This is a genomic window from Williamsia sp., from assembly GCF_036566845.1.
GTDB lineage: Bacteria > Actinomycetota > Actinomycetes > Mycobacteriales > Mycobacteriaceae > Williamsia.
The window spans coordinates 57672-140285 of sequence record NZ_DATCVM010000105.1; the positions used below are offsets into that span (position 1 = coordinate 57672).

72 protein-coding genes and 4 pseudogenes (1 of these 76 cut by a window edge) are annotated in these 82614 nt (G+C 64.3%); 36 read left to right on the forward strand and 40 right to left on the reverse strand.

Going from position 1 to position 82614, the window contains the following annotated elements:
* Window positions 1–22, reverse strand: the start of a protein-coding gene (locus VIQ49_RS09345; protein WP_331883594.1) for an aromatic ring-hydroxylating dioxygenase subunit alpha. Its footprint begins 1244 nt before the window's first position; the window shows 22 of its 1266 coding nt (coding positions 1–22); the start codon lies at window positions 20–22; its stop codon lies beyond the left edge, outside the window.
* A 170-nt stretch (window positions 23–192) separates the two neighbouring features.
* On the opposite strand from VIQ49_RS09345, the gene VIQ49_RS09350 reads away from it, so the two are divergent.
* Window positions 193–1674: an aldehyde dehydrogenase gene (locus tag VIQ49_RS09350; protein WP_331883597.1), complete on the forward strand. Its 1482-nt coding sequence runs from the start codon at window positions 193–195 to the stop codon at window positions 1672–1674.
* 27 nt (window positions 1675–1701) lie between these two features.
* Here the strand turns inward: VIQ49_RS09350 and VIQ49_RS09355 are convergent, their stop codons facing one another.
* Window positions 1702–2304: a TetR/AcrR family transcriptional regulator gene (locus VIQ49_RS09355; protein ID WP_331883600.1), complete on the reverse strand. Its 603-nt coding sequence runs from the start codon at window positions 2302–2304 to the stop codon at window positions 1702–1704.
* A 225-nt stretch (window positions 2305–2529) separates the two neighbouring features.
* Here VIQ49_RS09355 and VIQ49_RS09360 point away from each other — a divergent pair, with 225 nt between their 5' ends.
* From VIQ49_RS09360 to VIQ49_RS09370, 3 genes are read left to right on the forward strand one after another with little or no spacing between them, the layout of a single operon-like run.
* Window positions 2530–3699: a spirocyclase AveC family protein gene (locus tag VIQ49_RS09360; protein ID WP_331883603.1), complete on the forward strand. Its 1170-nt coding sequence runs from the start codon at window positions 2530–2532 to the stop codon at window positions 3697–3699.
* Between the two features lies 1 nt (window position 3700).
* Complete coding sequence (locus tag VIQ49_RS09365) at window positions 3701–4519, forward strand: CbbQ/NirQ/NorQ/GpvN family protein (RefSeq protein WP_331883606.1); 819 nt, start codon at window positions 3701–3703, stop codon at window positions 4517–4519.
* Window positions 4516–6213: a nitric oxide reductase activation protein NorD gene (locus VIQ49_RS09370; protein ID WP_331883609.1), complete on the forward strand. Its 1698-nt coding sequence runs from the start codon at window positions 4516–4518 to the stop codon at window positions 6211–6213. Before VIQ49_RS09365 ends, VIQ49_RS09370 begins: the two co-directional genes overlap by 4 nt.
* Window positions 6214–6500: 287 nt before the next feature.
* Here VIQ49_RS09370 and VIQ49_RS09375 read toward each other — a convergent pair whose 3' ends face one another.
* The 4 genes from VIQ49_RS09375 to VIQ49_RS09390 all read right to left on the reverse strand — a co-directional run bounded on the left by VIQ49_RS09375 (window position 6501) and on the right by VIQ49_RS09390 (window position 10599).
* Window positions 6501–6722 (reverse strand): cytochrome P450, encoded by a 222-nt coding sequence (locus VIQ49_RS09375; protein WP_331883612.1) that lies wholly within the window; start codon window positions 6720–6722, stop codon window positions 6501–6503.
* 631 nt (window positions 6723–7353) lie between these two features.
* Window positions 7354–8760: a carotenoid oxygenase family protein gene (locus VIQ49_RS09380; RefSeq protein WP_331883615.1), complete on the reverse strand. Its 1407-nt coding sequence runs from the start codon at window positions 8758–8760 to the stop codon at window positions 7354–7356.
* A gap of 27 nt (window positions 8761–8787) precedes the next feature.
* Window positions 8788–9978, reverse strand: coding sequence for an alpha/beta hydrolase (locus VIQ49_RS09385; RefSeq protein ID WP_331883618.1), 1191 nt, complete (start codon window positions 9976–9978; stop codon window positions 8788–8790).
* Between the two features lie 12 nt (window positions 9979–9990).
* On the reverse strand, window positions 9991–10599 hold the full coding sequence (locus tag VIQ49_RS09390) for a hypothetical protein (RefSeq protein ID WP_331883621.1): 609 nt from the start codon (window positions 10597–10599) through the stop codon (window positions 9991–9993).
* A gap of 929 nt (window positions 10600–11528) precedes the next feature.
* On the opposite strand from VIQ49_RS09390, the gene VIQ49_RS09395 reads away from it, so the two are divergent.
* The 5 genes from VIQ49_RS09395 (at window position 11529) to VIQ49_RS09415 (ending at window position 15980) form a co-directional block, all read left to right on the forward strand.
* Window positions 11529–12548: an LLM class flavin-dependent oxidoreductase gene (locus VIQ49_RS09395; RefSeq protein WP_331883624.1), complete on the forward strand. Its 1020-nt coding sequence runs from the start codon at window positions 11529–11531 to the stop codon at window positions 12546–12548.
* 54 nt (window positions 12549–12602) lie between these two features.
* Window positions 12603–13103: a hypothetical protein gene (locus VIQ49_RS09400; RefSeq protein WP_331883627.1), complete on the forward strand. Its 501-nt coding sequence runs from the start codon at window positions 12603–12605 to the stop codon at window positions 13101–13103.
* Window positions 13104–13167: 64 nt separating this feature from the next.
* A complete protein-coding gene (locus tag VIQ49_RS09405) occupies window positions 13168–13827 on the forward strand; it encodes a TetR/AcrR family transcriptional regulator (RefSeq protein WP_331883630.1) in 660 nt (219 codons plus the stop codon).
* A 30-nt stretch (window positions 13828–13857) separates the two neighbouring features.
* Complete coding sequence (locus tag VIQ49_RS09410; RefSeq protein ID WP_331883633.1) at window positions 13858–15063, forward strand: hemerythrin domain-containing protein; 1206 nt, start codon at window positions 13858–13860, stop codon at window positions 15061–15063.
* Between the two features lie 41 nt (window positions 15064–15104).
* Complete coding sequence (locus VIQ49_RS09415) at window positions 15105–15980, forward strand: MBL fold metallo-hydrolase (RefSeq protein WP_331883636.1); 876 nt, start codon at window positions 15105–15107, stop codon at window positions 15978–15980.
* Here VIQ49_RS09415 and VIQ49_RS09420 read toward each other — a convergent pair.
* Window positions 15925–16479 carry a hypothetical protein gene (locus VIQ49_RS09420; protein ID WP_331883639.1) on the reverse strand — a complete coding sequence of 185 codons (555 nt, stop codon included), beginning with the start codon at window positions 16477–16479 and terminating at the stop codon, window positions 15925–15927. The two genes, VIQ49_RS09415 and VIQ49_RS09420, sit on opposite strands and share 56 nt — an antisense overlap.
* Window positions 16480–16586: 107 nt before the next feature.
* On the opposite strand from VIQ49_RS09420, the gene VIQ49_RS09425 reads away from it, so the two are divergent.
* The gene (locus tag VIQ49_RS09425; protein WP_331883642.1) at window positions 16587–16991 is read left to right on the forward strand and encodes a YchJ family protein; all 405 of its coding nucleotides are present in this window, start codon (window positions 16587–16589) and stop codon (window positions 16989–16991) included.
* Window positions 16992–17007: 16 nt separating this feature from the next.
* Here the strand turns inward: VIQ49_RS09425 and VIQ49_RS09430 are convergent.
* Window positions 17008–17630, reverse strand: a pseudogene (locus VIQ49_RS09430) (TetR family transcriptional regulator).
* A 230-nt stretch (window positions 17631–17860) separates the two neighbouring features.
* Window positions 17861–18976 carry an alpha/beta hydrolase gene (locus VIQ49_RS09435; protein WP_331883645.1) on the reverse strand — a complete coding sequence of 372 codons (1116 nt, stop codon included), beginning with the start codon at window positions 18974–18976 and terminating at the stop codon, window positions 17861–17863.
* Window positions 18977–19072: 96 nt separating this feature from the next.
* Here VIQ49_RS09435 and VIQ49_RS09440 point away from each other — a divergent pair, with 96 nt between their 5' ends.
* On the forward strand, window positions 19073–20341 hold the full coding sequence (locus VIQ49_RS09440) for an MFS transporter (protein WP_331883647.1): 1269 nt from the start codon (window positions 19073–19075) through the stop codon (window positions 20339–20341).
* A gap of 179 nt (window positions 20342–20520) precedes the next feature.
* Window positions 20521–20682, forward strand: a complete 162-nt coding sequence (locus VIQ49_RS09445; protein ID WP_331883649.1) for a hypothetical protein — start codon at window positions 20521–20523, stop codon at window positions 20680–20682.
* 42 nt (window positions 20683–20724) lie between these two features.
* On the opposite strand, the gene VIQ49_RS09450 is transcribed toward VIQ49_RS09445, so the two are convergent.
* The 4 genes and pseudogenes from VIQ49_RS09450 to VIQ49_RS09465 form a co-directional block, all read right to left on the reverse strand.
* Window positions 20725–20832, reverse strand: a complete 108-nt coding sequence (locus tag VIQ49_RS09450) for a methionine/alanine import family NSS transporter small subunit (protein WP_331883651.1) — start codon at window positions 20830–20832, stop codon at window positions 20725–20727.
* Window positions 20829–22308 (reverse strand): annotated as a pseudogene (locus VIQ49_RS09455) (sodium-dependent transporter). Before VIQ49_RS09455 ends, VIQ49_RS09450 begins: the two are co-directional and overlap by 4 nt.
* 158 nt (window positions 22309–22466) lie before the next feature.
* A complete protein-coding gene (locus VIQ49_RS09460) occupies window positions 22467–24923 on the reverse strand; it encodes a transglycosylase domain-containing protein (RefSeq protein WP_331883654.1) in 2457 nt (818 codons plus the stop codon).
* Window positions 24924–25016: 93 nt separating this feature from the next.
* Window positions 25017–26012, reverse strand: coding sequence for a hypothetical protein (locus tag VIQ49_RS09465; RefSeq protein ID WP_331883657.1), 996 nt, complete (start codon window positions 26010–26012; stop codon window positions 25017–25019).
* A 144-nt stretch (window positions 26013–26156) separates the two neighbouring features.
* Between VIQ49_RS09465 and VIQ49_RS09470 the strand changes: the two genes are divergently transcribed.
* From VIQ49_RS09470 to VIQ49_RS09520, 11 genes are all read left to right on the forward strand, one after another.
* Window positions 26157–27284 carry an NDMA-dependent alcohol dehydrogenase gene (locus tag VIQ49_RS09470; protein ID WP_331883660.1) on the forward strand — a complete coding sequence of 376 codons (1128 nt, stop codon included), beginning with the start codon at window positions 26157–26159 and terminating at the stop codon, window positions 27282–27284.
* A gap of 351 nt (window positions 27285–27635) precedes the next feature.
* The gene (locus VIQ49_RS09475) at window positions 27636–29141 is read left to right on the forward strand and encodes an SMP-30/gluconolactonase/LRE family protein (RefSeq protein WP_331883783.1); all 1506 of its coding nucleotides are present in this window, start codon (window positions 27636–27638) and stop codon (window positions 29139–29141) included.
* Window positions 29142–29149: 8 nt separating this feature from the next.
* Complete coding sequence (locus VIQ49_RS09480) at window positions 29150–30013, forward strand: SDR family oxidoreductase (RefSeq protein WP_331883663.1); 864 nt, start codon at window positions 29150–29152, stop codon at window positions 30011–30013.
* A gap of 40 nt (window positions 30014–30053) precedes the next feature.
* Window positions 30054–31439, forward strand: coding sequence for an aromatic ring-hydroxylating dioxygenase subunit alpha (locus VIQ49_RS09485; RefSeq protein ID WP_331883665.1), 1386 nt, complete (start codon window positions 30054–30056; stop codon window positions 31437–31439).
* A 45-nt stretch (window positions 31440–31484) separates the two neighbouring features.
* Window positions 31485–33323 (forward strand): NAD(P)/FAD-dependent oxidoreductase, encoded by a 1839-nt coding sequence (locus tag VIQ49_RS09490; protein WP_331883668.1) that lies wholly within the window; start codon window positions 31485–31487, stop codon window positions 33321–33323.
* Window positions 33320–34249 carry an SDR family NAD(P)-dependent oxidoreductase gene (locus VIQ49_RS09495; protein ID WP_331883670.1) on the forward strand — a complete coding sequence of 310 codons (930 nt, stop codon included), beginning with the start codon at window positions 33320–33322 and terminating at the stop codon, window positions 34247–34249. The genes VIQ49_RS09490 and VIQ49_RS09495 overlap by 4 nt, the downstream gene beginning before the upstream one ends.
* Complete coding sequence (locus VIQ49_RS09500; protein WP_331883673.1) at window positions 34239–35945, forward strand: thiamine pyrophosphate-binding protein; 1707 nt, start codon at window positions 34239–34241, stop codon at window positions 35943–35945. Before VIQ49_RS09495 ends, VIQ49_RS09500 begins: the two co-directional genes overlap by 11 nt.
* 36 nt (window positions 35946–35981) lie before the next feature.
* Entirely contained in the window at window positions 35982–37418 is a 1437-nt protein-coding gene (locus VIQ49_RS09505) for an aldehyde dehydrogenase family protein (protein WP_331883676.1), read from the forward strand.
* A gap of 33 nt (window positions 37419–37451) precedes the next feature.
* The gene (locus tag VIQ49_RS09510; RefSeq protein ID WP_331883678.1) at window positions 37452–38285 is read left to right on the forward strand and encodes a TauD/TfdA family dioxygenase; all 834 of its coding nucleotides are present in this window, start codon (window positions 37452–37454) and stop codon (window positions 38283–38285) included.
* Window positions 38282–39025, forward strand: a complete 744-nt coding sequence (locus VIQ49_RS09515; protein WP_331883680.1) for an SDR family NAD(P)-dependent oxidoreductase — start codon at window positions 38282–38284, stop codon at window positions 39023–39025. Before VIQ49_RS09510 ends, VIQ49_RS09515 begins: the two co-directional genes overlap by 4 nt.
* A 59-nt stretch (window positions 39026–39084) precedes the next feature.
* Entirely contained in the window at window positions 39085–39621 is a 537-nt protein-coding gene (locus VIQ49_RS09520; RefSeq protein ID WP_331883682.1) for a carboxymuconolactone decarboxylase family protein, read from the forward strand.
* A 421-nt stretch (window positions 39622–40042) separates the two neighbouring features.
* On the opposite strand, the gene VIQ49_RS09525 is transcribed toward VIQ49_RS09520, so the two are convergent.
* Genes VIQ49_RS09525 through VIQ49_RS09535 form a run of 3 tightly spaced genes read right to left on the reverse strand, consistent with a single transcriptional unit; the run spans window position 40043 to window position 43226 of the window.
* Complete coding sequence (locus VIQ49_RS09525) at window positions 40043–40807, reverse strand: enoyl-CoA hydratase/isomerase family protein (protein WP_331883684.1); 765 nt, start codon at window positions 40805–40807, stop codon at window positions 40043–40045.
* Complete coding sequence (locus tag VIQ49_RS09530; protein WP_331883687.1) at window positions 40807–42069, reverse strand: acetyl-CoA hydrolase/transferase family protein; 1263 nt, start codon at window positions 42067–42069, stop codon at window positions 40807–40809. Before VIQ49_RS09530 ends, VIQ49_RS09525 begins: the two co-directional genes overlap by 1 nt.
* Window positions 42069–43226 (reverse strand): CoA transferase, encoded by a 1158-nt coding sequence (locus VIQ49_RS09535; protein WP_331883690.1) that lies wholly within the window; start codon window positions 43224–43226, stop codon window positions 42069–42071. The genes VIQ49_RS09530 and VIQ49_RS09535 overlap by 1 nt, the downstream gene beginning before the upstream one ends.
* Before the next feature lie 76 nt (window positions 43227–43302).
* Between VIQ49_RS09535 and VIQ49_RS09540 the strand changes: the two genes are divergently transcribed.
* From VIQ49_RS09540 to VIQ49_RS09560, 5 genes are all read left to right on the forward strand, one after another.
* Complete coding sequence (locus VIQ49_RS09540) at window positions 43303–44826, forward strand: class I adenylate-forming enzyme family protein (protein ID WP_331883693.1); 1524 nt, start codon at window positions 43303–43305, stop codon at window positions 44824–44826.
* The gene (locus VIQ49_RS09545) at window positions 44823–45578 is read left to right on the forward strand and encodes an SDR family NAD(P)-dependent oxidoreductase (RefSeq protein ID WP_331883696.1); all 756 of its coding nucleotides are present in this window, start codon (window positions 44823–44825) and stop codon (window positions 45576–45578) included. Before VIQ49_RS09540 ends, VIQ49_RS09545 begins: the two co-directional genes overlap by 4 nt.
* 108 nt (window positions 45579–45686) lie before the next feature.
* Complete coding sequence (locus tag VIQ49_RS09550; RefSeq protein ID WP_331883699.1) at window positions 45687–46670, forward strand: MDR family oxidoreductase; 984 nt, start codon at window positions 45687–45689, stop codon at window positions 46668–46670.
* A gap of 15 nt (window positions 46671–46685) precedes the next feature.
* Window positions 46686–47882 (forward strand): FAS1-like dehydratase domain-containing protein, encoded by a 1197-nt coding sequence (locus VIQ49_RS09555; RefSeq protein WP_331883702.1) that lies wholly within the window; start codon window positions 46686–46688, stop codon window positions 47880–47882.
* Window positions 47883–47901: 19 nt separating this feature from the next.
* The gene (locus tag VIQ49_RS09560; RefSeq protein ID WP_331883705.1) at window positions 47902–49602 is read left to right on the forward strand and encodes a class I adenylate-forming enzyme family protein; all 1701 of its coding nucleotides are present in this window, start codon (window positions 47902–47904) and stop codon (window positions 49600–49602) included.
* Window positions 49603–49653: 51 nt separating this feature from the next.
* On the opposite strand, the gene VIQ49_RS09565 is transcribed toward VIQ49_RS09560, so the two are convergent.
* Genes VIQ49_RS09565 through VIQ49_RS09585 form a run of 5 tightly spaced genes read right to left on the reverse strand, consistent with a single transcriptional unit; the run spans window position 49654 to window position 54884 of the window.
* Window positions 49654–50748 (reverse strand): acyl-CoA dehydrogenase family protein, encoded by a 1095-nt coding sequence (locus tag VIQ49_RS09565; RefSeq protein ID WP_331883708.1) that lies wholly within the window; start codon window positions 50746–50748, stop codon window positions 49654–49656.
* Complete coding sequence (locus VIQ49_RS09570; RefSeq protein WP_331883711.1) at window positions 50748–51932, reverse strand: acyl-CoA dehydrogenase family protein; 1185 nt, start codon at window positions 51930–51932, stop codon at window positions 50748–50750. The genes VIQ49_RS09565 and VIQ49_RS09570 overlap by 1 nt, the downstream gene beginning before the upstream one ends.
* Window positions 51932–52711, reverse strand: coding sequence for an enoyl-CoA hydratase/isomerase family protein (locus tag VIQ49_RS09575; protein WP_331883786.1), 780 nt, complete (start codon window positions 52709–52711; stop codon window positions 51932–51934). The genes VIQ49_RS09570 and VIQ49_RS09575 overlap by 1 nt, the downstream gene beginning before the upstream one ends.
* A gap of 56 nt (window positions 52712–52767) precedes the next feature.
* Window positions 52768–53739 (reverse strand): acyl-CoA dehydrogenase family protein, encoded by a 972-nt coding sequence (locus tag VIQ49_RS09580; RefSeq protein ID WP_331883714.1) that lies wholly within the window; start codon window positions 53737–53739, stop codon window positions 52768–52770.
* Window positions 53736–54884, reverse strand: coding sequence for an acyl-CoA dehydrogenase family protein (locus VIQ49_RS09585; protein ID WP_331883717.1), 1149 nt, complete (start codon window positions 54882–54884; stop codon window positions 53736–53738). Before VIQ49_RS09585 ends, VIQ49_RS09580 begins: the two co-directional genes overlap by 4 nt.
* Before the next feature lie 94 nt (window positions 54885–54978).
* Here VIQ49_RS09585 and VIQ49_RS09590 point away from each other — a divergent pair, with 94 nt between their 5' ends.
* Window positions 54979–55782, forward strand: coding sequence for a FadR/GntR family transcriptional regulator (locus VIQ49_RS09590; protein ID WP_331883720.1), 804 nt, complete (start codon window positions 54979–54981; stop codon window positions 55780–55782).
* Window positions 55783–55888: 106 nt separating this feature from the next.
* On the opposite strand, the gene VIQ49_RS09595 is transcribed toward VIQ49_RS09590, so the two are convergent.
* The 8 genes and pseudogenes from VIQ49_RS09595 to VIQ49_RS09630 form a co-directional block, all read right to left on the reverse strand.
* Complete coding sequence (locus VIQ49_RS09595; protein ID WP_331883722.1) at window positions 55889–56839, reverse strand: aldo/keto reductase; 951 nt, start codon at window positions 56837–56839, stop codon at window positions 55889–55891.
* A 30-nt stretch (window positions 56840–56869) separates the two neighbouring features.
* A complete protein-coding gene (locus VIQ49_RS09600) occupies window positions 56870–57175 on the reverse strand; it encodes a GlsB/YeaQ/YmgE family stress response membrane protein (RefSeq protein WP_331883725.1) in 306 nt (101 codons plus the stop codon).
* Window positions 57176–57305: 130 nt separating this feature from the next.
* Window positions 57306–57737, reverse strand: coding sequence for a type II toxin-antitoxin system Rv0910 family toxin (locus VIQ49_RS09605; protein WP_331883728.1), 432 nt, complete (start codon window positions 57735–57737; stop codon window positions 57306–57308).
* A gap of 45 nt (window positions 57738–57782) precedes the next feature.
* Window positions 57783–58484 (reverse strand): type II CAAX prenyl endopeptidase Rce1 family protein, encoded by a 702-nt coding sequence (locus VIQ49_RS09610; RefSeq protein ID WP_414731607.1) that lies wholly within the window; start codon window positions 58482–58484, stop codon window positions 57783–57785.
* Entirely contained in the window at window positions 58481–59605 is a 1125-nt protein-coding gene (locus VIQ49_RS09615) for an NAD(P)H-binding protein (RefSeq protein ID WP_331883734.1), read from the reverse strand. The genes VIQ49_RS09610 and VIQ49_RS09615 overlap by 4 nt, the downstream gene beginning before the upstream one ends.
* Window positions 59606–59796: 191 nt before the next feature.
* On the reverse strand, window positions 59797–60183 hold the full coding sequence (locus VIQ49_RS09620; protein ID WP_331883736.1) for an SHOCT domain-containing protein: 387 nt from the start codon (window positions 60181–60183) through the stop codon (window positions 59797–59799).
* 145 nt (window positions 60184–60328) lie between these two features.
* Window positions 60329–60727, reverse strand: a complete 399-nt coding sequence (locus tag VIQ49_RS09625) for an SDR family oxidoreductase (protein ID WP_414731605.1) — start codon at window positions 60725–60727, stop codon at window positions 60329–60331.
* Between the two features lie 107 nt (window positions 60728–60834).
* A pseudogene (locus VIQ49_RS09630) lies at window positions 60835–61360 on the reverse strand (hypothetical protein); the annotation flags it as partial.
* 121 nt (window positions 61361–61481) lie between these two features.
* Here VIQ49_RS09630 and VIQ49_RS09635 point away from each other — a divergent pair.
* Window positions 61482–63215, forward strand: coding sequence for an FAD-dependent oxidoreductase (locus VIQ49_RS09635; RefSeq protein ID WP_331883739.1), 1734 nt, complete (start codon window positions 61482–61484; stop codon window positions 63213–63215).
* A gap of 16 nt (window positions 63216–63231) precedes the next feature.
* Here VIQ49_RS09635 and VIQ49_RS09640 read toward each other — a convergent pair whose 3' ends face one another.
* Window positions 63232–64428: an amidohydrolase family protein gene (locus VIQ49_RS09640; RefSeq protein ID WP_331883741.1), complete on the reverse strand. Its 1197-nt coding sequence runs from the start codon at window positions 64426–64428 to the stop codon at window positions 63232–63234.
* 180 nt (window positions 64429–64608) lie between these two features.
* Here VIQ49_RS09640 and VIQ49_RS09645 point away from each other — a divergent pair, with 180 nt between their 5' ends.
* Window positions 64609–65763 carry an FAD-binding oxidoreductase gene (locus VIQ49_RS09645; protein WP_331883744.1) on the forward strand — a complete coding sequence of 385 codons (1155 nt, stop codon included), beginning with the start codon at window positions 64609–64611 and terminating at the stop codon, window positions 65761–65763.
* 20 nt (window positions 65764–65783) lie between these two features.
* Here the strand turns inward: VIQ49_RS09645 and VIQ49_RS09650 are convergent, their stop codons facing one another.
* The 5 genes from VIQ49_RS09650 to dnaK all read right to left on the reverse strand — a co-directional run bounded on the left by VIQ49_RS09650 (window position 65784) and on the right by dnaK (window position 71338).
* Window positions 65784–67043: a hypothetical protein gene (locus tag VIQ49_RS09650; protein ID WP_331883747.1), complete on the reverse strand. Its 1260-nt coding sequence runs from the start codon at window positions 67041–67043 to the stop codon at window positions 65784–65786.
* Window positions 67044–67156: 113 nt separating this feature from the next.
* Window positions 67157–67573: a heat shock protein transcriptional repressor HspR gene (locus VIQ49_RS09655; RefSeq protein ID WP_331883750.1), complete on the reverse strand. Its 417-nt coding sequence runs from the start codon at window positions 67571–67573 to the stop codon at window positions 67157–67159.
* Window positions 67570–68757, reverse strand: coding sequence for a molecular chaperone DnaJ (gene dnaJ / locus VIQ49_RS09660; RefSeq protein WP_331883752.1), 1188 nt, complete (start codon window positions 68755–68757; stop codon window positions 67570–67572). The genes VIQ49_RS09655 and dnaJ overlap by 4 nt, the downstream gene beginning before the upstream one ends.
* A gap of 104 nt (window positions 68758–68861) precedes the next feature.
* The gene (gene grpE, locus VIQ49_RS09665; RefSeq protein ID WP_331883754.1) at window positions 68862–69494 is read right to left on the reverse strand and encodes a nucleotide exchange factor GrpE; all 633 of its coding nucleotides are present in this window, start codon (window positions 69492–69494) and stop codon (window positions 68862–68864) included.
* On the reverse strand, window positions 69491–71338 hold the full coding sequence (dnaK, locus tag VIQ49_RS09670; RefSeq protein WP_331883756.1) for a molecular chaperone DnaK: 1848 nt from the start codon (window positions 71336–71338) through the stop codon (window positions 69491–69493). Before dnaK ends, grpE begins: the two co-directional genes overlap by 4 nt.
* A 390-nt stretch (window positions 71339–71728) precedes the next feature.
* Here dnaK and VIQ49_RS09675 point away from each other — a divergent pair, with 390 nt between their 5' ends.
* Together VIQ49_RS09675 and VIQ49_RS09680 are read left to right on the forward strand one after the other, a co-directional pair.
* Window positions 71729–73198, forward strand: coding sequence for an MFS transporter (locus VIQ49_RS09675; RefSeq protein ID WP_331883758.1), 1470 nt, complete (start codon window positions 71729–71731; stop codon window positions 73196–73198).
* 24 nt (window positions 73199–73222) lie between these two features.
* On the forward strand, window positions 73223–74101 hold the full coding sequence (locus VIQ49_RS09680; protein WP_331883761.1) for a universal stress protein: 879 nt from the start codon (window positions 73223–73225) through the stop codon (window positions 74099–74101).
* A gap of 26 nt (window positions 74102–74127) precedes the next feature.
* Here VIQ49_RS09680 and map read toward each other — a convergent pair whose 3' ends face one another.
* Window positions 74128–74895 (reverse strand): type I methionyl aminopeptidase, encoded by a 768-nt coding sequence (gene map, locus VIQ49_RS09685; protein ID WP_331883764.1) that lies wholly within the window; start codon window positions 74893–74895, stop codon window positions 74128–74130.
* 47 nt (window positions 74896–74942) lie between these two features.
* Window positions 74943–76109 (reverse strand): hypothetical protein, encoded by a 1167-nt coding sequence (locus tag VIQ49_RS09690; protein WP_331883766.1) that lies wholly within the window; start codon window positions 76107–76109, stop codon window positions 74943–74945.
* A gap of 253 nt (window positions 76110–76362) precedes the next feature.
* Here VIQ49_RS09690 and VIQ49_RS09695 point away from each other — a divergent pair, with 253 nt between their 5' ends.
* The gene (locus VIQ49_RS09695; protein WP_414731606.1) at window positions 76363–78531 is read left to right on the forward strand and encodes an acyltransferase family protein; all 2169 of its coding nucleotides are present in this window, start codon (window positions 76363–76365) and stop codon (window positions 78529–78531) included.
* Window positions 78525–80630 carry an acyltransferase family protein gene (locus VIQ49_RS09700; RefSeq protein ID WP_331883769.1) on the forward strand — a complete coding sequence of 702 codons (2106 nt, stop codon included), beginning with the start codon at window positions 78525–78527 and terminating at the stop codon, window positions 80628–80630. The genes VIQ49_RS09695 and VIQ49_RS09700 overlap by 7 nt, the downstream gene beginning before the upstream one ends.
* Before the next feature lie 12 nt (window positions 80631–80642).
* Here the strand turns inward: VIQ49_RS09700 and VIQ49_RS09705 are convergent, their stop codons facing one another.
* Genes VIQ49_RS09705 through VIQ49_RS09715 form a run of 3 tightly spaced genes read right to left on the reverse strand, consistent with a single transcriptional unit; the run spans window position 80643 to window position 82355 of the window.
* Entirely contained in the window at window positions 80643–81107 is a 465-nt protein-coding gene (locus tag VIQ49_RS09705) for a VOC family protein (RefSeq protein ID WP_331883772.1), read from the reverse strand.
* Between the two features lie 19 nt (window positions 81108–81126).
* Window positions 81127–81537 (reverse strand): AraC family transcriptional regulator, encoded by a 411-nt coding sequence (locus VIQ49_RS09710; RefSeq protein WP_331883775.1) that lies wholly within the window; start codon window positions 81535–81537, stop codon window positions 81127–81129.
* Between the two features lie 44 nt (window positions 81538–81581).
* A complete protein-coding gene (locus VIQ49_RS09715) occupies window positions 81582–82355 on the reverse strand; it encodes a TSUP family transporter (RefSeq protein WP_331883790.1) in 774 nt (257 codons plus the stop codon).
* Between the two features lie 91 nt (window positions 82356–82446).
* On the opposite strand from VIQ49_RS09715, the pseudogene VIQ49_RS09720 reads away from it, so the two are divergent.
* A pseudogene (locus VIQ49_RS09720) lies at window positions 82447–82614 on the forward strand (acyltransferase); the annotation flags it as partial.

Consider the following 82614-nt stretch of genomic DNA (forward strand, 5'->3'; position numbering starts at 1 on the left):
GCGGCTTGGGCCAACGAGCCATTGCCAACTCCTTCGGTCAAAGTTCGCTCGGATCATCCGCGAACCGGCGCACAGAGTGACGAATCGGCCCGGTCCGCGTGGGATTTCGCCGAGGTGTGTACGCCGACGGTACAACCACGATCGTCTCATCCACAAGTACTTGACATATTTTGCCACAAGTACTTGATATTCATGGCAGACTCGGGCCGAGACGGGAGGTCGGCAGTGCAGAATCGAGAACATCTGTTCGTGGGTGGAGCATGGATAAGACCGGGTATCGGCAAGACGATCGAGGTGGTTTCGCCGCACACCGAATGTGTTGTGGCCCAAGTTGCCGCAGCCGGTCCGGTGGACGTCGATCTCGCGGTCCGATCTGCCCGCGCCGCGTTCGACCGCGGGCCGTGGCCGAGACTCGACATACTCGACCGCGTCGACGTGGTCCGACGACTCGAAACGCTCTACGACAAACGGCGACCCGACATGGCCGACCTCATCACCACCGAAATGGGTGCTCCCACAACCTTTGCCAATCGCGCCCAGGTATCGCTGCCATGGATGACCATGAAGGCGCTGATCGACGCCGCCGCCGATTTCTCCTGGCAAGAGGTTCGTCCCGGTCACTATGGACAGGACATCGTCATCCGCCGTGAACCCGTCGGTGTCGTCGCCATCATCGTGCCGTGGAACATGCCACAGTTCCTGACGGTCATCAAACTGATTCCCGCCCTACTTGCCGGGTGCACCATTGTGCTCAAGCCGTCGCCGGAAGCACCCCTCGACGCGTTGCTCCTGGCCGACATGCTCGAGGAGGTCGGCCTTCCTCCCGGCGTCGTCAGCGTCCTCCCCGGTGGACGCGACGTCGGCGAACACCTCGTTGCACACCCCGACATCGACAAGGTGTCGTTCACCGGCTCGACCGCCGCCGGCCGACAGGTGGCGGCGGCGTGCGCGTCGGGGCTCACGCGCACCAGCCTCGAACTCGGCGGCAAGTCCGCAGCCATCGTGCTCGACGATGCCGACCCCGAAACCGTCGCCGCCGGAATCCGGAGCGCGAGCCTGAGCAACAGCGGCCAGATCTGCAACGCTCTGACACGTATTCTGGTACCGGCCAATCGAAGTCGCGACTACGTCGACGCGCTGTCCACTGTCATGTCGTCGATGCGGATCGGAGATCCGGCCGACCCGTCCACCGAGGTCGGCCCCCTGGTCACGAGGCGCCAGCAGACCCGGGTGCGCAACTACATCGAGCTCGGGCAGCGTGAGGGGGCCAGGCTCATTGTCGGCGGCACCGAACGGCCATCCCATATCAACCGCGGGTGGTACGTATGTCCGACGCTGTTCGCCGACGCGGACAACGGTATGCGGATCGCTCGAGAGGAAATTTTCGGCCCGGTGCTGACCGTCATCTCCTATCGCGATGTGGATGACGCCGTCACCATCGCGAACGACTCAGAATACGGTCTCGCCGGCTCTGTCTGGACCTCCGACATCGATCTCGGTCTCACCATAGCCGCACGGGTGCGGACCGGCACATTCGGCGTCAACCAGGGTTACACCATGGATCCGGCGGCCCCGTTCGGCGGCATGAAGTCCAGTGGATACGGGCGCGAGCTCGGTCACGAGGGATTCGCGGGATTTGTTGACACCAAGTCGATTTCGATAGGAAAGCCCTGACATCGTGCGATCGGAGAGAACACCCGATCAGGGCAGTTTGATGACGGACACGTACATTCCGACAATCGGACGGTAGAGGTCGATGTCATCGAGTTCGCTGCCCAACACCACGGAGTCACTCGTGGCGATGAGTACGTGCGCAAACGTCAGCGGCGGGATCAACAGGGTGCCACCGATCTGGTCGATACCATCGACGATGAACTTTCCCAACGCTTCGACGACCTCTAACCGCTTGGCCGCCACCCGCTCTCGCGCCTCGGGATTGCGGAGCAAGTACAGCGAGAACTCATGGCCCAGAGCCGACTGCTCGACGCCACGGTCTTTGCTGAGTTGGCGCCAGCGCTGGGCAATGGCATCGAGTTCGCCCGCACCCACTTCGGTTGCGCCCGACAGCACGTCCGCGAAGTGGTCGAAGTAGCGGCGCCAGTACCGGTCACTCACCGCCAGGAAGAGGTCTTCCTTCGCGGTGAAATGCTTGTAGATGGCACCTTTTGTGTAACCCGCGGCGCGCGCGATGTCGTCGAGACTTGCAGGGGTAAAACCCTTTTCGGCAAACACCTCTTCGGCGGCATCCAGCAGTAGCGTACGAGTGCGCTCGAGGCGCCGTTCCCTCGTCCACCGCTCTGCCATAGACCAAGATTCTGCCACAGCTTTTGAGAAACCATTGAGACACTCAGATACTGGGTGGTATCTTTATGAAGCGGAATGACCCCCGGACGCCCAGAGGTTGCCTCACCCTCGACCGCAACGTCCAACCGGCCCCACACGTTCAGCCCATCGCTGATCCGAATCCCGCGTTCGCACGAAAGTTTCCCTACCACCATGTGCTGCAACGCTTCAGAAGGAGACCGATTCATGAGCGGACCGACGAGCAACAAGGATGCACCGCACGTAGCGGAGTCACTGAGCGATTCGCCGCTCGGTGCCCAGGTCACACCCAAGGGCAAGCCCGTGCAGATCTGGGCAATACTGGGCGGCGCCCTTCTTGTGCTCCAACTCTACGTATGGATCCGATGGATAAGCGGACCATACTTCGAGCGAGTACCCACCGGCCCCACTGATCCCCCAACGCTCATGAAGACGGTCCTCACGGTGTACACGGCGGGCATCGTCCTGTGCATGCCGATCGCTCTGTGGTGGTTCATCGTCAGACCCTGGCGACGCGAGAGACGGATCACTCTCGACGGCATGCTCCTGGTGTCGACCGCCCTGATGTTCTTCCAGGACCCGCTGCTCAACTATTTCAATACGTGGTGCAGCTACAACACGTGGATGTTCAACATGGGTTCCTGGTCATCCAACATTCCTGGCTGGTCCTCACCCGAGGAACCGGGCGCCATGGTGGCCGAGCCGCTCCTGATGAATGCACCGGGTTACGGATACGGAGTTCTCCTATGCACGATCGCCGGGTGTTGGGTCATGCGCAAAGTCAAGGCGCGATGGCCGCAGATCAGCAATGTCGGGCTGATCGGCGTCGTCTTCGTCTGGGCGTTCTTCTTCGACCTGGTGATGGAGGGCCTGGTCCTGATGCCGATGGGGTTGTATACGTTCCCCGGCTCGATTCAGTCCTTGTCGATCAATGCCGGCACCTACTACCAGTGGCCGGTGTACGAAGGGGTCATGTGGGGCGGGGTCCAGGCCGGACTCTGCTGTCTCCGATACTTCACCGACGACCGTGGTCGGACAGTTGTCGAGCGCGGCCTCGACCGGGTCCAGGGTGGGGTCGTGAAGCAACAGATCATCCGCTTCCTGGCGATCTTCGCCGCGTGCAGCTCGCTGTTCTTCGTGTTCTACAACCTTCCCGCGCAGTGGTTCGCAATGCACGCCGACCCGTGGCCACAAGATGTTCAGGAACGCTCCTATTTCACTGCAGGAATCTGCGGCGAGGGGACGGACCGGCCCTGCCCCGATCCAGCGCTGCCGATGCCCAGCAAGGAATCGGGTTACATCAATCAGGAAGGTCAACTCGTTCTTCCGGACGGGCTGCAGCTCCCGACCGTCTATCCGCTCGATCGAGGTAACTGAGATGACGATCGCCCAACCCAACACCATTCGCTCCGGATTGCCGGGTCCGTTCTACAAGCCGGTCGGCAACGAAGTGGAAGTCTTCCTGGCCGCGGCCCGTCGCGGTCTACCCGTGCTATTGAAGGGACCAACCGGTTGTGGAAAGACCAGGTTCGTCGAGGCCATGGCCCACAAGATCGACCGTGATCTGATCACCGCCGCGGGCCACGAGGACATGACGTCGGCAGACCTGGTAGGCCGGTTCCTCCTCAAGGGCGGCGAAACCGCCTGGGTGGACGGACCGTTGACCCGCGCCGTGCGCACCGGCTCCATCTGCTACCTCGACGAGGTGGTCGAAGCCCGTCAGGACACCACCGTGGTCATCCATCCACTCGCCGATCACCGTCGAGAACTCTCGATCGACCGACTCGGCACGACAGTGCGCGCGGCGCCGGGATTCCAGCTGGTGATCTCCTATAATCCCGGCTACCAGAGCATCCTGAAAAACATCAAAGAGTCGACGCGCCAACGTTTTGTCGCGATCGAACTCGGCTTTCCCCCGCCCGGCATCGAGACCGAGGTGGTTGCCTACGAGACCGGGCTTGATCGTGAAACCGCGTCTACTCTGGTCGAACTCGGCCAAGCCATCCGAAGCCTGTCGAGCTCGCAGTTGCGCGAGGTGTCCTCGACGCGGATGCTGATCCTCGCCGGCAACCTCGTCGCCGAGGGACTGAGCCTCCGCAGCGCCGTCGAGTCGGCCATCGTCCAGGTCCTCTCCGACGACCCCGATGTCACCCGCGCCCTCGGCGAGCTCGTCGACGCCATCCTGTCCCGGGCATGAGTGCGTCCAAACCGGATGGCCCAGAACGGTTTCGGTTCCTTGCCACGTTTGTTGCCGGGCGCCCGATCGAAGTCGCCGAAGCACCGGCCGGCGATGCGGCTCATACAAACGGCGGGGTCATCTTCGTCTCGGCGGGACGTGGCATCGAGGAGCAGCGCCGCGAGATGCTGGTCCAGAGCGCGCTGCTGGCGGCGGGGAGTCTCGATCAGCGTCTGATCAAAGGCCTGCGGGGACGACCCGGTGTGGCACGCCGCTATCTGGCCCTGGAAGGGCGTCGAGTGGTCACCGAACTCGGCGGACTGGTTTCACTCGCGGACACGCCCGGTCCCGACGTGGTCCCGAGTGCGGCCACCGCCGAGGAATCGCTCCAGGTCGCCAGGAGCCGAGCGCAGATCACCGATCCCCCAGAGTGGTTCGGGGTCATCAAACCCTCCCGACTGCTCGCAGCAGCCCCCGGTGGTCCGGGTACACAAGCCACCGCCGGGGACCTCCAACTGGAGTTCGACCCGATCGATCTACCAGAGGTGGACGAGGATGACGAGCAATCCGAAGAGAGCAAGATCCTCAAACTGTTCGACACCCCACTCTTCAACTCCAAGGCACTGTCGGACTTCCTTCGTCGGCTGTTCGGCACCTCACGCTCCCCCGGAGACGGTGCTGCCGGCGGCGAGATGGAGGTGCGATCGATACGGAAAGGCAACTCGGCCGGTGCCCACGCCCGCCCGCTCCCCGTGCACATCCGTTTCAGCGACGACAAGAATCCCGGAGCCACGGTAGGAGTAGGGGGCGCCCATTATCCGGAGTGGGACGTACACAACAACCGGTACCGACCGCAGTGGTGTCGAGTCATCGACTTTCCGCTCACGAACACCCCGGACATGTCTGCCGCAGGGGTTGTCCGTGACGAGGTGCTCAGACGGCGGTTGTCGCGTGTGGGCCTGGGTCCCAAGGTCCTGCGCGGTCGACCGGACGGCGACGAAGTCGACATCGAAGCGCTCATCGACATGTTCGTCGACATGCGTTCGGGCCACTCGCCACCGGAAAACGTGTACCTGGAAACCCGCAACCTCACGCGCAACCTCGGTGTACTCATCTTGGTCGATGCCTCCGGATCCGCCACCGATACCGACTCAGATGGCCTGGCCGTACACGATCACCAGCGTCGAGCCGCTGCCACGCTGGCGCTCACGCTCGAAGAACTCGGCGACCGGGTCGCCGTGTACGCATTTCGGTCCGAGGGACGGCATCATGTCCATCTGCCCGCGATCAAGACCTTCGGACAACGTTTCGGCGCAGCCGAACGGGCCCGGCTCAATCAGCTCGAGCCATCGAGCTACACGCGCCTCGGGGCCGGCATACGAGGCGCCGGGGAAATCCTCAAGACGCAAGCCGGAACACCGAACAGACTGCTGCTGGTGTTGTCGGACGGCTTTCCCTACGACAACGGCTACGAAGGTGTGTACGCGGAGGCCGACACCCGAAAAGCACTCGAAGAACTCCGTGCAGACGGCGTTGCCTGCCTTTGCCTTTCGATCGGCGCGGCCACCGACACCGATGCCCTCGAACGCGTCTTCGGTGCCGCCGGTCATGCCGGCGCCCCAACCCTGGCCGACCTGTGCCCACGGATGGATGAGCTGTTCCTGGCACCCCTTCGCGAACTCAGCGCACCGAGACCACTGCGAACCAAGACGTGAAGCGGAACGGGAGCCGCCGTCGCCCTTGACCCACGCCTCGCCCGGACCGAATGGCACGAGTTCTCCGTGGTCGACTCCCTTCGGCCCTCAAACGATCCAGTTGGTTGCGATACGAATAGGCACTGGCCCTGCCCTGGCCCTCAGAAACGCGAATCAGGCCCTCTTCTCGTTTTGCTGGGTGTCCTTGTGCCTCGCGCCGGCATCGAACGTTCCCCCTGGGGCTCAGTTTCTCTGTAGCGAGACGGGTAGTCCGTCCGCAGGTTGTCCCGGCCCGGTTCCCCAGGTCATCAGTGGGTGTACGCCGCGTCGACCGTCCAGTAGAAGTCGAGCAACACTCGATGCAGGATGACCTTGACCGCCAGGCCGGCGAAGTGCATGCCGATGCTCTTGTGCGCGCCGGCACCGAAGGGCGACCATGCGTATCTCTGCAGTTTGTCGAGAGCGATGGGGTCGTCGAACCTATACGGGTCGAACTGATCTGGTCGTGGCCACCAGGTGCCGAGTCGCATCGATGTATGGACACTGAATTGCGATCTGAACGTGTCCTCCTCCGTCTCGGAGTGGCACAGCGCGGTGAAGAGATACTCTCCGGTGCCTACGCCGCCCGGCGATCGCACCGCTGAAGTAGCGTTGCAGTTCGCGACGGCCACGCAATCCGCGCGACCAACGGCCGGCCGGAATGGACTGAGCACAATGGCCTGTGCGCGGGTTCTCCGACGACCGTGCCGGCCCGGTGGTCGAGGGTCTTCCCTGCCACGTGGGGTTGATACGCATCAGCGGCTTGGCCAGGTGCGCTTCGGGAATCCCAAACAATTTCCCGACGATGAGACCTTCGAGTTTGCCGTCGGGAACCTCTGGAGCAATGCCTTCGCCGAACAGAACTTTCAGCGCCACTCGGTCATCTCGATCGCCGATTTCTTTCAGGTTTTGCCACGCCGCAGCCCGAGCAAGGGTCCGTCGGTTCTCCGCCAGGCCGCGCAACTCGCCAATCGTGGCCCTGATCGATCGGCCTTGTGCCCCGGACCCGTCCCTGCGTCCACTCGCTGCACTGATGCAGTCATTCCGATCTAGCACCGCAACCGCTACCAGCCGTGATCGACCGGCCGGCTGCTTGACCACAGCGCTCGGGTCGTCTGCCAATCAGGCTGTGCTGTCCGGGAGCCAGGCTCCGTGTAGACCCGATGGCACGCGGATGGGCAGTTCGATCGTGGCGATCGGTCCATCGGCGGGGTTGTCGGCGTCGAGGAGGTAGAACCGCGACTTCAAATCGGCTGGGTCGGTGCCGATCGCACCCCAGTAGTCGTGGTGGGAACCCGGGATGTGGATTGGCTCACCGATGACCACGTCCGGCTGCCAGAAGGTTTCGGTGCCCGTGGCGAAGTCGTGGAACCACAGACTGTCGCGGCCTCCGCTGTCGTTGTCGGACGTCCCGACGGTTGCGACTCTGTGATGGTCGAGTGTCAGCAAGCGGTCGTCGACACGGGGGAACTCGAGGTCGATGCGATCGCTGACGCGCGTTCGGGAGATGGTGCCGGTGGCCGGTGTCAGCACGGCGCGCGTCAATCCCGATCTGTTCGGCGTCGAGGCTTCCGCGAAACCGCCGGGGTAGGTCCACTCGACGTAGTCGACGGTGACCGTTCCATCGGCATTGTCGAAGGCGTTGGCAAAATGCCACACCCAGAACGGTTCCGCCTGAATCCACGTCACCCGCCCACCGTCACGCGGGATGAGGGCGATACGGGTGCCGTCGTCGGGCCGCCAGGACAGCAGCGACCCGCCGGTCATCGCTGCGGCGATATCGAAGATCAGCGGGCAGACGAACAACACCACGTATTTCTGCGTGAGCGCCATGTCGTGGATCATCACCGGATCATCGAGGCCGTCGACGGCTGTCGGCGGACGTAGTGCTGAACCATCGGCGGCGACAACGGACCACGTGAGATAGGGCGACTCAAAGGTGTAGTTGAACAACACCATCTCACCGGTGCGCGGATCGATCTTCGGGTGAGCAGTACTTCCCACCCGCATCGCTCCGTCGCAATCCTCAGTGCCCAGGGTCGCCAGATCGTGCGGATCGAGGCGGTACGGCTTGTCTGCCTCGGCCATTGCCATCAGTCGGCCGGCGTGCCGCACAATGTTGATGTCGGGCAGCGCGCGAGTGGTTCCGGCAAGCTCTTCTCCCACCACACTCGCCGGCGGGGTGTAGCCATCCGTGATGCCTGACCAGATCGCCTCGCCGCGTTGCTCTTCCAGCTCGACCATGGGAGTGCGAACGAATCGGTTGGTATAGGAGGCCCGGCCGCCGCCGAGGTCGATGCGGTGCACCATGCCGTCGCCGTCGAGCGGGAACACAAACGATCCGATCGGGTCGAACCGGGGATTGGGGCCATTGCGCAGATAGCTGCCGCTCAGATCCGCGGGAATCTCACCGGTCACCGGCAGGTCAACGACCTCAACTTCATCGCGTTGGGGTGCGTACACCCCGCTCAGATGGCGTTGAGCCCGGTCGACGGGAGCGGGACGGTGGGGATCAGTGGTGACACTCATCGAGGAGCTCCTGGTATCGGGCGGTTGTCAGGTCGCGGTTGCCGGGGCGAGAATGGTGTCCAGCCAGTCGAAAACGATTCTTTCCCAGACCTTTTGGCCGAGACCGCCGCAGTGGCCGGAAAGCCCGGTTGATGCCGGCGGACTGATGAGCTCCTTGGTCGTGGAACTGATGGCGTCAAGGAGCGCAGCACCTCCGCCACCGACGGGGTCGCCCTCGGATTCGAGAAGCAGTGTCGGGCAGGTGATCTGTGACGCCGTAGCGAGCATGGTGAACGTCTTGAGCTCGTCGAAGTAGTCGGCGATCGTCGAGCAGTGGTGCGCTGCCATCCGTGCGCCGAAGAACTCGGCTTTGTCGGCACTCAAATGCGTCGCCGCATTCATGACCGGGGCGGCGATCTTGCCGGCGAAACCGCCGGGAATCTTGGTTCCCATATCGGGTTGGGCGGGATCGCAGACCAGTGCCGCGTACCGGTTGTCGGCGGCGACGGCCCGCGGCCCGAGATAGCCGGCGAACGAGCGGCCCATCATCGCGACGCGTTCCGGGTCGACAAGATCGCGGGCCAGAACCCAGTCCATGATCTGTCCGTACGGAACTTCGGCGTCGGCGCGGAAGGGGAGCTTGTCGTGGTAGAGACTCGCGCCCTGGCCGGGCCCCTCGACACTGAGCACGTTGTAACCGCGTTCGAGAGCCGGGACAGCGGTGAACCAGCCTGACTCGGCGGTCGAGTCGTATCCGCAGGGGGCGATGAGTGTAGGGCGGCGCACCGGTTGGTCATCGGCCGCGAAAAACCAGCCATGCACCGTCGTTTCCCCTTGGTCGTGGCGGTAAGGCACCGCGACCTTCTGAGCGTGGACGTCCGTCAGCTCGGCGAAACTGGCAAACGCGTCGCGATGGGCGCTGAAAGCGTCGAGCAAACGGGTATCGGTGGGGTCGTGCCGCAGAAAGAAATAGGACTGCCGGTAATACTCGCCGGCCCTCAGGTAGCCGTCTCGGGCGCTGACCCGATGGCCGCCGGCGCGGGATGTGTCGGAGTCGGCACGGACCTGATCGGCGCGTTCGCGCCAGTGCTGATGCCAGCTGTCGGCCGTTGGTTTGCCGATAGCGCGGCCGGTTGCGAATGCTTCCCCCAGGTCAGCGGTCCCGTAATAGGCGCCGTACAGGGTGCGATCGAAATTGCCATCGAAGTCGTCGTTGCTGAACAGGGTGTGAGTCGCCATGGTTGGTCGCTGCTACTGAGCGGCCGGGTTGCCGGCGGCAGCGGGGCGCTCATCGGCGATCGCCCGAGTGCGCTTGATCGCGAAGATGATCAACGCGATCGGGACAACCCAGTTGAGTATCAGATTGGCCGGATGCGATCCCGCAAGATCTTGGGTGGAGGTCAGGGTGCCGGCGATGATGTGCGCGACCGCGATGGCGAAGATGACTTCGGCCCACATCAGGCTGATCCGTTTGTTCTTGGCCCGGAAGTAAGGCGAATCCCAAAGACTTTTGTCGACGCTCTCGCGAGCATATTGCTCCGTGAACGGAATGGTGAATGCGGAGATCGCCATGATCGCTGCCAGGACAAACGTGGATCCGCCGCGGCCGAAGTTGACCAGCGCCTCATCGACCTCGTGGTCGCCGATGAGACCGATGACAGCGATGATCCCGAAGGTGACGACGCCGGCGACGTCGAGCACCTTCCACCCACTGCGCATGGTTTCGTACACCGTGAGCCCCAGTGCGACGACAAACGCCAGAATTGCTGCGAGGGCGACATAGTCGGCGCCCGCGCGCTCGGCGACCACAGAAAAGATGATCCAGGGGGCAAAACCGAGCAGCATCATTTTGGCGTTCATTTACGTCCTCTAGGTCAAGTCTTATTTTAGGTAGATTTAACAACGAAAAACTGGATGCTGCTCGACGTTGCGCAAATATTCATCGAAATTGCGCTCACTCGTACGGCCCAAAACTCGCACCGAAAACCATATTTCGAGTTATGGAGCGGCCATCGCGAGCGGATTCGGCAGGGCCGATATTTCGACAATCAGCCGGCACCAAGTTACGCAGGTGCAATTCAGTGATATGCGACTGCTGCACTCATGGATGATCTTGTACCAATTCCGCTCGAAGAATGCTGCCTCACAAAATCCACCACGCACCATGGCCGGACCGTGCCGCCCTGAACTTGCTCCCTGTCGATGAGGGGGTGCCGGTGGCGGAGGTAGCCCAGCGGCGGGGCGGGCGAACAGAACGCATTCGCTTGTTGGTGCGGGGCGCGGTACCGGAGTTGCTTCGTACGATCGGAGCCGACTTCACCTACAGCGAGTTGGCCGAACGATCCGGGGTGAGTCGGCGCACGCCGCACCGTCGATGGCCTGGGAAGAGCGCGCTGATCGCAGAAGTGCTCAGCGATGACTACGGCGTCTTCTCCGTCGAGCGCACCGACGATCCGGCGGCCGACCTCCTCGAGTTCGCTCCGATACCGGAACTTCTCGGCCCGCCCGACGGTAGTCCTGGTCGACGGTCTCGGCTCGGGCCACCGCCGGACCTCGGCCCGCCGTCGGCGAGTGTGCCGTCGGAGAGCGTGCGGCCGCCCAAGCGCCCACAACGATCACGTCGCAAATTCCAATTGCTTCTCATACATCCGGCACCTACTGGCACTACATGTGCCATTGATCCTTGTGGCCGGGGACAAGAAGTTCTCCGGTTTCCCTCAGCAGCCTCGCTGCCGGGGGCCAAACCGAGCGGACGGAATTAAACGGACCGTGGTTTCATTTAGGTTGGTATGAAGAACATCGGATTCCTTTCGTTCGGGCATTGGTCGGACTCGCCGGGCTCGCAGACGCGGTCGGCCGCAGACACTCTCCTGCAGTCCATCGACCTCGCGGTTGCCGCCGAGGAACTCGGCGCGGACGGCGCGTACTTCCGCGTGCACCACTTCGCCCGGCAGCTCGGTTCCCCGTTTCCCCTGCTCGCGGCGGTGGGCGCGAAAACGAATCGCATCGAGATCGGCACCGGCGTGATCGATATGCGGTACGAGAACCCGTTGTACATGGCCGAAGACGCCGGCGCCGCCGATCTCATCTCGGAAGGCCGCCTGCAGTTGGGGATCAGCCGCGGATCCCCAGAGCAGGTGATCAACGGCTACCACTACTTCGGATACGTCCCCGGCGACGACTCGAATGACGCCGACATGGCACGCCAACACACCGACGCCTTCCTCAAGGTCATCGACGGTGCAAAGTTCGCCCAGCCCAATCCGTCGCCGATGTTCCCGAATCCGCCTGGCGCACTCGGTATCGAACCGCAGTCGCCGGGTCTGCGCGATCGGATCTGGTGGGGCGCGGGCAGCCGCGCGACCGCGCAGTGGACCGCCGGGCAGGGCATGAACCTGATGAGCTCCACGTTGCTCACCGAAGACACCGGAGTCCCCTTCCACCAGTTGCAGGCCGAGCAGATCGAGATGTTCCGCGACGCCTGGAAGGAAGCCGGTCACGCCCGGGAGCCGCGGGTATCCGTGAGCCGCAGCATCTTCGCACTCGTCGACGACCGCGACCGCGCCTACTTCGGTCGCCGTGGCGACGACGCCGATCAGGTCGGTGTCATCGATGGAGGTATCGCACGCTTCGGTCGCAGCTACGCCGACGAGCCCGACCGCCTGATCGAGCAGCTACGCGAGGACGAAGCGATCGCTGCCGCCGACACCCTGCTGCTCACCGTGCCGAATCAGCTTGGCGTCGAGTACAACATCCACGTCATCGAATCGATCCTGAAGCACGTCGCGCCCGCCCTCGGCTGGCGCTGACACGCGTCGGGCCGGCACCTCCGGCGCACGGCCTGCCGGACGTACCATCGCGTTATGACCGAGCCGGGCCGACCATCGCCGCGCCCGCGCATCGTCGACGCCTCCGCGATCATCTGGTTGGTCGCGGGGGCGGCGTTTGTCGTCACCGTGTTGTGGACCGCCATCTGCTACCCGGATGTCCGTGATGAACTGACCGACTCGTTCGCCGCCGATCACCCGGCGATCGACCGCAGCGACGTCGCCGCAACTGTGGACCTGATCATGATCGGCAACGGCCTCGCTGCACTGTCACTCATTGCAGTCGCCGCGGTCGGGGTTCTCCGGGTCCGCAGACGGATCAGCTCGGGCCGCACGATGCTGACTGTTGTCGCCGCACTCGAAGTGGTCGTCGGGATCCAGTTCTGGCTGGTGTCCGAGCCCACCCATCGAGTGGTCGTTGCGGTGGTCTCGGTACTGCCACTCGTCACGGCCGGGTGCGCGGCGATCGGGAGCGCACTGCTGTACGCGCCCCGCGTGAGGACCTGGCTCAGGACCGCACCGACGAACAGCGCCTGATCGACCACTCCCTATTGACTACATAGACCTTGTATTGAAAACAGGGAGCATGTAGACTGGGGTCATGTCAACCGTCGACAATGACGCTGAGGCAGCGGGTACGTCACCCACACGCACCTACAACTCCCCGCGGCGCCGGATGCAGGCAGCTCAGACCCGAGCAGCCATAGTGCACGCCGCCCAAGAGTTGTTCGAGAAACACGGCTGGATCGGCACCAGCATGCCGCGCATCGCACGGACGGCGGGAGTATCCGTCGAAACCGTCTACTCCACAATCGGATCCAAGGTTGCGGTGATGAAGGTCGCCATCGATGTGGCGGTCGCCGGCGACGACGAACCGGTGGCGTTGGCCGACCGCCCCGAGTACGCCGCACTCGGACTCGAGCCCACATTGCGGGAACGAGCCCGAGCCGCGGCGCAGCTGATGGGCGCGATCAACAAACGCACCGGCGCACTCGACGCCGCCCTACGCCAGGGCGCGGCGGTCGAGGACGAGCTCGCAGAACTCGTTGCCACCCTCGACAGAAGTCACCGCCAGGAGACAGCGGCCGGCGGCGCACTGATCGCGGGCCGACCGCTCCGCGACACCGAGTTCGACGAAGTCTGGATGCTCACGAGCATCGCGGTCTACGACCTCCTCGTTCGCGACTCCGGTTGGGGCCGCGATCAATACGAGAGTTGGCTCACCGACCGCATCGAAGAATTGTTCTCACGCCCGACGTGATGAGTCGGGCACCGCCGGAAGGCAACAGCCATGACCACCGATCCCAACGCACCGGCCGATACCCGGATCAACAACATCGTCCACGCCGCGCTGCGGCGCGACCTTGCTCGATCGAAAATTGTTCTGCACGAACCACATCCACCCGATCAGCGGCGGGCGATCGCCGACCATCTCGTATGGATGACCAAGTTCCTGCACCGACATCACACCGCCGAGGACACGCTGTGGCCGCTGATCGTCCGGCGCAGCCCGGACGCCGGCGCGATCCTCGATCAGATGGAGGCCGACCACAGCCGCGTTTCTCCGGCGATCGACCGCGTCGCAACTGTCGCCCAGCGTTACCGCACAGACGAGACAGCGGCGGAAGAACTGGCGGAAGCCGTCGAGGCGCTCGAGACGGAGCTGCTCCCGCACCTTCGTCGCGAGGAGGACGAGGCGATGCCGATCGTGTCGCGCACCCTCACCAACGCCGAGTTCGCCGCATGGGATCAGGCGACGAACATCGCACCGAAGTCCAAGCGCGAACTCGGGATCGAGGGCCATTGGCTCATCGACAGCCTCGACCGCGAACGCTACGACCACGTCGTCAACCTGGTTCCCGCCGCGACGCGTTTCATAGTGCTCCACGGATTTGCCCGCCCTTACCGGAAAACGTGTGCCAAACGTTGGGGCCCGGGCATGGATGTCACACCGCGCTTTCACGAGAAGATCCGCACAGCAAGACATTTTCACACCGAGGGAACCGTGAGTCTGCGGATCGACGCTCCGGCTCGAGTGTTGTACGACAAGGTCGCCGACGTCACCCGGATCGGTGAAAGAAGTCCCGAATGCCGCACCTGCACATGGCTTCCCGGGCCACCTCCGGAAACCCCCGGCGCACGTTTCCGCGGCCACAACGTATCCCGGCACATGCGCTGGTCTCGCGTCTGCGAAGTCGTGACCGCCGAGCCCGGCATCGCGTTCGCGTTTCGAACGATCCCCGAGCGCATCGACCGGACCCGCCACGACTCCACCACCTGGTCGTACACGTTCACACCGGAGGATCACGGAACCCTGGTCACGCATTCCTACCGGATCACGGTGCTACCACCACGTCCGCTGATCTGGCTCTATGCACGACTCTTCCCCCACCACACCGACATGCGCCCGCAGATGTTACAGAACCTCGAAGCCCTCCAACAGCAGGTGAGCGGTACCGACCCCACGCAACTCGCTCGCCGGGCAACCCATCGGTAGGGTTCGTTCCATGGTCGGACCCCGGTACGCGCGGTAATCGGATGGAAACCGTCCTCCTCGGGACCGGCGCTGCCGACGGATGTCCGAACGCGTTCTGCCGGTGCGATTCCTGCACATCTGCGTTGCGCCGACGCGACATCCGTGGACAGACGGCGGCGCTGGTCGACGGCACGCTCCTGATCGATTGCGGGCCGGAGGTGCCGGCCGCCGCAGCCCGCCTCGGACGGACGCTTTCCGACGTCCGCACCATCCTGATCACACATGACCACCCCGATCACTTCGGACCGCAGGCACTACTGTTCCGGTCCTGGATCGCCGATGCCGGACCGCTCGACCTGGTGGGTCCGGCCGACATACTCGATCGGGCCGGGGACTGGATCGGACCGGACGACCCGGTCACCCTTCGGCCGGTAGCGGTCGGGGATCGAATCGCGTTGTCCGGGTATGACATCCAGGTACTTGAAGCGAAGCATCACGTCTACCACACCGGCGACAGCGTGCTCTACGACGTAACCGGTCCGGACGGTTCCCGAATACTGTGGGCCACCGACACCGGACCACCGACAGAGGATTGGTTCGTGCAGATCGCCGGTGCGCGATACGACGCGGTATTTCTCGACACCACGTTTGGCGACACCCGGCACTCCCCTGGCCACCACACGCTCGACGACGCCCTCACGACGATCTCTGCCTTGCGTACCTGCGGGGCCATCCACGACACCACCGAGGTCGTCGGGGTGCACATGAGTCATCACCATCGGTCGATCGACCACGTCGCGGCGACGCTCGCCGCCGTAGGTGCGCGGCCCGGGGCGGACGGCGACGTGGTCGTCAGCCCACCGGCACACCCCGCTCGTGCGATCAACCCATCTCTGGGGACAGAGGCAGGAATCGGAAGGTCAGGTCGACCTCGTTGACGGCCGCGTCCAGGTGCATCGATCGCTGCGGCGGTCCGTCCAGGGTGTAACCGTCCGGAGTCCGGGTGAGCGTCACAATCCAGCAACCGACGCTGACCGGAACGTCGATCGTCGATTGTCCGGTCATGTCGACCGGCCCGACATCGTCGGCCTGACCACAGGATTGAACGTCGAACGCCGCGCCGTTCAGCGGTTCGTCGCCGGCCGAGGTCCAGATCGCGATGTTTCCGAGCAGGTCAATCGGGCCGTCGTCGATCGGCGGAGTGGATATCTGTGGTGGGGACGTCTCGGGTACCGCGGGCGCCGGCGGTTGGGTCCTGCCGTCCACGGCCGGGCCCGGGACAGAAGTTTCGACCAACTCGGTCGCCGGCCCTGAACCTGTTGTGGGCGAGGATGATACCGGTGCTGACGGCGTGCTCAGATCGTCCCCGCAGGCCGCCAAAACCGCCACCGCCAGTACCACCCCGACGATGCCCGAACCGATGCTGCGTACGTTCATTGTTGCTCCCGCCATGTGTGGCCCGACCTGACTGATGTGTATTCGCAGGAGGAGAATCCGTTAGCGGCTGTCGTTCAACGAGCGGACGGCGTCGGTATTCTAGGGCGATGGCCCGTTCCGCCGGCACCCGCCGCTGCCCCTGTACCAGTGGCCTCACGTGGGATGACTGTTGCGGACCCGTCCTCGCCGGTGATCGACTCGCCGCCACCGCCGAGGCGCTGATGCGGTCACGCTTCTCCGCCTTTGCCATCGGTGACCGCGATTACCTCCTGCACAGCTGGCATCCCCGCAACCGGCCCGAATCGCTGGATCTCGACGAGTCGATGCGCTGGTATCGCCTCGACATCGAATCCACCAGCAAAGGTTCACTTTTCGACTCTGTTGGCGACGTCGCCTTCACCGCGTTCTATCGGGTCAAAGGCAGCGGCGCCGGGACGCTACGGGAGCACAGTCACTTCGAGCGGCTCGACGGCCGCTGGGTATACGTCGAGGGTGTCGTCGCCCCGACCTGAGCGACGCACGCGCCACTCAGGCTTGGTACTGGACGGTCGCCAACGCCAGCGTCTCGTACCTGTCGGCCAGTTCACCCGGTTCCATCGGCCCGTCTTGCTGCCACCACGTGCAGACCGACTGCCCATGCTGATGATGCCGCGGGTCGCATCGCGGGGAAATCGGGTCTGGAAGAGACCTTGTTCGGCGCCGCGGTCGATGACGTCCCGGAACAGGGCTTCCTGTTCATCTCGTAGCGCGATCACCAGCCCGCGACCGGATTCATCAACGCTGCGGAGCTCGGTGGCACCGACGACCGCGTCGAGCTGATGGGTTGTATGAAACATGATCCAGGCACGCATGATCGCCCGCAGCTGATCGGGCGGAGACTCTCCGGCCCGCACCAAGGCCGTGCGTGTCATACCGAGCGCGCGCTGGAGCGCGCGTCTCATGATGCTCTGCAAGATGTCCTGCTTGGACTTGAAGTGGTGGTAGATCGAGGCGGCGGTCATATCGGCGCCACTGGCGATGTCACGCAGGGATGTGCCGTGGTATCCGCGTTCATTGAAGTGGCGCACCGCGGAATCCAGAATCGTGTCGCGCCCGGTTGCCGTGTCACGCCCGGTCGCACTGTGGACCAGGCTGCCTTTTGCGGCCCCCACTGCGCCCTCCCATCGACCTTCATCGTGACCGTCCACAGCGTAGACGGGGCCGGCTGCGCATATTCCGTCCGGAACGTTCGAGGCAGTCCCAGTCGTGGCCCTAGTTCCGACGTGAGAAACGGAGGAGCCGGGTGGTCAAACGAAAGCTGCCACTGTCGTCTCCGATAGGACCCACCGAGGGCAAATAGCCCTCGGCGGGTGCTGGTGGGGACGTTTGTGGCGCCGGCCGCTCAGTGCGTCGGTTCGGCGTCCGGGTCGGGTGTCACGGTCCCGCCCGCGAGATCGTGCAGCGCCCGGAACACGCGCTTGGAGGATTCGGCCCAGGGCATGAGGATTGGGAAGACGTGGAACATCCCACGTTCTTCCATCGCATGAACCGCCACACCGGCGGCTTCGAGGTTCTCGACGAACTTCCGGATCCCGTCACGGAACATCTCGTCGGCGCCCCAGCACACGAACGTAGGCGGAAACCACTCGGGATCGGCGGTGGCGTAGACCGCGGAGACCCGCTCGTCGTTCGGCTGGATGCCCTGCAGATACGGCGCGACCGGCACATTCCAGGGCAGGATGTCGTATTGCGCGTTCTCGGTGATCGACGGGAGATTGAGGTCGAGATCCACCTCGGGTGAGAACAACGCGACCGCGGCCGGGGCCGGCAGGTCGTGGCGATGCAGGTACGTGATGAGCGACGTCGCCAGCCCGCCACCACCCGAATCACCCGCGACAACAAGGTGTTCGGGATCGACACCACGTTCCAGGAGACCCCGGTAGACATCAGCGGCATCGTGCACCCCGGCCGGGAACGGGAACTCCGGCGCCATCCGGTAATCGGCGATGAAGACCTCGTATCCGGTGATCCGAACCAGTGACGCCGCGAACGCGGAGTACATGATCGGGGAAGTCCCGATGTACCCGCCGCCGTGCAGGTAGAGGATCGTTGCGCCGATCGTCTGCTTGTCGTCGCCCTCGTCGACGTATGCGTCGGAGCTGGCTTTTGCCCGGCACCAGAGGCCGTCGATCCCGCCGATCGTGTCCTTGGTGATCTCCACCCGGTCGACCACCTCGATGAACGGCGGCATCACCACCCGGCAGATGTCGTCGAGGATCTTCTCCATCGACCGGAACTCCTCGATGGGCAGGCCCATCGAATAGCCCATGAACGAACGGACGGCCTGACGGGTGACCGACTGCCCGACATTATCGAGCAAACCCCCGGGGCCCGACCACGGCCGATGAAACGGCACCCGCGCCAGACCGTTCAACATGCTCTCCGCCAGGCCCAACACTGCGAGCGCGGTGACCGGTGTCGATGCAGTCTTCACCTCGGGACGATCTGCCATCACCATGGCGCCCATCCTAGAGGTGCCCGGACTTCGCAGCAGGTTCGAGCGACACCGCATCCCTGGCTTGTGTTTTCAATAGTCAGCTTCTACGCTTCGACCATGGTCACAAGTCAGCCGGTCTCAGCGCCCGTCCACACCGACAACTCCCGCTGGTATGCCCTGGCCGCGGTCTGCTTCGGCGTGATCCTGACCTTCCTCAACATCACCGCCACCATCTCCTCCGTCCCCGCGATCGGAGAAGACCTGCACGCCGACAGCGCGACTACGGTCTGGATTCCGAGCATCTTCGCGCTCGTGGTCGCCAGCCTCGTCTTGTCTGCGGGCACCCTCGGCGACGTCATCGGCCGACGAACGGCGTTTGTGAGCGGCGCGGCAATCATGTCCATCGGCAGCTTGTCCTCGTTCCTGGCCCACACCAGCGGATGGCTGCTGGCAGCTCAGGCCATCACCGGGGTGGGCGCAGCGCTGGTCCTGCCCAACAGCCTCGCGATCATCAGCAACAGTTTCACCCACCCGAAAGAACGCACCGAGGCGATCAGCATCTGGGCGGCGTGCTCCGGCCTCGGACTGGCCATCGGCCCCCTGTCCGCGGGCGCAATCCTCGGTGAGTTCTCGTGGAACACAGTATTTTTGGTGAACTCGATCGCCGCATTCGGCGTCGCGCTGATCGCGCCGTTCGTGGTGCCGCAGAGCAGAATTGCCGGCGCCCGTCTCGACCTCCCGGGTCTCGTGACCGGCACCGCCGCGATCGGCTCGCTGACCTTCTGGGTGATCGACGGATCCCACAACGGATTCTCCTCGACGCGAGCCGTCATCGCGATCATCGTGTTCGTCTGCGCACTGTCGGCGTTCATCGCGTACGAACGGGTCGTCAACGCACCGATGCTCGACCTGAAACTCTTTCGGTCACCGTCGTTTTCCACCGTCATGGTGGTGAGTGCCACCGCGCTCTTCGGCTTCACCGGCCTCGCCCTCATCTCGGTTCTGTTCCTCGAGCGGGTCGGCGCACTCAGCGCCTGGACCACCGGCCTCCATCTGCTGGCCTTGATGGGTACCTATGTGGTGGCCAGCGGCATCGCACCACGACTGTTGCCGCGCTTGGGTTTCAAGGCGATGCTCACCGGCGGATTGCTGGTCACCTCGATCGGCGCGCTGCTCCTGCTGCGGGTACACCCGAACGACGGCTGGACCGATCTGACCGTCGCACTGGTGGTGCTCGGCATCGGATTCGGATCACTCATCGCCCCGGCCACCGCCGCCGCGATGAACAGCGTGGCCCCCGCTCAGGCCGGAATGGCCAGCGGCACAGTCAACATGTTCCGCCAGCTCGGCGGTGTACTGGGCACCAGCGTGCTCGGTCGATCCTGACCGCACAGCTCGCCGAAGGGCGGCTGACGCAATCACCCGCCGAGGCCTTCGAATCCGCGTTCCACACCTGCGCGGTGGTCGCCGCGATCGTGTTCGCGGCGGTCGCGGTCCCGACCGTGCTGTTTGTTCGCAACAGTTGAACGCGTGGCCAATACACGTTGGGGCGCTAGAGTCGAGCCATGGGCGATTGGTATTACAACATCTCGACCGGCGAGGTCAACGAGTCGATGCCGCGTGGATTCGATCGGATGGGGCCTTATCCCACCGAAGACGCCGCACGCCATGCGCTGGACTTGGCGAAACAACGCAACGAGGCCGCCGACCGGTACGACGAGGAGTGAATCGCCGAGTACGGCGCCCGTCTTGCCCGTCTAGTCCTGCGTCTAGTCCGGATCGTCCGGGTTGCCGCGCAGGTGAATGATGCTGGCGATCAGCCCGCCCCACACCAAAATCAACGCGATGAGCATCATGACGATTGCTGAGGCGCTCATTTGGTCCCTCCGGTTGAACTGACGGTCAGTGTTTCTTCGGGCGACTGACGCCACGGCGTGAACGACAACGCGATTGCCAGCCCGATGACGAGGATCTGAACGATCCAACCGAACGTGATGACCAGGCCATCGGGTAGCCCGCCATAGCCGTCCGAGAGCAGTTCGACGATCTGGTCGATGAGCATATAAGCCAACACAACCGGCGTGATCACGCCGAGGAACAGCCGCCACAGCCGGCCGACCTTGAACGACGACACCTCGTTCAGATGATCCTGCAACTCCGGCAGCTTCCGCAGGTACCAACAGACCACCACAAGCGCAGCCACCGCGACTCCGACGATGCCGATGTTGTTGGCGAACTTGTCCATGACGTCCAACACGTTGAGTCCGGTCGCGGTGGGCATCAGCAGCACCGACGTCAGCGTGCACGCCGTACCGACGATAATCACTGCCGGCACCCTCGACAAACCGGTCTTGTCCTGAACAGCCGAGACGATGACCTGCACAATGCTGATCAACGAGGTCCAGCCGGCAAACACGAGACAGAGGAAGAACAGGACACCGAATACGGGACCACCCGGCATCTGCGAGATGATGGACGGGAACGCGATGAACGCCAGCCCGATTCCGCTTTCGACGACCTCACTGACGGCAACACCACTGGCCTGGGCCATGTAGCCGAGGACCGCGAAGACCCCGATACCGGCGAGGATCTCGAACCCACTGTTCGAGTAGGCGACCACGAGTCCGGAGCCGGTGAGGTTGGTCTTGCGCTTGAGATACGAAGCGTAGGTGACCATGATGCCGAAGGCGATCGACAGAGAGAAGAAGATCTGACCGTAGGCGGCGATCCACACACCGGTGTCGGACAACGCCGACCAATCGGGCAAGAACAACGCATCCAACCCGCCACCGGCGAGGAAAAGTGCTCTGACCACGAGGATTGTGAAAAGGACAACCAGCAGCGGGACTAATATCTTGGCCGACGCACCGATACCCCGTTGGATGCCCAATGCCAGCACCGCGATCACCGCAATCCAGATCAGCAGCAGAGGTATCCACACGCCGGGGACAAAATCGAATCCGAACGTCGAATCAGAATCCTGCTGAAGGAATCCGACGAGAAGAAGGTCGCCGGGTCGTCGCCCCACTTCTCGTTGAACGAAAAGATCACATACCGCGCCGCCCAGGCGATGATCACCGCGTAGTAGACGGCGATGAAAACGAGACTCCTACCTGCCACCAGCCGATCACCTCGGCCCGTTTGTCCAGACGGCGGAAGGCCAGAGGTGGCGAGCCGCGAAACTTGTGCCCGATCGCATAGTCGAAGAACAAGAGCGGGATTCCCGCTGTGAGCAGGGCGACAAGGTACGGAACGATGAACGCACCGCCACCATTTTCATAGGCGACGTAGGGAAACCGCCAGATATTGCCCAACCCGACCGCAGAACCAATCGCGGCAAGAATGAAAACCATTCGGCCGGACCATTCTTCGCGAACCTGCTCAGCCACAGCACTTCACCTTCCGCATGGGATATACAACCGATCGCGGCGCAATTTTCAGGCAGTCTTACACATTCTTTTGGAGTTCTTTACCTGATTCGCAAACGATTCGACAACGATGTCGTCGATCCTCACCGCGGAACCGGGATCTCGATCGGGCCCACACCCGGAACCTGAATCGTTGTCCGTGTGGTCGGCGGACGACGATTCGTGGTGGCCGCCTGGCCGGTGCTGACCGACAAGGTGATCGTGCTGCCCGGTATCGCCGAATCGCTCGGAGTGGCCGAGACGACCGTGCCGGCGCGTTGACCGGATGCCACATTCTCGATGCTCACGCTGAAGCCCTCGCGTTCGAGCATCGAACGGGCCAGATCAGAGGACATCCCGACCACCGACGGAACCTGTTTGCCGCCGACACCGGCGACATACCTGGGGTCGTTCTGCGGCAGCGACGTCGGACCGAACTTGTCCGCGATGGGCAACATCGCCGAGAACCAGGTACGGGCCGGCTCGTTGCCGCCGTACAGGTTTCCGTAACCGCATTGGCGCAGCGGTCCCGAGCACAGCTCTGAGATCACCGGGGAATCGTTGTAGACGTAGGTGGCGCCGGCCAGATTGTTCGTGAATCCCAGGAAGGCCGATGACCGGTTGGCCTCGGTGGTGCCGGTCTTGCCGGACATCGGGAGAGCCCAGCCGACCGACCCGGCCGCGTTGGCCGCGGTACCCGATCCACGGTCGTCTTCGCTCATCGCGTTGGCGAGGGTGTTGGCCAGTCCTTCTTCGACCACCCGCTCACAGCCCGGGCGTTCGAACGGAACCTCGCCGAACGCCGGACGCCCGTCGGCATCGAGGATCTGGTTGCCGTTGGAGTCCCGCTTCGGCTGGGTGATCGAAGCGATCGGATTCGGTGGACACCAGACACCCCCGGAGGCAAGGGTGGCCGCGACATTCGAGAGTTCCAGGGTGTTGATGGCGGTCGGCCCGAGGGTGAACGAACCGAGGTTGTTCTCCTTCACATAGTCGGCCAGGCTCTGCTCGCCGAACCCCGACGTGCCGGGGTTCGTGTACGAGCGCATGCCCAGCCGAACGGCCATGTCGACGGTGGGCGTGACGCCGACATCCTGCAGCAACTTCACAAACGCGGTGTTCGGTGACTGCGCCAAGGCCTGGGTCACCGTCATCCGAGCCGGATAGTTACCGTCGTTCGCGACGCAATAGGTGTCGGCGGGGCAGCCGTTGACACCGCCGCTGCTACCCATGCCCTTCGCCTGGAAAGTTCTCGGCACCTGCAGTGCCGAACCGGCTCCGAGGCCGCGCTCCATGGCGGCGGCGACGGTGAAGACCTTGAACACAGAACCCGCGCCGTTGCCGACCATCGAGTAGGGCTGCGGCTGCACCGTCTGGCCGGCCTCCCGATCGAGGCCGTAGTCGCGGCTCGACGCCATCGCCAGCACATCGTGCGACTCGGTACCCGGCCTGATCACGTCCATCACATTGGCGACACCCTCGAGATCCGGCGATGCATACGTCCGGACGGCGTCGTGTGTCGCCGCCTGGACCTCGGGGTCGAGGGTGGTGCGGATGAGGTACCCGCCACGGGCGATCTCATCCCGGCTGAACCCGTTGTCGGCGAGGAACTGCAGCGCGTAGTCGCAGAAGAATCCTGCATCTCCGGCCGCGATGCAGCCCTGGTCGAGCGTGCGCGGCGACGGCAGCACGCCGAGCGGAAGGTCTTTGGCCGCCCGGTACTCGTCGGCACGGGCCGGGAAGTTCGCAACCATCGTGTCGAGCACGGTGTTCCGGCGTTCTAGGACACCCTCGGGGTTGGCGTACGGATCGAGGGCCGAACTCGACTGGACCATGCCCGCGAGCATCGCCGATTCGGGAATGGTCAGGTCTTTTGCGGGCTTGCCGAAGTAGGTGTCCGCGGCGGCTGCGATGCCGTAGGCACCGTTCCCGAAGGGGACCAGGTTGAGATAGCGGGTGACGATCGCCTTCTTGGCCTCCTGCTTCGCGGCGTCCACATCGAGGTTCTTCTCCTGCATCGCCTGATCGGTCAGGCTCGATTCGAGCGACAGCGCCATCCGGATCTCACGGAGTTTGCGCGCCGCGGTGGTCTCCGTCGCCGCGCGGCGTTCGGCATCGGTACGGGCCAGCACCAGCAGTTGATAGTTCTTGATGTACTGCTGATCGAGGGTCGATGCGCCCTGCTGCACCTCACCGGAGGCCTGGTTGGTGAGAAACGCACGGATGGTCCCGCGCCAGTCGACACCGTCGTGGTCGAGGAACCGGCGGTCTTCGACGGAGATGATGGCCCGGACCATGTCCGGGGAGATGTCGTTGTAGCCGACCTGGAAGCGACGCTGATCGTAGAGGTACGCAATCGGCTCACCGTTGACGTCGGTCATCGTGGTGACCTCGGGCACCTGCCCGCCGATCAATTCCGACTCGACGTTCTCGAGGGTTCCGGCGGCCCGCCCGGCGGTGAATCCGAGACCACCGGCCAACGGGAACAGCAAACCTGCGACCAAAACGCCCGCCAGCACGCAACAGCCCAACAAGTTCCACAGCGACCTGGTCTTCGACACGATTGACACAATACGGACAATCCCGAAATCAGATTGTTCGCGATGCGAAATTGCAATTGCCTCACCGGCAGTGTGAGGGCGGGGTGCGAGCTTCTATCGCAGGCCGGGTGTGGCGTCGTGAACGAGGGAAAGCGTGTCCTTGATCATCGACTGCGCCACTCCCGCGGGACTGCTGTCCCCACCCGAGACGGTGATCGAACCGAAGTCACCACAATCGAAGATCGCGGCTTTGTCGGGCCACCGTAGGAGGCCCAGCTGTGATTCGGCGGGTACCACCCGCAAGGACACCGTGACGAGATCCGGGATGTCGTGGTCGGCCACGGCCACCTGCCGCAACCGCAGGCCACGCCGTCCGGCCCGGAACACCGACCGTTCGATCTCCGGGGTGATCGGCTCGAGGATCACCTCGGCCTCCGCCGGATCACGCGCCCACAGCAGCCCGGTCAGGATGCGGAGCTGGGTCGCCACATCGTGACCCGACAGATCCGGGGTGGGATCGTTGTCCGTCACGCCCGTCTGCCGGGCGGTGGTGGTCGCCAGGTCGAGGGACACGCCCTCGCTCATCTGGTCGAGAAGGTAGGTGGCGGTGGCGTTCAGACATCCACTCACCGACGTCACCGAGATCCCCTGGCCCAGTGATCGGGCCAGGTCGGCGGCCGGCAGCATCGCGCCGACGGCCCCGGAAATCCTTACCGCACAGCCGAAATCGATTCCCAGCTGCTCCAGCTTTCGCCACCCGTGGAGCGGTGTCGAGGTGGTGGCGGTGACCAAGTGCGCGCCGCACCGAATCGCCATCATCGCGTCCTCGACCGCCGTCGTCGCAACCGCATCGGTCGACGGCACGGCCTGCACGACAACCTTGGCCTCGACCGTGCCGAGAAGGTCGGCCAGGTCGGTGAGTTCGGCCCAGTCCGACGGTGGCGGGACCTCGCCCCTGCCCACGACCTGCGATCGGTGCGTCCGCACCGCGACAACACTCAGGTCGACGTCATGGCGCGCCCGGTACTCGTCGCGGTGAGCACTGATCTGGTTGATGTAGGCCCGCGCGACCGGCCCGTACCCGAGAACAACGATCGGAAGTACACGCATCGGCCTCCCTCAGTTCTCCCGCCCCGGCATGCGGCGAACGGTTCCTCTACCAACGTTCGCACACCGAACCCGAAACCCGCGCGACGTTCACCTCGCCTCACTAAAGTGAGGCGAATCACATCACCACGCGAGCAAAGGATCCCGATGAAGACGAAGGCCGCAATCCTGACCGAGATCGACACCGATTGGAAGATCGACGAGATCGAGCTGGGCGATCCCGTGTTCGGCGAAGTCCAGGTGCGGCTGGCGGCCTCAGGCCTGTGCCATTCGGATGCCCATGTCGCCAACGGTTCCAGCCCTGTCGCGATGCTTCCGGTGGTCGGCGGACACGAAGGCGCGGGTGTGGTCACGAAGGTCGGTCCTGGTGTGGTCGATCTCGAAGAAGGCGACCACGTGGTCCTCGCCTTCATCCCGGCCTGCGGCACCTGCCCGTCGTGCGCTCGCGGCCTGCAGAACCTCTGCGACAAGGGTGCCGGCCTGCTCACCGGCCAGGCCATCTCCGACGGCACCTACCGCGTCACCAAAGACGGTGCGCCCGTTGTGCAGATGTGCCTGCTGGGCACCTTCGCGCCCTACGTCACGGTGCATCAGGCCTCGGTGGTGAAAATCGAGAAGGACATCCCGCTGCAGGTCGCCGCACTGCTGGGATGCGGCGTCTCCACGGGCTGGGGTTCGGCCACCGAGATCGGTGACACCCGCGCCGGCGACACCGTGGTGATCGCCGGGATCGGCGGTGTGGGCATCAACTCTGTTCAGGGCGCCGCGTACGCCGGCGCCTGCCACGTGGTGGCGATCGACCCCGTCGAAGGAAAGCGGAAGATCGCACTCGACTGCGGTGCCACCCATACGTTCTCGTCGATGGAAGAGGCACTGCCGCAACTCGGCGAGCTGACCTGGGGAACGATGGCGAACACGGTCATCCTCACCATGGGCGAGATCAAAGGCGAGTACATCCAGCAGGCCCTCTCGCTGACAGGCAAGGGCGGCCAGGTGATCGTCACCGCGATGGGCCCGTACGACCAGGTCGCCACTGACCTGAACCTGTTCGAGCTGACGTTGCTGCAGAAGCGGGTGCAGGGAGCGATCTTCGGTGGCATCGGGCCGCGGACCCAGATCCCCAAGCTGCTCAATCTCTATCGGTCGGGCGCGCTGAAGCTCGAAGAGCTCGTCACCACCACCTACCGACTGGAAGACATCAACCAGGGCTATAAGGACATGGCGGACGGAAAGAACCTGCGCGGCGTCGTCGTCTATGGGGACGAGGACTACTGACGGCTGATTCACCCGGCAATACCCTGCCGACCTCGTAGAACACCGAATGGCGAACCACCCACCGCATCGTGCGGTGGGTGGTTTTCGTGTGCCCGCCGACCGTCCGGAGTGACCTAACCTACCCCTATCCTCTTAAGGATAGCAATACTTGTAAACCTGATGGATTCACGCTTAGACTGCCCAGAGAATTGTGGTCTGCGTCACGACCCTGCTTTGCGTCATTTGTCAGGACCTCGCGTCCTACCTCACGACAGGAGGCCCACCTTGGTACAGGCGGCCCGCTACACAAGCCCAAACTCGTTCGGCCTCGCCGAGGGGTGGAATCTGAGTCGCGTCACCGAACCGAGCCGGTTGTTCGGCGCCAACGGGATCCGTTCCGGTCCCGACGGACGCGTCTACATCGCGCAGGTCGCCGGTAGCACGATCAGCGCACTCGACATCGACACCGGCAACGTCGAGACCATCAGCGCCCAGGGCAGCGACATCGTCGCGCCCGACGACATGGCGTTCGACGCGAGCGGCGACATGTACATCACCGAGTACTACGACGGCCGCGTCAGCGTCCGGAGCCCCGACGGAAGTACCCGGCTGCTGCGCGACGATCTGCCCGGCGCAAACGGCATCACCATCCACCAGGACAGGTTGTTCGTCAACGAGTGCCGCATCGGCGGCCGGCTGATGGAGATCAACCCGAGCGGCGGCGCCCCGAAGGTGCTCGCCGACAACCTCCCGATGCCCAACGCCATGGAGATCGGCCCTGACGGGATGCTCTACTACCCGTTGGTCGCCACCAACGAGATCTACCGGATCAACCCCGACGGCGGGGAACCCGAACGCGTCGCCGCCGACCTCGGTGGCCCGACCGCGGTCAAGTTCGATTCCGCCGGGTTCATCGTCTCCACCCAGGTCGGCTCCGGCCAGGTCCTGCGCATCGACCCCCGCAGCGGCGAGAAGGCGGTCCTCGCCCAGATCGGGCCCGGGCTCGACAACCTCACCTTTGTCGGCGACCGGCTCTTCGTGTCCGGCTTCACCGGACAGATCACCGAGGTCCTCGGCGGGGGCGACACCCGCACGGCACTGCCCGACGGCCTGACCTGGCCCCTCGACCTGACCGTCGGCCCGGACGGCACCCTGTACATCGCCGACGGGACGTTCTTGCTGGCCCTCGAGGCCGACGGCGAATTGCGGACGCTGGGCATGCTTTTCAGCCCCGGATACCCCGGATACATCCGCGGGATGACATCGATCGGCAAAGATCAGTTCATCGTTGCCGGCAACGGCGACGTGTCGAGGTACGACGCCGCCAAGGCCGAGAGCGAGGTGTTGGTCACCGGCCTCGATCAGACCTACGGTGTGGCGGCTTCGGGTACCGGAGCCATCGCGGTCGCCGACTTCGGCGCCGGCGAGGTGCACTCCGTCGGATCCGGCAGCTCGGAAGTCCTGGCCGGCGGTCTCGACCATCCGACCGGTGTTGCCTTCACCGGCTCCGGAACCCTTCTGGTCGCCGAATCCGGTGCGGGACAAGTTGTTGCGGTGACCGGCTCTGGCACCGACACCGTCGTCGACGGGCTCGAACGGCCACACGGCCTTCTGGTCTCGGGGCAGACGCTGTACATCGTCGATGTCGGCGCCAAGACGCTCATCGCGTTCGACCTGGAAACCAAGAGCCGTCAGACGATCGCAACCGATCTCCCAGTCGGCGCTCCTCCCGGGGTCACCCCGAAACCACTGCTCGGTCTCGTCCCGTTCTCCGGACCGCAGGGACCCTTCACCGGCATCGCGGCCGGCCCCGACGGCACCATCTACATCTCCGGCGACGCCGAGGGCAGCGTGCTCGCCCTGCGCAAGGAAGCGTGATCGGGCCGATGTCCACCACTCCTGCCGATCCCAACGGGCTCGTCGATCTGACCGGCCGGATCATCATCGTCTCCGGCGCCGCCGGTGGCGGTATCGGGACCTCCGTCGTGGCCCTGATAGCCCGGGCCGGAGCGACGGTCATCGCGGTGAGCCGATCCAAGGACAACCTCAAGACACACATCGATCCGCTTGTGGGTGAAGGACTCTCGGTTGTGCCGGTCGCCGCAGACGCGGCGACCGACGACGGCATCGCCACCGTGATGGAGGTCGCCCGCAACACCGACGGGACACTCTATGGCCTGGTGAACGTCGCGGGCGGTGCCGCTCCGGCCACGTGGATGCCGGCCACCCGGGTGACCCGCTCGGATTGGCGGGAACTGTTCACCCAGAACCTCGAGACGATGTTCTTCATGAGCCAGGCGGTCGCCGCCGAACTCAAGTCACGGGATCTGCCGGGATCTATCGTGTCGATCTCCTCGATCAGCGGAATGAACACCGCGCCTTTCCACATCGGATACGGAACGGCGAAGGCCGCACTGGTGGCGGCGACCCGGACGATGGCCGTCGAACTGGCCACCGACAACATCCGGGTCAACACCATCGCCCCCGGGGTCACCGCCACACCGGCTTCGCAGATGTACGTCGACGCCGACCCCGAACGCGACCGGCGTGCGATCGCGATGGGCCGCCGGGGCCGACCGGAGGAACAGGCCGGCGCCATCTTGTTCCTCTTGTCCGACCTCTCGAGCTACATCACCGGGCAGACCCTCCTCGTCGATGGGGGCCTGAACCTCAAGTGGACGCACATGGGCTCTGACCACACGTCCCTGTTCCTCAAGGACGAGGGCTTCCGCGCAGCCATGACGCAGTGATCCAAAAAGTCAACGGCACCACACTTTTAAGGAGAATGTCATGACCGACACAGTCGACAACATCCGGAAAGCGGTTACGAGCACAGCCGATGAACCCCCGACCACGCCGCTGACCATCGGCGTGGAGGCATACACCTCCAAGGAATATGCCCTGGCCGAAGGCGACAAACTCTGGTCCAAGGTGTGGCAACAGGTCGGCCGGGTGGAAGAAATTCCCAAGGTAGGCGACTACCTCACCTATGACATCGGCGACGACTCGATCATCATCACCCGCACTGGTCCCGACACGATCAGCGCATACCACAACGTCTGCTCACACCGCGGCCGCCGGCTCGTCGATACACCGGCCGGTGAGCGCGAAACACGTGGGCACTGCCGGACATTCGTCTGCGGCTTCCACGGCTGGACCTACGACCTCGAGGGCAAGAACGTCTGGGCCGCCGAAAAAGAGGACTGGCCAACCGGCTTGACCGAAAAGAGGACACGGCTCACGCCTGTCAAGGTCGACACATGGGGCGGCTGGGTCTGGATCAACATGGACCCCAACAGCGAGCCGCTACGGGACTACCTGGAGCCGGCAGCGTCGCTGCTCGAGCCGTTCCAGCTGCAGAACATGCGGTACCGGTGGCGCAAATGGCTTGTCTTCGACTGCAACTGGAAGATCGCGCTCGAGGCTTTCATGGAGACCTATCACGTCCCCTACACCCACCCCGAGTTCCGCGCGTACGGCACCTTCCTCGGGTGGTCACGCGCACAGGGCAAGCACAGCAACATCGGGTACGACGCCCCTAAGGGTATGGACGAGAACCAGGCCAAGCTCCGTGTCGGTGAGGGCCCGGATGCGCGCATCTCGACCATCGACCTCCAGAACTTCACCTGGGAGAACGCCAACACCAACACCACCCGGACGCTTGTCGACGCCGCTCAGCGACTGATCGACGAGCTGCCCGAAGGCACTCCGCCCGGTGAGGTACTGGCCCACTGGCTGGCGTCGGCACGCAGAGATGACGCCGAGCGTGGCGTGGTCTGGCCGACCGTCCCGCCCGAGATCGTCGCCAAGAGCGGCACCGCGTGGCAGATCTTCCCGAACTTCCAGATCGGACACGCCCTGAACAACATGCTCTGCTACAGTGCGCGCCCGTACGGCGACGACCCCGACAAGTGCATCTTCGAGGCCGCCGTCTACGAACTGTTCCCCGAAGGTGAAGAGCCGGAGACGAAGTGGGAGTACGCGCCCGTGGACGATCCGGGCTGGCGCACCGTGCTGCCACAGGATTTTGTCAACATGGCCGCCATGCAGAAGGGCATCAAGTCACGCGGATTCTCGGGCCCGAAACCCAATCCGTACCGCGAGCGCAGCATCGTCAACCTGCACCACAATCTCGCGAAATACATGGGAACCGGCGCACCCAGAGATCTCGCCTGACCCCGCCTCACACGACTACCAGTCATCACCGATCAAGGAATCAGAATGCAGCAGAACTGCGAACCTACGCAGACCCCCGACGTCGACAAAGTGGCCTTGCGGGAAAAGTACCTCTTCGAGCGCGACAGGCGCCTGCGTCCCGAAGGACAGCAGCAGTACCTGGAGGCCGAAGGCGAGTTCGCGGACTTCTACGAGGGTGATCCGCACATGCCGGTGGTGCCTCGTGAACCGATCACCGACGAGATCGAGGTGGTGGTCCTCGGAGGCGGTCTCGCGGGACTGATCGCCGCACACCGACTCCAGGAGTCCGGTGTCACCGATTTCAAGATCATCGAGCTCGGCGGCGACTTCGGCGGTGTCTGGTACTGGAACCGTTACCCCGGGATCCAAATCGATTCCGACGCTTATTGTTACCTCCCGCTGCTCGAGGAGACCGGGTACATGCCGAAGGAGAAGTTCTCCAAGGGCGACGAGTGCTTCGAGCACGCCCAGCGCATCGGCAAGCATTTCAACCTCTACGACCACGCGATCTTCCACACCCTGATCCAGTCGCTGCAGTGGGACAACGAGATCAACCGCTGGCAGATCAAGACCAACCGGGGCGACGAGGTCCGTGCCCGCTTCGTGGTCATGTGCCAGGGCCCGTACAACCGTCCGAAACTCCCTGGTATCCCGGGCATCAAGGATTACAAAGGCCATACCTTCCACACCGCCCGCTGGGACTACGACTACACCGGTGGCAATCTGCATGGCGGGCTCGACAAGATCGCGGACAAGAAGATCGCCGTCATCGGCACCGGATCCAGTGGTATCCAGGCGATTCCACATCTGGCCAAGGGCGCGAAGCATCTTACCGTCTTCCAGCGGACTCCGTCGTACATCTTCGAGCGGGCCAACTACCCCACCGATCCCGAATGGGTCAAGAGCCTCGAACCCGGTTGGCGGGCAGCGCGTCAGCGCAACTTCCACAACGCGGCCTTCGCGTTCTACAGCCCCGGCGAGCCGGACCTCATCTGCGACGGCTGGACCGAGGTCTCCCGCAACCTGGCCGCGAAACTGAACGCCACCGAGAACTTCGAGGGCTGGGCCGCCCTGGCCGACCCGGCGACGTTCATGGAACTCAAGGAGGACGAGGACTACAAGGCGATGGAACGGCTGCGGCAACGCGTCGAATCCATCGTCGAGGATCCGACGACCGCCGAGGCACTGAAGCCCTACTACCGCAACATGTGCAAGCGCCCGGTCTTCAACGACGAGTACCTGCCGACCTTCAACCGCGACAACGTCACCCTGATCGATGTGTCGGAGACCAAGGGCGTCGAGCGCATCACCGAGAAGGGCATCATGGTTGACGGCGTCGAGCACGAGTTCGACTGCATCGTCTTCGCCAGCGGGTTCGAGATCACCACAGCCCTCGACCGGCAGTACGACATCGCACCGTTTGCCGGGACCAACGGCACCTCGCTGTATGACCACTGGGGCAAGGGTTTCCGCACCCTACACGGCATCATGGCCAACGGCTTCCCGAATCACTTCGCCACCGGCTTCATCCAAGGTGGCGTCACCGCTGCCACCACGCTGATGTATGAGCAGCAGGCCGATCACATCGCGTACATCATCAAGGAGGCGTCCGAACGCGGCGTCACGTACGTGGAGCCGACCCCGGAAGCCGAAGAGGGCTGGGTGCAGACGGTTCGGCAGCACTCGGTGGACAACAGTACGTTCACCAGCGAATGCACACCGGGCTACTACAACAGCGAGGGTGAGCCGAACGGGCGCTCCTTCCTCGGTGATCCGTTCTGGGGCGGCTTCTACGAACTCACCGAACTGCTCGAAGGGTGGCGCGCCACCGGCGAACTCGAAGGGCTGGTCCTGGACAAGTGAGCACCGAACTCAGATTCGACAACCGGGTTGCCGTGATCACCGGCGCCGGTCGCGGATTGGGCCGGCAGTACGCACTGCTCCTGGCGTCGCTGGGCGCGAAGGTGGTGGTGAACGACCCCGGTAGCAGCATCAGCGGAGAAGGAACCACCGCCGATCCGGCCGAAGACGTTGTCTCCGAGATCCGGGCTGCCGGCGGCGAGGCCATCGCCAACACCGACTCGGTGGCCACCGCCGAGGGCGGGCGCGCGATCATCGAGGCCGCCGTCGACGCCTACGGCAAGATCGACATCCTCATCCACAACGCCGGCAACAATCGCTACGCGCCACTGGCGGAGATGTCCTACGACGACTTCGATGCCGTCCTCGACGTCCACCTGCGCGGCGCGTTCCACGTTGTACGACCGGCATTTCCGCTGATGTGCGAAGCAGGCTACGGACGTATCGTCCTGACCTCGTCCATCGGCGGGATCTACGGCAACAAGAACGTCGCCAACTACGGTTCGGCCAAGGCCGGGATCATCGGGCTCTCGAATGTCGCGGCGCTCGAGGGTGACGAGCACGGCGTGAAAGCGAACGTCATCGTGCCCGCCGCCCTGACCCGGCTCGCCGAAGGTCTGGACACCTCGGCCTATCCCCCGATGGGTCCCGAGCTCACCGCCCCCGCGGTGGGTTGGCTCGCACACGAATCATGTTCGATCACAGGTGAAATGCTCGTCGCCATCGCCGGCCGGATCGCGCGGGCGTTTGTCGCGGAGACTCCCGGCGTCTATCAACCGTCCTGGACGATCGAGGAGGTCGGCGAACAGATCGCCACCATCCGCGACACCGACAACCCCTGGATTCTGCCGGTGGTTCCGTCCGGTCACATCGAGCACATCACGAAGAGCTTCACAACAGCCATGGAGGGCAGCGCACGTGTCAGTTAAGGTCTACGAACGAATTCTCGACCTCTTCGAGGCCGAGGGCATCAACACGCTTTTCGGCATCCCTGATCCCAACTTCGTTCACCTGTTCCAGCTCGCCGAAGAGCGCGGCTGGAATGTTGTTGCCCCGCACCACGAGGAATCAGCCGGCTTCATGGCCGAAGCCGTCTCCCGCATGACCGGCAAGGCCGCCGTCTGCATCGGCACGCTCGGCCCCGGCCTGGCCAACCTGGCCGGCGCCATCATGTGTGCCAAGGTCGAGAACTCCCCCGTCATCTTCCTCGGCGGCCAGCGGGCGCGGATCACCGAACAGCGCGTCCGTCGCGGGCGCATTCAGTTCGTGAAGCAGGCAGCACTTGTCGAGAACTCGGTCAAGTACAGCGCCAGTATCGAATACGCCGAGCAGACCGACGAAATCATCCGCGAAGGTCTCCGCAAGGCGCTGTCGGGAACCCCCGGTCCGGTGTACATCGAGTACCCGCAGCATGTGATCCTCGAGGACATCGACGACAAGCCGGTGCTTCCACCATCGGCATACCGTCTCGTCGGCCAGACCGCCGGTCAGAACTGGATCGACGAGGCCGCCCGCCTCGTCGGTGCCGCGAAGCAGCCCATTCTTCTTGTCGGACACGGTGTTCACACCTCCCGTGCCGGTGCATCGGTCAAGGAACTCGCCGATCTGATGGCCTGCCCGGTGATCCAGACATCCGGCGGCACCTCGTTCATCGAGGGACTCGAAGACCGCACGTTCCCCTACGGCTTCTCCAAGTCGGCGGTGGACGCCGTCGTCAAATCCGATCTGTGCATCGCGATCGGAACCGAACTCGGAGAACCGGTCCACTTCGGCCGCGGCCGGCACTGGGTGGCCAATGAGGAGAACCGCCACTGGATCCTCATCGAACAGGACCCGACGTCGATCGGCGTGAACCGGCCGATCGACGTCCCACTGGTCGGTGACCTCCGCGCCGTGGTTCCGCAGCTTGTTGCCGCCCTGAAGGATTCACCACGGACCGCCACGCCGGAACTGGCGCAGTGGATCGCCGACGACGCCGCGCAACTGGCGGAGCTCGCCGAGACCGCACCCTCGGGCCAGACGCCGGTGCACCCGGCCCGGCTGATCGTGGAGGCCACCAAGGACTTCCCGGCGGACGGCATCATGGTCCGCGACGGCGGCGCCACCACGATCTTCGGGTGGACCTATTCGCAGGCCAAACCCCATGACGTGATGTGGAACCAGAACTTCGGGCATCTCGGAACCGGTCTGCCCTACGCCGTCGGCGCAGGTGTGGCCGACGGTGGCAAGCGGCCCATGATGCTCATCACCGGTGACTCGTCGTTCCAGTTCCATATCGCCGAACTCGAAACGGCTGCCCGGCTGAAACTGCCATTGGTCTGCGTGGTTGCAGTCGACTACGCCTGGGGCCTGGAAGTCGGTGTCTACAAACGCACCTTCGGTCATGACTCCCGGGAGACCGGCGTGCACTGGAGTACCGACACCCGCTTCGACAAGGTCGCCGAGGGCTTCGGTTGCTACGGCGAGTACGTCGAGAAGGACGCGGACATCGCTCCCGCCATCAAACGGGCCTTCGCCAGCGGCAAGACCGGTGTCATCCACGTTGCCATCGACCCGAAGGCGAACTCCGAAGAGATGCCGAGCTACGACGAGTTCCGCACCTGGTACGCCGAGGGTCAGCAGTGAGTTACAGCAGGGCACAACAAAGGAATTGGGGCAGTCATGCGTGAGTATCTGAAGTTCTACATCGACGGCCAGTGGGTCGATCCGGCGCAGCCCGGAACGTTCGACGTCATCAACCCCGCCACCGAAGAAGTGGCCGGCACCGTGGCTGCCGGCTCGGCCGGTGACGTCGATCGGGCGGTTGCCGCCGCGCGCAAGGCTTTTGTCACCTGGTCGACAACGCCTGTTGCCGAACGGATCGCACTGCTGGAGAACATCGCCGCCGAATATCAGAAGCGCATGCCTGATCTCGGAGCCGCATTGTCCGAGGAGATGGGTGCACCAAAGGAGCTTGCCAATGGCTTTCAGGTGAACCTCGGTGCTGGCCAACTATCCACGGCCATCGAGGTGTTGAAGAACTTCACGTTCGAGGAACAGCGGGGCGGTTCCCTGATCGTCAAGGAACCGATCGGTGTGTGCGCTCTCATCACGCCCTGGAATTGGCCGATGAACCTTATCGCGGTCAAGGTGTTCCCCGCGCTGGCGACGGGTTGCACCATGGTGCTCAAGCCGTCCGAGCGATCTCCCTTCACCGGCCAGATCTTTGCCGAGATTCTGGAGACCGCAGGTGTCCCCGCAGGCGTGTTCAACCTTCTGCAGGGCGACGGACCAGGCGTGGGTGTACCGCTGTCGAGTCATGCCGACGTAGACATGATCTCTTTCACCGGGTCGACCAGGGCCGGCATCGACATCGCGAAGAACGCTGCGGCCGGAGTCAAGAGGGTCACCCAGGAGCTCGGTGGCAAGGGACCCAACATCATTCTCGATGACGCAGCGCTTGCCGAAAACGTAGGCAAAGGTGTTGTCACCATGATGATGAACTCGGGACAGACCTGTAGCGCGCCTTCACGCATGCTCGTACCAGGAGCCCGAATGGAAGAGGCCATCACTGCAGCGAAGGCTGCGGCATCGACCGTTTCGGTCGGAGATCCTAACGGCGACTCGGCAATCGGGCCCGTGGTGACAGAATCTCAGTTCGACAAGATCCAGAGCCTCATCCAGCAGGGCATCGACGACGGCGCCACCCTCGTGGCCGGCGGACCCGGGCGCCCGGCCGGCCTCGACAGGGGCTTCTACGTGCAGCCGACAGTTTTCGCCGATGTCAAGAACGACATGACCATTGCCCGCGAGGAGATCTTCGGCCCGGTGCTGACAATCCTGGGTTACGACAGCATCGACCACGCCATCGAGATCGCCAACGACACCGAATACGGTCTCGCCGGATTCGTGGCAGGTGAGGACCTCGAACAGGCACGTGCAGTGGCCCGTCGGATTCGGGCCGGTTCTGTGGCCATCAATGATGGATTCGACTTCGCAGCTCCCTTCGGCGGATACAAGAAGAGCGGCAACGGACGCGAGTGGGGCGAGTTCGGCTTCAGCGACTACCTGGAGATCAAAGGCATCCTCGGCTACACGCCGGGTGGTGACGGCGCGTGACTGCAAGTGACAGAGCGCATCTGGAGGAGCATCATGAGCACACTTGCCGTTGAACGGCTTTCGAGCAGCGTCGGAGCGAAACTGCTGGATGTCGACGTCGACCGCCTGTCCAATGACCCCGACTTGGCCGATCAGGTCGCCGAGGCTCTGGAAACCCACTCCGTCCTGCTGTTCCCGGAACTCGACGCCGATGATCAGACCCTGGTCGACTTCTGCCGGAAGTTGGGAAAGCTGATCAACTTCTCCCATCTGCCACCGGAAACCGCCGAAGTGATGGAGATCAGCTTTGATCCCAGCAACCCGAACGCCGAATACTTTGCCAGCAACTGCTTTTGGCATATCGACGGGCTGCTGGACGAGATCGCGCCCAAGACCTCGATGCTCACCGCGCGGGTGACCTCTGCCGAAGGTGGCGAGACCGAGTTTGCGAGCACCTACGCGGCCTACGATGCCCTGACCGATGACGAGAAGGAACGGTTCGCCGGCCTGCGGGTGGTGCACACCTTCGAGGCCATCCAGCGGCTGACCTATCCCGACCCGACACCAGAACAGTTGAGCGAGTGGGCCTCTCGCGCCGTCCGCGAACATCCGCTGGTGTGGGAACACGACTCGGGGCGGCGTTCGCTGGTGCTGGGGGCAACTGCATCACACATCGTGGGCATGGACATCGACGAAGGTCGCGCGCTGCTGAAAGAGCTGCAGCAGCGCATCACCGCGCCGGATCTGGTGTGTCAGCACAGTTGGTCTGAGGGCGACACGGTGCTCTGGGACAACACCGGCCTGGTCCACCGCGTTCGCGACTTCGACCGGAGCAAACCGCGGACCATGCACCGTTCCACCGTCGCAGGTCAGGAGAAGATCAAATGAGTGACCGCACAGCGATTGTCACCGGCGGAGCCTCCGGTATCGGCAACGCCATCGCAACCCGCCTGGCTTCCGACGGCAATCTGGTCGCCATCTTCGACATCAACGCGGAGGCGGTCGCCGAGGCGGCCGCCGTCATCGAGAAGGCGGGCGGAAAGGCGATCGGACTCACGGTTGACGTCACCGACCGCGCACGCGTCGATGCGGCCATCGCCGAGGTCAAGGCCACGCTGGGGCGTCCCACAGTGCTGGTGAACAACGCCGGCGGAACACTGGCCGGACCATTCCTGGACATCACGCCCGACATCTGGGACCGTGCCCTGGCCCTCAACCTGACGAGCACGTTCCATTGTTGCCAGGCGGTCATCCCGGAGATGCTCGACGAGGGCTGGGGCCGCATCGTCAACATTTCGTCGTCCAGCGTGCACAGTGGTTCTCCCGGACTGGCCGGTTACGTGACGGCCAAGTCCGGCGTGGTGGGTCTGACAAAAGTGTTGGCGCTCGAATTCGGCAGGCGCGGAATCACCGTGAACACCGTGCCGCCCGGCTTCATCGATACCCCGATGCTTCGCCAGACAGTGGATTCCGGAATGGTCGATGTCGATGCACAGGTCGCGAAGACCCCGGTCGGCCGGATCGGTCAGCCCGAAGATGTCGCGGCCACGTGCGCGTTCCTCATCAGCGAGGAAGCCGGCTACATCACGGGTCAGATCATCGGCGTCAACGGTGGGCGGAACACCTAGTGGCCGAATCATCCTCAGCCCGAATCGAACCCGCCAGGCGAGCCGACTGGTCCACAGAGATGCAGAACTTTGTGGACGGGTTCCGCTCATCTGTGGCCAGTGCCGCACCGGAAGAAGGACGACAGGCCGGCGACAACCTGCTCGGGACACTCGCCCGCTATCCATCTTTGGCAATGGCTTTCCTCACTTTCAACAAGCACCTGTTGTCGGGGTCGGCCCTGACCGTCCGCCAGCGTGAACTCCTGGTCCTGCGTGTGGCCCACATCCGGCGGTGCGACTACGAGTGGGCGCAGCACGTGGTCTTGGCCGAACGTGCAGGCTTGACCGCCGATGAGATCAGTCGTGTGACCGCCGGACCGGACGCACCGGAATGGACACCCGTCGAACGAGCGCTTGTGGCCTCCGTCGACGAACTGTTGACCGACGGTGCGATCGCCGACGACACCTGGAAGGTCCTCGCCGACGACTTCGACGAGCAGAAGATGATGGACGTCGTCTTCACCGTCGGCTGCTATTCGATGCTGGCAATGTCATTGCGGTCCTTCGGGATCCAGCCGGAAGAGGGTCTCATCCCCTTCCTCCCGACTCCCCGCTAGCTCTCCCCACCCGTCGACCGTGCCGAATCGACCGCCGAGCGTGCCCTAGATACCGTTGAGCGTGCCAATAATGCTCACGCCCTGGGATCTTCGGCACGATCGACGGTCGGATCGGCACGCTCGACGGCACATCGGATACACCACGTACAGAACGTCTCCGGCCACCACCGCCGAGCGTGCCCTAATCACCGCCGAGCGTGCCAATAATGCTCACGCCCTGGGATTTTCGGCACGATCGACGGTCGGTTCGGCACGCTCGACGGCACATCGGATACACCACGTACAGAACGTCTCCGGCCACCACCGCCGAGCGTGCCCTCGATACCGTTGAGCGTGCCAATAATGCTCACGCCCTGGGATTTTCGGCACGGTCGACGGTCGGATCGACACGCTCGGCGGTGTTTTCGGCACGGTCGGCGGGTTAGGTGCCGGTCCAGACCGGGGTTCGCTTGTACGCGAACGCAGCGGGCCCCTCCTGGGCATCAGCACTGTTGTAACAGTGTTCGGCGGCGGCCCGGGCCGCCGTCAACGCCGCCGAACGCCCCATCTCGGTTGCGAGCATCACCGTGTCCCTGGCCGCCTTCACCGACAACGGCGCCCCGGCCAGTATCTCGGTTGCCAGGTCAATTGCGTTGCTCAGCAAGGACTCTGGCTCGGCGATCCGATTGACCAGGCCGATCTCATACGCCCGCTGGGCGGTGATCGGCTTCCCGGTGAGCAGGATCTCCATCATGATCCGCTGCGGGATCATGTGGATCAGCGGTGACGCCCAGGGCGAACTCCGACCGACCTTCACCTCGGTGACGGCGAACTTGGCGGTGGTGCTCGCCACGCACAGGTCGCAGGCCTGCGCGATCATCCATCCGCCGGCGAAGGCGTAGCCGTTGACCGCGGCGATGGTCGGCTTCGACAGTTCGACGGTGTCGTAGGGCAGGGCGAACATGTCGCGAGGCGGGACGGCCATGCCCGTCGACACCATCTCTTTGAGATCACCACCGGCACAAAATGTCTCGCCGGAACCGGTCAGGATGGCCACGCGCAGCCCGGGCTCGCGTTCGAACCGGGCCCACGCGTCGCGCAGCCCTTCCCGGACATCGACTGACAGACAGTTGCGGCTGTCGGGGCGGTTGATGGTGATGATCGCGATCCCGTCATCGCGGGCGTCGAACAGGACGGCGTCGCTCACTAGTATCCCCTCTGCTGGATGACGTGCGCCTCGCGTGAGAGTTCTTCCTGGAAGTCCGGATGTGCAATCGCGATAAGGCGTTTGGTGCGCTCGGCCAGGCTCTGGCCGCGCAGCTGAGCAGATCCGAACTCGGTGACGATCACGTCGACATCGCTGCGTGGCGTCGTGACCGGCCCCGACAGACGCGTGGTGATCCGGCTGATCGTCCCCCTCTTCGCGGTGGCCGGGAGTGCGATGATCGCGTGGCCTCCCGGGGACCGCGCCCCCCCGCGAACAAAATCGAGTTGGCCGCCAGTGCCGCCGAGATAGGCGGCGCCGCTCTGCTCGGCGTTGATCTGACCCGTCAGATCCACTTCCAGCGCAGAATTGATGGTCACCAGATCATCAAGCTGAGCCATCACCGCCGCCTCATGCGTGTAGGCGGTGTTGCACATCCGGAGTTGTGGGTTCTGATGGGCGAAGTCATACAGGCGCCGGGTACCGATGAGTGCACCCGCGATACTCACACCCGCATCAATTCGCTTGCGGGCGTTGGTGACCGCGCCGGCATCGATGAGGTCGACCAGGCCGTCGCCGACCATGCCCGAGTGCACACCGAGGTCCCGGCGATCCCGCAGCAGTCGCAACATCACCTCGGGCACCGCTCCGATGCCCATCTGGATGACCGCCCCGTCGCCGATGAACGCCGCCGCGTGTTGTGCCATCGCCATGTCGGTGTCGGTGATCGGCGCCGACCTCACCTCCACCGGCGGTCGCGAGACATACACGGCGTAGTCGATCGCGGACGCGGGAATGGTCTCGCCAAATGTGTACGGCACCTGGTCATTCACCTCGGCGATGACCACGCGCGCCGCGGCGACCGCGGCCTGCACGTAGTCACTGATGAGTCCGAGACTGTGGTTGCCGTCGGCATCGGCGGGACTGACCTGGATCAGCGCGACGTCGCACGCCATGTCGCCGCTCGTGATCATGGGTGCTATCTGGCCGACGTGGCACGGAACGACGTCCAGCTCATGGGCTTTGCTCATCGCCCGCAACGAGCCCATCGCCCCCATACTCGACAGCCTGAAGCTCTTCGCTGTTTCCGGTGTGAAGAGTCCGGAGAAGCTGGTCGAGATGAACGCCGACAGGCCACCGACCTCGTGCCCCTGCTCGATGAGGGCTTCGATGAGTGTTGCGGGTTCTCCACAGGCCTGACCGATGACAATCCGATCGCCCGGGAGCAGGAATCGCCGGAGGTCGATTGCCGCCGAATCTCCCATCAGGCCCATGTCCCTTCGTCCGAACGCAACTGGGCCTTGACCGCGTCGGTGTCCTCACCGAGCCTGGGGGCCGCACTGTCGATCCGTCCAGGCGTTCGGGAGAACCATGTGGGCGGACCGGGGAAACGTACTGAGCCATAGGGTGAATCGACCTCTTCGAAGAAGTCGACCGCCTGCAGGTGCGGATTGTCGAACAGCTCGTCCAGGGAACGGACCGGTGCCGCCGGAACGTCCAGGGAACGCAGCAGGTCGAGCCACTCCTGGGTGGTGCGTTCGGAAAATGTCTCTCCCAGAAGCGAATACACCTCGTTGATGCGGGCTGCCCGCTGCTCGAGGGTGGCGAAGTGCTCCCCGGCCCAGTCGGGGGCGACCGCGCCGATGAATGCGTCCCACTGCTTGTCGTTGTAGACCAGCGCCGAGATGTGTCCATCCTTGGTGCGGTACGGCTTTCGATTCGGTGACACGGCCCGGTGATAGGCGGCCGGTCCGATCGGCGGTGTGAACATCGCACCGCCGGCGTGTTCGACCAGCATGAAGGCGGCCATCGTCTCGAACATCGCCACCTCGACCTCTTGACCTTCGCCGGTACGTTCCCGATGGAACAGCGCCATCGTGGTGGCGTAGAGGGCAGTCATCCCCGCAACCTTGTCGGCGATGATCGTGCCGACATAGCTGGGTTCGCCGGTCAGCAGTTCCTGTGCGTACGGCAGACCACATTCGGCCTGGATGGTGTCGTCGTAGGCGGTGAGATTCGCGTCCGGTCCGCCCCGGCCGTAGCCGTAGCAGTTCGTGTAGATGATCGACGGATTGATCGCGGCCACCGCCTCGTAGTCGAAACCGAGCTTGGCGATCGCCGTCGCGCGCATCGAGTGGATGAAGACGTCGGCCGTCGCGATCAGTTCGCGCAGGATCTGCTTGTCGTCATCGGTTCGCAGGTCGAGGACCACGCTGCGCTTGCCGCGGTTCACGTTCACGAACACGCCGCCCATGCCCGGTTCGGGCCCCACCGAGATGTAACGGGTGTTGTCCCCCGCCGGGATCTCGACCTTGATGACATCCGCGCCCATGTCGGCCATCACCTGCGTGCAGTAGGGACCCATGACCATTGCCGTCAGATCAACTACGCGCACTCCGACCAACGGACCTGTGTGTTTCATCCCCAACCCAACCTCTCGACAACGGAACTGAAGCTATCAGGTCAATGTTTACAAGGATAGTGGTAAGACTGGTCACGTGGAGATTTCAAAACCGATCGGGAGGGTCCTGGAACCCTCTCTCGCGATCCGCCCGGATGCCCCCGCGATAGAAGCCGCCTCGGGAATCTGGACGTACGCCGAACTCGATGACCAGGCCCGGAGGGCAGCAGGTGCGCTGTGGTCGCTGGGCGTGCGCCCGGGCGATCGGGTTGCCGCCTGCCTACCCAACGACCTCGACATCGTTGCGGCCTTCCACGGCGCGCAACGGATCGGTGCGATCTGGACCGGTGTCGGCGAGGCCCTCTCGACCGGAGAACAGCAGGACATCATCGACCTGTGCAGACCCGCCGCGGTGCTGACCGGGACGAACGGCAAGGTCGCGACGCCGGAGTGTGTCGACCCGCAGCGCTGGTCGGAATTGATCCGTAGCGACCTGGAAGCGCCGCCGGTCGAACCGGACATCGACGCACCCGCCGGAATCGCATTCACCAGCGGGACCTCCGGGCGACCCAAAGCCGTGGTGCACAGCCACCGGAATCTCCTGTTGCCAGGCGCAGTACTCGCGAGAACCCGCGGATGGGGTTCCGACCTGCGCAAAGGCGACAGCTTTCCGCTGACGATCCTCAACCTCATGGTCCTCTCGACACTGCTCACCGCACAGGCGGGCGGCTGCGCGGTGGTGATGAACCGCCGCGACGTCGACGGGGTCATCGAGTGGATCAGCAGTCGTCGCGTGACCGTGTGGAACGGCGCACCCGCCCAGCTCTACGATCTCGCCCGCCGCCCCGACGCCGACCTGAGCTCGTTGCGGGAGGTGTGGAGCGGTGGCGGTGACACCTCCGATGCGCTGCGCCAGGAGTTCGCCGACGCCCACGGCCTGATCCCCCGCGTCACCTACGGACTGACCGAGGCGCCCACCGTCGTCTCGATCGATCCGCCGGACGGCAGGTGGCAGCAACGCGCGAGTGGCCAGGTCCTGCCCCACTTCGACGTTGCCGCCTACGACGACAACAACAACCGCCTACCTGCCGGTGACACCGGAGAGCTCAAGCTGGCCGCTGCCACCGACGGGGAGTGGGCCGACCTCTGGCGGCCGCTGCTCGGTCACTGGGGTCCGGACGGGCTCGATGAATCGGCCCCCGGCCCGCTGGCCACCGGCGACATCGGGGCGGTCGACGCCGACGGATGGCTGACCGTGATCGACCGAAAGAAGCTGGTGATCATCCGGGGCGGGGCCAACATCTATCCCCTCGAGGTGGAACGCGCCATCAGCACCCACCCGGACGTCGAGCGGGTGGCGGTGTACCCGATCCCCGATGACCGCTTGGGCCAACGGGTCGCGGCCGTCGTCGAGAGTTCGCTGCCCACACTGGATTTCGACGACCTCGTCGCACATTGCCGGCGCGAGGTGTCGTCGTACAAGGTCCCCGAGGCCTGGGCGCAGGTCACCACCTTGCCGGTGAATGCCATGGGCAAGGTGCAGCGTGCCGGCCTCGCCGAGTTCGTCGAGCAACAACGCATTTCGGGCCCGCAGGCCGTATCGAAGGGAACCACCGCGTGACCGACCTGTTCGATCTCACAGGCAAAGTGGCCATCGTGACCGGCGCATCGTCGGGACTCGGGGTCGCGGTCGCCCAGACCCTGGTCGACGCCGGCGCGCGGGTTGCCGTGGTGGCCCGCCGCAAAGACAAGCTGGCCGCGGTCGCCGACCGCATCGGTGGTCTGGCCGTCCCCTGCGATCTCTCCGATCTCGATCAGGTCGGCACCATCGTGCCCATCGTCGTCGACGAACTCGGTCCGCCGGACATCATCATCAACGGCGCCGGAAGCATGTTCACCGAGGAAAAGGCCGAGGCCGAGCCACTCGAGGCCATCCGACAGACCCTCGGCCTGAACCTGATGGCCCCTTTTCTGCTGGCCCAGAGCGCCTTTCCCCACCTGGTCGCGGCCGGCGGCGGGTCGATCGTGAACATCTCGTCGATCAGTGGACAGGTCGGCATACCCGGGATCCCGCAAGCGTCCTATGCGGCGAGCAAGGCCGGGTTGTCCGGTCTCACGGTCGAGCTGGCAGTGCAGTGGGCGAGGCATTCGATTCGGGTGAACACCGTGGCCCCCGGATTCTTCCGCAGCGAGATCACCACGCCCCTGTACACAAGCGAGCGGGCGTCTGAGTACCTGCGCCGCAATACACCGCTCCCGAAAGAAGGTTCCGCGCAGGACATCGTCGGCGCGGTGCTCTGGCTCGCCTCAGATGCCGGACACTACGTCACCGGGCAGACCATCATGGTTGACGGCGGCTGGACAGCACGCTGACACACCGGCCGGCAGCACCACTGCAAGCATTGCAATCCTTATGAGGATTGACGTAATGTCGGCCACATTGTTGCCCCGGCTCGGGGTGCAGAAAGGACATCTTTTCTCATGTTTTCGGCAGTTGTCATCGAAAAGGGCGACGCAGGGCAATCGGTTGCCGTGCGGAACGTCGAGGAGTCCGAACTTCCGGAAGGAAACGTCCGGATCGACGTGGACTACTCCTCACTCAATTTCAAAGACGCCCTTGCCATCACCGGCAAATCCCCCGTGGTCCGCAAGTTCCCGATGGTGCCCGGCATCGACCTCGCCGGAACCGTCACGGAGAGCTCGCACGGCGACTGGTCCGCAGGCGATCGGGTGGTCCTCAACGGCTGGGGCGTCGGAGAGACCCACTGGGGTGGCTTTGCCCAGACCGCCAGCCTCAACGGAGACTGGCTCGTCCCACTGCCCGCCGAGTTCACCACCAAACAGGCGATGGCCATCGGCACCGCCGGCTACACCGCAAGCCTCTGCGTCGAGGCCCTCGTCAAGGCCGGTGTCAGCCCCGACCAGGGCGAGATCCTCGTGACCGGTGCCACCGGTGGCGTCGGCAGCGTTGCCATCGCACTCCTCACCAAGGCCGGCTTCACAGTGGCCGCATCCACCGGCAAGGCCTCTGAGGTCGAATACCTGCAGCAACTCGGCGCCACGACGGTCGTCGATCGCGCCGAGCTCTCCGAAAAGGGCAAGCCCATGCAGAAAGAACGCTGGGCCGGCGTAGTCGATTCGGTCGGAAGCTTCACGCTCGCCAATGCCTGCGCCCAGACCCGCTACGGCGGCACGGTGACCGCCTGCGGTCTCGCGCAGGGTATGGACTTCCCCGCCTCGGTGGCGCCGTTCATCCTGCGAGGAGTGTCGCTCCTGGGCATCGACAGCGTGATGGCACCCAAGGATCGCCGGATCACCGCCTGGGCACGTCTGTCCCGTGATCTCGATCCGAGTGCGCTGGAATCGATCGCCACCGAGATCTCGCTCGCAGAATCGATCAACGCCGCCGATCAGCTGATGGACGGCACAGTCCGCGGCCGCATCGTCGTCGACGTCAACCGCTGAATCAGGAGTAGCCACATGACAACCAGCGAGCAAGAAGCCGAAACCGCGACACTCGACCTGAGTGATGTGGACCATCGCGTCGGCAAACCTATCGGCGGTGGCCAACTGCACGACCCGTGCAGCGGTTCCGACATCCGCCGCTGGGTCATGGCGATGGACAATCCCAACCCCATCCACTGGGACGAGAACTTCGCCAAGGAAAGCAAGTTCGGCGGGCTCATCGCGCCGCAGTCCATCGCCGTCGGCCTCGACTACGGGCACGGCGCGGCGCCGGCCTGCGTCGGCCACATTCCGAACAGCCACCTGATCTTCGGCGGCGAAGAGTGGTGGTTCTACGGCACACCGGTCCGACCCGGCGACAAACTGTTCCAGGACAGACGTTTTCACGACTACAAGGTCGCCGACACCAAGTTTGCCGGACCCACGATGTTCTCCCGCGGTGACACCACACACAAGAATCAGCACGGCGCGCTGGTGGCCCGGGAGCGGTCGACCGCCATACGCTATCTCGCGGCCGAGGCGAACAAACGGGGTATGTACGACAACCAGATCGGCGCGACCAAGAAGTGGACCAACGACGAACTCCTCGAGGTCGAGAAGTTGCGTCACGAGTGGCTGATGTCCAATCGTCTTGGTGTCTCGCCGCGGTTCGATGAGGTCGACGTCGGCGACAAGCTCCACCGCCGGGTGATCGGACCGCACAGCGTCGCGAGCTTCACCACCGAGTACCGCGCCTTCCTGTTCAACATCTGGGGCACGTTCGGATGGGTTGCGCCCGAAGGGATCAAGGACCCCTGGGTCTATCAGGATCCGGGTTGGACCGAAGGCTTCGGATTCGATGAGGAAGGCGCCTTCATCGACCCACGCAAGCGCGACGGCCTGTACGTCGGACCGTCGCGGGGCCACATCGACGCCGAGAAGGCCGGCGAGGTCGGGATGGCGCGGGCTTATGGCTACGGCGCCACGATGGGTGCCTGGTGCACCGACTACCTCGCCAACTGGGCCGGTCACGACGGCATGGTCCGGCACACCAAGGCCGATTTCCGTGGCCCCGCCTTCGAGGGTGACGTGACCTACTTCGACGCCGAAATCGTCGACAAGAAGGCCGAATCAGACTGGGGCGTACCGCTCGTCCAGATCAAACTCAAACTGACCAGCCAGGACGGCACCACTCTGGTGACCTGCACCGCCGAAGTCGAACTGCCGCTCTAGCGGCACAGAGGGGTTAGCTGTGAAATCTGCGTCGATCGTGTCGGGCCCGCCGCTGGAGGACGAACCCGGTCTCGGCACCCTCACCATGCCGGGATTCCTGCGCGAGGTGACCACCCGGTACGGCGACCGCGAAGCACTCGTCCTGCATACGCCGGACGGCGTCATCCGCTGGAGCTATACGCAGCTGTGGGAACGCGCGGTGGAGGTGGCCCGGGCACTGCGGGCCACCGGACTCGGCAAAGACGGCCGGGTCGGCGTTCTCATGACCAACCGGCCCGAGTGGATCGCAGCAGTCTTCGGCACATCGCTCGCCGGAGGTGTTGCGGTCACCCTCAGCACGTTTTCCACCCGCTCGGAGTTGGATTACCTCCTCGACATCTCCGAGGTGTCGGTGTTGCTGTTCGACCACAAGGTGCTGAACAAGGACCTGACCGCGGTCCTGACCGATCTCGATCCCGAGATCGGTTCTGCCGCACCCGGAACGCTGCGGTCGGCGAAGTACCCATTCCTGCGTCACCTCGCAGCGGTGGGGGCCGAGGGTGATGCGGGTGGAGGTCTCGGTGCGATCGAGTCCTGGGATACCTTCCTCCAGCGGGGGCATTCGGAGCCACGGGAGCTGGTCGAGGCCACCGCCGCGGCGGTGAAGCCCAGCGACACCGCGGTGCTGTTCTTCTCCTCGGGAACCACGAGCAAGCCGAAGGGCATCTTCAGCGCTCATCGTGGGGTGTCCATCCAATTGTGGCGTTTCCGCCAGATCTATCACTTCGGCCCCGACGACAACATCCGGTGCTGGAGCGCCAATGGATTCTTCTGGTCGGGCAATTTCGCGATGGCACTGGGTAATACGCTGGCCAGTGGCGGATCACTGGTACTGCAGACGACGTTCGATGCCACCGAAGCGCTGGAGCTCATCGAATCCGAGAAGGTCAACTTCCCCTTCGCCTGGCCGCATCAGTGGGCACAATTCGAATCCGCTCCCAATTGGGGCACAGCGGATCTGAGTAGCCTGAGGTTTGTCGACCACCGCACCCCGGTGGCCCGACATCCGTCCGTCACTGCGCAGTGGATCGAACCCGGCTACGCCTACGGCAACACCGAGACCTTCACGATTTCGAGCATATTCCCGGCCAACACCACCGAAGAGCAGGCCGGCGGAAGCAGCGGAAAACCACTGTCCGGCATCACGTTCAAGATCGTCGATACGTTGACCGGACAGACCCTCCCACTCGGTGAACGCGGGGAGATCTGTGTCAAGGGACCGACGTTGATGCTCGGATATCTCGGCACACCGCTGAGCGAGACCGTCGACGACGAAGGCTTCTTCGTCACCGGGGACGGCGGCTATCTCGACGCCGAAGGCCGCCTTTTCTGGGAAGGGCGCCTGACCGACATCATCAAGACCGGTGGCGCCAACGTCTCACCGCTCGAGGTCGACGAGGTACTGGTCGCACACCCCGGCGTCAAGGTCACCCGCACCGTCGGGGTACCGCACGAGACCCTCGGCGAAGTGGTTGTCGCCTGCATCGTTCCGCATGCCGACGCCGACCTCGACCCCGAGGAGATCCGCACGTTTGTCAAGGCCCAGCTGGCGAGTTACAAAGTGCCACGCCATGTTTTGTTCTTCAACGACGACGAGGTCACCCTCACCGGCAGTGCGAAGATCAAGACGAGCGATATCCGCGATCTCGCCGCCAAGAGGCTCGCTCCCGCAACCCGATGATGTGGTGTTCTGGCGGCCAAACCCGCAGGTCGAGGCCGCCAGAACAGCACACTATCGGTATCGGGCGGCCAGACCGGCGCGGTGCTGCGCGGGTGAGCCATACAGCGAACGGTTCAGAATGGCGCGCTTGAGGTAGACGTGGATACCGCTCTCCCACGTGTAGCCCATTCCGCCGTGGAGTTGCATCGCCTTACCCGCCACATCCACGGCCATCGAGGACGCAAATGACTTGGCCATCGAGGCTGTCACCGCGGCATCGGGCCGCCCGGCAGCCAGCGCGGTGACAGCGGCATCGACGAGCTTCTGCGCGACCGTCACCTGAACGAGCATGTCCGCGCAGGCGTGCTTCACAGCTTGAAACGACCCGATCTTGCGGCCGAATTGTTCTCGTACACCCACATATTCAACCGTCGCCGCCATCACGGCCTCACTGAGCCCAAGACTGTCGCAAGCCACTCCGAGCGCTGCGCGATCGTGGAGTTGCCGCAACGCCTCCCCGCCGTCCGATACAAACCGCCACACCGATTCCACCGGCACCACGACATCGTCGGCGATCACCCGGCCGAAGCTGCGCGTGAAATCGACGACTGGCTCATCAGCAACCTCCAGTCCACCGATGGTCGGCTCGACGACCACAACAACGATCCCGCCGCCGGGCTCTTCGGTATCGATCGCGGGAATGAGAAGTCGGTCGGCAACCGGTGCACCCAAGACCAGGTCGGCCTGCCCGTTCACCTGCCATCCCGCATCACAGCGGGTGACGCGGAACCGCGGCTGATCGAGTTCGTCGAGGGCGCTCTCACCTTCCACCACTGCGATCGGTACGACAACACCGGATACGGTGTCCCGCAACAGTTCGTCTCGGGCCGCAGAAGGCGCCAGCGCCTCCAGCAGTCCCAGGCTCAGCGTGGCCACGGCCGGGTAGGGGCCGCTCGCCAGGGCTTGTCCGGCTTCCCGCAGGACGACGGCGGTCTCGGCGAAGGTCGCACCGGCGCCGTCGAACTCGTCGTCCGCCTCCAGTCCGAGCCAGCCGGAACCGGCGACCAATTGCCAGTCGATCGGCACACCGACATCTGCCTTGGCCAGTAGGTCACGAGCCACTGCTCGGAGTTCGCCATGCAGTTCTGAGAGGTTGTCAGTCGACATCAGGTTCCTACCGGTTCACGCGGAAGCCCGAGGCCCCGCTCGCCGATGATGTTGCGTTGTATCTCGCTGGTCCCGCCCGGGATTGTCCATTCCCACGATCCGACGAAATCGAGGACCCAGGAACCCGATTCCCATCCGCTCGACAGCGGTTTGCGCAGGTCTGTCTGCGCAGACAGTCCGGCAACCTCGGCCCCGAAGTCGGTCAGTGCTTGCAGCAGTTCGCTGTAGAACAGCTTCACGATCGAGGCATCGCCCGGCCCGGGATCGTTGTTGGTGGCAAAGTCCGAACAGAGCAGCCGCAGGCCGTCGATCGAAATCTCCAACTCCGCCAGTCGATCTGCCACCCGTGAGTCATCCAGCGGCACAGACCCGTTCCGGCGGGGTTTCGAGCACTCTTCGACCAGCCATCGAAAACCACCGTGCGCCAGCCGTTCCGACAGCTCGAGCATCGTCATACCGCGTTCGGCACCAAGAGTTTCCTGCGCCACCTGCCAGCCGGCGTTCTCCGCGCCGACCAGGTTCTCGGCCGGGACCACCACGTCGTTGAGGAAGATCTCGCAGAAGTGGGATTCGCCGGTCGCCTGCCGGATCGGCCGGACCTCGACTCCCGGCGTCCGCATGTCCATCAGAAAGTACGAGATGCCGCGTCGTTTGGGCGCATCCGGATCGGTACGCGCCAGCAGCAGACACCAGTCGGCGTGCAGCGCGCCACTGGCCCAGAGCTTCTGGCCGTTGACGATGTACGTGTCACCACTCCTGCGCGCAGATGTCGTGAGAGCGGCCATGTCTGAGCCCGCACCGGGTTCAGAGAATCCCTGACACCAGATCTCACCGTCGAGGATCGCCGGGAGATGGCGTTCGCGCTGCTTGTCGGTCCCTGCGGCCAGCAGCGTGGATGCCGCGTGATGGATCGAGACGAACGGCAGCACCAGACGCGGTGCGTCGTGCGCGGCGAGCTCTTGGTAGAGCACCACCTGCTGCTCGACCGACATGCCGCCGCCCCACGCCGCCGGCCAATGCGGAACGGCATACCCGGCGTGGTGGAGTTCGGCAAACCATTCCTTCTGGAAGCGGACGAACTCCTCGTCCGGCACCCCGGTCTGCGCCGACCGCCAGTCTGGTGGAATGTGGCTCACACACCAGTCCCGTACCGTCGCGCGGAAGTCACTGGGCTCTGCCGCCATCAGGATCGGGCCCGATCCACCAGCGCCAGAAGACGTTTCCGATGTTCATCGGTCTGCATCGTGACAACTTCTGCGGCAAAACCCGCCTGCAGCGGGCCGGCCAGGGCCCGACTCAGATGCATGTTGACGATCCGTTTGGTGCTCTGCAACGCCTCGCGGGGTTGCGCGGCAAGACGCTGCGCCAACTGCTGCGCCTGGTCACCGAGGTCGTCCGGGGCACAGACCCGTGTCGCCAGGCCCAACTCCACAGCAGTCGCCGCCGGGATCCGGTCACCGGTGTACAGGTACTCCCGCGACCTCAGAATCGGTGTCAGCAACGGCCAGAACGCCGCGCCCCCGTCACCGGCGGCCAGACCGACTGCCACGTGAGGATCGGCCAGATAGGCCTTCTCCGAGATCAGGACCACGTCGCAGAGCACCGCGATGCTGCAGCCGAGACCGACCGCCGGGCCATTGACGGCAGCGATGACCGGCAGTGGGAACCGCAGCATCTCGTCGATGATCTCGGCACCTTCGCGAATGCTCTCGTCGCGTCCGGCGGGATCGTCGAGGAACGAGGTGATCCAGCCCAGGTCGCCACCGGCACTGAATGCCCGGCCCGACCCCGTGAGGATCACGACGGCGGCATCGCGGTCGGCGGCGATCTGCCGCCAGACGTTCGCCAGGGCCCAATGCAGGTTCTCGTTGACCGCACCGAGGTCGTCGGGCCGATTGATGGTGACTGTCCGGACCGGTCCGTCAGACGTCACCGTCAGTTCGGCGGGAAGGTCGTACGTCACCGTGTCCCCACTGTTTTGGCCAATGCCGTCGGTCATCGCGGTTGTCGTCGCATCTGTCATCGAATGACCGCCGCCGGTTCGGACACCGCGACCGGCGCGTTGCCGAACAGTCCGGTCAGGCCCTTGCGACTCACGCGCGCCGTCAGCGCAGCGCCCGTCGAAGCAAGGCCCAGCGGTAGTCGTCGCAACGGCAAGCTGTACCGCGAGAGCCACGAGAGTGTGGTCTCGTCGCAGAATCCGGTGGCCCCGTGCAATTGGTGGGCAACCCGGAAGACGACGTCGGCCGCCTCCACCGCTGCCAACCGCAGCGCCAACGCATCATCGACGGCCTCGTCCAAACCGGCTTCGATGCTCCACAATGCGTACTTGGCAAGGACTTCCACGCCACAGCGCTCGACTTCGGCGTCGGTGAGCTGGAACTGGACACCTTGCAGTTGGGCCAGCGGCCGACCGAACTGCTCGCGCATGAGGACGTGCGCACGGGTGAGTTCCAGTGCACGGTCGAGCATTCCCAACAACGTCCAGCACGGCAGCACCAACCCGAGGGCGAGGTCCGTGGCGCCGCCGTTGTCGATGGGCACAAGATCGAGCGGCGCCACAAACGCCGATGTTCGAGGGGATTCGGTCGCCGGAAGCACGGTGACCGAACTGCGGAGACCACTCAATGACACCGCTGACCACCGTAGATCCAGACCGGCGACGGCGGCTGCGGGGCCGCTGTCGGCAACCACCACCAAGCCGTCGACATCAAGATCCATCGGCTTCGCGAGACGTTCGGCCACCGGATACGGGATGCCCCAATGCCCGGCGCTCCGACACAACGCGGCTGCCGCCTCGAGTTCGTCAACATCGCCACGGGGGTTGAGATCCCAGGCCCCGAGGCCGGCAAACACCGACTCCAGCGCCCGATGACGTCCCGCCGGATCCACCTCTGCCACTTCGAGGAGCCGGTCGCCGCCCGCCGATTCGAATGCCCGGAGTGCCGCTGTTCCGTAGTCCGTGGCCTCGGTGCTCAGTTCGATGTTCATGACGCCACCAGCAGGTTGCGGGCAAGCAGAATCCGCTGCATCTCGATGCTGCCGGACGACACCGTTGCCGCCTGCGAGTAGGTCCAGTGCGCCCCGACGTCGAGCCGGAAACCTTCGGCCGCCTCGCCCGTCGACGGGGCGTAGGCGGCAATCTCCGAAAGCACGGCGGCGCTGGCCTGATCGAGACTTGTCACCGCAATCCGGTAGAGGGCGGAGTCCGCCGGGCGGACCCGGCCCTCGCTCTGCATCGAGACGACCCGATACGCGAGCAGCCTGGCCCGACGGCAGTGCACCAGCATCCGGGCCCACCGTGCGAGGAGTTCGGCCGGCAGATTGTCCCACTCGTCGCCCAGCACCTGTGGCGCCTCGTGCAGCAGCTTCTCGCATCGGGCGTATCGCGCGATCCCCACCCGCTCGAACGCGAGCACTTCCTGAACGACCCTCCATCCCTCGTCGACGGACCCGAGGACTTGCGCCTGCGACACCTTCAGATCGTTGAAGAAGACCTCGTTGAGGTGATGGGGGCCGAGCATCGAGCGGATCGGCCTCACCTCGATGGCCGGATCGGACATCGGGACCAGGAACACCGTCAGCCCGTTCTGCTTACGCTCCCCCGACGAGGTGCGGGCGAGAAGGAAACACCACTGCGCCATCGTGGCGTACGAGGTCCAGATCTTCTGGCCGGAAATGCTCCAGCCGTCACCCTCGCGCCGCGCCGCGGTGCGCAGCGACGCCAGATCGGATCCCGATCCGGGCTCACTGAAACCCTGACACCAGATCACCTCGCCACGCGCGATCGGCGGGAGATGCAACTGCTGCTGCTCCTGCGTCCCGTGCCGCATGATCGTCGGCCCGACCCAGTTCACGCCCATGTACTGGGCGCCTCGCGGCTCGTGATGTGCCCACATCTCCTCGCGGACCACGGCCTGTTCCCAGACCGACGCATCGCGTCCGCCGAACTCTTCGGGCCAGGCCATACAGAGCAGGTCCCGCTCCGCGAGGAACCGGCAGAACGCCTGGGCGGTGTCGAGGTCGCCCGGGTCATCGGTGAACGCGCCCCGGAACTGTGCCGGGACATTGTCCTTGATCAGCCGGCGAAGGTCAGCGCGGAGCGCATTCGCCGGCTCACCCAACGTGAAGTCCATGCGAGCACGGTAGCTCAATCCTCATAAGGATTGGAATACTTGAATGGTAAGTGTCGGGAGATTAAACTGGCTGAGTGAATATAAGGTGGCGAATGTGACAACAGCCCCGAGCCGCCGGGTACCACAGCGCCGGATCGCCGAAACCGTTGCCGATGAGCTGCGGGACAACATCCTGGCCGACGACAACTACCGCCTTCCCACCCAGGAACAACTGGTCAAGGACTTCGGCGTCAGCTACCCCTCGATCCGCGAAGCACTGCGCATCCTTGAGACAGAGGGGCTGGTAACGGTCCGCCGGGGCAACGTCGGCGGCGCGGACGTCCACCGTCCTGACGAGACGTCCGCCGCCTACCACCTCGGCCTTTCCCTGCAGGCAGGCCGCGTCACCCTCGAGGACCTCGCAGTCGGACTGCAGATGCTCGAGCCCATGTGTGCCGCCGAGTGCGCCAGACGCGAAGACCGTCTCGAGGTTGTGGTCCCGGCCCTGACCAAGGCCATCGACGAATCCGTCGAGCACATCACCAACGGTGTCGACTTCACCCACGCCGCACGCGACTTCCACGACATGGTCGTCTCGTTCACACCCATCGCCACCATCCGATACGCCGTGGGTAGTTACGTGGCGCTGTGGACGGCGCAAGAGGAGGCCTGGGCAGAAGCGCGCACCCGGCACGGCGAGTACCCGTCGCAGGTCGAGGCCGAGGGTGCCGTCCATGCCCATCGCCGACTGGTCGAGGAAATCGCCGCAGGCCGGGCCGACGAAGCCGAACGCATGGCCCGTGCCCACCTCGCCGCAACGCAGGCTCTCGTGCTGGAGCGCTACGGCGACCGTGTGGTCAACGCCTCCGCAGCCATGTCGCGCCAGACCATCCAATCCAGCCGACGGTCCCGCCGGTAGCGGTCGGGCTGCCGATTCCCCAAAATTCGCGCCGCTCGCCGACATCCGCTCCTGTTGCAACAGGAGCGCACGCAGGCAACCGGCGCGAATTTGGTTGTTGCCAGGGTCAGTTGGTGGTGACCAGCGCTGAGACCGTGTCGAGTCGATGTAGTTCGGCGTCAGACAATTCCAGGTCGACCGACGCGATCAGGGCATCCAACTGCCCGTGAACGCGGGCGCTGGCGATGGGTGCGACAACGGTTGACTGTTGCCTCGTCCACGCCAGTGCCACCGTGGCGATCTCCATGCCGCGTGTTACCGCGATGATCGCCAATTCGTCGACCACGGCCAGACCTTCGGTGGTGAAGTAGCCGTCGACGATCCGGCTGCGGGCGGCGCCGTCCACGTCGGCCTGCGTACGGTATTTGCCGGTGAGGAAGCCGCTGGCGAGTGCCCAGTACGGCATCACACCGAGATCGAACTTCTCGGCGAGAGGGCGCAGGGTCGATTCGAAGGGCTCCCGTACAACAAGGCTGTAGTGCGGTTGCAGGGCAATCGGTTTGGCAAAGTTGTTTGCTTCACAGATCGACAGCCACTCGGAGATACGTTCCGGCGAGTAGTTCGAGATCCCGAGGTACCGGACCTTGCCGTCGCGAACCAGAGAGTCGAACGCGCCCAACGTTTCTTCCAGCGGCACAGACGGATCGTCGTAGTGCGCGTAGTACAGATCGATGTGGTCGGTCTGCAAACGCTGCAAGGACGCCTCGGCGGCCCTGGCGATGTTGTCGGGGGCAAGGCCCAGGAAGTCCGGGTGCCGGCTCACCTTGGTGGCAAGGACAACATCATCGCGACGACCACGGGCGGCGAGCCACTGCCCGAGGACGGTTTCGGACTCTCCTCCCGAGTTTCCCGGAATCGACGCCATATAGCTGTCGGACGTGTCGATGAAATCACCGCCGGCCACGACGAACGCGTCGAGAACTGCGAATGACGTGTCCTGGTCGCTGGTCCAGCCAAAAGTGTTGCCACCCAGATTGAGCGGGAACACATCCAGATCAGAGTGTCCGATACGGGTCACGAGATCCCTCTGTAGTCGGTCGGGATTTCCCTACTTCTTGACCTTTTTCACAATCCACAGCAGGATGACCGAGCCCAGAAGCGCTGTGAGGAACGTGAAGAACCATCCGCCACTTGCGGTGTCGAAGGCGAAGCTCAGGATGAACCCACCGAGGAACGCGCCGATCACACCGACAACGATGTTGAGCAGAATGCCCATCTGCTTGTCGGTGCCCATGAACTTGCTTGCCAGCCAACCGGCGAGGCCACCGATGATGATGTAACCGATCACGCCCACCGAGGTTGTGGTGGTCGACCGCTCTGCCAGGATCTCAACCGCTTGATACGTGGTGCTCACTTCGTGTTCCTAACGTCGTTGTGTGGAACGATCCGGCGCCTGCAGCCGCCCATCTCAGGCTCGTCGCCGCAGCACATCCGCGTCCAACACTACAAACCCTGGACGGATCATGGGCGATCATTGCGGGTCATCACCGGCCCAAAGCCACCAGATTGTCCACTGACCTGCGAACATCCGAATCGATGACCCTCGCAACAAGATTGCCGACCGGGCCGTTCAACACGCCGCCGCTGATGGTTGCGTTGAGGTCGAACACCGAACCTTCGCCGTCGGGCGTCACCTTCAGTTCGATGTCGATGTGCACACCACCGCGTCCGCGGCCCGAGAGTTCGAGAAGTTGAGGCTTCTCGTAGCGGGTCACCGTCCATGCGATCGTGTTGCGAAAACCCTTGACCTTGATCAGCGATGAGACCTTGGTACCCAACTCGACCTGAGCGGGGAGCGGACTCTTCCACCCGGCAAAGATCGTCATCCACTCGTCGAATCTGCCCAGATCCGATGCCATCTCCCACGCCGCGTCAGGCCGAAGATTCGACCGCACCGAGACATCTACGCCAGCCATACATAACCTCCATAGAATTTGTCGCGCCCACGGTGGGGCATCCGGTCAAAAGAGTTGCGGTAGAACCAAAACCATGACAATCGTCCACGCGATGTGGGTGAAGACCGGCGCCACGACGCCGGCCGTTGCCCGGCGTTCGAGCGCACAGACCAGACCCAGCAAGATCGCCGCGAACCCGAGCATCGGATTTCCGCTGGCCAGCGTTGCGATCACGTAGATGACCGTCGAGAAGATCACTGGTGCATGGCCTCTGAGTGCGGAGTACACCGCGCCGCGGAAGAACATCTCCTCCGCGATGCCGTTGACGATCGCCGTGGACAGAACCAGCACCAGGCCACCGGTGTCGGCGTGGTCGAGCACATCGGCGATGAAGTCGCGAACCGGCGGGATCTCCCTGACGACAAGGCCGCCGACCACAAAGATCGCACCGAGCAAGGCGCCGACCACCACCCCGATCCACGCAGCACGCACCGGACCACCACGAGGAGGCGGGAACGAGCCGATCGGCAGCGGTCCGGACAGCAATGCCCCCACAGCCCACACGGCGGCGAGCGCGAACGTCATGGGATAGAACGACGAATCGCCCGGATCGATCGAGAGAGACAGTCCGAGCATCACGCTGCCGGCGATCAACACGATCGCGACAACGATCCGCCGCCGCATCAACGTCCGTCGCGGCTCCGGAGGTTCGGGATCGTCTTGGACTGTGCCCAGCAGGAATTCGAGCTTCTCGGGTATCGCGATCACAACAGAGGCCACAACTTGTTCAGACCCGACGTGGCGATCACTCCGTCCACCACCGACCGGACCGGCATCACCACCCGATTGCGGACGCCGCGCTTCACCCGCATCAGATCTCCACCAGCCCAGGACGGATCGGTGTCGGCCAGGTGATGAATATCGGTCAGTTTGTCCACCGGCTTCGGCATCGGACTGTCCACAGAGCGCCGCACAGCTTCGCGAATGGTCAAGAGTCCTCCCGGCGGATCAGGGACGTGGTCGCGGATCTTGTTCTCGGAGGCCTTCATCGGATGATCCAGCGAGCGCACCAGATCGGAGGCGAGGCCACTCGGTATCGGCACCACCAGGCCGCTGAGAAAGCCGGCCAGCCGAATGTCGATGCCGGGCAACACCACACCCACCCGCGGCGAGCGGCTCGCGCGCAGATACGCGAACAGCAAGGAACTGTACGACGACGTCTCAGCGCTCGCGATGTCGTAGTACCCCGGCGGTACCTTTTCAAACGCCGCCGCCGCGAGATAGTGAACGGTGTCACGCACCGAGATGGGATCCATCGGGTTGTCGATCCAGGACGGCAACGGGATCACCGCCAGCCGGTCCGACATGTATCGCACCATCTCGAACGACGTCGATCCCGCACCGATCACCACTGCCGCCCGCAGCCACACCAGTTCGGGGCCGTCGTCGAGGTCGAGTGCCTGACCCACCTCCGACCGGCTCTCCAGGTGCTCGGAAAGCTCACCGTCGTCGGGGACGAATCCACCGAGATAGACGATGCGTCCCACCCGGTGATCACGCGCCGCGAACGCGACATTGCGCGCCGCGACCTCGTCGTCCCTGCGGAAGTTCTTCTGACCGATGCCATGGACCAGGTAATACGCCACGTCGATGGGGCCGGCCGACGTCAGGCCGGCACGCACCGAATCGGGGTCCATCGCATCGAGCTCCACGGTCGCGACGTCGCCGAACCAGCCGAACGGCTTCAGTCTGTTGGCATTCCGCGACGCAGCAACAACGTCGTGTCCGTCTGCCAGCAGTCTGGTGACCAGACGGGCCCCGATGTAACCGGTGGCACCCAGTACAAGTATTCGCATGTCTTCGCCGTCCGTTGGATCTGTGCTCGCCACCGGGGTTTCGGTGAGGCCAGCCGACCCGCCCCCGTGCTGGAGCAGCTATCGCTGTACGTCTGACATACATAGCACCGTCGCCCCGTATGTGCAGTGACACCGCACACCCTGGCGACGTTGCCGCCCTACGAAAACACTCCAGGCACCGAACGCGCTGCGCGTTCGGTGCCTGGAGTGGAATTACCTGCTGGTCAGTGCGCCAGCGCTTTTGCCTTCAACTGCTCGAACTCGCCCTGGTCGATGGTGCCTGCGTCGAGCAGGGCCTTCGCGGACGCGATCTGATCTGCGGGTCCCGCAGTACCGGCGGCCTGCTTGATGTACGCATCGGCCTGCTTCTGCGCGGCGAGCTGGGAATCACGTGCCCGCTCGGACATTCCGCGACCACGAGCGATGAGGTACACGAACAGGGTTATGTAGGGCAGAAGGACCAAGAAGAGAATCCAGACGGCCTTGACCCAACCCGAGGTCTTGTGGTCACGAAACAGATCGATCAAAACGTTGAACAGAATCATGAGGTACGCGATGAAAGCGAAGATCACCAGCGTGTACCAGATGAAGTCCCAGAATGAATCCCACATAGCCCGACCGCTCCTTGCTCGGCAGATCGCCGACTATCGGCGACCAGGTAAAAATCATTGCACGCCAGTGGGTGCAATCGCACGACCTGGGTCCGGGTTTACGGATTTTTTCGCAGGTTTGCGTGAAAAGTTGCCACCCATTTACTCACATTTCGGTCATCGCGTCGTCGAGATTTCGCCCGTCAGGAATCACCGCACCGGTCAGATAGCTACCGGCCCGGCTGGTGAGATAGAGAACGGCACCGATGACATCGTCCGGACGCCCGATCCGTCCGAATGGGGTGTTCGCCTCGATCGCGTCGCGCCGTTCTTCCAGATCGAGCACCTTGTCGAACGCGGACGACGGGAACTCATCGACCGGTGCTCCCCACGTGACCCCGGCGTTGTTCACCAGGATGTCGATCGATTCGACCCGGTCGAGCACGTCTTGGGCAAGCTTGGAACAGCCCTCGGGTGTCGACAGATCCGCCCCGATCGCGATCACCTCCGACTCGGCGGCCTTCTCGAGTGCGTCCGGCGATGACAACCCTGACCCCGCGCTCATGGAGTCCGTGGGCGATCATCGCCCCGATCCCGCTGGTACCCCCGGTGACCAGGACTGTCTTACCACTGATGTCGAACAGGTCTGCAGTCATGCTCTGTTGATACCAACTACCGGCGTCGCGGGTGCGGGATCCAGGAACGCGCGCCCACACCGTTGCGCACCGAATCGTCGATCGTGGAGTTGACCCCGCCCACCCGATAGGTGGCACCGCGGTGGCAGGCAGCAGGTCGCCCTTGCCGAAAAGCTTGTGCCGCAACGTACCCGGTGTCACGGCGTACGCGAGATTGAAACCGTCGATGCCGCCCCAGGCCGCGATGTCGCGCACGGTCCGCTCCTCCAGGTCGCCGGACGCCTGACTGAAGGCGGCCACCGCCGACTGGATGGCGTTGCTCTGCACGTTGCCGATCGGTTCGTCGAGGTCGTACTCGGGTCGGCGAACACCGCGTGGTCCTTGTCGCGCCGCACGGCGTCGCGCTCCCAGGAGCCTTCCCACAGTTTGTAGAGCACTTCGAGGTATTCGTAGGCATGGTCATAGCGCGCGTCGTGCTCGAGCTGGTCGACCTCACCCGTGTTCAGTGAGATCTGGGCGCCCTGACGGATCGCGGCCTCGTCGGTACCCGCGTACACGTCGTAGGGATGCCAACCTCTCACCTTCGATCGCCCGGGAACCCGGACCTACCGGTCTTCCGGCGTCCGAAGGCGACGGAAGCACTTGCGATCACGCTGACCCCAATGTCCCGCTAGATTTGACGGGGTGACTTCTGAATCATCATTCGATCTGCCGGACCCGAACGACCGTCTGACCCCGGCGATCGTCCTCTCGGCCTCCGACGGCGCGAGGAACACCGTCATCGACGAAATCCGCAGCCGGTACGGCCGCGACTACACCATCACGTTCGCCGCAACCGGGGGCGAATGCCTCGAACTCACCAAAAACCTCCTGGCGCACAAGGTTCCGATCGCGCTGTTCCTCATCGAGCTCGACGATCTCGGCGACTGGCACGGCGATGCGCTGCTCCAGAAACTGCGATTTGTCGTGCCATCGGCCCGTCGAGTGGCCCTGATCCCCGCGGTCCGGTTCGGGGATTCCTTCGACGAACTGCGAAGCGGTGTCACCGAGGGGCGCTACGACACCTACCTCGGAATCCCTCGCGGTCAGCGCGACGAGGAGTTCCACACCGCGATCGTGGAGTATCTGTCCGACTGGGGATGGTCGGTGGCCGCACCCGAGGTCGCCTACCTACAGATCGTGGCCGACGGTCCCTCACCGGAACTGTCCGCGATCCGCGACTTCCTCGACCGGATGGGTATGCCCGTCGAGATCCATCACCCGGAGTCCATCGTGGGCCGGGAGATCCTCGAATCGGTTGAAGGTGACTCCGAGCTGCCAGTTCTCAGCCGTCTCGGAAAGCCACCGCTGTCGCGGCCGACGGTCAGCGAGGTCGCGGCCACCATCTACGGCACCCCGGACAAGATTCCCGAGGGCACCGTCGCCGACCTCCTGGTGATCGGCGCGGGGCCGGCCGGGCTCGCCACCGCCGTCTACGGCGCCTCCGAGGGCCTCACCACCACGGTCATCGAACAAGGTGCCATCGGTGGCCAGGCCGGCACCAGCTCGATGATCCGGAACTATCTCGGCTTTCCGCGCGGGATCTCCGGTATGCGCTTGGCCCAGCGAGCCCGGATCCAGGCCAGTCGCTTCGGGGCGCAGTTCTTCTCCGGTGAGGGCGTGACCGAGATCGAGATCGACGCCTCGTTCGACCATCACCACGTGCGAGTCGGCGACGCCCGCATCTGCGCGCGCACCATCGTCATCGCCACGGGTGTGGCCTACCGCCGATTCGGCGTGCGCGGCTGCGAGGACCTCGTCGGGTCGGGGGTCTATTACGGCGCCGCCACCAGCGCCGCTCGTGAGATGACCGGCCGCGACGTCGTGGTGGTCGGGGGTGGTAACTCCGCCGGCCAGGCCGCGATGCACCTGTCCCGGTTCGCCAAGTCGGTGACGATCGCGATCCGTCGGGACTCACTCACCGCCACCATGTCGGACTACCTGATCCAGGAGATCGAAGCCAGTCCGTGCATCACGGTAAAGCCCCACACCGAGGTGGTCGACGGCGGCGGCGAGGGTCATCTCGAGTGGCTCGAACTCTGCAACAACCAGACCCGCAGCTCCGAGCGCGTGGACGCGTCGGGACTGTTCCTGCTTCTGGGCGCGGCACCGACCTGCGACTGGATCCCGAAAGCCATCAAACGCGACGAACACGGTTTCCTGTTGACCGGGCGATCGATGCCGAAGGAGTACTGGACGGGCGGGGTTCCGCCGGCGTTCCTCGAGACCACGGTGCCCGGGATCTTCGCCGTCGGCGACGTGCGCAGCGGCTCGATGAAGCGCGTGGCATCAGCCAGCGGCGAGGGCGCCTCCGCGGTTCCCCTGGTCCATGACCGTCTGCAACAGGTCCGTCTGGAGAACCTGCCGGCCGCGCACTAGACCCGCGGCACCGGGGTCAGGCCAGGCGGTAGACACGTCGAGCGTTGTCGCGGAACACCTTTCGGAGCAAACTACCGCCGTAGGGCTCCAGGACATCCAGCTGACTCCCGACGATCATCGACAGCGTTGCGTTCGGTTTGTCTACCGGGAAGTTGGACCCGAACATCAACCGATCGGGCCCGAACGCCTTCACCGCATGTTCGATCAGGGGCCCGGTCATGTTGGTCAGTGTCTGCTGCGTGCCGATGTTCCCAAAACGCTGATGTCCGTAGCCCAGCAACGGGAACGCGATGCCCGACAGCTTCGCGACCACGTTGCGGCACTGCGCCAACGCCGAGATGTCCTCACGCCACGCCCGCAGGAGTTCGTGCCGCTGCGCCGCCGTACTGCCCGTCGTCTGACCCATCGGACCGAACAGACCGACAGGAGTGCCGAGATGGTTGAGGACGATGGTCGTGTCGGGATACTCACGTGCCAGCGCCCGGACATCGCGGAGTTGGTGCGAATACACCCAGACTTCGAAGACCAGGTCGTGCTCCGCGATCGCGGCGAACCCCGCCAGGAACTCCGGGGACACCAGCACCCCGTCGGCGTCGGCCCAACTCCGCACCTTGGGATCGGGGTGCCACGCGGACACACATCGAATTCCGCGGACCTTGTCACTGACGTCGAGGTGCATCTCGATGAGCTGCCCGAACTTCGGATTGCACGGGTCACCTCGGGCCACGATGGCGGCGAGATCGGGTGCGCCGTTCTTTCCGAACGGAAGGTGTGTCACCCAACGGGTTTCATCGGTGGAGCCGAACGGCTCGTCAACAACCCACTGGGTCTCCATGTACACCACAGATTCGATCGGCACGCCGCATACCGGAACCGCATCGGCGGAGTCGGCGTAGTAGTGCTTCGGCAGATACGGCCTGGCGACGATCCGGGGGTCGAGGATGAGCTCTCGATCCTTCTGAGCCACCGCGTAGCGGAAGATTGCCTTTCCGAGCACCGGGGCCGCTCGGTAAAGCCGGGTACTTCGCGATGATTCCCACGGAGAAGTCAGCGGATCCCACTGATGGACGTGTGTATCGATGATCCCCGGAATGACCCGCGCCAGCAGACCCGAATCATCGTCCGCGGATTGGCGCGCGCGTGCCCCGGACGATTCACCCGGCCCGGCGAGCGAACTGTCGCGCACATAATTACCGGCGCGCCCCTTTGCCATGAGTCGACTCTACCCAGCCGACTGCCGTCGCTTGATCGTAAGTGGGCGGAAAACACAATAAACTGTCGCAGGGGTGCGAGGTCATCTGGACCGCCTCGATGGGACCACAGCACGCGGATTCATCTGAACACGCCTCCACCTGGCAATATTGGTAAATCAACGGAGAGGCCGGGCTATAGCGTGGGTACTCATACGCGACACGTGCTGTTGCAGGTGCGCGATGTGCTGGCCCGGGATCCAGACGGATTCACCGCCAATTTCTACATCCGGCTATTCGCATCAAATCCGGCGCTCCGCGAACTGTTTCCGGCAAATATGGGCCACCAAAGAGAAACCCTGTTCCGGGTCATCGACTACGTCTTCGAGGCCGTACCCGACCGCGACAACCACCCAATGCTGTTGGAGTTCCTCGGGCAGCTGGGTCGCGATCACCGCAAGTACGGTGTGACCGAGGAGAACTACAACGAATTCTTCGTCGCGCTGACACGTGAGATCGCTTCGACAATGGGTGATTCGTGGGACGAAGAGACCGCAAACGTCGTCTCTCAGGCGGTGATGCTGACAACCGGTGTGATGCGAGGCGCCGCACATTCGGCCAAGGGTCCCGCGACGTGGCCCGCCACCGTCGCCGAAAAATATCGGCTGTCAAGAGATCTCGCCGTCGTCCGGCTCCGTACCGGCGAACCGTTGCGATTCGCCGCCGGGCAGTACCTCGAGGTGCAGATCCCGCAGTGGCCGCGGACCTGGCGTCACCTGTCGCCGTCCATCCCCCCGAACCCGGAAGGCGAACTCGAGTTCCATGTCCGGGCGGTGCCGGGCGGGACGGTCAGCAACTCGATCGTCACCGAAACCCAGGTCGGCGATGTGTGGAATCTGGCGCAGAGCCACGGCACGCTGCATGTCAATCCCACCGGCAACGACGTCCTCATGGTCGCCGGCGGAACCGGGCTCGCCCCACTGCGCGCGATCATCATCGACCTGACCCGACTCGTCACACCGCCGGCGGTGCACCTGTTCTACGGGGCGCGCTACCCCGCCGACCTGTACGACCTCGCCCGGCTGTGGCAGATCGCGGCCATGAACCCCTGGCTCACGATCACCACCGTTGTCGAGGACACCGATGACCCGTGGTGGAGTACATCCAGCGAACACTCGGGCCGAATCACTTTCGAACGCGTACAGGGCCAGTTGTCGGATGCGGTCCTCGGATCCGGCGTCGACTGGACCACCCATCAGGTCCTGATGGCCGGCTCCCCCGACATGCTGCTCAACACCCGCCGACGGTTCCTGATCGCCGGCATCCCCGCGAGCCGGATCCAGAACGACCCGTACTGAGCTGTCTCTCGCCGCGACGGCTAGGGATTCGCAGGCGCGCTCTCTGTCGAACCACCTGGACTCGGGTCAGGCGATTCACCTGGATTGTCCGGATCGGGTGACTCACCTGGTCCCCCCGGATCGGGAGACTCACCTGGACCGCCAGGGTCCGGTGACTCACCTGGCTCGCCAGGGTCTCCCGGAACAGGGGACTCCTCTGACGAAGACGGCGGCGGCGGTGTCTGCGTGACCGTGGTCGGTGGCGGGACAACGGTCACCGTGGTCGGCTCTTCCGTTGTCACCGGGGCCTGCGTGGTCTCAGGAGGAAGTGTCGGTGATGAGATCGTCGACCGCGGCGTCGACTTCTTCGACGACGTGGTCGTGGTGGTGGTGGTGGACTGCGACGTGGTCGAGCGTTCGTCGACGGCCGTCTTGGGGATGCTGGAGTCGCCGGTCATCACCACTGCGGTGATCACCCCGACCGCCACGAGCAGTGCCGCAGCAACCGCCGCCGACAAGAGCACCCACCGGCTGTTGTTGGCACTGCGGCCGGCCATGGAGGCGGCAACCATCGCGGCACCGTAGGCGGCCGCGTACTGCCCGTCGTCGGTGACCTGGACCGGAAGCTGCAGCGCATATTCGAGAGACGGTGCGACACCCAGAATCGCGGCACCCGGTCCGAGTACCGCGATGCCCTGCAACGCACCGGCAGGGTTGTCGACCACGCCGACGGCATCGGCGAGGAGTTGCGCTCCGTCGGGTTCGGTGACCGGTGGACGTGCACCGAAGCCGGAGATCTCACTGGCGCCGACGACCACCCGGGTGTTGGTGTCGACCAGCGCCACGGACTGGCCGGGAAACAGCGCACCGGATCTGTCGAGGTCGGCGACGAGCACCACACCACGCGCACCGAAGATCACGCTGGCGATCTCTGCGTAGGCCACCGGGCTCGCGACCACGGTCGTCTGGGCAAACCAGTCCGGTGCCGACGGCGGAACCCCGGGTTCGGTCGGCTCCGGCATCAGTTCGGCGGGAAGCCGACCGGAGTTGATGATGTCGCCGACGGCCTGCGTGATGGCGCTGTCAGCGCAGGCGACGGTGATCGCCGACGGCAAGATCGGTGCGGATTGCACAAGCTGATAGATCGCGTCGAAGACGTCGAGCGGGGCCTTGGCCGGCAGTTCCACGAAGTTGCGGGCGAGCACCTCGCCGGTGTCGGAGTCGGCGACCACCGATGCGATCTCCAGGTCGGTGACCGATATCCCGAGTACCTGGTTCATGCTGATGTATCGCCCTGTCATCTGTTTGTGTTACCCGCCGGAGACGAAGCGTAGCGCAGCTCGACCCTGATCAGAGACGAAGCGGAGCGGAGCTCGACCCTGATCAGAGACGAAGCCTAGCGGAGCCCGGATGGTCAGCGGCCGCCGCGTTCTCGTCGTGGTTTCCAGACCACGAGGGCGTTGGTGCGTGGGATCGGGACGAGGTCGCTGCCCCGGGCCGAGCGGTGTTGTGCGAGTTCGGACTCCAGTTCGCGGACCCGGCTCTGCAGTGCGTCGACCTGGTTTGTCAGCTCGATGACGCGTTTGATCCCGGCGAGGTTCACGCCGTCGTCCTGCGAGAGGCGTTGCACCATCCGCAGGAGTTCGACATCGCGGCTGGAGTAGCGACGACCGCCGCCGGCCGCCCGCTGTGGGGTGACCAGACCGAGCCGGTCGTAGGTCCGCAACGTCTGGGCGTGCATCCCGGCGAGCTCGGCCGCCACCGAGATCACGAACATCCGAGCGGACTCGGCAGCGTCCCGGTCGCGATCATCCGGCGGCGGCGCGCTCATGACCTACCCCAGTTTGCACGCGGGTCGAACCCGCTGGCCTTCTCTGCGGCGGCGTACTTGGTCAGTGCCTCGATCGCGGCGTCGTCCAATGTCGGTGGCACGGCAACCTTCACGGTCACCAGCAGGTCACCGGCACCGCCGGCTCGTTTCACCACACCGCGTCCCCGCACCCGCAGGGTGCGGCCGTCGACGGTGTTCGGCGGGATCTTCAGACCCACGCTTCCCTCGAGCGTCGGCACCGACACCGTGGTGCCGAGGACCAGCTCGGAGAAGCTGACCGGCAACGTCACCTTGATGTCGTCGCCGCTGCGGGTGAATGTCCGGTCGGGTGCCACGTTGACGGTGACGTAGAGGTCACCGGACGGGGCGCCACGGAGACCGGCCTCGCCTTGTCCGGCAAGACGGATCTTGCCGCCGTTCGACACACCCGGCGGGATCCGCACGGTGATCGGACGCGTACGGATGGTTGCCCCGTTGCCTTCGCAGTCGGGGCAGGGGTCGTCGATCCGGGAGCCGGTGCCACGGCAATCCGTGCACGGCTCGCTGAATCCGAAGGCACCCTGGTTGCGGCTGACCACTCCGGCACCGTTGCAGCTCGGGCACACCCGAGGGCTGGTACCGGGCTTTGCTCCGCTGCCATGACAGTTGGTGCAGGGCGCGGAACTCGTGATCGTGAGGGTGGTCGAGGTGCCCAGTGCAGCTTCTTTGAAGCTAAGCGTGGTCTCGGTCTCCAGGTCGTTGCCGCGACGGCTCCGTGTCTGGGTTCCCCGTGATCCACCGCCGCGGTTGAACAGACCGCCGAAGAGGTCACCGAGGTTCTGATCGGATCCGCCTCCGGGGCCGTCGCCGAACAGGTCGTTGATGTTGAATTCCTGGCCGCCGGACGGTGCACCGAAGCCACCGGGGAATCCGGCCCCGCCTCGGGCAGCGCCTCCGCGGGCACCGGCGAACATGCGCCGGGTGTCGTCGTACTCTTTGCGTTTCGCCGGATCGGACAGGACGCTGTGCGCTTCGGAGACGAGCTTGAACCGCTCCTCCGCTGCCGCGTCGTTCGGGTTGGCGTCGGGATGAAGTTCCCGGGCCAGCTTCCGATATGCCTTCTTGATCTCGTCGGCGGACGCACCGGGCTTGACGCCCAGCGCTTTGTAGAAGTCCTGTTCCAGCCATTCACGTTGTGGGGCCACCAGGCGTCACCTCCTTCTGTAGATCTTCGTCTTTTTTCGCTGTGTATTTCATTGTCTGCCGAAGATGCCGGCCCAGGCACCTCGGGTGCCTGGGCCGGTCAGCTCTAGTCCTGCTGCGGCGTCGTGTCCGCGGGCGGTGTTTCGCCGGATTGGGATCCGTCGACAACAACGACCATCGCGGTGCGCAGGACGCGGTCGGCGAGCCGGAAGCCCTGCCGATACACGGTCCCGATCACCGGGCGCGAGCCGTCACCCTCGTTTTGCACTGCCTCGTGCAGCGCCGGATCGAACTCGTCACCCACCACACCGAAGGCCGCGAGGCCTGCGGAGCTGAGCGTTTCGGTGATCTTATCGGCCACTGCACGCAGCGGTCCGGTTTCGAGATCGCCGTGAGCCCGGGCCCGGTCGAGGTCGTCCAGCACCGGCAACAGCGACTTGATCAAGTCACCTTTGCCGTACTGCTGAGCCGAGACCTTCTCCCGTTCTGCGCGCTTGCGGTAGTTCGCGTACTCGGCGTGCACCCGCTGCAGATCGGCGAGCAGTTCGGCTTCTTTGTCCGAACCCGCCGCGTCGGCAGCGACCTCATCGATTGCGGCGTCCACTGTGTCCACCGAATCCGGTTGCTCCCCTTCCGACTCGGGAGCATCCGCAACATCCTCGGGACGCACCTCACCCGTTTCGGGATCGATACGCCGCTTGTCGGTCACGGTTACCGGTTCGGCTTCGGGACCGGTCACTTGTTGTCCCCGGCGTTTTCGGAGCCGTCGACACCCTCGTCGACAACCTCGGCGTCGACGACGTCATCGGCACCACCGGGCGCTGCTGCGCCGCCCTCTTCGGCAGCTGCCGCGTAGATGGCCTGGCCCAGCTCCTGCGAGTCGGTGGTCAGCGTCTCGACGGCCGACTTCACGGCGCCGAGGTCACTGCCCTTGAGTGCTTCGCGAACACCTTCGATCGAGCCCTCGACCTTGGTCTTGAGGTCGGCGGGAACCTTGTCGTCGGAGTCCTTGAGGAACTTCTCGGTCTGGTTCACCAGCGACTCGGCCTGGTTGCGGGTCTCGGCCTCTTCACGGCGCGCGCGATCCTCGTCGGCGTGAGCTTCCGCATCCTTGATCATCCGGTCGATCTCGTCCTTGCTCAGGCCCGAGCCGTCCTGGATACGGATGGTGTTCTCTTTGCCGGTGCCCTTGTCCTTCGCGGTGACGTGCACGATGCCGTTGGCGTCGATGTCGAAGGTCACCTCGATCTGCGGGACACCTTGCGGGGCGGGAGCGATACCGGCCAGCTCGAACGATCCGAGCAGCTTGTTGTGCGAGGCGATCTCGCGCTCACCCTGATAGACCTGGATCTGCACCGACGGCTGACTGTCTTCTGCCGTGGTGTAGGTCTCGGACCGCTTGGTGGGGATGGTGGTGTTGCGCTCGATGAGCTTGTGCATGACGCCACCCTTGGTCTCGATACCGAGGCTCAGCGGGGTCACGTCGAGCAGCAGCACGTCCTTGACCTCACCGCGCAGCACACCGGCCTGCAGTGCGGCACCGACGGCCACGACCTCATCGGGGTTGACGCCCTTGTTGGGCTCGCGTCCACCGGTGAGCTCCTTGACCAGTTCGGTCACGGCCGGCATACGGGTCGAACCACCAACGAGCACAACGTGATCGATGTCGCTGACGGAAACGCCGGCATCCTTGATCACGGCCTGGAAGGGCGCACGGGTGCGCTCGAGCAGGTCTCCGGTGATCTTCTGGAACTCGCTGCGGCTGAGCTGCTCGTCGAGGAAGAGCGGGTTCTTGTCCGCGTCCACGGTGATGTAGGGCAGGTTGATCGACGTGCTCTGTCCGGAGGACAGTTCGATCTTCGCCTTCTCGGCGGCCTCACGCAGACGCTGCAGGGCCATCTTGTCCTTGGTGAGGTCGATTCCGCTGCTCGCCTTGAACTTGTCGACGAGCCAGTCGACAACACGCTGATCCCAGTCGTCGCCACCGAGGTGGTTGTCGCCGGAGGTCGCACGGACCTCGACGACGCCGTCACCGATCTCCAGGAGGGACACGTCGAACGTGCCGCCACCGAGGTCGAAGACGAGGATGGTCTGCTCTTTTTCGCCCTTGTCCAGGCCGTAGGCCAGCGCGGCCGCGGTGGGCTCGTTGACGATACGCAGGACATTGAGGCCGGCGATCTGGCCGGCTTCCTTGGTGGCCTGACGCTGGGCGTCGTTGAAGTACGCGGGCACGGTGATCACGGCGTCGACAACGTCTTCGCCGAGGTACGCCTCTGCGTCACGCTTCAGTTTCATCAGCGTGCGGGCGCTGATCTCCTGCGGGGTGTACTTCTTGTCGTCGATCGCGGTGTTCCAGTCTTCGCCCATGTGGCGCTTGACGGAACGGATGGTGCGGTCGACGTTGGTCACTGCCTGGTTCTTGGCCGGCTGCCCGACCAGGACCTCGCCATTGCGGGCGAATGCAACAACCGACGGGGTGGTGCGCGAGCCTTCGGCGTTCGCGACGACGGTGGCCTCTCCACCTTCGAGGACCGACACCACCGAGTTGGTGGTGCCCAGGTCGATTCCTACAGCACGAGCCATTTCTTGCCTCCTATAAGCAGTGCATCCGCAGCAGTGCGGCGCACGGATGTTCACGTTTGTGGTTCTCGGTCTGAAACCTCAGCGCGATCGACTCAACTTCTACCGAGTCTCGATCGTCCCGTCAAGTCACATTGAGTGGGGGTCGCTCAGGTCTCTCGAGTCTTACAACCGGCCACCTGGCGATGTTGTTCCCGATTTCAGAAAAAACTTGAGCCTTCCCGACTCAACCTTCCATGTTGGGGTGCCACCGGTCACCCGATCCGGATCAGGAGAGGTGCATCACGAATGTTCACAATCATTTGCAGACAACAACTAGTTGCCCTACGCTAACTAAATCGTGTGACTTAGATCTGAACTGTGAACTTGCTTGCCAGCTGATGGAGAACCTTGATGTCCATATCCACTACGTCGACGACGACGACGAGTCCACCGACCGGGCCGATCGTGGCGGTGCTGGCGTTCGCCGGCATCGTCGTCTCACTGATGCAGACACTCGTGATCCCGATCATCCCGAGTCTTCCCGACTACCTGAACGCATCCCCGTCTGACACCGCTTGGGCGATCACCGGCACCCTACTCGCCGCTGCTGTAGCCGTACCGACGATGGGGCGTCTCGGTGACATGTTCGGCAAACGACGCATGATGCTGATCAGTGTCACCCTGTTGGTGGCAGGTTCGATCGTCGTCGCATTGTCGTCCAGCGTCGTCCCGATGATCATCGGTCGTGTCCTGCAGGGCCTGGCCTCGGGACTCATCCCGCTCGGCATCAGCATCATGCGCGACATCCTGCCTCCCCAGAAACTCGCCGGGGCCGTCGCCATGATGAGCGCCTCCCTCGGCGTCGGCGGTGCACTCGGGCTCCCGATCGCCGCGATCATCGCCGAATACGCAGACTGGCACATGCTGTTCTGGACCTCCGCCGCGCTCGGAATCGTCGCAGCCGTTCTGATCTTCAGGATGGTTCCCGAGTCTCCGGTACGAACTGGCGGCAAGTTCGACTTCGCCGGCGCCATCTCACTGGCGATCGCGCTGATCGCGCTACTCCTGCCGATCTCCAAGGGTTCCGACTGGGGTTGGACCAGCACCACCACACTCGCACTGCTGGCCATCTCACTTGTCGCCTTCCTCGTCTGGGGTTGGTGGGAGCTGCATACCACCAAGCCGTTGGTCGACCTTCGCGTCAGCGCACGCCGCCAGGTTCTGCTGACCAACGTCGCATCGATCGTGTTCGGCTTTGCCATGTTTGCCGCGTCGATGGTCTTTCCGCAGGTGGTTCAGCTGCCCGAGGCCACGGGATTCGGGCTCGGCGGTTCGATGCTGCTGTCCGGATTGGTGATGGCTCCGTTCGGAATAGTCATGATGCTGATCTCGCCGGTCGGATCGAAGATCACCAATGCGTACGGTCCGAAGATCACACTGATGCTCGGCGCTGTGATTGTCGCCGTCGGCTACGGGATCGGTATCTTCGCAATGCATTCGATCTGGCAATTGGTCATGATCGCGATGATCATCGGCACCGGTGTCGGACTCGCCTACGGAGCGATGCCGGCACTCATCATGGGCGCGGTTCCACCGTCCGAGACCGGTGCGGCAAACAGCTTCAACACCCTGATGCGTTCACTCGGAACATCTTTCGCAAGCGCGATCGCCGGTGTGATCCTGGCCAACATGACGATGTCGCTCGGTTCATCCGTACTTCCGTCAGAGGAAGCGTTCAGCACCATCATGGCGCTGGCGGCCGGTTCGGCCATCGCAGCGTTGATCATCACCGCATTCCTGCCCAAGCTCCGTGCGCCGATCGCGGACACGGCCCCCGAAACTGCCGACGACATCGCCTCCGCACTCACGTCGTCGAAGTAGCAACCACCAAGAGGAGAAGCGCGAATGTCGAAATCACCGGTCATCGTCGGAGTCGACGGTTCCGAGAGTTCGGATCAGGCCGTTGTCTGGGCGGCGAACACCGCCGAGCTCATGGGTCGCGAATTGGTGGTCGTCGGAGTCTACGAACCGCAGGTCGGCGGATACGCGGGTACGGCGATGGCGTATACCGGTGACCTCGTCACCCTGATCCAGGATGCGGTCAAGGAGACGGTCACCGCTGCCGAGAAACTCGCTCGCGAGACCACACCGACGGTGGAGGTGTCGAGCCGGATCGTGGCGGGCACTCCTACCGCGGTGCTCAACGACGAATCCGCCGACGCTGCAATGGTCGTCGTCGGCACCAGGGGTCGTGGTGCAGTGCGCGGCCTGATCGCCGGATCCGTCAGCACCGGCGTCGCCGCACATGCCTCCAGCCCCGTTGCCGTGGTCGCACATCCCCCGGGCACCGGCCCGGTGGTGGTCGGCATCGACGGCTCGGAATCCAGCGACCTCGCTCTCACGGCCGCCTTCGAGCAGGCCGCGCTCCGCGGCACCGGCCTCACCGTCGTCCACACCTGGACCGACTTGGCCACCAACACCTTCGGCGGGTTCGGAATCACCGATGACCTGGTCCAACAGACCGAGGACGAAGCGCACAAGCTCGTGGCGCAGCGAATTGCCGCCCACACCGCCGACCATCCCGACGTCGTAGTGTCGACCATGGTCGCCGCGGACGGGCCCGCCCACCAGCTGCTGACCGCTGCCGCCGAGGGTGCCCAGCTCCTTGTCCTCGGCAGCCGTGGACGCGGAGGCTTCACCGGGCTCCTGCTGGGCTCGGTGAGCCAGACCGTGTTGCACCACGCACCGAGCCCGGTTCTGATCGTCAAGACCCCCGCCGCCTGACGCTCGGCCCGACGACTGCCGTCGGGTCAGAGTGCGGTGAGGATCTGCGGCCCGTCCGGTGTGATCGCCACCGTGTGCTCGCAGTGGGCGGCGCGAGCGCCGGACGCGCTGCGCAGTTCCCACCCGTCGGGGGCGTGGACGTACCGGTCGTCGCCACCGCGGATCAGCATTGGTTCGATCGCGATCACCAGTCCCGCACGAAGTTTCATACCGCGCCCCACCCGTCCCTCATTCGGGACGTGTGGGGCTTCGTGCATTGCCCGGCCGATGCCGTGGCCGCCATGGTTTTCGAGCAGCCCGTAACCGGCGGCGCGCGCGGGTCCGGCGATGGCGTGCCCGATGTCACCCATGTTCCCACCTGGTTGCGCCGCCTCGATACCTCGCAACAACGCGGCCTCGGTTGCGGCAATCAGATCGACATCGCCCGAATCTTCTTGGCCAACAAGGAAACTGATTGCCGCATCACCGCACCACCCGTCGAGATATGCACCGCAGTCGATGCTCACCAGATCTCCGTCGCGAAGCTGCCGACCGACCGGGACACCATGCACGATCCCGTTGTTGACGCTGGCGCAGATCACTCCGGCAAACGGCGTCGGAGCCCACTTGGGGTGGTAACCCAGGAAGGCAGACTTCGCTCCCGCTCGTTCGATGACGGCGGCTGCGACCTCGTCGAGTTGCTCGAGAGTCGAGCCGACGGCCGCTTCGGCCTCCACCGCGGACAACGCCCGCGCGACCACTCGGCCGGCCTCACGCATCATCTCGATCTCACCGGGTGATTTGAGTTGCCCCATGACGCGGTCCTTTCGCCTCACCCGCCATGATCCTCCCACCGGGATCCTCACGCGGCGTCGGGAGCACCCGTGGTGGATTCCGGCACGCTCTTGGCATCCGGCTCGGCGTCGGTTTCCGGTTCGGCGGTGTCGGTCTCGGTCTCGGTCTCGGTGGTGGTCGTGGTGGTGTCGGTCAGGGTGGTGTCGGTCGTGGTGGTTTCCGTTTCGGTGGTATCGGGTGCCCGATGCTTCCCGACATATTCGGTTGCCGCCTGCATATCGGCGATGGTCGAAACATCCTCTGCGGATGCGTCTTCGGCAGAGTTGCTGCCGACCGTGTGCACAGCCGGGGCCGCAGCAGTCCTGGTGGACACCGACGTCGACGTGGAGTTCGGCGTCTCGAACAGATCGGTCTCGACCCGGATACCCGACGAACCACCCACCCCGACCCGCAGGATGTCGCGATCGAAGCTCGGGATCGGCAGCGGGATCAGGCCCTGATCAGACAGGAACGTCAGCGATGTGGGGTCGGCGATCGCGAACACGTACTCGGGTGAACCGGCGACCTGGCTCACGCTGAAGATGAACAACACCCCGGCGCAGGTCCCCACGTTCGAGTGAGATGCGTATGACACCAGCGCCATACAGCTGACGTTCTCGACGAGGTCCGTGAAACCGACCGCAGTCGCAAACCCGCCGAGTGCGATGGCTGTGGCCTGACCCGAACCCGCCGCCGCGATCGTGACGCCCAATGGCAACGAGATCGCTTTTGTGTGACCGGGTTCCATGGCGATGAGGTCATCGATCGAATCCGGCGGGAGCGTCACGGCCACTGCTCCGCTGAGGAAACCCCAGGCGTGCGCCTCCGCGGAACTGCCCGGAGCGGCGAAGAGCGAATTGGCGTACGCGAGCCCGGGTCCCGTGATCTTGGCGGTGGTGCCGCCGATTTCCAGATCGGGGATGACGTCGAACCAGTCGAGCCAGTCGGGCACGAGTGTGATGTCCACGTCTTCGCGTGCGGTCGCCGCGCTGTTGAGGTCGAGGTCCACACCCAAGGCCGGCAACAGTGCGGTGACGGGAGGATCGATCGACCACTGGCAGTCGACATTGGCGTTGACGGTTCCGCTTCCACCCTCGCAGCTTTCGATCGGCAACAGGTTGACGATGGGGTCGTACCAGGCAGCGTGCCCGGCGCCCGCACCAACCGTGGCGCCCATGGCCGCGGTCACGAACACTGCGGTGGCAACTCCTGCCCGTTGCTTTTGTCGAGCCCTGTTCTTCTTCGAAACTGCTGTGGAGCCACGCGGCATTGCGGACCCTGCCTCTCTGCTGGACTGGAACGAAACTACAGTCCTGGCCGGCATCTGTGCGCCGAATCACCCAAAGCACTCAATAGGTACACGGGATGAACCTTCACGATTGTGATACCTCTCCTCGATCGGGGCTGTCGCCGCGGGGTTTCGGCAGCCATCTGGAAGAATCTGGCGCGTGAGTGCGATCGCGACAGGCCCGTCCGTCGCATCGCGCCCTCTTCGTCCGGCCCCCGGCAACGAGTACCGGATCGACCTCGATGGCCTTCGCGGCATCGCGATCACACTGGTCGCGGTCTTTCACATCTGGTTCGGCCGGGTCTCCGGCGGGGTCGATGTCTTCCTGACCCTGTCGGGCTACTTCTTTGTCGCCTCGCTCCTCAAGCATGTCCTCGCGACATCGCCGGCCACCGTCGGCTGGACATCGGCACTGAATCCGGGACCACGGCTGTGGCGCCTGGCCCGCCGCCTCCTGCCGGCACTGCTGACCGTCCTGCTGTTCATCGTGGTGATGTGCCTGCTGCTCATGCCGAGGACCCGATGGGCGCCGCTGGGCAGTGAGGTGATCGCCTCTGCCTTCTACTACCAGAACTGGCACCTGGCGCTCGCCGCACAGGACTACGCCGCCGCGGACTCCGCCAACAGTCCACTTCAGCACCTGTGGTCGATGTCGGTGCAGGGACAGTTCTTTGTGGTGACACTGCTGGCCGCGCTGGCGCTCGGCGGAGCCCTGAAGATGCTGGCGATGAGGTTCGCCACATTCCGCAGGCCCGTGGTCGTTCGCTCCGTGGTCGGAGTCGCGCTCCTCGGTGTCACGCTGGTGTCGTTTGCCTGGGCGCATCACCGGCACGGCATCAATCAGCCGTTCAACTACTACGACACGATCGCCAGGACCTGGGAGCCCCTCGCCGGTGGTCTGCTCGCGGTGGCGATGCCCCGCGTCCGGATGCCTCAGTGGTTGCGCGACACCCTCGGCCTGATCGCACTGGGTCTGATCATCACGTGCGGCTGGTGGATCGCCGGTGTTCAGCAGTACCCGTCGACGATGGCATTGGTGCCCGTGGGCGCAACGCTGCTGCTGATCTGGAGTGGCTCACGGCAGACCGCTCCCACCGACATCACCGGACCCGCAACGGTCAGCTCGTGGTTGGCCCACCCGTCGATCGTCTGGCTCGGTTCGATCGCGTACGCGCTCTACCTGTGGCACTGGCCGCTGCTGATCTTCTACCTGACGTGGCGATACAAGGACAGCGTAGGGATCATCGAAGGCGCCGCGATCATCGTGGTCTCGCTGGTGCTGGCCTGGACCACAACCAGATTCATCGAGAAGCCGCTGCGACAGCCCAGGCCGGCGCCCACAAGGACGGACGTGGCCTCACGTGGCACCCGAGGATGGCCGCGCTACGCGACGGTGCTGACGTCGGTGCTGGTGGTTCTCACCCTGAGTGCCGGGGTCAGCATCGCCGCGTGGGACAACCACGTGAAGAACCTGTCCGTCGACACCGAGAACCTCGATCCCCGCCTCTACCCCGGTGCGCGTGCCTACCTCGACGGCGCACCGGTCCCGCGCGTCGAGGCCGAGCCCAGTCCGGATGTGGCAGACATGGATTGGCCGATCACGTCATACGACTCGGTGATCTCCGGATGGAAGGACGGATCGATCCGGGTCGGCGTCTACGGCGATGTCGCCGCCGATCGGACCATCGCACTCGTCGGCGGCTCTCACGCCGAATACTGGATCACCGCACTCGATGCCGTCGGCAAACAGCAGGGTTTCAAGGTCACGACGTACCTGAAGGTCGGATGTCCGCTGACGGTCGACCATGTCTTCACCTGGTTCGGACAGAAGTACTACCAGTGCAACGAGTGGTCGCGCGACGTGATGGACCGCCTGGCCCTCGACAGGCCGGATGTGGTGTTCACCAACAGCACTCGGCCCGTCGAGGGTGAGGTCGCGGGCGACTTCGTCCCGTCCGACTACATCGACATCTTCTCCGAGTTCCGGGACCGCGGCCAGAAAGTCATTGCGGTGCGCGACAATCCGTGGACCCTGGGCAGCCAGAGCCCACCGGAATGCCTGGCACTGGGCAAGAAACCGTCACAGTGCGGCGTCGAACGATCCCTCGTGATGGCAACCACCGATCCGGCGCTGGCCATCGCACCCGACTTCCCCAACATGAGCTTCCTCGATTACACCGACGCCATGTGCGATGCCGTCTACTGCCCGGCCGTGGTCGGGAACATCCTGGTGTGGCACGACTTCCACCACCTCAGTGCCACGTTTGTGCGCAGCCTGATCCCGGCGCTGGGAACCGACATGCAAAAGGTGTTGTCGGGCTGGTGGTGAAAACGCAGAAGACCGGGCCGGGCGGTTACCGGCTCGATCTCGACGGTTTGCGTGGTCTCGCGATCACACTGGTGGTTGTCTTCCACATCTGGTTCGGCCGGGTCTCGGGCGGCGTCGACGTCTTCCTGACGTTGTCGGGATACTTCTTTGTGGCGTCGCTCTGCAAACATGTCGTGGCCACCTCGGCCGGATCGGGATCGACGTGGGCGGCCGCGCTGAACCCGTTCGGGCGCCTGTGGCGGCTGGCCCGGCGCTTGGTGCCGGCAATGCTCACCGTGCTAGTCGCCATCGTCACGCTCACCATCGCGGTTCTGCCACGGGCACGGTGGGAATCGTTGGGCGACGAGGTGATCGCCTCGGCGCTGTACTTCCAGAACTGGCATCTCGCGCTCGCCTCGCAGGACTACGCCGCCGCCGATTCGGCCAACAGCCCAATGCAGCACCTGTGGTCGATGTCGGTCCAAGGCCAGTTCTTCGCGGGCACGCTGGTGGCATTGCTGCTGGCCGGTGCAGTCGTCCGGGCCGTCGGAACCCGTTCAGGTGTCTTCCGGCGACCCGCAGTGGTGCGCGGCGCGCTCGCCGGGGTCATCGCACTTGCGGCGCTGACCTCCTTCGCGTGGGCGTTGCATCGCCACGGAATCGATCAGTCGTTCACCTATTACGACACGTTTGCCCGGGCGTGGGAGCCCCTGCTCGGCGGTCTCTTGGCAGTGTGGATGCCCCGGATCACGTTGCCGCAGTGGATCCGCAACGCGCTCGCTGCCATCGCCTTGGTTCTCATCATCACGTGCGGCTGGTGGATTTCCGGCGTCGACGAGTACCCGTCGGCGATGGCGTTGGTTCCCGTCGGTGCAACAGTGCTGCTGATCTGGGTCGGATCGGGCGACCCGACGCGCGTGGGTTCGTGGCTGGCGCATCCCCGGATCGTCTGGTTGGGTTCCATCGCCTACTCTCTCTACCTCTGGCATTGGCCGCTCTTGATCTTCTACCTGGCCTGGCGCTACCAGAGCGGGGTGTCGATCGTAGAGGGCACCGGAATCGTCGCGGCGTCGCTGGTCTTGGCCTATCTGACAACAAAATTCGTCGAGATCCCACTGCGGTCCGGTCGCAAGAAGCCGCACACCGACCGGCGACACGGCCTGGTGCCCGGCTACGCCGCGGCCCTGACCTGCGTACTGGTGGTGCTGACCGCCGGAGCCGGTCTGGCGATCCAGGATTGGCGATCACCCGCGACTTCGCTGAGTGCCGGTGCACAGAACCGAGATGTGGAGCTGTATCCGGGGGCCAGGGCGCTCTGGGCCGGTGCGCCGGTCCCGGACGTGCAACTGCAGCCCGATGCGCTTGCGGTGAAGGATGATTGGCCTATCTCGTCCGCCGATGGAGTTGTCTCCGGATGGACTGACGGCTCCGTGCGAGTGGGTGTCTACGGCGCCCTGGAGGCCACCCGCACCATTGCACTGGTCGGAGGTTCCCACTCCGAACACTGGCTCACAGCCCTCGATGAGATCGGGCGGGAGCAGCGCTTCCGGGTGACCACGTACCTGAAGGTCGGATGTCCGTTGATCACGGACACGATCCTCACCCCGATCGGCGCGGAGTACCCCCAGTGCAACGAGTGGTCGCGGATGGTGATGGATCAGCTGGCCGTCGATCGCCCCAACGTCGTCGTCACCACCAGCACCCGCCCCACCGAGGGCGAGGGTTCGGGCGACTACATCCCGTCGGACTACCTCGACATCTTCACCGAGTTCCGCGACCGCGGGCAGCAGGTGATCGCGATCCGCGACACCCCCTGGGCACTGGGCCCGCATCTGACCCCTCCGGAATGTCTCGCAAGCGGCAGATCAGCCGCCGACTGCGGCGTCGACCGCGAACAGGCACTGTCACCGGTTGACCCCACCCTCGCCATCCGGGAGCAGTTCCCCAACATGTCGTTCCTCGACTTCTCCGACGCGCTCTGCGACGACACCAATTGCCCGGCGATCGTGGGCAACATCCTGGTGTGGCACGACTATCACCACCTGACCACGGCCTTCGTGGCGAGCCTGACCGAGGCTATGAGCGACGAGTTGCAGAAGGCCCTGCCCGGGTGGTGGTGATCCCGCGGAGGGCTACTTGTCCGTGCCGGCCCATCGCGCGATGTCGGCATCGGTCACCTCGACCGGACCGGTGGCCAGCTGGGTGATGCGGATGTGGTTGCCGAACGGGTCACGGAGCGCGCAGTCGATACCGTACGGCTGCTCCGTCGGCTCCTCGGTGAACTCCACACCCTTGGCCGACAACTCCTTGTACGTCCGGCGGCAATCGTCGGTGTTCAGGGTGGCAGCCATACCCAGCGCGCCCTTCGTCAGCAGGTCACGAACTTGCGCTGCCACGTCTTCGGTCAACGAAGGCGGTCCGGGGACTTCGAGGAGGATCTGCCGGCCGGGGTCGGATGGCAGCGCGATGGTGAGCCATCGCATGAAGCCCATGTCGACATCGTCTGCGACTTCGAAGCCAAGCTTGCCGACGTAGAAGTCAAGAGCTTCATCCTGATTGAGAACCATGACCGCGTGGATTCCGATTTTGTTGAACATAGGCCAACAGTAGAGACGGTCAGCGTGGTGGCGCTTCTCCGAAACTGCTCGGTTTCGACCATGCCTTCACAAAGCACACGGGAACATTCAATGGCTGTGCCCGAGCACGGAACTCACTCGGTGAACTGCCGGTGATGGCACGAAACGTCCGGCTGAACGTGCCGAGGCTCCCGAAACCGACACGGCCGGCGATCACAGTGACCGATTCGTCCGAACCACGCAGCAATGCCATCGCGCGTTCGATCCGGCGGCGCTGCAGATGCCGATGCGGGGTCTCACCGAAGGTCGCCCGAAAGGTGCGGATGAAGTGGGCGGGCGACATGTAGGCGATGGCCGCGAGCTGCTCGATGTCCAATGCGTTCGCGTACTGGCGATCCATGGTGTCGCGGGCGCGCAGCAGGCGCCGATTCTGATCTTCCACAGGACTCATACCCACGTCAGCAGCCTAGTTTGCCCCCGTCCACTCAGTGCGTTTCAGGCCCACTGATCCCAGGCCAGCTTGAGCGACATCACCACCACCACGGTCAGCAGCGCGATCCGGATGACACCTGTTCCGCGGTTCAGTACCGTTCGCGACCCCAGGATCGATCCCCCGACATTGGCGACCGCGAGCATCAAACCCAGTGCCCACCATATGTTTCCGCCGATGGCGAAGACGACGAGCGCACCGAGGTTGGTGGCGGTGTTGGCGATCTTCGCCAGCGCCGCACTCTCGATGAAGTTGCGCGACAACAAAGCTGTGAGCGCAATGATGAGGAACATGCCGGTACCAGGACCGAAGATGCCGTCGTAGTACCCGATCACGGCGAAGGCGATACATCCGCCAACCATCTGGCGGCCGGTCAGCGGTGGGCTCTCGCCGCTGTTGCTTCCGAATGACGGCCGCACCGCGACAAAGATCCCCACCGCCAGCATCAGCACGATCACCAGCGGCCGGATGATCTCCGCCGATACCGCCGTCGCCGACAACGCCCCAGCGGCCGAGCACGTGAACGCAATCGGCACCGACATCAGTGCCAGCTTCCGGGGGACCTTCACGACCCTCGAATAGTTGACCGCCGCCACGCTCGTCCCCGCGACGGCCGCCAGTTTGTTGGTGCCGAGCGCCGTCGCCGGCACCGCGGTCGGAAAGGCGATCAGCATCGCCGGGATGAGGATCAGCCCGCCGCCGCCGATGACCGCGTCGATCCAGCCGGCCACACCCGCAGCGGCCAGCAACAGGACCAGGACGTCCCAGTCCGGAATCACCGATCCCACCGCTCATGCATCACTGCACGGTAGATCGCGGACGATTGTGACCCAGACCTCCCCGTCGTGCACTTTCGCGGGCCGGTACGGCATGCTGTACGCGATGCTCTCCGCCACCAACGCAACCCTTACGGTCAGCACGACCGAAACCACGACGGCCAGTTCGACAGGACGCAAGTACCTTCACCATGTCGATCTGATTCGGGCGATCACGTTTTCGCTGGTCATCTTCGTGCATTGCCTCACGGCGACCACCGAT

Excerpts from the sequence above, each read along its gene's own strand:
- VIQ49_RS09350 (WP_331883597.1), top strand. The coding sequence starts at position 193 with ATGGCAGACTCGGGCCGAGACGGGAGGTCGGCAGTGCAGAATCGAGAA.
- VIQ49_RS09355 (WP_331883600.1), bottom strand. The coding sequence starts at position 2,304 with ATGGCAGAGCGGTGGACGAGGGAACGGCGCCTCGAGCGCACTCGTACG.
- VIQ49_RS09360 (WP_331883603.1), top strand. The coding sequence starts at position 2,530 with ATGAGCGGACCGACGAGCAACAAGGATGCACCGCACGTAGCGGAGTCA.
- VIQ49_RS09365 (WP_331883606.1), top strand. The coding sequence starts at position 3,701 with ATGACGATCGCCCAACCCAACACCATTCGCTCCGGATTGCCGGGTCCG.
- VIQ49_RS09370 (WP_331883609.1), top strand. The coding sequence starts at position 4,516 with ATGAGTGCGTCCAAACCGGATGGCCCAGAACGGTTTCGGTTCCTTGCC.
- VIQ49_RS09375 (WP_331883612.1), bottom strand. The coding sequence starts at position 6,722 with ATGCGACTCGGCACCTGGTGGCCACGACCAGATCAGTTCGACCCGTAT.
- VIQ49_RS09380 (WP_331883615.1), bottom strand. The coding sequence starts at position 8,760 with ATGAGTGTCACCACTGATCCCCACCGTCCCGCTCCCGTCGACCGGGCT.
- VIQ49_RS09385 (WP_331883618.1), bottom strand. The coding sequence starts at position 9,978 with ATGGCGACTCACACCCTGTTCAGCAACGACGACTTCGATGGCAATTTC.
- VIQ49_RS09390 (WP_331883621.1), bottom strand. The coding sequence starts at position 10,599 with ATGAACGCCAAAATGATGCTGCTCGGTTTTGCCCCCTGGATCATCTTT.
- VIQ49_RS09395 (WP_331883624.1), top strand. The coding sequence starts at position 11,529 with ATGAAGAACATCGGATTCCTTTCGTTCGGGCATTGGTCGGACTCGCCG.
- VIQ49_RS09400 (WP_331883627.1), top strand. The coding sequence starts at position 12,603 with ATGACCGAGCCGGGCCGACCATCGCCGCGCCCGCGCATCGTCGACGCC.
- VIQ49_RS09405 (WP_331883630.1), top strand. The coding sequence starts at position 13,168 with ATGTCAACCGTCGACAATGACGCTGAGGCAGCGGGTACGTCACCCACA.
- VIQ49_RS09410 (WP_331883633.1), top strand. The coding sequence starts at position 13,858 with ATGACCACCGATCCCAACGCACCGGCCGATACCCGGATCAACAACATC.
- VIQ49_RS09415 (WP_331883636.1), top strand. The coding sequence starts at position 15,105 with ATGGAAACCGTCCTCCTCGGGACCGGCGCTGCCGACGGATGTCCGAAC.
- VIQ49_RS09420 (WP_331883639.1), bottom strand. The coding sequence starts at position 16,479 with ATGAACGTACGCAGCATCGGTTCGGGCATCGTCGGGGTGGTACTGGCG.
- VIQ49_RS09425 (WP_331883642.1), top strand. The coding sequence starts at position 16,587 with ATGGCCCGTTCCGCCGGCACCCGCCGCTGCCCCTGTACCAGTGGCCTC.
- VIQ49_RS09435 (WP_331883645.1), bottom strand. The coding sequence starts at position 18,976 with ATGGTGATGGCAGATCGTCCCGAGGTGAAGACTGCATCGACACCGGTC.
- VIQ49_RS09440 (WP_331883647.1), top strand. The coding sequence starts at position 19,073 with ATGGTCACAAGTCAGCCGGTCTCAGCGCCCGTCCACACCGACAACTCC.
- VIQ49_RS09445 (WP_331883649.1), top strand. The coding sequence starts at position 20,521 with ATGGGCGATTGGTATTACAACATCTCGACCGGCGAGGTCAACGAGTCG.
- VIQ49_RS09450 (WP_331883651.1), bottom strand. The coding sequence starts at position 20,832 with ATGAGCGCCTCAGCAATCGTCATGATGCTCATCGCGTTGATTTTGGTG.
- VIQ49_RS09465 (WP_331883657.1), bottom strand. The coding sequence starts at position 26,012 with ATGCGTGTACTTCCGATCGTTGTTCTCGGGTACGGGCCGGTCGCGCGG.
- VIQ49_RS09470 (WP_331883660.1), top strand. The coding sequence starts at position 26,157 with ATGAAGACGAAGGCCGCAATCCTGACCGAGATCGACACCGATTGGAAG.
- VIQ49_RS09480 (WP_331883663.1), top strand. The coding sequence starts at position 29,150 with ATGTCCACCACTCCTGCCGATCCCAACGGGCTCGTCGATCTGACCGGC.
- VIQ49_RS09485 (WP_331883665.1), top strand. The coding sequence starts at position 30,054 with ATGACCGACACAGTCGACAACATCCGGAAAGCGGTTACGAGCACAGCC.
- VIQ49_RS09490 (WP_331883668.1), top strand. The coding sequence starts at position 31,485 with ATGCAGCAGAACTGCGAACCTACGCAGACCCCCGACGTCGACAAAGTG.
- VIQ49_RS09505 (WP_331883676.1), top strand. The coding sequence starts at position 35,982 with ATGCGTGAGTATCTGAAGTTCTACATCGACGGCCAGTGGGTCGATCCG.
- VIQ49_RS09510 (WP_331883678.1), top strand. The coding sequence starts at position 37,452 with ATGAGCACACTTGCCGTTGAACGGCTTTCGAGCAGCGTCGGAGCGAAA.
- VIQ49_RS09515 (WP_331883680.1), top strand. The coding sequence starts at position 38,282 with ATGAGTGACCGCACAGCGATTGTCACCGGCGGAGCCTCCGGTATCGGC.
- VIQ49_RS09520 (WP_331883682.1), top strand. The coding sequence starts at position 39,085 with ATGCAGAACTTTGTGGACGGGTTCCGCTCATCTGTGGCCAGTGCCGCA.
- VIQ49_RS09530 (WP_331883687.1), bottom strand. The coding sequence starts at position 42,069 with ATGGGAGATTCGGCGGCAATCGACCTCCGGCGATTCCTGCTCCCGGGC.
- VIQ49_RS09535 (WP_331883690.1), bottom strand. The coding sequence starts at position 43,226 with ATGAAACACACAGGTCCGTTGGTCGGAGTGCGCGTAGTTGATCTGACG.
- VIQ49_RS09550 (WP_331883699.1), top strand. The coding sequence starts at position 45,687 with ATGTTTTCGGCAGTTGTCATCGAAAAGGGCGACGCAGGGCAATCGGTT.
- VIQ49_RS09555 (WP_331883702.1), top strand. The coding sequence starts at position 46,686 with ATGACAACCAGCGAGCAAGAAGCCGAAACCGCGACACTCGACCTGAGT.
- VIQ49_RS09565 (WP_331883708.1), bottom strand. The coding sequence starts at position 50,748 with ATGTCGACTGACAACCTCTCAGAACTGCATGGCGAACTCCGAGCAGTG.
- VIQ49_RS09570 (WP_331883711.1), bottom strand. The coding sequence starts at position 51,932 with ATGGCGGCAGAGCCCAGTGACTTCCGCGCGACGGTACGGGACTGGTGT.
- VIQ49_RS09580 (WP_331883714.1), bottom strand. The coding sequence starts at position 53,739 with ATGAACATCGAACTGAGCACCGAGGCCACGGACTACGGAACAGCGGCA.
- VIQ49_RS09585 (WP_331883717.1), bottom strand. The coding sequence starts at position 54,884 with ATGGACTTCACGTTGGGTGAGCCGGCGAATGCGCTCCGCGCTGACCTT.
- VIQ49_RS09605 (WP_331883728.1), bottom strand. The coding sequence starts at position 57,737 with ATGGCTGGCGTAGATGTCTCGGTGCGGTCGAATCTTCGGCCTGACGCG.
- VIQ49_RS09620 (WP_331883736.1), bottom strand. The coding sequence starts at position 60,183 with ATGTGGGATTCATTCTGGGACTTCATCTGGTACACGCTGGTGATCTTC.
- VIQ49_RS09625 (WP_414731605.1), bottom strand. The coding sequence starts at position 60,727 with ATGAGCGCGGGGTCAGGGTTGTCATCGCCGGACGCACTCGAGAAGGCC.
- VIQ49_RS09640 (WP_331883741.1), bottom strand. The coding sequence starts at position 64,428 with ATGGCAAAGGGGCGCGCCGGTAATTATGTGCGCGACAGTTCGCTCGCC.
- VIQ49_RS09650 (WP_331883747.1), bottom strand. The coding sequence starts at position 67,043 with ATGACAGGGCGATACATCAGCATGAACCAGGTACTCGGGATATCGGTC.
- VIQ49_RS09655 (WP_331883750.1), bottom strand. The coding sequence starts at position 67,573 with ATGAGCGCGCCGCCGCCGGATGATCGCGACCGGGACGCTGCCGAGTCC.
- dnaK (WP_331883756.1), bottom strand. The coding sequence starts at position 71,338 with ATGGCTCGTGCTGTAGGAATCGACCTGGGCACCACCAACTCGGTGGTG.
- VIQ49_RS09675 (WP_331883758.1), top strand. The coding sequence starts at position 71,729 with ATGTCCATATCCACTACGTCGACGACGACGACGAGTCCACCGACCGGG.
- VIQ49_RS09680 (WP_331883761.1), top strand. The coding sequence starts at position 73,223 with ATGTCGAAATCACCGGTCATCGTCGGAGTCGACGGTTCCGAGAGTTCG.
- map (WP_331883764.1), bottom strand. The coding sequence starts at position 74,895 with ATGGGGCAACTCAAATCACCCGGTGAGATCGAGATGATGCGTGAGGCC.
- VIQ49_RS09705 (WP_331883772.1), bottom strand. The coding sequence starts at position 81,107 with ATGTTCAACAAAATCGGAATCCACGCGGTCATGGTTCTCAATCAGGAT.
- VIQ49_RS09710 (WP_331883775.1), bottom strand. The coding sequence starts at position 81,537 with ATGAGTCCTGTGGAAGATCAGAATCGGCGCCTGCTGCGCGCCCGCGAC.